Source organism: Candidatus Dormiibacterota bacterium (assembly GCA_035532835.1).
Classification (GTDB): Bacteria; Vulcanimicrobiota; Vulcanimicrobiia; order Vulcanimicrobiales; family Vulcanimicrobiaceae; genus DAHUXY01.
Window position 1 is genome coordinate 57,672 of the sequence record DATKQG010000023.1, and the last position, 88,017, is coordinate 145,688.

At 63.3% G+C, this 88,017-nt stretch carries 83 protein-coding genes, 2 tRNA genes and 1 pseudogene (1 of these 86 cut by a window edge); 27 read left to right on the forward strand and 59 right to left on the reverse strand.

Features of this window, described 5'->3' with window-relative positions:
* The 4 genes from VMW12_03050 to VMW12_03065 form a co-directional block, all read right to left on the reverse strand.
* Positions 1–459, reverse strand: the 5' portion of a protein-coding gene (locus VMW12_03050; GenBank protein HUZ48704.1) for a nucleotide sugar dehydrogenase. It extends 825 nt beyond the left edge of the window; 459 of the gene's 1,284 nt are visible here — the first part of the coding sequence; the start codon lies at positions 457–459; the stop codon falls past the left edge of the window.
* Positions 456–1,670 carry a glycosyltransferase gene (locus VMW12_03055; GenBank protein ID HUZ48705.1) on the reverse strand — a complete coding sequence of 405 codons (1,215 nt, stop codon included), beginning with the start codon at positions 1,668–1,670 and terminating at the stop codon, positions 456–458. Before VMW12_03055 ends, VMW12_03050 begins: the two co-directional genes overlap by 4 nt.
* A gap of 95 nt (positions 1,671–1,765) precedes the next feature.
* Positions 1,766–3,196 carry a sugar transferase gene (locus VMW12_03060; protein HUZ48706.1) on the reverse strand — a complete coding sequence of 477 codons (1,431 nt, stop codon included), beginning with the start codon at positions 3,194–3,196 and terminating at the stop codon, positions 1,766–1,768.
* Between the two features lie 79 nt (positions 3,197–3,275).
* Complete coding sequence (locus VMW12_03065; protein HUZ48707.1) at positions 3,276–3,674, reverse strand: hypothetical protein; 399 nt, start codon at positions 3,672–3,674, stop codon at positions 3,276–3,278.
* 305 nt (positions 3,675–3,979) lie between these two features.
* Between VMW12_03065 and VMW12_03070 the strand changes: the two genes are divergently transcribed.
* The 3 genes from VMW12_03070 to VMW12_03080 are packed head-to-tail and all read left to right on the forward strand — an operon-like array spanning position 3,980 to position 6,983.
* Positions 3,980–4,636 (forward strand): hypothetical protein, encoded by a 657-nt coding sequence (locus VMW12_03070; protein HUZ48708.1) that lies wholly within the window; start codon positions 3,980–3,982, stop codon positions 4,634–4,636.
* Complete coding sequence (locus VMW12_03075; GenBank protein HUZ48709.1) at positions 4,633–5,550, forward strand: hypothetical protein; 918 nt, start codon at positions 4,633–4,635, stop codon at positions 5,548–5,550. Before VMW12_03070 ends, VMW12_03075 begins: the two co-directional genes overlap by 4 nt.
* A complete protein-coding gene (locus VMW12_03080; GenBank protein HUZ48710.1) occupies positions 5,547–6,983 on the forward strand; it encodes a nucleotidyltransferase family protein in 1,437 nt (478 codons plus the stop codon). Before VMW12_03075 ends, VMW12_03080 begins: the two co-directional genes overlap by 4 nt.
* Here the strand turns inward: VMW12_03080 and VMW12_03085 are convergent.
* From VMW12_03085 to VMW12_03095, 3 genes are read right to left on the reverse strand one after another with little or no spacing between them, the layout of a single operon-like run.
* Positions 6,980–7,240, reverse strand: coding sequence for a PqqD family protein (locus tag VMW12_03085; GenBank protein ID HUZ48711.1), 261 nt, complete (start codon positions 7,238–7,240; stop codon positions 6,980–6,982). The two genes, VMW12_03080 and VMW12_03085, sit on opposite strands and share 4 nt — an antisense overlap.
* 14 nt (positions 7,241–7,254) lie before the next feature.
* Complete coding sequence (locus VMW12_03090) at positions 7,255–8,052, reverse strand: ABC transporter permease (GenBank protein ID HUZ48712.1); 798 nt, start codon at positions 8,050–8,052, stop codon at positions 7,255–7,257.
* Positions 8,049–9,014, reverse strand: a complete 966-nt coding sequence (locus tag VMW12_03095; protein HUZ48713.1) for an ABC transporter ATP-binding protein — start codon at positions 9,012–9,014, stop codon at positions 8,049–8,051. Before VMW12_03095 ends, VMW12_03090 begins: the two co-directional genes overlap by 4 nt.
* 195 nt (positions 9,015–9,209) lie before the next feature.
* Between VMW12_03095 and VMW12_03100 the strand changes: the two genes are divergently transcribed.
* From VMW12_03100 to metX, 14 genes are all read left to right on the forward strand, one after another.
* Complete coding sequence (locus VMW12_03100; GenBank protein ID HUZ48714.1) at positions 9,210–10,148, forward strand: glycosyltransferase family 2 protein; 939 nt, start codon at positions 9,210–9,212, stop codon at positions 10,146–10,148.
* Positions 10,145–11,380 carry a DegT/DnrJ/EryC1/StrS family aminotransferase gene (locus tag VMW12_03105; protein ID HUZ48715.1) on the forward strand — a complete coding sequence of 412 codons (1,236 nt, stop codon included), beginning with the start codon at positions 10,145–10,147 and terminating at the stop codon, positions 11,378–11,380. Before VMW12_03100 ends, VMW12_03105 begins: the two co-directional genes overlap by 4 nt.
* Positions 11,373–12,407 (forward strand): Gfo/Idh/MocA family oxidoreductase, encoded by a 1,035-nt coding sequence (locus tag VMW12_03110; GenBank protein HUZ48716.1) that lies wholly within the window; start codon positions 11,373–11,375, stop codon positions 12,405–12,407. Before VMW12_03105 ends, VMW12_03110 begins: the two co-directional genes overlap by 8 nt.
* Complete coding sequence (locus tag VMW12_03115) at positions 12,404–13,036, forward strand: DapH/DapD/GlmU-related protein (GenBank protein ID HUZ48717.1); 633 nt, start codon at positions 12,404–12,406, stop codon at positions 13,034–13,036. The genes VMW12_03110 and VMW12_03115 overlap by 4 nt, the downstream gene beginning before the upstream one ends.
* Positions 13,036–14,376, forward strand: coding sequence for an NAD(P)/FAD-dependent oxidoreductase (locus tag VMW12_03120; protein HUZ48718.1), 1,341 nt, complete (start codon positions 13,036–13,038; stop codon positions 14,374–14,376). Before VMW12_03115 ends, VMW12_03120 begins: the two co-directional genes overlap by 1 nt.
* Positions 14,360–15,340 (forward strand): polysaccharide deacetylase family protein, encoded by a 981-nt coding sequence (locus VMW12_03125; protein ID HUZ48719.1) that lies wholly within the window; start codon positions 14,360–14,362, stop codon positions 15,338–15,340. The genes VMW12_03120 and VMW12_03125 overlap by 17 nt, the downstream gene beginning before the upstream one ends.
* The gene (locus VMW12_03130) at positions 15,337–16,443 is read left to right on the forward strand and encodes a glycosyltransferase family 39 protein (GenBank protein ID HUZ48720.1); all 1,107 of its coding nucleotides are present in this window, start codon (positions 15,337–15,339) and stop codon (positions 16,441–16,443) included. Before VMW12_03125 ends, VMW12_03130 begins: the two co-directional genes overlap by 4 nt.
* On the forward strand, positions 16,415–17,860 hold the full coding sequence (locus VMW12_03135) for a glycosyltransferase family 87 protein (protein ID HUZ48721.1): 1,446 nt from the start codon (positions 16,415–16,417) through the stop codon (positions 17,858–17,860). The genes VMW12_03130 and VMW12_03135 overlap by 29 nt, the downstream gene beginning before the upstream one ends.
* Positions 17,847–18,533 carry a hypothetical protein gene (locus tag VMW12_03140; GenBank protein ID HUZ48722.1) on the forward strand — a complete coding sequence of 229 codons (687 nt, stop codon included), beginning with the start codon at positions 17,847–17,849 and terminating at the stop codon, positions 18,531–18,533. The genes VMW12_03135 and VMW12_03140 overlap by 14 nt, the downstream gene beginning before the upstream one ends.
* Positions 18,534–18,788: 255 nt before the next feature.
* Positions 18,789–19,817 (forward strand): threonine synthase, encoded by a 1,029-nt coding sequence (gene thrC / locus VMW12_03145; protein ID HUZ48723.1) that lies wholly within the window; start codon positions 18,789–18,791, stop codon positions 19,815–19,817.
* Positions 19,804–20,706, forward strand: a complete 903-nt coding sequence (thrB, locus tag VMW12_03150) for a homoserine kinase (protein HUZ48724.1) — start codon at positions 19,804–19,806, stop codon at positions 20,704–20,706. Before thrC ends, thrB begins: the two co-directional genes overlap by 14 nt.
* Before the next feature lie 224 nt (positions 20,707–20,930).
* Positions 20,931–22,091: a homoserine dehydrogenase gene (locus tag VMW12_03155; GenBank protein HUZ48725.1), complete on the forward strand. Its 1,161-nt coding sequence runs from the start codon at positions 20,931–20,933 to the stop codon at positions 22,089–22,091.
* Positions 22,088–23,383 carry an O-acetylhomoserine aminocarboxypropyltransferase/cysteine synthase family protein gene (locus tag VMW12_03160; protein HUZ48726.1) on the forward strand — a complete coding sequence of 432 codons (1,296 nt, stop codon included), beginning with the start codon at positions 22,088–22,090 and terminating at the stop codon, positions 23,381–23,383. The genes VMW12_03155 and VMW12_03160 overlap by 4 nt, the downstream gene beginning before the upstream one ends.
* The gene (gene metX / locus VMW12_03165; GenBank protein ID HUZ48727.1) at positions 23,380–24,390 is read left to right on the forward strand and encodes a homoserine O-acetyltransferase; all 1,011 of its coding nucleotides are present in this window, start codon (positions 23,380–23,382) and stop codon (positions 24,388–24,390) included. Before VMW12_03160 ends, metX begins: the two co-directional genes overlap by 4 nt.
* On the opposite strand, the gene VMW12_03170 is transcribed toward metX, so the two are convergent.
* The 6 genes from VMW12_03170 to purM all read right to left on the reverse strand — a co-directional run bounded on the left by VMW12_03170 (position 24,387) and on the right by purM (position 31,687).
* A complete protein-coding gene (locus VMW12_03170) occupies positions 24,387–26,507 on the reverse strand; it encodes a hypothetical protein (GenBank protein ID HUZ48728.1) in 2,121 nt (706 codons plus the stop codon). The genes metX and VMW12_03170 overlap by 4 nt on opposite strands.
* Before the next feature lie 446 nt (positions 26,508–26,953).
* Positions 26,954–28,156 (reverse strand): transposase, encoded by a 1,203-nt coding sequence (locus VMW12_03175; GenBank protein HUZ48729.1) that lies wholly within the window; start codon positions 28,154–28,156, stop codon positions 26,954–26,956.
* The gene (locus VMW12_03180) at positions 28,153–28,728 is read right to left on the reverse strand and encodes an IS607 family transposase (protein HUZ48730.1); all 576 of its coding nucleotides are present in this window, start codon (positions 28,726–28,728) and stop codon (positions 28,153–28,155) included. Before VMW12_03180 ends, VMW12_03175 begins: the two co-directional genes overlap by 4 nt.
* A gap of 187 nt (positions 28,729–28,915) precedes the next feature.
* The gene (locus VMW12_03185; protein HUZ48731.1) at positions 28,916–29,503 is read right to left on the reverse strand and encodes a hydrolase; all 588 of its coding nucleotides are present in this window, start codon (positions 29,501–29,503) and stop codon (positions 28,916–28,918) included.
* Positions 29,504–29,518: 15 nt separating this feature from the next.
* On the reverse strand, positions 29,519–30,637 hold the full coding sequence (locus VMW12_03190; protein HUZ48732.1) for a GNAT family N-acetyltransferase: 1,119 nt from the start codon (positions 30,635–30,637) through the stop codon (positions 29,519–29,521).
* A gap of 15 nt (positions 30,638–30,652) precedes the next feature.
* Positions 30,653–31,687 carry a phosphoribosylformylglycinamidine cyclo-ligase gene (gene purM, locus VMW12_03195; protein ID HUZ48733.1) on the reverse strand — a complete coding sequence of 345 codons (1,035 nt, stop codon included), beginning with the start codon at positions 31,685–31,687 and terminating at the stop codon, positions 30,653–30,655.
* A 105-nt stretch (positions 31,688–31,792) separates the two neighbouring features.
* On the opposite strand from purM, the gene VMW12_03200 reads away from it, so the two are divergent.
* The gene (locus tag VMW12_03200; protein HUZ48734.1) at positions 31,793–33,322 is read left to right on the forward strand and encodes a leucyl aminopeptidase; all 1,530 of its coding nucleotides are present in this window, start codon (positions 31,793–31,795) and stop codon (positions 33,320–33,322) included.
* A gap of 85 nt (positions 33,323–33,407) precedes the next feature.
* On the opposite strand, the gene VMW12_03205 is transcribed toward VMW12_03200, so the two are convergent.
* Together VMW12_03205 and VMW12_03210 are read right to left on the reverse strand one after the other, a co-directional pair.
* Entirely contained in the window at positions 33,408–33,782 is a 375-nt protein-coding gene (locus VMW12_03205) for a hypothetical protein (protein HUZ48735.1), read from the reverse strand.
* Positions 33,783–33,837: 55 nt separating this feature from the next.
* Positions 33,838–34,065 (reverse strand): hypothetical protein, encoded by a 228-nt coding sequence (locus tag VMW12_03210; protein HUZ48736.1) that lies wholly within the window; start codon positions 34,063–34,065, stop codon positions 33,838–33,840.
* Positions 34,066–34,137: 72 nt separating this feature from the next.
* Here VMW12_03210 and panB point away from each other — a divergent pair, with 72 nt between their 5' ends.
* Positions 34,138–34,971, forward strand: coding sequence for a 3-methyl-2-oxobutanoate hydroxymethyltransferase (gene panB, locus VMW12_03215; GenBank protein HUZ48737.1), 834 nt, complete (start codon positions 34,138–34,140; stop codon positions 34,969–34,971).
* Between the two features lie 22 nt (positions 34,972–34,993).
* On the opposite strand, the gene VMW12_03220 is transcribed toward panB, so the two are convergent.
* Genes VMW12_03220 through VMW12_03230 form a run of 3 tightly spaced genes read right to left on the reverse strand, consistent with a single transcriptional unit; the run spans position 34,994 to position 37,957 of the window.
* Positions 34,994–35,902: a homocysteine S-methyltransferase family protein gene (locus VMW12_03220; GenBank protein HUZ48738.1), complete on the reverse strand. Its 909-nt coding sequence runs from the start codon at positions 35,900–35,902 to the stop codon at positions 34,994–34,996.
* Positions 35,899–37,269 carry an amidophosphoribosyltransferase gene (purF, locus tag VMW12_03225; protein HUZ48739.1) on the reverse strand — a complete coding sequence of 457 codons (1,371 nt, stop codon included), beginning with the start codon at positions 37,267–37,269 and terminating at the stop codon, positions 35,899–35,901. Before purF ends, VMW12_03220 begins: the two co-directional genes overlap by 4 nt.
* A 46-nt stretch (positions 37,270–37,315) precedes the next feature.
* A complete protein-coding gene (locus VMW12_03230; protein ID HUZ48740.1) occupies positions 37,316–37,957 on the reverse strand; it encodes a Bax inhibitor-1 family protein in 642 nt (213 codons plus the stop codon).
* 89 nt (positions 37,958–38,046) lie between these two features.
* On the opposite strand from VMW12_03230, the gene VMW12_03235 reads away from it, so the two are divergent.
* Positions 38,047–38,946, forward strand: coding sequence for a radical SAM protein (locus VMW12_03235; protein HUZ48741.1), 900 nt, complete (start codon positions 38,047–38,049; stop codon positions 38,944–38,946).
* Positions 38,947–38,949: 3 nt separating this feature from the next.
* Here the strand turns inward: VMW12_03235 and VMW12_03240 are convergent, their stop codons facing one another.
* From VMW12_03240 to tpx, 5 genes are all read right to left on the reverse strand, one after another.
* On the reverse strand, positions 38,950–40,683 hold the full coding sequence (locus VMW12_03240; protein ID HUZ48742.1) for a chloride channel protein: 1,734 nt from the start codon (positions 40,681–40,683) through the stop codon (positions 38,950–38,952).
* A 12-nt stretch (positions 40,684–40,695) separates the two neighbouring features.
* The gene (locus VMW12_03245; protein HUZ48743.1) at positions 40,696–40,998 is read right to left on the reverse strand and encodes a metal-sensitive transcriptional regulator; all 303 of its coding nucleotides are present in this window, start codon (positions 40,996–40,998) and stop codon (positions 40,696–40,698) included.
* Between the two features lie 46 nt (positions 40,999–41,044).
* Entirely contained in the window at positions 41,045–42,307 is a 1,263-nt protein-coding gene (gene purD, locus VMW12_03250; GenBank protein HUZ48744.1) for a phosphoribosylamine--glycine ligase, read from the reverse strand.
* Between the two features lie 32 nt (positions 42,308–42,339).
* Positions 42,340–43,881 carry a glutamine-hydrolyzing GMP synthase gene (guaA, locus tag VMW12_03255; protein HUZ48745.1) on the reverse strand — a complete coding sequence of 514 codons (1,542 nt, stop codon included), beginning with the start codon at positions 43,879–43,881 and terminating at the stop codon, positions 42,340–42,342.
* Positions 43,882–44,123: 242 nt separating this feature from the next.
* Complete coding sequence (gene tpx, locus VMW12_03260; protein ID HUZ48746.1) at positions 44,124–44,657, reverse strand: thiol peroxidase; 534 nt, start codon at positions 44,655–44,657, stop codon at positions 44,124–44,126.
* Positions 44,658–44,719: 62 nt separating this feature from the next.
* On the opposite strand from tpx, the gene VMW12_03265 reads away from it, so the two are divergent.
* Positions 44,720–45,340, forward strand: coding sequence for a class I SAM-dependent methyltransferase (locus VMW12_03265; protein ID HUZ48747.1), 621 nt, complete (start codon positions 44,720–44,722; stop codon positions 45,338–45,340).
* Here the strand turns inward: VMW12_03265 and VMW12_03270 are convergent.
* From VMW12_03270 to VMW12_03430, 33 genes and pseudogenes are all read right to left on the reverse strand, one after another.
* Positions 45,333–46,469 (reverse strand): DUF1297 domain-containing protein, encoded by a 1,137-nt coding sequence (locus tag VMW12_03270; GenBank protein ID HUZ48748.1) that lies wholly within the window; start codon positions 46,467–46,469, stop codon positions 45,333–45,335. The genes VMW12_03265 and VMW12_03270 overlap by 8 nt on opposite strands.
* A 30-nt stretch (positions 46,470–46,499) precedes the next feature.
* Positions 46,500–47,492 (reverse strand): cytochrome d ubiquinol oxidase subunit II, encoded by a 993-nt coding sequence (gene cydB, locus VMW12_03275; protein ID HUZ48749.1) that lies wholly within the window; start codon positions 47,490–47,492, stop codon positions 46,500–46,502.
* On the reverse strand, positions 47,489–48,844 hold the full coding sequence (locus VMW12_03280; GenBank protein ID HUZ48750.1) for a cytochrome ubiquinol oxidase subunit I: 1,356 nt from the start codon (positions 48,842–48,844) through the stop codon (positions 47,489–47,491). The genes cydB and VMW12_03280 overlap by 4 nt, the downstream gene beginning before the upstream one ends.
* A gap of 145 nt (positions 48,845–48,989) precedes the next feature.
* The gene (locus VMW12_03285; protein ID HUZ48751.1) at positions 48,990–50,123 is read right to left on the reverse strand and encodes a hypothetical protein; all 1,134 of its coding nucleotides are present in this window, start codon (positions 50,121–50,123) and stop codon (positions 48,990–48,992) included.
* Between the two features lie 4 nt (positions 50,124–50,127).
* Positions 50,128–51,150 carry a formate--phosphoribosylaminoimidazolecarboxamide ligase gene (locus tag VMW12_03290; protein ID HUZ48752.1) on the reverse strand — a complete coding sequence of 341 codons (1,023 nt, stop codon included), beginning with the start codon at positions 51,148–51,150 and terminating at the stop codon, positions 50,128–50,130.
* Positions 51,147–51,569, reverse strand: a complete 423-nt coding sequence (locus VMW12_03295; protein ID HUZ48753.1) for a hypothetical protein — start codon at positions 51,567–51,569, stop codon at positions 51,147–51,149. Before VMW12_03295 ends, VMW12_03290 begins: the two co-directional genes overlap by 4 nt.
* Entirely contained in the window at positions 51,566–52,333 is a 768-nt protein-coding gene (purQ, locus tag VMW12_03300) for a phosphoribosylformylglycinamidine synthase I (GenBank protein ID HUZ48754.1), read from the reverse strand. Before purQ ends, VMW12_03295 begins: the two co-directional genes overlap by 4 nt.
* Positions 52,333–54,591: a phosphoribosylformylglycinamidine synthase subunit PurL gene (purL, locus tag VMW12_03305; protein HUZ48755.1), complete on the reverse strand. Its 2,259-nt coding sequence runs from the start codon at positions 54,589–54,591 to the stop codon at positions 52,333–52,335. Before purL ends, purQ begins: the two co-directional genes overlap by 1 nt.
* Positions 54,592–55,024: 433 nt before the next feature.
* Positions 55,025–55,783, reverse strand: a pseudogene (locus VMW12_03310) (phosphoribosylaminoimidazolesuccinocarboxamide synthase).
* A gap of 14 nt (positions 55,784–55,797) precedes the next feature.
* Positions 55,798–57,219 carry an adenylosuccinate lyase gene (gene purB, locus VMW12_03315; GenBank protein HUZ48756.1) on the reverse strand — a complete coding sequence of 474 codons (1,422 nt, stop codon included), beginning with the start codon at positions 57,217–57,219 and terminating at the stop codon, positions 55,798–55,800.
* 47 nt (positions 57,220–57,266) lie between these two features.
* Positions 57,267–58,262: a hypothetical protein gene (locus tag VMW12_03320; GenBank protein HUZ48757.1), complete on the reverse strand. Its 996-nt coding sequence runs from the start codon at positions 58,260–58,262 to the stop codon at positions 57,267–57,269.
* Positions 58,259–59,287 (reverse strand): S-methyl-5-thioribose-1-phosphate isomerase, encoded by a 1,029-nt coding sequence (mtnA, locus tag VMW12_03325; protein HUZ48758.1) that lies wholly within the window; start codon positions 59,285–59,287, stop codon positions 58,259–58,261. The genes VMW12_03320 and mtnA overlap by 4 nt, the downstream gene beginning before the upstream one ends.
* A 28-nt stretch (positions 59,288–59,315) precedes the next feature.
* Complete coding sequence (locus tag VMW12_03330; GenBank protein HUZ48759.1) at positions 59,316–59,606, reverse strand: zinc-ribbon domain containing protein; 291 nt, start codon at positions 59,604–59,606, stop codon at positions 59,316–59,318.
* A gap of 146 nt (positions 59,607–59,752) precedes the next feature.
* Positions 59,753–61,045 carry a S53 family peptidase gene (locus tag VMW12_03335; GenBank protein ID HUZ48760.1) on the reverse strand — a complete coding sequence of 431 codons (1,293 nt, stop codon included), beginning with the start codon at positions 61,043–61,045 and terminating at the stop codon, positions 59,753–59,755.
* A gap of 126 nt (positions 61,046–61,171) precedes the next feature.
* Positions 61,172–62,635 (reverse strand): Rieske 2Fe-2S domain-containing protein, encoded by a 1,464-nt coding sequence (locus VMW12_03340; protein ID HUZ48761.1) that lies wholly within the window; start codon positions 62,633–62,635, stop codon positions 61,172–61,174.
* A 136-nt stretch (positions 62,636–62,771) separates the two neighbouring features.
* Positions 62,772–63,257 (reverse strand): 6,7-dimethyl-8-ribityllumazine synthase, encoded by a 486-nt coding sequence (ribH, locus tag VMW12_03345; GenBank protein HUZ48762.1) that lies wholly within the window; start codon positions 63,255–63,257, stop codon positions 62,772–62,774.
* On the reverse strand, positions 63,254–64,663 hold the full coding sequence (locus tag VMW12_03350) for a bifunctional 3,4-dihydroxy-2-butanone-4-phosphate synthase/GTP cyclohydrolase II (protein ID HUZ48763.1): 1,410 nt from the start codon (positions 64,661–64,663) through the stop codon (positions 63,254–63,256). The genes ribH and VMW12_03350 overlap by 4 nt, the downstream gene beginning before the upstream one ends.
* 167 nt (positions 64,664–64,830) lie before the next feature.
* Positions 64,831–65,262: a cupin domain-containing protein gene (locus tag VMW12_03355; GenBank protein HUZ48764.1), complete on the reverse strand. Its 432-nt coding sequence runs from the start codon at positions 65,260–65,262 to the stop codon at positions 64,831–64,833.
* Between the two features lie 77 nt (positions 65,263–65,339).
* Entirely contained in the window at positions 65,340–65,789 is a 450-nt protein-coding gene (locus VMW12_03360) for a thioesterase family protein (protein ID HUZ48765.1), read from the reverse strand.
* Positions 65,789–66,406 carry a riboflavin synthase gene (locus tag VMW12_03365; GenBank protein HUZ48766.1) on the reverse strand — a complete coding sequence of 206 codons (618 nt, stop codon included), beginning with the start codon at positions 66,404–66,406 and terminating at the stop codon, positions 65,789–65,791. Before VMW12_03365 ends, VMW12_03360 begins: the two co-directional genes overlap by 1 nt.
* Positions 66,399–67,523, reverse strand: coding sequence for a bifunctional diaminohydroxyphosphoribosylaminopyrimidine deaminase/5-amino-6-(5-phosphoribosylamino)uracil reductase RibD (gene ribD / locus VMW12_03370; protein ID HUZ48767.1), 1,125 nt, complete (start codon positions 67,521–67,523; stop codon positions 66,399–66,401). The genes VMW12_03365 and ribD overlap by 8 nt, the downstream gene beginning before the upstream one ends.
* Before the next feature lie 247 nt (positions 67,524–67,770).
* Entirely contained in the window at positions 67,771–68,220 is a 450-nt protein-coding gene (locus VMW12_03375) for a hypothetical protein (protein HUZ48768.1), read from the reverse strand.
* A 6-nt stretch (positions 68,221–68,226) separates the two neighbouring features.
* Positions 68,227–68,715 carry a phosphoribosyltransferase family protein gene (locus tag VMW12_03380; protein HUZ48769.1) on the reverse strand — a complete coding sequence of 163 codons (489 nt, stop codon included), beginning with the start codon at positions 68,713–68,715 and terminating at the stop codon, positions 68,227–68,229.
* Between the two features lie 161 nt (positions 68,716–68,876).
* Positions 68,877–69,896: an NDP-sugar synthase gene (locus tag VMW12_03385; GenBank protein HUZ48770.1), complete on the reverse strand. Its 1,020-nt coding sequence runs from the start codon at positions 69,894–69,896 to the stop codon at positions 68,877–68,879.
* Between the two features lie 5 nt (positions 69,897–69,901).
* Positions 69,902–70,654 (reverse strand): WecB/TagA/CpsF family glycosyltransferase, encoded by a 753-nt coding sequence (locus tag VMW12_03390; protein ID HUZ48771.1) that lies wholly within the window; start codon positions 70,652–70,654, stop codon positions 69,902–69,904.
* Positions 70,644–71,525, reverse strand: coding sequence for a 4-hydroxy-tetrahydrodipicolinate synthase (gene dapA / locus VMW12_03395; protein ID HUZ48772.1), 882 nt, complete (start codon positions 71,523–71,525; stop codon positions 70,644–70,646). The genes VMW12_03390 and dapA overlap by 11 nt, the downstream gene beginning before the upstream one ends.
* Positions 71,522–72,742, reverse strand: a complete 1,221-nt coding sequence (locus VMW12_03400; GenBank protein ID HUZ48773.1) for an aspartate kinase — start codon at positions 72,740–72,742, stop codon at positions 71,522–71,524. Before VMW12_03400 ends, dapA begins: the two co-directional genes overlap by 4 nt.
* Complete coding sequence (locus VMW12_03405) at positions 72,739–73,773, reverse strand: aspartate-semialdehyde dehydrogenase (GenBank protein ID HUZ48774.1); 1,035 nt, start codon at positions 73,771–73,773, stop codon at positions 72,739–72,741. Before VMW12_03405 ends, VMW12_03400 begins: the two co-directional genes overlap by 4 nt.
* The gene (locus VMW12_03410) at positions 73,748–74,455 is read right to left on the reverse strand and encodes a dihydrodipicolinate reductase C-terminal domain-containing protein (GenBank protein HUZ48775.1); all 708 of its coding nucleotides are present in this window, start codon (positions 74,453–74,455) and stop codon (positions 73,748–73,750) included. Before VMW12_03410 ends, VMW12_03405 begins: the two co-directional genes overlap by 26 nt.
* A gap of 12 nt (positions 74,456–74,467) precedes the next feature.
* Positions 74,468–76,648 carry a UvrD-helicase domain-containing protein gene (locus tag VMW12_03415; protein ID HUZ48776.1) on the reverse strand — a complete coding sequence of 727 codons (2,181 nt, stop codon included), beginning with the start codon at positions 76,646–76,648 and terminating at the stop codon, positions 74,468–74,470.
* 94 nt (positions 76,649–76,742) lie between these two features.
* Positions 76,743–77,792, reverse strand: coding sequence for a glycosyltransferase (locus tag VMW12_03420; protein ID HUZ48777.1), 1,050 nt, complete (start codon positions 77,790–77,792; stop codon positions 76,743–76,745).
* 6 nt (positions 77,793–77,798) lie between these two features.
* A complete protein-coding gene (locus VMW12_03425; GenBank protein ID HUZ48778.1) occupies positions 77,799–78,989 on the reverse strand; it encodes a glycosyltransferase family 4 protein in 1,191 nt (396 codons plus the stop codon).
* 91 nt (positions 78,990–79,080) lie between these two features.
* Entirely contained in the window at positions 79,081–80,163 is a 1,083-nt protein-coding gene (locus VMW12_03430) for an NDP-sugar synthase (GenBank protein ID HUZ48779.1), read from the reverse strand.
* Between the two features lie 133 nt (positions 80,164–80,296).
* Here VMW12_03430 and VMW12_03435 point away from each other — a divergent pair, with 133 nt between their 5' ends.
* The 4 genes from VMW12_03435 to VMW12_03450 all read left to right on the forward strand — a co-directional run bounded on the left by VMW12_03435 (position 80,297) and on the right by VMW12_03450 (position 83,546).
* Positions 80,297–80,857 carry a hypothetical protein gene (locus tag VMW12_03435; GenBank protein HUZ48780.1) on the forward strand — a complete coding sequence of 187 codons (561 nt, stop codon included), beginning with the start codon at positions 80,297–80,299 and terminating at the stop codon, positions 80,855–80,857.
* A gap of 81 nt (positions 80,858–80,938) precedes the next feature.
* Positions 80,939–81,009 (forward strand) — tRNA-Gln (locus tag VMW12_03440).
* A gap of 7 nt (positions 81,010–81,016) precedes the next feature.
* Positions 81,017–81,092, forward strand: a tRNA-Glu gene (locus VMW12_03445).
* A 2,232-nt stretch (positions 81,093–83,324) separates the two neighbouring features.
* Positions 83,325–83,546 carry a helix-turn-helix domain-containing protein gene (locus tag VMW12_03450; protein HUZ48781.1) on the forward strand — a complete coding sequence of 74 codons (222 nt, stop codon included), beginning with the start codon at positions 83,325–83,327 and terminating at the stop codon, positions 83,544–83,546.
* A gap of 74 nt (positions 83,547–83,620) precedes the next feature.
* On the opposite strand, the gene VMW12_03455 is transcribed toward VMW12_03450, so the two are convergent.
* Positions 83,621–83,830 carry a hypothetical protein gene (locus tag VMW12_03455; protein ID HUZ48782.1) on the reverse strand — a complete coding sequence of 70 codons (210 nt, stop codon included), beginning with the start codon at positions 83,828–83,830 and terminating at the stop codon, positions 83,621–83,623.
* Positions 83,831–83,844: 14 nt separating this feature from the next.
* On the opposite strand from VMW12_03455, the gene VMW12_03460 reads away from it, so the two are divergent.
* The gene (locus VMW12_03460; protein HUZ48783.1) at positions 83,845–85,122 is read left to right on the forward strand and encodes an AAA family ATPase; all 1,278 of its coding nucleotides are present in this window, start codon (positions 83,845–83,847) and stop codon (positions 85,120–85,122) included.
* A gap of 1,252 nt (positions 85,123–86,374) precedes the next feature.
* Here VMW12_03460 and VMW12_03465 read toward each other — a convergent pair.
* Together VMW12_03465 and VMW12_03470 are read right to left on the reverse strand one after the other, a co-directional pair.
* Positions 86,375–86,599, reverse strand: coding sequence for a hypothetical protein (locus VMW12_03465; protein ID HUZ48784.1), 225 nt, complete (start codon positions 86,597–86,599; stop codon positions 86,375–86,377).
* On the reverse strand, positions 86,596–86,763 hold the full coding sequence (locus VMW12_03470; GenBank protein HUZ48785.1) for a hypothetical protein: 168 nt from the start codon (positions 86,761–86,763) through the stop codon (positions 86,596–86,598). The genes VMW12_03465 and VMW12_03470 overlap by 4 nt, the downstream gene beginning before the upstream one ends.
* 464 nt (positions 86,764–87,227) lie before the next feature.
* On the opposite strand from VMW12_03470, the gene VMW12_03475 reads away from it, so the two are divergent.
* A partial coding sequence (locus VMW12_03475; protein ID HUZ48786.1) for a protease pro-enzyme activation domain-containing protein occupies positions 87,228–88,017 on the forward strand: 790 nt, incomplete at its 3' end.

Consider the following 88,017-nt stretch of genomic DNA (forward strand, 5'->3'; position numbering starts at 1 on the left):
CGCTCCGGGTAACACACGCTCCGGACAGTGCGCGAGGCACATCTCATCGATCGACTTCCCGGCCGATGCAAAGGCGGCTTCAAAGAGACGTTCGGTGGTTCTTGGCGGCACCGTCGACTCGAGGACGATCATGCTGCCGCGCGGAGCGACGGCCGCAATTCTCGCGGCTGCGTCTTCGACGCATCGCAGATCGGGCCTATTCCCAACCGTCGGCGTGGGCACGCAGACGATGTATGCATCGGCCCGCGGAACCACGTCGGACACGAGCAGATAGCCGGTCTCTATGGCGGCTTGGGTGAGCGCGCGTACTTCGGGTTCTCCGATCGAGACGCGTCCCGCGCGCAACTCTTCCAGCAGCGCTCCATTGACGTCGTAGCCGTACACGACATGCCCGGCTTGAGCCAGCATTGCCGCCGTAGGAAGCCCTATATAGCCCAGACCTAGGACCGAGATGTTCACGCGATTGTCCTTTCAACGTCGGAGGATGGAGAAGCCAGGAGACCGGCCAGGACGCTCATCTGCCGATACGCGTCGTGGCTCGATGCAACGCGGGCAAAGCCTCGCGCGGCACGCTTTTTCGCGCTCGCAAAGTCGCGCTGGAGATGTACGATGGCCTCGGCGAGTTCCGCAGGGTTTCCCGGCGCGACGAGCCGGCCCGTGGTAGCATCGATGAGCTCTCCGACGCTCCCGGAGTTCGTTGCGATGACGGGAACGGCGCGTGCCATCGCCTCTACGAGCGCCGCAGGCACGCCTTCCATCAGGCCTCCCGGATGCTCGTGGCTGGCGAGTACGACCGCATGGAAAGCTCCCTTTTCAAGGGCTGCGTGCAACGCTCGTTGTTCGACGTGCCCGGCAAAGACAACCGAGTCGCCTAGACCCAACGACCGCGCGAGCCGCTCGAGTCGCGGGCGCTCGGGGCCATCGCCCGCAAGAGTACAGCGCACCGATATCCCCTTGCGCGCGCACAGAGCAAGCGATTCCAGGAGCGTTTCGTGCCCCTTAATCGGTACCAGCGCCGCCGGGCAGAGCAGTTGTAATCGTTCGATGGGGCCGAAGTTGCGCGAGACGAACGGGGGAATCGGTATGCCGATCGGCACGCACACGATCGGGGCGCCGGCTTGACGAAAGCCGTTGAGGTCTCTACGGCCACGCTGCGATATCGTTCGGATAAATGCGGCGCCGGCAAACTTCAGGTCCAATGCATTGCGTTCGTAGATGTCCCAGCGATGGGCCGTCGCGCTCCACGGAATGTTCGCAATGCGCGATGCTACGTACGCAGCCGTAGCCGGGGTCGAGAGCCAATAACCATGGACGTGTTCCACCCCGTCCGCTCGCAGTCGCCGCCCAAGATCGATTGCCCGCGCGAGGATGCCTAGGTTCTTGAGCTTCGTGAGCGCCGGCGACTGCGAACGCAAGAGGTCCGCAAGAATTGCGCGGACGCGGGCGGCGTGTCGCAGCGCGAACAGAATCGCCCCGCAATACAACTTGACGCCGCGCGAAAGCGAGCCCAGTTCTACGCCGGCTGGAAGCATCCGAGTGTTTTTTCCCGAAGCGCAGAGCGGATATACCGCCACCTGGCCGACGATCGTCGCCAACGCCATCAATTCGTGCTCGAGATAGGTTTCGTTTCGACCGTACGGATAGTGTACGGAGACGACGGCGAGCTTCATGTTTAAAGTCTACGCGATGCGGGACGGACGCGGCAGAGGCGTCGGGTATCGCCGCTCTGTGGCATTAGGTCGAGGATGTACCGGTGCCTCACGGCCTATACCGTTCGGTGGAAAAGAAACTCGAAGACCGTCTTGACCAAGATCGATACGTCGAGAAGGATGCTCCAGTTTTCGATGTAGCACAGATCGTATGCGAGCTTCTCCGCTGCGTGCGACGCATCGAGAATGCGCGGGAGGCTCGTTTGCGCCCATCCGGTAATGCCCGGACGAACCAGATGGCGGTCGTCGTATCGTGGTATGATCGCGCGAAACCTATCGACAAATTCAGGTCGCTCCGGCCGCGGCCCAACCAGCGACATGTCGCCTTTGATGACGTTGATCAGTTGTAACGTTTCATCGAGGCTTAGGCGCCTTAGCCTCCGGCCAATAGACGTGATACGCCGATCGCCGAGGCTTGCGTACACGGCACCGGTCTTTGCCTCGGCATCGCTGCGCATCGTCCGAAATTTATACATCTCGAAGGGCACGCCGGAACGGCCTACGCGCGTTTGCCGATACACGATCGGACGGCCCGTTTCGAGGTAAATCGCAACCGCAGCGACCAACATGATCGGCGCGAACAGGACGAGCGCAAGCGATGCCGCTGCTATGTCGAAGAGACGTTTGATTAGCTTCGCTATCGGCGTGCATGCCGGTAGCGGCTGGGGAACGAGAAACACCTGCTCCCCGTCGCGCTCGACGCCGAACATGTGCCCCTGAATCCGCAGATTGTGGGACGCGAACGCGAGCTCGACATGTGTCTGAGCGGCCCGCTGCATCACCTGCGAAAGCACCGTTTCTGGAATCGACTCCGAAAGGATCATGCGTTGACAGCCGCCCGCTACGGCTCGATCGTACCAATTCGCATTCATGCTGGCGGCGACGTCCGCTACAACGAAGGAGAAACGTTCGGCATCGCCTCTGCGAGCGACGAAGGCTTCCATGTCGGAGACGAACCGAGCGTTACCGACAACCGCCACTTGCTTCGGCCGGCGGCGTAGAGCGCCGGAGCGCCGTAAGTGCTCGAGCGTGCGGACGCCTCCAACCAGCACGATCGCCAGCAGCAACGCGATGATGAGGACGAAGCGCGAGGTCGAGATCGACGGCCACACCGTAAAGACGACGAGTTGCGGGAGAGCGCCCAGCGCGAGCGCGGCAATGGTGTAGTAGAGTTCGTCTCGCGCCGATAGGGCAAACGATCGCCGATAGAGACCGAGCCGAGCGAACATCGTCAGCCACAGCACGACGAAAATCCCGGTCGAAAGCACTTCGTTGGGTTTTACGAACAAACCGTCCCAGCTGTGAAAGACGAGTGCCGTCGCCAAGTAGACCGACATCACGAACATCGACAGATCTTCGATGACCAGGGCGACGACCCACCAACGTGAGAGATCGTGACCGCGCGGTCGCGTCTGTGCGGGAAGTGCGTTCTCCAGCATGAGCGACGTGATAGTGGCTGATGACGAACGCAGAATAGGCCCCTCCACAGCGCGCAGGTTCGATGCCACTATTGTAATGTACCGGCGTCGCGGGCAGCAGAGTCGTTCTACGCTCGCGCGTTAAGGATTAATACTCAGTATCGGGACGGCGAATAGCGGTCCACGAAGCCACAACCCCGCCGATGAAGCCACCGATCGCACCGCAGAGCACGTCGAACGCATTCCAAAGTAGCGTTTCGGTAGACCCATCGATTCGCTGCAATACTTCGATAAGCGCGCTCAGCAGCGCGATCGCCATCGTGGCGCGGAGAATCGGCCGTCGCCGTCCGAAGACGACCGCCGCAACGTAGCCGCCGATAGAGAAGGCGACGATGCTTAGGAGCTTGCGCACGATGACGTGATGCGGAATCCACGATGGCGATGTCGCTTGATAGACGTCATCATTCAAAGAAGCAAATAGGATGACGGCAAGCGTGGCGATCACCGCCGCGGCGATGCGAATTCGCGCAAGTCGCTTGATGGGCATGCGGTGCATTCCGCGTTTCCGGTACGGCTCTCCTCGCGACTTTGGACACCGGTGGGATTAGGGCATTGGCTACTATGCATACGACCGTGGGTAGCGTAGGCTCGAGAGGACCGAATTCGGTCAGTTCGCGATACTGAAGGAGGATCTAATGTACGAATCGCCTGAGGTTCTCGTGACCTATGAAGCCGGCGACCTCTTACTCGAGGTTGTCGGTTCGGGAAGCTGTCAGTTCTCACACTGAGGCTCGCCGGAGGCGAACACGGGTTGCCGCGAGGGTGGCAACCCGGTTCGCTCGCTGCCGTCATATGAATACATCGACTCAGAGCGCCTTCGATACGCTATTCCGCGAAAGCAATGCTCGCATTGCGCAGGGGCTTCGGAGGAGCAAACGCTATCTCGGCATCTACGCGGCCGGCATCGGCGACCGCGGCAACGGGCTGCTGTTGGCCGGCGCAAGCGGGGTTGGGAAAACGACGCTTGCTCTCGAGCTTGCGTCTCGCGGATACGCCTTGCTCGGTGATGAAACGACGATCTACGACCGCACTCAGGAGCGCCTACTCCCGTTGGAACGAGCGCTCATGATCCGCTCCGGGTCGTTCCCTTTGCTCTCGGATCCGACGCTCGAAGAGCGATGCAAGCGCCTCGGGTTTCACGCGACCGACGGTATGCGTCTGGTATATCACGTAGGCGCTCGCGCTTTGTTCGGAGAGTCGGCATTCTCGCCGCCGGTCCATCCGCGCGCCATCGTGCACCTCGAGCGCGGGCAACCCGGCGGGCTCGTCCAGCTCTCGACCGCCCGGTACGTTTGCTCGATGTCGTCGTGCTTTTATCTGGAGCGTTCTACCCCGGCTGCGACGATGCAGGTCCTCACCGACCTGATGAACGTTTCCGTATATCGCCTGCGAATCGATGCACCGGGAGCGGCGGCCGATACCATCGTCGAACTCCTTGACGCGCTATGATCGTCGATGCCGGAAGGCTCATCCGCCTTGAAGCGGCCGTCGTCACGTCGTCTCCGATGGAGTCATTGCACCTCGATTTCGGAGCCGGCATGCGCTTGCGCGTCTCATTCGAGGACGCGCGCGCGGCCGCGTATTTTGCCGAGCGCTATTACCACATGATCGTGGCCGAGGGCGACGTATCGTTCGCGCTCGATGTCGTCCAGGGTCGGGATGGAACCCAGCTCTTCAGGGTAACGCCCGGTGCGACGTATGCGTGGCGGCACGGCGCGATCGGGCCCGAGGACGTAGCATTCCTCGCCGATGCCGTGGCAACCACAAGCGCATTCACGCGTATGCCCGGCACGCTCACGCTCCATGCAGCGGCCATCCGGGCCGGGGATGATGCGTTCGCGATCGTCGGCGATTCGAACACCGGTAAGACCACCACCGCCGTGACGTGCGCGCTCTCGGGATTCCAGGTCTATTCGGATGAGTTCTGCATCGTCTCAAACGGCAGCGTGCGCCCGTTCCCGCGCTGTCTCTCGTTGCGGCCCGGCGGAATGGCGGTGCTGCACCGTCTTCGAGCCGTGCCGGCAACGCTACGCGAAGAGCTCCGTCTCCATGAAGGCGGCTGGACGAACGTTCGCTTCGATCCTCTCTTCGGCGGAGTCCCCGCCGACGAAAGAGCGCCGTTACGCGCGATTTTTCTGCTCGACGGGCGAGCCGAGCACCCCTCGATCGAGCCTCTCGCGCCGGCCGCGCTGCTTCCGGTGGCGGCACGCTATGCGAAGAGCGCGAGCCCGCCATTGGAACGGCTAGCCGAGGTACTCCTTCTTCTGCGTTCGCTTGCGTGCTACAAATTGGTCGTCGGCGATCCGAACGAAACGGTGAGCGCGATCGCGCAGGCCGTCGGGCGAAACGTGGCAGCGGCATGAGTCAACGCATACGCGTGCGCATGACCGGGCGGAGTATGCTTCCAACGCTTCACCAACCGATGGTGCTTGAAGTCGGTCCGCTGGAACGCACGCGCATCGGCGACGTGCTCGTATTCGACGACGGCAGGCGCCTAGTGGCCCATCGCCTCGTCTCCGTACGTTCCGGCCACCTCGTCACGGCCGGCGACGCCCAGCCGGAACGATTGGAAAGCATCCCCCCCGAGAACGTGCTGGGACGCGTTACGCGCGTCTTTGCGGGGCCCGAACTCGACGCCCCCGCTCTGTATTGGCGGGGATCGCCGCTGATCGGGCGCGCGCTCGTCTGGACGCGAGTTCCTCGCGCTCTCTGGCGCGCCGCCTCGCGCGCGCTGCCGACGCGTCGCCCACGACGCTTCGCCGCACTCGCCGCTGCCGCGCACGCAGCCCTTGCGAAGGATCGCGACGGCCTACAACGCGCGCTGCGACGCGACGGCCCGCTCGTTCTCGACGAAGCGCGGCGGCGGCGCCTGCGACCGTTTATCGCTGAAGCTATGCAGCTGGTATCCGGCACCGGCGACCGCGAGCCGATCTGCATCGTAGCCGACTTTCAGGCCCGGCGCATCGGCGATCGCGTGCGGACCGTGCTTGGCGAACTCGCAAGCGCCGGCATCGAAGCCGTTCCACTGAAGGGGGCGCATCGGTCGCTCTACGAACCCGAGCTGGCGCGCACGCACCCGTCCAGCGACGTGGATATCCTCGTGGGCGCGGCGGATCTCGCTCGCGCGTGCGAAACATTGCGCGTGTGCGGATACGTCGAGCGCGGAGGAGTCAACGACTACCGCTCGCACCATCATGCGGTCCCGTACGCGAGCACGGACAATATCGCCGTCGAATTGCACGTGGCCCTCGCACCCTCGACGCTCCTTGCGGAGCGCCACAATGCGGACACGTTGGCGTCTCATGTCCTGCGCGACGGCGAGCGGCTGCGTTTCGACGATGTCGCCACCCTGCTGCACTTGTCGCTCCACCAAGTCGGCGACTTCAGCTTCCGGGATACCGTGCTCTGCGCGCACGCGCTCGCTCGCGAACCCGGGCTTATCGATCGCCTGCCGACACGTTCGTTCCGCGTCCGCGCACTCGCGCGTTACGCAGCCGGCTTGGCCGGCCTTCCCGGTTCGCGGCGTCCCTTCGAACGGATCTATGGCGAATGGCTGGAGCGTCGCGAGGACCTGCCCACGTGGCTGCGCGAGCGGAGCGCGGCGATCGACGCGCTGATCGCCCTTGCGGCCGGCGACATCGCCGATGCCCACCGTGCTCTTGCCTTTGGGACCGGCACTTCGCCGACCCGGTACGTAGGGCGGCTCGGCGCCGCTGCGCGCATCCTGTCACGCTTGGCGCTTGCGCCCGTGGTCGCGGCCTTCGCGCTTCTGCTGCCGCCGTTTCGCGCGGCTTAAGGCTCGATCAGCTGTAGCGAAGCAAACGTACCCAGGATCCGCACCACGTCGTTCCGAGCTCGCAGCAGAAGCGCGGCGTCTCCGTTGACGAGCTCGCGTGCGATCGCTTCCTCCGAATGCCGGCCATCGCAGAGCCGCAAGACGGCGGCGGCGCTCCGATTGAGAACGTGAATTCGCTGGGATCCGGTATCGTGCACGACGGTTTCATCCCGCACGTCGCGCACGTCGAGCGTCGATACCGCTTGTGGACCGGTCATAGATAGTGCCTCCTTTAGTAGTGCGCTAACGACCCGTTCCGCCGCTCGCGCTCGAGCGCGCGTACGAACACGAGGAGTGAAAGTGGAATCAATATCGCACTTGCCAATGCCAGCCACACGATATCGAAACGCACGCTTCCCAAGGTGGCACCGGCCAGGGCCGCTCGCACGGCTTGGAGCCCGTGGGTGATGGGGAGCAGCCACGAAACCCACTGCAGCGGCTTTGGAAGGAGCGTCGTTGGGAAGAGCACGCCGCTGAGCAGCGACGATGCCCCACCGACGAAGAAATTAGCCGGGCCTATCTGCTTGTAACGCAGCGTCGCCGCCGCGCTGAGAATGCCCAAAGGTAACGTCGACGTAACGATCAACGCCAAGCATACGAGCGCAACGGAAACGTTCGCATGCCCAATATTGAGCCCAAAAAGCAAGGTCCCCAGCAGCAGATACCACGCAACTTGAAGGACCGTAAAGACGAGCGGCCACGCCATCGATGAGAAGATCAACGTCGCGCCGCTCGTCACGGAGGTGAGGATCGCTTCGAGCGTCCCCAGCACTTGATCGTTACGGATCGCTCGCTCGACACTCTGCATCGACGTCTGCATCACGGAGAAGAACGCGAGGTTCACCACCGCGTATTCAAAGTACGAGCCACGGCTGTGGAGCCCGAGCGCCATCGAGTTCGGGACCAATTTTGAGATGCACCACGTGCTGAACACCGCGATGACGATGCTCACCCATTGCATCGCGAAGTTGAGCGGATAAGCGATCGTCAGGCGGATATCGCGGACGAAAAAAGCCCAACATCGGCTCATGAGCGCTCGCTCCGGGTCATGGCCGAGAACGCGGCGCCTCGCGATTGCGAGAGCGATTCTACGCTGCGCACGCCGACGCCGGCTTCTACGAGGGTGCGTAAAATGGGGTTGAGACCGGCCCCTTGGGCGAGCGTTACCTCGAGTTCCGCGTCGGCGGCATCCTTTGCTGAACTCCTACAGTCGAGAACTCCGTCGCACGCCGTCAACGCCGTCAACAGCCGCGCGTCGTAGGACGTTAAGCGAATGCGGACGCGGGATGCCGATGCGATCGCCGCCTGGAGCTGCTCCGGGGTCTCGCCCCCTTGGATGTGCCCATCGCGGATGACGCCGATCCGATCGCACGTGCTCCACGCCTCTTCCAGGGAGTTCGTTGCGATGACGATCGTCTTTCCCGCAGCATGGCAGAGCTCATCGCGTACCAAGCTGCGCATCTCCATCGCGTGCGCGGGATCTACCGCGCGGGTCGGCTCGTCGAGGATCAGAATCGGGGCGTCTCCGAGCAACGCACGCGCCATCACCAGACGGTGTCGCATGCCGGTCGAATAGGTCGCATAATGACGATCGATGCTCTCCGCGAGATCGACCCGATCGACGACGGTGTCGATGCGGATTGCGAGGGCGCGCCCTCGCAATCCAGCCAGGTTCCCGAAAAACTCCAGGTTCTGCCGGCCGCTCAAACGATAGTAAAAGGATCGATCGTCCGCAAGCGCTACGCCGATGAGCCGGCGAACGCGCTGCGGCTCGCGGCGTGCGTCGATCCCGTCGATCAGTATTTCGCCGTGGCTTGGTATCGTTAGGGTTGCCAACATCTTAAGAAGGGTCGTTTTCCCCGCGCCGTTCGCCCCGACGATGCCGAACACGGTCGCTCGTTGCACGGTAAACGTCGCCGATTTTATAATGTTGCTGCGTTTGCCGGCAAAGGTTTTTCCGACCTTGCGTACGACGATCGCGTCGGTTTCCACAACAGCCATACTACCGGACGACGCGGCCGCGACCTAGATGTAACCGGCTCCGCCCGGGTGGGGCCGAAAGCCACCCCTCCCCTCGTAAAATGCCGAAATGCCCGCTCTGCGTAGGCACTCTTCTCGCGGTTTTTGCCCCGATCTACCCATGCGCCCGAAATCGCGCTTGCTTACAATAATGCCATGGGGAATCGGTTGAGCGTTGTCGTTCCGATCTACAATGAGGCGGAGCATCTCGACGCGCACATAACGTCGATCGACGACTACCTGGCTGCATTCTGCGGCGGGCAGCGTTCGTATGAAATTCTCGCGGTCGACGACGGCAGCAACGACGGGACGCCCGATGTCTTGCGTCGTGCGCGGCAAGCCTGCTCTTCCCTGGAGATCGTCACGCATCCGGTTAACCGGGGGCTCGATGCCGCGCTGGCGACCGGGTTCGCGGCAGCTTCGGGGGACGTTATCGTCACTTTCGATGCCGATCTCACCTATACGCCGGCCACGATCGGAGCGCTCGTCGACGCCCTCGAAAGCCATGGGGCTGCCGTCGCCGTCGCCTCGGCATATGCGCAAGCCGGCCGTTCGATCGGCGTCCCCCGGCTGCGATCGTTCTTGAGCCGGAACGCCAACCGCTATCTTTCTCTGGCGGTTCGGGGACGCTTCGCCACGCTCACTTGCATGGTACGCGCGTATAGAGCCGATGTGCTGCGCAGCCTGTACGCACCCGGTATTGTCCATGAGGGAACCTTCGGTCTGCTCTTCGCCGCGCTTAAAAATGGGGCGAACGTCGTCGAAGTTCCGGCGGTGCTCGACTGGTCCGCGCAACCGGATGCCCGCGCGCAGCGGATGCGTCCGCTGCGCATAGCGCGCCATATCGCGCGCGTGTTAGAGGCCGGGATCAAGGCCCGGCCGTCCTTGCTTTTCGCGATCCCGGGCCTCATTCCGGGACTGCTTCCTGTGGTTGTCGGCGTCGCGCTCCTGGCCCGAACGCCACCGCAAACGCTCGCACTCGTCACCGCAATAACACTGGTGGTCCAATACGGCAGCCTGCTCATCCTCACGGCTCAATTAGGCGACTTCGCATTCAAACGCCGCTCAACCACGTCACGCTTACGGAGAACTTCATGCACACGATGATCCCAGCACCAGCAATCACATCCCTCGCGTTGCCCAACGACCAGGATGCCTCCGGCAGATCGTTTGGGCCCGAAGAGCGCGAAGCCTTAGACCAGGTTCTCGCGTCGGGCACCTTGACGAGCACGAAAGGAACCTTCGTAGCGCGTCTGGAGAAAGACTTCGCTCGCAGAATCGGGGCAAAACATGCGTTTGCGTGCGCGTCCGGAAGCGCGGCCATACACGTCGCCATCGCCGCCCTCGATTTAGAGCCGGGCGACGAAGTTGTCACCACTCCCATCACCGACATGGGGGCGCTCTCTCCAATTTTGTACCAGGCGGCGATCCCCGTCTTCGCCGATGTCGACCCGCTCACGTGCAATGTGACCGCCGGGACGATTGAGGCGGCGATTTCGGAGCGCACGCGGGCCATCATCGTGACGCATCTCTTCGGGAACCCCTGTGAGATGGAGGCGATCGTCGCGCTCGCACAAGAACGTGGCATCCCGCTCATCGAAGACTGCGCGCAAGCCTATGGGACGACCTATGCGAAGCGTCATGTCGGCACGTTTGGAACGATCGGCTGCTTTAGCCTCCAGCAGGGCAAGCACATCACGTGCGGCGAGGGCGGCATCGTGGTAACCGACGACGACGACGTCGCACGGCGTATGTACCTCTTCATCAATAAAGCATGGGGCTACGGCGATCCGAATCCCGACCATTATTTCCTGGCGCTTAATTATCGCTTATCCGAGTTGCAGGGAGCCGTGGCATACGCCCAGATGCAGAAGCTCGATCGCAACATCGCGGTGCGCCGCGAGCGTGCGGCAGAGCTGACCGAACGACTCCGGCTCGTGCCCGGCATCGGGACCCCGGTCGTGCCGGCGGCAGGCGTTCATACCTACTGGAAATACGCGATCCGCATCGACGAGAAAGTCTATCCCGGCGGGCCGCCCGCATTCGCAAAACTCCTTCGCGACTCCAACGTAACCTCGGCACCGCGCTATATCCAAAAGCCGTCGTTCATGTGTGAAGTCTTCCAAAAACGCCGCACCTTCGGAAAGAGCGAATTCCCGTTTTCGATCGCTCGAGCGGAGGCGGTGGACTATCGTATCGAGCGCTTCCCGGGAACGATCGAAGGGCTCGCCCACGTTCTGGTGCTGCCGATCAACGAGCGTTATACCCAGGAGCACGTGCGTTATGTAGCCGATGCGGTTGCGAGCACCGCACAGGAACTCACGGTTCAACGTGGCTAAGAGCGATCGCATCAGATTGGCGCTCGTCGGGGCGGGGGCGATCGGCGCCACCCACGTCGAAGCCGCAAAAACGTCCGACTGCCTCGACATCGTCGCGGTTTGCGACGAGCGTCCAACTGCGGCTGCGGAGTTCGAGACGCGATACGGGGCGCGCGCGTACAGTTCGGTTCCTGCCTTGATCGCCACGGAGGAACTCGACGGCGTCATCGTGGCGACCCCGCCCAACACGCATCGTCTAATCGCGGAGTTTGCCGCTTCTCGCGGCTTACACGTCCTCTGCGAAAAACCGCTAGCGCTCGACGCAACCTCCGCGCGTGCCATGTTTTCCGCTGCTCAGGATCGCGGCGTCATCCTCAGCATGGCCTCGAAGTTCCGCTTTGTCGACGACATCAGAACTGCTCGACAACTCATAAGCGATGGACGACTCGGCGAGCTTCTGCTCGTCGAGAACGCCTTTACGTCATCCCTCGACATGGGCTCCCGGTGGAACAGCAACCCCGAGATTTCGGGGGGCGGCGTGATCGTGGACAACGGCACGCATGCCCTGGACATGTTTCGCTATCTCTTGGGACCGATCCACGAAGTACGCGCGCAAGAACTACGACGCTACCAAAACCTCGCCGTCGAGGATACGGCGACCCTCATGGTACGCACGCGAAGCGGTGCATTGGCCACCAGCGACCTTTCGTGGAGCATCGACAAAGCTCTCGGGCACTTCTTGCGCATTCACGGCTCGGAGGCAACGCTCGAGATCGGATGGGCTCAGAGCCGCATGCGACTGAAATCCGATCCGCAGTGGCGCGCGATCGGCGCGGGCTATAAGAAGCTCGAATCCTTCACAAAACTGCAGCGTAATTTCGCTCAGGCGATCCGCGGCTCAGAACCGGTCGAAGTTTCGCCGGCGGACGCGATTGCATCGGTTGAAGCCGTGGAATCCGCATACGCGTCGCTTGCCAGCGGTTCGTGGGTTGCCGTGGGTTCCTCACCGCGTCGGGTGGAAGCGCTACGCGCTGCGGTGGCGCAATGAGCGTCGCAACGCTACCGAGCGTTCGCATTCACCCCACCGCCATCATCGAGGAGGATGTGCGGATCGGGGAGGGTACGGCGATTTGGAACGGCGCCCACATCCGCCACGGCACGACCCTGGGCCAAGAGTGCATCGTCGGAGAGAACACCTACATCGCCTACGACGTGCGCATCGGCAACCGTTGCAAACTCAATGCGATGGTCTACGTGTGCACCGCCGTGACGCTCGAGGACGGCGTCATGATCAGCGCGGGAACGGTGTTTACCAACGATCGCTTTCCGCGCGCAACGACGGCGGATCTTCAGTCCTTGCGATCGAGCGACCCCGACGAGGCCACACTCCCGACGCTGGTACGCGATGGTGCGACCATCGGCGCCGGGTGTACGATCGGCAACGACTTGACGGTCGGACGGTTTGCAATGGTCGGCATGGGATCGCTCGTCACCAAGAGCGTCCCGGATTTTCACCTCGTCCTGGGTAGCCCGGCGCGTTCTGTCGGGGTGGTGTGCCGTTGCGGCGAAGTTCTCTGCCGCTTCGGCAAGGAGCCGGCCGACTGCCATGCCGACGTCACCTGTACGTCGTGCGCGCGCAAGTACGCGGTTCGTCGCGGCACGGTCGTCGAACGCTGATGTCGCAGCGCGTCGCAGTCGTAGGTGGCGGGATGCTGGGCATGACGCTGGCCCTGCGTTTGGCTCGCGAAGGCCGCTCGGTCACCATTTTCGAGCGCTCGCCCAGCGTCGGCGGCCTTGCCGCTCCTTGGGAGATCGGCGGCACCACGTGGGACCGCTACTACCACGTCATCCTGCGTTCCGACGTGCGGCTCTTGGCGCTGCTCGACGAACTCGATCTTACGTCGGCATTACGTTGGAAAAGCGTCGGAAGCGCGTTCTTTATCGATGGCCGGATTCATCCGTTTTCAACCCTCGCCGACTTCGTGGCATTTCCGGCCGTGGGACCGGTCGACAAAGTACGACTGGGCCTAGGCATCCTGAAGGCAACGCGCGAGCGCGACCTCGAACATCTCGATGCGATCACGGCAGAGGAGTGGCTTCGCAAGGTATTCGGTGCGAAGCTCTACGAGCGTTTGTGGCAGCCGCTCCTGCGAGCAAAACTCGGTGACGCCTACGCGCAGGCCTCCGCGTCGTTTATCCACGCAACGATCGCGCGGTTGTTCGGCGCCAGAAAGAACTCCCAGCAACGCGAGGAATTCGGCTACGTTGAAGGCGGTTACGCAACGATCGTCGATCGCCTCACCAAGCGTCTCGCCGAGGCCGGCGTCCGGTTTAAGACCGGTGTCGATGTCACCGCGATCCGCAGGTCGGGCGCCGGCCTGGCGATAGCGTACGATTCCGCTTCAGAGACCTTCGACCGCGTTGTCGTAACGGTGCCGACCCCGATTGCCGCGCGTATCTGCGACGCACTTCCGCCGGACGAACTGCTGCGCTTACGCTCGATCCGTTACCATGGTATCGTCTGCGCATCCCTCTTGCTCGACCGGCCGCTAGGCAACGCCTACATCACCAACATCGCCGATTCGCGCATTCCGTTTACCGGCGCGATCGAGATGACGGCACTCGTCGATCGCGACACGCTCGGCGGACACTCGCTCGTATACCTCCCGCGCTACGTCGATGCTCGATCGCCGTTCTATCTGATGAACGATGCATCGATTCAGGAGTCCTTCGTGCTCGGTCTTCAACGCATGCATCGAACGTTCGATCCGTCGCAGATCCGAGCGCTACGCATATCCCGAGCCCCGTACGTCTTCGCCCTACCCGAGGTCGGCTCGGCGCGCCGCGTTCTGCCCATGCGGACCTCGGTTCCAGGCCTCTTTCTTGCGAACTCAAGCCAAATTCTGAGCGGGACGCTCAACGTGAACGAGACGATCGGCATCGCGATGCAGGCCGCGGACGCGGTCGCCGGGTGCCCCACCGGCCAAGCGGAGGCGCGCTATGAAGCCGTATGCTAGCCTCTCGCTCGACCTCGACAACGCGTGGTCGTATCTCAAAATTCACGGCGGGACCAGTTGGCAGACGTTCCCTTCGTATCTCGATCGCGTCGTTCCGCGCGTGCTGGACTTTCTCGCGCAGCGCGATCTCACCATTACGGTGTTCGTCGTCGGCCAAGACGCGGCGCTCGAGAAGAATCGCGAGAGCCTCGCGTCGATTGCGCGGGCTGGGCACGAGATCGGGAATCATTCGTTCGATCACGAGCCGTGGATCGCGCACGCCGAGTATCGGGCGGTACGCGACGAGCTCGACCGGGCTCACGCCGCGATTGCCGATGCCACCGGCCGCGAACCTCGTGGATTTCGCGGACCGGGGTTCGCAACGTCACAGACGTTACTGGACGCCTTGGTGGACGGCCGGTACGTCTATGACGCGTCCCACCTGCCCACATTTATCGGGCCGCTCTCTCGATGGTATTACTTTCGCCACGCGGATCTTTCGCCCGAAGAACGGCAGGAGCGCCACTCGCTGTTCGGCCATTTTACCGATGGTTTCAAGCGCAACGCCGCTCACCTGGTTCGCACGTCACGCGGAGCGATCGCCGAGATTCCGGTCACGACCATGCCGGTTGTCCGGACGCCGATCCATTGCAGCTACCTGCTCTATCTCGATGCCGTCTCGCCGCGCCTAGCCGACGCGTATTTCGCCTTTGCCCTGAACTTGTGCCGGATCTCCGGGGTCGAGCCGTCGCTCCTGCTCCATCCACTCGATTTCATGGGAAGCGACGACGGCTTGGACGATTTGCGCTTCTTCCCGGGAATGAGCACGCCTGCGGATCGCAAAATCGAAACCGTTTCACGCTTCATAGCGTTGTATCGACGCCGTTTTCGCGTCGGCACCATGATCGACCACGCGGAGCGCGTACTCCAATCTGCAGGCCTGGCGACCAATGATGCAGGCGTTTCGATCGGCAACGTGGTTTGAGCCCTCTACCGCGCAGCGTCGTCTACGGCGTGCTGCTGGTTCTTCTTACCTCGATGTTCGTCGGTCGCGTCACGCAGACGAAACCGAATTGGTCCTTCGACGGATACACGTATGCCATTATGATGCAGATGGACGCCGGGGTTCCCTATGCGCGGGCGCGGCACGTATCCCAGCGCTTTTACGCCGACAAGCCTCCGGCAACCAATAGCGAGACCGCTCCGTATCTGAAGACCGCATATCCACAATATTGGCAGCTCTTCGCCCCGCGACTGCTCTATCCGCGCATCGCCTCTTGGCTTTGGCCTCACTACGGCATGCAAGCGCTGCTGCTGGTATCGGAGGCATCGCTCGTTGGATGCGTGCTGCTGCTCTTTCTCTTGCTGCTGGAATATACCGGGCCGGAAGCAGCGGCGCTTCTGGCCTTCGGCTTTGCCCTGGTCCCGGAAGTGCAGTTGCTCGCGAGCGGAGCCCTCACCGACATGCTGGCCACGTTCTTTTGGCTCGGAACGTTATGGTCGATGCTTCGTTTCGCGAAGTCCGGAAGCGTACCGTGGTTGCTTGGATACGCAACATTCGCGACGCTGATGTCGCTCACGCGCCCGATCGCCTATATCCCGCTCGCTTGCGCGGCCGTATTACTGTTGGCGGGCCTGCGACAACACCGTGCTCGATTCGTGGCGGCCGCGATCAAACTCGGCGCGATCGCATTCGCGCTCTGCGTCTTGCTGGTCGTCCTCGGAGCTCGGTCCGGTAGCCCCAGCATGATCGGCATCATGCAAGGACTGCGCGCCGGCAGCCATTACCTCAATCACGGGCCGTTTGCGATGTGGTATGCCGCGCGCGTCGTTGCGGTCCTAGCGACGTTCGCCGCCGCAGCGCTCGCGCTGCTCGCTCCGGTCGTTGCCGTTCCTGCGCTTTGGCAACGCCGAATGGATGCTGACGGCGCCCTCTGTGTCGGCGCAATGCTTTCGTCGCTCGTCACGGCACTCGTCGATCCGATCGTCGGTGACGCGACGCGCGTCATCTTGGTGCCGTTACTGCCGATCCTCTGCATCGGCCTCGCGATGGCTGTCGGTGAGGGACGCGTTCGTGCTGCGGCGTAACGGCCTCGCAACGATTGCGGTGGGTTTTTTGGGCGCGATCGCCTTGTTCGCGGCCTTTGCACTGCGGCCGTATCCGGCCACCGATTTCGGCATTTTCTACTGTGCCGGCCAAGCTGTTTCCGCTCACGCCGACCCGTATCGCGTAGAGCCGCTGCGAACGTGCGAACGAAGCGTCTGGGAGACCGGCTACCTCGAAGGCTACGCCGAGCCGGCCGCATCGCCCGGTTATGTCTTACCGATGTTTACGCTCCTCTCGCGGCTCCCGTTTGCGACGGCGAAGCTGCTCTGGCTGTTACTCCTGTGTGCGGCGTTCGGCAGCGCGGTCGTTTTGCTGACGAAACTCTCCGGATTGCGCCCGCTCGCCGTGTTCGCGCTCTGCATCGTGCCGGTGGGGCTGCTGAACGTTCGTCCGGGACAGATCGGCGGCATACTGCTCGCATGCGTTGCTGCAACGGCGTTCCTGCTGCGCACCGGCCGCGAGCGGTGGGCCGTCGTGCCCGCGCTCCTGGCGATGATCGAGCCGCACGTCGGCTTGCCCGTTGTGGTGAGCCTCGCGGTCTTCGCGCCGCGCGCGCGATGGCTGCTGGGCATCGGCATCGCAGGCCTGGCGGCCCTCCATTTCGCCGTCCTTGGCATATCGACCGGCATCGAATACGCTCGCGACCTCCTGCCCGCAATGGCGCACGCCGAACTGCTCGCGGCGGATCAATACGGAATGTCGTGGCTGTTGCATCAAGGCGGCCTCCCATCAAGCCTCGCATTGCCGATCGCAACGGTGCTCTACATCGTCGCCATCGCGCTCGGGCTGGCTGCCGCCGCACGCGCGTGGAAACGTACCGGCGATGCCGCGTTGTGCGTAGCGATTCCGGTAAGCGTCGCGCTGCTGGCAACGCCGTTTCTGCACGATATCGAATTCTGCGTCGCACTCGTCGCGCCGCTGGCGGCGCTGGGGGCGACGGGCGGCGGGGTGCGTTGGCTTTGGCTCGCGGCAATCGTTGCGGTACCCTGGTATGCCTGCATCGGTGATAGCGTGCTGGGGGCTGCCTCGGTCGTAACGATCGCCCTCTTCGCGTTCTTTGCCGTGCGTCGCCCGTTGCTGCATAGCGCCGCGGCGGCGCTTGGAACGGCAGCCGGCTGCGCTATGGTGCTGCTCGCCTTACGCATACTTCCGCTGCATGCGGGCGCGACCTTCGATCATGTCACGGTCGGCTCGCACGCGATCTCTGCGGCGAGCTGGGGTGCATTCTTGCGAGCCCATACGCTCTTGATCGCGTCGGGACCGCGCGTGCTCGTACCAAAGGCCGTTGCATGGGGAGCGCTTCTCGTCGGCGTGCTACTCGTCGTGCGTGAAAAGCCCGACAGGCTGGAAGTCCACCACATGTCGATCCGATCGGAGGCGCCCCATGCACACGCGTAAACATTTTCTGGCGGTCGCATCGCTGGCGGCGCTCGCGCCGCAGATCGCTGCCGCCGCACCACCTCCGCAATCCGCAGCCGATCTCCACGAGGTGCTCCCAAAGCTGAAGTTCGACGTAGCCACGTTCGACGCGACGCTTTCGAAAGCGGCGGCGCATCGACACCTCTTCAGTGCGGTACCGCTCGATGGCGGAACGATCTTCGTCGCGATCCGGAACACGCTGGACGCCTATCGCGACTTCTTAGATGTCGGCTACGAGCAGATTCTGCCGGTCGCCGTACTCTACCACGGCGTTTCGATTGCGCTCGGATTCAACGACGCGGCCTGGAACGAGCTCTTCCTTCCGGCGATGGCGTCCTACCCGCCTGCCGTTCGTGCCGCATTCGCCGCGGCACGCCGCGGGGGCGGCAACCCCTATCTGCACGCGAAGCAAGCGCACGATTGGTCGCTCGGATCGCTGGTCGCCGACTGCGGGCTGCGGACGTATATTTGCAACAACGCGATGCGCAGCTTCGCAACATCCGCGGCAAAGACGCTGCATACGACGCCGAGCGCAGTATATGCGCAGTTAACGGCAAACTTAGCGACCAACGCGATGGTCGTGCCGGCCGGCGTGTGGGCGATCCACGCACTTCAAGAGCGACACTTCACCCTGCTCGAAACGTCGGTCTGAACGCGCATCGAACCGTGCCCTAAGTTAAGATCGCATCACACCGCTTGACGCATTGGGGGCCAAGCTGTTAATCTCGGAAGCACCATGATGCTGTTTGCGTCCTCCGTGACGACGACGACCACGACGACTACCACCACTACGACTGGTGGGCGGTTCGGTGTTGGGTTGACGTAAGAGCAGAGCAAGGTAAGCACTCGTACGAGCCCCGCGCCGAATGGCGCGGGGCTCTTTGCATTTTCTAGCCGGAGCACGACGATGGAACGACGACTCGACCCCCTCGGATACAAACGCATCCTGCGCGAACGGCGCGCCTCGTACGAACCGCTCTTCGCGAGCGGCGTGTGGCGTTATCGCGAACTCTTGCCGCCGATCGACCCGGCGTCGATCGTCTCGCTCGCCGAAGGCAATATGCCGCTCTACGATGCGCCGAGCGGCGCTTCGTACGCGGGCGTCGATCGCCTCGCGTACCTGCATCTGGGCATGAACCCGACCGGCTCGTTCAAGGACCTCGGCATGACCGTCGCCGTCTCTGCCGCCAAAGCCGCCGGGATGCGCGGCGTCGTCGCCGCGAGTACCGGCAACACCGCCTCGTCGATGGCCGCTTACGCGGCGCGCGCCGGACTGGAAGCACATGCGCTCGTACCTCGCGGCCGCGTAACGCAGGCCAAACTCGCGCAAATGCTCGAATACGGCGCGCGCATCGTAGAAGTGGAGGGATCGTTCGACGACGCTTTCGCGCAGCTTGATCGCATAGCCGACGGCGCGTTGCAGATCGTCAACTCCACCAACCCGTTCCGCCTCGAAGGCCAAAAGTGCGCCGCCTTCTCCATCCTCGAACAGCGCGGCTGGCACGTCCCCGATTGGGTCGTGCTTCCGGGCGGGAATCTCGGCAACATCAGCGCGATCGGACGCGGCTTTCGCGAAGCGCTGGAATTGCGTTTGATCGATCGCCTGCCGCGCCTGGCGCTCGTTCGCGCCGACGCCGGCACCCAGACGCGCGCAACCGCCATCGCCGTCGGCAACCCGCAGTCGCGAGAGAAAGCGTCGCGAGAGTTGCGCGAGAGCGACGGCATCGAATTGGTCGCGAGTGACGAGGCGATCTTCGCGGCAAAGGCGCAGATCGGTCGCGAGGGGATCGGCTGCGAGCCCGCTTCCGCCGCATCGCTTGCGGGGTTGCGCATCCTGCGCGAGCAAGGCCGGGTCGCGCCCGACGCCGACGTCGTCGCCGTTCTCACCGGGCACGTGCTCAAGGACGTCGGCGCGGTGCAGCATGCCGCGGTTTGACGCCTTTTCGCTGAGCGTCCCCGCGACGAGCGCGAACCTCGGGCCCGGTTTCGATGCCGTCGGCCTCGCGCTCGGTCTGCGCATTCGCGCGCAGGCCGCACCGGCGCGCCGCTTTGCGCTCGATTTCGTCGAGGGGCCGAACGCTCCCACGCACGACGGCTATCGCGATGCGATGCTTACCGCCATGCTGCGCGTCGTCCCGGAGCTGCCGCGCGCGCGCATCGTCGTCGACAACGCGATTCCGCTGGGTAAGGGCCTGGGTTCGAGCGCCGCGGCCGCGGTACTCGGTATCGCGATCGCCGCGCGCGCCGGTGGGATCGCACTCTCGCGCAACGACATCGCGCAGCACGTGTGTGCGATCGAAGGGCACCCCGACAACGCTTTGCCTGCCGTCTTTGGCGGGGCCGTTATCGCTGCGTCCGGCGATGCGCGGTCGTTCGTGCGCGTACGCACGATGGGCGCGTTGCGCGCGGTGCTTCTGGTGCCCGACTGCGCGCTCTCCACCGAGCAGGCTCGCGCGCTGCTGCCCGAGCGCTACGATCGCTGCGACGTCGTCTTCACCGCTCAGCGCGCCGCCCTGCTCGGCGCGGCGCTTGCGTCGGGCGAATGGGGCGCGCTCCGCGAGGCGATGCGCGATCGCCTCCATCAACCGTACCGCGCACCGCACATTCCCGGGCTCGCGCAAGCGCTCGATATCCGCTCGCGCTCGCTGCTCGGCGTCGCGCTCTCGGGCGCGGGCCCGAGCGTCATCGCGATGCTGCGCCGCGGCGCCGCCTGGGAAGGCATCGCCGCCCGCATCGCCGGTTGCTTCGAGGCAGCGGGCGTGGCCGTGCAGACGCTGCCCCTCGCGCTCGGCGCGCGGGGCCTCGCATACGGCCCCGGGGCTTGACGCGATGTTTTCGCCCGTGGTAAGGTCGCTCCAATGTTTACCCGCCCGACCACCATGATTTGTCCCATGTGCGGCATGCAAGAAGCATGCGGCGGGGATCGTCGTGCGTAGCGAACGGTAAGCAACACCAACAACCGAAAGCTTCTCACAACGCCCCTCGCCGATCAGGCGAGGGGCGTTGTGTTTTTTCCTCGCTTTCCCATCTCATCAGGAGGCATAGAGGAATGGAATTGAGCGTAGGCATCGGCCTACTCGGATGCGGAACGGTCGGCAGCAGCGTTGCCGAACGGCTCGTGCGCGAGCGCGATGCGATCGAGCGGCGCAGCGGCGTCCGTTTCCACCTGCGCGGCATCGCAATTCGCGACGAGGATAAGCTGCGTCCCGCCGGCGTCGAGACGCGGCTCTTCACCCGCGACGCTCGCGCCCTGGTCGAAGATCCGCACGTCGATCTCGTGATCGAGTGCATCGGCGGTACCGCCGACGCTGCCGACTTCGTCGAACGCGCCCTCGATCGCGGTCGCCACGTGATTAGCGCCAACAAGGATCTCATCGCCACGCAAGGCCCCCGTTTACACGCGCTCGCCGCGCTGCGCGGCGTCGCCCTGCGCTACGAAGCCGCCGCCTGCGGCGCCATTCCGATCGTACGCACCCTTGCCGATGCGCTCGCGGGCGACGAGGTTCGCTCGCTGTGCGGCGTCGTCAACGGAACCTGCACGTATATTCTCTGCGCGATGGAAGAGGGCGCGAGTTACGACGAAGCACTGGCGGCCGCGCAAGCGGCAGGCTACGCCGAGGCCGATCCCGCCAACGACGTCGACGGTGTCGATGCCGCGCACAAACTCGCCCTTCTCGTGCAACTCGCGTTTGGCCTCGCGGTCATCTCGCCGCGCATCCGCCGCACTGGCATTGCCGGCATCGTCAAACGCGATATCGCCCGCGCCAAGATGCTCGGCTATCGGCTGCGCCTGGTTGCAGCCGCGGTGCGCGTCGCCGACGGCGTGCATGCCGAGGTCGCGCCGGTCCTCGTGCGCGAGGATCATGCGTTCGCCAACCTGCGCGGGCCGGAGAACATCGTGCGCATCGTCTCGCGCGATGCGGGCGAACTCGTGCTACGCGGCGCGGGCGCGGGCGGTCCGGCTACCGCCTCGGCGATTCTGGGCGATCTGGTCGGCACGTTGCGCGCCGTCGGGGAGCGCCACGATTTGCTGCACCGCACGAGCGCGCGCGATTTCGCGCCCGCCATCGACGTGGCCCCGCTCTTCGAGCGCCTGCCGCGCCATTCAGAACTCCCGCGCTACGCGCGTTGGGATGAATCACTCCTAGAAGCTCCGGCCTCGCAAGCCTCGCTTGCGTTCGCATGGCCGGGAGAGGATGCACTTCCATGAGCACGACCCTAGAGAACGCTGCGGCTCCGCAGCACTTCGACACCATTGCCATCCACGGCGGCCATTCGGGCGATCCGTCCACCAAAGCGCGCGCGGTGCCGATCTATCAAACCACCTCGTATCTCTTCGACTCAACCGAGCACGCGGGCAAGCTCTTCGCGCTTGAAGAGTTCGGCAACATCTACACCCGTATCAATAATCCCACGACCGATGTGCTCGAGCAACGTATCGCCGCGCTCGAAGGCGGCGCTGCGGCCCTCGCGGTCGCGAGCGGCCAAGCTGCGGTCGTCTATGCGATTCTCAACCTCGCCAAAGTCGGCGATCACATCGTCAGCTCCACCTCGCTCTACGGTGGAACGTATAATGTATTTGCGCACACCCTCAAACGCTTCGGCATCGAGACGAGCCTGGTCGATTTTAACGATCCGTTCGCGGTCGAAGCCGCGATCAAGCCCAACACCAAGGCAATCTTCGCGGAGACCATCGGCAACCCGAAGATCGACGTACTCGATATCGAAACGTACGCGGATCTCGCGCACCGTCACGGCCTGCCGCTCATCGTCGATAATACGCTGGCCACGCCGTACCTGCTGCGACCGATCGACTTCGGCGCCGATATCGTCGTGCACTCGGCGACCAAGTTCATCGGCGGCCACGGCACCGCGATCGGCGGCGTGATCGTCGACGGCGGCACGTTCGATTGGGCCGCAAGCGGCCGCTTTCCGGAATTCACGGAACCGGATCCGTCGTATCATGGGCTGCAGTATTGGCAAGCCTTCGGCAACATCGCGTATATTCTCAAGGCTCGCGTGCAATTGCTGCGGGATATCGGCGCCGCGATCTCGCCGTTTAATGCGTGGCTGTTGCTGCAAGGCCTCGAGACGCTCGGCATCCGCATCGAACGCCACAGCCACAACGCGCTCGCGGTAGCCGAGTTTCTGGCAGCACATCCGCGCGTCGAATCGGTTTCGTATCCCGGCCTCAAGAGCGACCCGGCGTACGAGCGCGCGCAACAATACCTTCCGAAGGGCGCGAGCGCGATTCTCACGTTCCGCGTCAATGGCGACGCAACCGATGCCAAACGCATCATCGATAAGCTCAAGCTCTTCTCGCTGCTGGCGAACGTCGGCGATGCCAAGTCCCTGGTAATCCACCCGGCCAGCACCACGCATCAGCAACTCTCGCCGAGCGAGCAGCGCGCGAGCGGCGTTGAGGAATCCACCATTCGCCTCTCGGTCGGCATCGAAGATAGCCGGGACATCATCGCGGACCTCGAACAAGCCCTCGCGTGACCACTTCCTCCGGCGCTACGTCGATCGACGAACGCACGATCGCTATCGGCTCGCTTCAACTCGACGGCGGAACCACGCTTCCGTCCGTCGAGCAGCGCGTGACGATCTATGGTACGCCCAACGCCGGCGCATCGAACGTCGTCCTGGTTCCGCACGCGCTCACCGGCTCCAGCCGCGCCGCCGATTGGTGGCCCGGCATCGTCGGCGAGGGAGCCCTGTACGATCCGCAACGATGGTGCGTCGTCGGCATCAACGCCCTCGGGAGCTGCTACGGCTCGACCGGCCCGGGCAACCGCGCCGATTTTCCGCGCATCACCGTTCGCGACATCGTCCGGGCACAGCGAGCGACGTTGTCGCAACTCGGCATCGAGCACCTCGCCGTCGTCATCGGCGGTTCCCTCGGCGGCATGCAAGCCTTGCAATGGGCGATCGACGCGCCCGAACGCGTGGAGCAGGCGGTCGTCGTCGGCGCACACGATCACCACTCCGCCATGGGCATCGCTCTCAACGCCATTCAACGCGAGTGTCTAGCGCTCGATCCCGTTCGAGGCTTACGCATCGCGCGCAAGCTCGCGATGCTCACGTATAAATCCGAAGCACTGCTCAACGAGCGCCACGGACGCAAGCCGGACCGCAACGATCCCTCGCGTTTCGATATAGAAGGCTATCTCGAACTGCAGGCCGACCGCTTCACCTCGCGCATGGACGCCGCAAGCTACGCAACCCTCACGCATGCCATGGACAGTTTCGACGTACGGCTCGACGACTCGTCGTCGTATGGCGGCAACGGCCACGTGGCCGACACATCGGCGTTGCCGAAGATCACCTTCGTCGGCATATCATCCGACTGGCTCTTCCGCCCGCAGGACGTTCGCGACGCCGCCGCCCGCCTCGCACGGCGCGGCTACCCGGCGCGCTATACCGAGCTCGACAGCCCGCACGGCCACGACGCCTTCCTCGCCGAACCGCACGCCCTATCGGCCCAGTTACACGCTGCGATCGGTTAGGTGCCCTTCTCCGCGCCGGCGTAGAAAATCCATTTGAAGTAGACCGCGGGCGTGGTGACCAAGGCGTTGGGGTCGCCGTAGACGAGATAGAACTCGTTATGTCCGCGCAGGTAGTGGAACGCGGCGCTGAGATTGTCAGCGAAGATCGGCGTGAAGACTGGGGGCGCGAACGCATACGGCAGGTTCACACCATTGATGCGTCGCGCGCCGACCGCGAGCGATGCGTCCGGCGAAAACTGCCAGTTGACGCTCGCGCTATTGAGCCATTGCCGGAACGACGGTTCGGCTGCGTCCTGCGAGGCGTACATGTTCTCGTTGAGGTTGAGCGAGAGGCTCACCTTGCGACGCAGCGGCAGCGTATCGTTGAATTGCCAACTCGTCGCTCGCCCGTGGTAATAAGCGCCGGTGCTGTATGCAAGGCCGAGCGGGAAGTTCGAGTTTTGGTTATACCCGATGAAGGCGCCGTTGCCGTCCGAGAACGGGAGATACTGGGCCGCCGAGGTTAGGACAAAGGTGGATTGCTGGAAGACGTGCAGCGTCCACAGGTTCTTGAGATCGAAATTCACCTGATAACCGGCGTTGCTCTGTGCCGGCTGCGAAAGATGGTTGATGTATCGACTATCGTTTGCGCTGACCGAGATGTCTTGGAGCGGAGAACGTCGCGAAAAGTGCAGCGTACGTTCCGCGTAGGCGATATAACCGCCGATATCGCTCTGCTGGACGTAGCCGTCCGCCGGGCTGTACTGCGCCCCGACATATTGACGGGCGGCCACGAAGACCGTATTCGCGTCTTTATACCCCGTGCCGATCTCGCCGTAGCGCGCCTGGGCCGGGTCGCTCACGAACGTCCCGGTTTCGCGCGCGTAGTTCGCGTAGAGAAACATGTGGCTACGTTGATCGAGGTAGCCGGCATTGAGCGATGTGGTCGAGTCGGTAAACCCGGGGGTGTTTACCGAGATGCGCTGCGCGTCCAGGGAAACGTCGTTCCGAGCGGTAGCGTGCGAAAAATCGATCGCACCGGCAGCATCGGTGCGTTGCGATCCGACGGCGTCGAATCCGGAGAAGGTCAGCGGTCCCTGCGTGCCTTCCAGGCCGTACCCCTCGCGAAAAGTGGGGATCGAAGGCGTGTAGATCGATTCCGGACAGTTCGTACATCCAAACGTCGCATTAAATGCATTTCCAACTTGCGTAAAAAACGGGCGCACCTCTTGGTATTGGCGCGGAAATGCCGTGGGCGAGATGGTCTGCTGATCGGTTTCAACGTTGGAATAGTCGGGGTGGAAAGATCCGACGAACGATGCCGTGGGGGTGACCGGGATCGCCATGTCGAGGCCCATTTGCGAGGTCGCGCCGCCCGCCGCAGACGAACGCGCAACGCCGAGCGCGTAGGGTTGAAAGCGTGCGGCGGGACGCCCGGGAGCGGTCGCACCCTTCGCGAGGTGCGCGCCGACCCCCGTGAGCGTGCCGAAGAACGTCGCGTCGCTCGTCGATGTTGCGAGCGCGCTATGAGACCAGACGTCGTAGCTGTCGGAGGCGAGATTGAACCGCACGAACTGCACGCTCCAGTGCTTGGATCCGTTGGAACGAACGATCGCGAACGGGATGTGCATGGTGACCGTGTATCCCGGCGATGCGATATCGCCGGCAGCGGTCCAGGACGGCGTGTACGCCGTATTTTCGGAGGATGTCTGCGTGCGTGCACCCTTGGCGTTCGCGTAGAACGCATAGCTGAAGCCCTGCGTACCCTGAGGAGAAATGAAGACGCCGACGTTATCGTCGTTGAGCACGGCCGCGCCGTTCGTAAGGGTCGCAGCCTTAACCCTTTGCCGTTGCGTCGAGACGAAAGCGATATCGAGGCCGGTGGGGTCTTGGGCAACGTAGACGCCGGTGGGTTGCTCCGCATGCCGATGATTGGTGAAGTCGTAGCCGAGCCGTAGGGGTGCGGCCCCCTTCCACGATGCATCGATCCGGCCGTCCATGGAGGGTTCGCGCGCTAACATGGGGAGCGCGAGCGACGGCGCATATGCCGCAAGAGCCGGCTGTTGTGACGCCACGAAGAGTAGCAGCAAGGTCCATACCGCGATACCGAAACGCATGCCTATACTACGGGAGTGCATCGGCTATGTTTCGTTCCAGGAGGGCTATCTTTGTTGGTCTTTTTTGTGCTTTCCGCTCAAGCGTTTATGCAACGCGACTCACCTTTCAATCTTCTCAACCTCCCTCGAACCCGCATGTTGTTTTCGCCAAGCGACCCACCTTTCAATCCATTGATCGATCTTCACTTGGGAAGCGGGCCAAAAAATTAGCGCCCAAATCAAAACCAATAGAGGCACATACGGCAAACGAAATCCGGCAGGTTCGGGCCAAAAAAGATTGCTCAGGCATACGGCGGCCGCGCTCGCGATACCAATATAGCGCAACCAATGCCGGCGGCCTCTTCGGAATTTCTCAACCACAGCGTAAGCCGCTCAAGAGCCACCTTACGGCGCTAACGAGGGACGAAATCCCGAAAGCGTCGACACGAAACACCGTTGTAATTTGCATAGGCAAATCTTCCATGCTTCTACGCCGCCGGTTTCACGAGGCGGATAGCCGCCTCGCGAGCGCCTTCGGCTCCGCAGGCTGACCCGGCCCAACTCTCCGGGTATCGTGCGAGATTGCGGGCCGCATTCACATCGCGGTCATGGGCCGTGCCGCACGATAAACACACCCAGCTTCGCTCGCCGAGCGTCAGATGCTCATTCTTCACCTCGCACATCGAGCACAGTTTTGATGACGGGTACCAACGATCGGCAACAATGAGCGAAGCTCCAGACATCTTCACCTTATACTCAAGTTGTCGTCGAAACTCGAAGAATCCGATGTCCGCAATAGCGAGAGAGAGTTTCCGATTGGCGAGCATTCCCCGCACGTTGAGGTCTTCGATCACGATGATACCAAAACGCTGCACGAGGTCGGTCGTGAGTTTATGCAGCGCGTCTGCTCGGATATGGGCAATGCGTGCGTGAAGCCGCGCGAGCGTGGTTTTTGCTTTAGCGCGATTGCACGAACCCTTAACCTTCCGATGAAGAGCACGATTGAGTCGCTTGAGTTTGCCGAGGAGCCTCCGTAGCGGTTTCGGCGATTCAATCGGCGTCGAACCATCCGAAAGCGTTGCGAGGTGAGCGATTCCAAGATCAATGCCAACGATCCCGCGCGCCGTTCCCTCCGCCGGAATATCCCCGACATCAACGATGAATACGCAGTACCACGCATCAGCCTGCCGTGAGATCGTCGCCGAGAGAATCGAGCCCGCGAAGCGCACCTCTTCGCGCATCCGCACCCACCCGATGCGGGAGAGCTTCACGCATTTGCCATCCACGCAAACGGCGTTCGGACGCGTCTTGTCGGTGCCGTTGTCGACGCGAAACGCCTCGTGTCGGCCTTTTTTCTTAAAGCGCGGCCTACGAATCCGTTGAGCTTTGAGCTGACCACGTTTGAACCTTGCGCAATCATCAAAGAAGTTCTTGTATGCTACACCGAGATGCTTGATCGCGTGTTGTACGACCGTCTTTGGGACCTCGTACATCCAGGGGAACTCGCTCGCCTTGCGTGCATTGAGCGATTTACGCAACGACGCTTCGGTTGGAGTGCCTCCGGCACGATACTCGCGCTGCCACTCCGCAAGCGCCCAATTATACGCAAAGCGAGCCGTTCCGCAGGCTCGGCGAAAGGTGCCTTCTTGTGCTGCCGTTGGTACCAGGCGAATCCTGTGCGAGACGATCATTCAGGGGCTACCCGAGCCAATGCGCGCTCAATGCTGATCGCCCGATTGCGAGCCGAACGACGCCCGTACAACCGCGCGCAAAAACTCGTCAAAATCGCGATCATATCCTGCACCAGATCATCGTTCCTCTCGCCGGAATCCACCACAATGAGACGGCGCCCCGATGCGGCAAGCGCAGCTTCCAAATACTCCGAACCGAAACGAGCGAAGCGATCACGATGTTCGACCACGATTGCGCTAATACGCGCATCTGAAAGGAGCCGCAAGAGTTTACGACGCTTACCGTTGAGCCCCGATCCGACTTCGGCAACCGCTTCAACGACATGGAGGTCGTGCGAGGCTGCGTAGGTTGCGAGTCGCGCAAGCTGCCGGTCGAGATCGTTGCGCTGATCGTGGCTGCTAACGCGAGCATAGAGCGCAATTGCCGAGGGTTTCTCGTCGATTGGGGCATCGACCAAGATCGTGCCGCCCGCAAGTTGCTTCCAAGGGACCGGCATCGCATCGTTCTTTACCCACCGCCAAGCGGTGGTATAGGAGATGCCTTGTCGCCTGGCCCAATCAGCGAGTTTCACAAATAACACTTACCATACGAACGTACGTTTGGCAATATATGCCTATCGATCGAGTAACAGCTCGTAGCCCCTTTCGACGATCGGGAATAAACGCGGATATCGAATGTGCCGCGAATTTTCGACCCAGGCGGAAGCCCTGCCTCCATCGCCCTGCCCCGCGAACCTCGCTCGCGAGCGACATGCGGACTCAGGTTATAGATTCCCGCTCCTCGAGTTTTGCGAGGATGTCCGCGGTGGTGCCCACCTCGCCGATACGTGGGAAGATGCGTTCGATCGAGTTCTGGTGCGCTTCGGGGCGCGTGTCGGCCATTGCGTCCGCAGCAAAGGCGATATTGTAGCCATGCTCCCATGCGTTGCGAGCCGTCGATTCGACGCCGATGCTGGTGGAGATGCCGCACAGCACGATCCCGGTAACGCCGCGACGGCGCAGTTGTAAATCGAGGTCCGTCCCGTAAAAGGCTCCCCATTGGCGCTTGGTCACCTGGATATCGCTCGGGGCAAGAGCCAGTTCATCGACGAACTCCGCGAATTCCGGCGTCGGTTTGGCCCCGGACGACGGCTCGTCGGTGCGCGTCTTGACCGCATCGCTGCGATCCGCCGCAACCGTCACGTGGACCAGCACTACGGGCAATCCGGCCGCGCGAAACGCCGCCGCGAGCCGAGCTGCGTTGGCCACGACGCCGGCCGAATCCGGATGCGTCGGCCTGGCGACGATACCGCGCTGCAGATCGATCGCCACAAGCGCGGTCTTCGGGTCGAGTTTGGTGATGGGCATGTCTTCCTTATCTCCTTACCGTTCGTAGATCCAGCGCATGATACCGCGCGGCACGAGGTCGTGCTCCAACGTATGCAAGCGCTCCAACACCTGGGCTTCCGATAAGCCTTCGATGTACAGCGGCATACGCACCAAAATCGGCCCGCTATCGGCCTGCGGCGTCACAACGTGCACGCTCACGCCGCTCCACGCGCTTCCCGCCGCGATCGCATCGCGCACCGCACGTGCACCGCGATACGCCGGGATGTACGACCCATCGGCAAGCCCTACCTCGTCACGCGTTGCATCGAACGGCAGGTACGCCGGATGCACGTTGATCGTATCCGGAAATGCGTCCAGAAATGAGGGGGCCAGCAGATGCATCCATCCGAGCAGCAACAGCAACTGCGGCCGTTCGTTCCCGATTGCCTCGAGTAAGCGTGCGTCGTACGCAGCCCGGGACTCGTTCGCTCGATCCCTGGCGACCACGCGGGCCGGAATTTTCGCCACACGCGCGCGCTCGATCGCAAACGCATCGGCCGTGTTGCAAACCAGCGCCGCGATTTCCAGCGGGAGCGTACCCGCACGCACCCGCTCGAGCACGGCTTGGAAGTTCGTCCCGCTACCCGACGCCATCACGATGGTGCGAATGCGCTCCTCACCACCGTCGCGAAGCGTGAAACGTTCGACGACCCGTGCGCCCACGCGCTCGACATAGTAGCGTTGCAAGCGCTCGTCACCCACCGCTGGAATGAGCGCGCGCCGATATCCGCGCGTGCGCAAGCTACAGAGAGCGGCTTGCAGCAGCGCGCCTCCGAGCGGTCCGCCGCGCTCGCTCGCATTCACGCCGAATGGCCCAAAAATGCCGACACCGGGTTCGGTGGCGACACAGCGTAGCCATCGATACCGCAGCCCCTCCGGCGCATACGTTGCGAATCCCACGGCGCGGCCATCGCGCAGCGCCGCCACGGTGCTCCCGGCGTAGGCTTCGCCGCTCCACGCGCCGCCGAACGTTTCATCGATCCACGCCAGGGTCGCATCCGCGGCGCCTCGCCGTTCATCGAACGTGCAACCCGAGCCGACGATGGCCGCAATCGCGTGCTCCTGCGCCGTCGCATCGAAACGTTCGTCCAGATCGACGATTAAGTTCACCATCGCTCGCAAGGGCGGCTATACGCGCGCTTCGTGCACGACCACGGATGGCTCGTCGCCACGCCGCGCTTCGATCCAGCCGGCGACGAACGCACCCGGTGCAGCCGCCACGGCCTTCGCCGCATCGGCGAGCGGGACGACCAGCGTGTAGCCGACGCCCATGTTGAGCGTGCGATAACGCTCCTCGTGCGAAAGTTCGGCTCGTTTCACCAACTCTTGCATGATCGGCGGTACGCTCCAGCGCGTCTGCTCGAAGATCGCTTTCACGTTACTCGGCAGGGTGCGCGGCACGTTCTCGAGCAAGCCGCCGCCGGTGATGTGCGACATCGTCTTCACGTGCGCGACCGTTTGGATCGCGCGCACCGCATTGTAATACGACGGATGTTCGGCCAACAGCGCGTCGCCGTACGTCGTGCCGTCGAACGGCACGCCCCACTCTTCGCGTGCGATGAATTTGCGAGCGAGCGAGTAGCCGTTGGTATGCAATCCCACCGCCGGTAGCGCGACGATCGCATCGCCGGCTTCCACCGTTTCCGGTTTGGGGAGCGCCGCGATCTCAACGGTGCCGACGATCGTTCCGGCCAAATCGAAATGCCCCGGCGCGTAGAGGCCCGGCATCTCCGCCGTCTCTCCGCCTAACAGCGCGCACATGTGCGCGCGGCATGCGCCGGCGCACCCCGCGACCACCGCGGCGGCGACCGCCGGATCGAGTTTCCCGACCGCGAGATAATCGAGGAAAAACAGCGGCGTGGCATTCACTACCAAAATATCGTTGACGCAGTGATTCACCAGGTCGCGGCCGACGCCGTCGTAGCGCTCCAATTCGGCCGCAATAAGAATCTTCGTCCCGACCCCGTCGGCCGAGGCGACCAGGGCCCGATCGCCGCCCCCGGGCATGCGCATGACGCCGCCAAAGCCGCCGATCGCGTCCATCTGGTCGGGATGACGCCACGCGCCGAGGACGCCCTTATACCGGGCAACGGCTTCGTTACCCGCGGCGATATCGACGCCCGCCTTCGCGTATGCATCCAGGTTCCGACTTTGGTCGCTCACTATGCCTCCCGCGCAGGGCCGTCCAGGCGCCGCGCACGAACAATCATCGAAGACGTTCTTCGCCATCTTCGTGGCGCTCTAGTTCACCCAAGCGAAAGGCTGACCATGCAAATCCGTACCGCTCAAGATGCGCCGGGCACCGTGCGCACCGGAGCACTCGTCGTCCCGGTCTTCTCCGATGGAGAACTCACCGGGCCGGCCAAGGCCATCGATACCGCGCTCGGCGGCGCCATCGCAGACGTGCTGGCGTCCGGCGAAATCAAAGGCAAGCTCTGCGAACTCGCGCTCATTCATGCCAAAGGCCAACCGTTCCAACGCGTGCTCGTCGTAGGCCTGGGCGAGTCGGCCAAGTTCGAGCCGTATATGCTCGCACGCTATGCGGGCGCAGCCGTTCGCTATCTTGGGCGCCGCAACGTCGAGCAGATCGCCGTGGCGCTGCCGCCGCAAGCCGCGGCGAACGCCGTCGCCTGCGCGTCGTTCGCGGCGGAGGGCGCGATCTCGGGCTCGTTCGAAACCACGAGCTATCAAGAGAAGCCCGATAAGCGCATGGCCGTCACGTCGACGACGCTGCTCTCGCACGGCCTCGATCAAGCTGCGGTTAAAACCGGTGCGAACCGCGGAACCATCGTCGGTGACGCGGTCAACCTCGCGCGTCGCCTTGCGTTAACTCCAGCGAACGATATGACCCCGACCCACCTTGCGGATGAAGCCGCCAAAGTTGCGAAGGAAGTCGGCGTAGAGATCGACGTGCTCGACGAAGCGCGCGCTCGCGCCGAGAAAATGGGCTCGTTCCTCTCGGTCGCACAGGGCAGCGCACAACCTCCGAAGTTCATCGTTATGACGTACAAGGGCGACCCGTCGAGCAAAGAGCTGCTCGCGCTGGTCGGCAAGGGCATCACGTTCGATACGGGCGGCATCTCGCTCAAACCACCGGATCGCATGGAAGAGATGAAATACGATATGTCCGGCGGCGCGGGAACCATCGCGGCGATGTACGCGATCGGCAAGCTCAAGCCGAAGCTCAACGTCGTGGCGATCGTTCCCGCAACGGAAAATATGCCGGGCGGCAAAGCGACCAAACCCGGCGACATCGTCACCGCGATGAACGGCAAGACGATCGAAGTCATCAACACCGACGCTGAAGGACGCTTGGTCCTGTGCGATGCGCTCTGTTACGCGCAAAAACTCGGCGCAACCAAGATCGTCGATACCGCAACGCTAACCGGAGCCTGCGTCATCGCGCTCGGCCACGCTGCGAGCGCGGTCGTCGGCAACAACGACGCGTTCATCGACCAGTTCGTCGCGCTCTCCAAGCCGACCGGCGAACGCTATTGGCCGATGCCGCTCTACGACGACTACACCTCCGCGATGAAGAGCGACATCGCCGATCTGAAAAACACCGGTGGCCGCCCGGCGGGCACGCTCACCGCAGGCGCATTCCTCAAGGCGTTCGTTGACGAAAAGACGCCCTGGCTGCATCTCGATATCGCAGGCACCGCCTATCTCGACAACGAGTCGGCATGGCAAGCCAAGGGGCCGACCGGCACGCCGGTGCGCGCCTTCGTTTCGCTCGTCGAAACGCTCGCTGGTTCACCTATCGTCCACGCCAACGGCGCCACGAAGGCCGGCGTCTAGAGGCTCCTTACTCGCATAAACGCAAACGACGGCCTCGGATCGTCGCATCCGAGGCCGTCGTTGTTTTACACGTTGCGCGGCGCAACTACAGCGCGAGCGTAATGCTCCCGACGCCGCCCCAACCGCTCGTGCACGTTGACTGTTGCTGGAGTTGCGAGGGGGACGGTTGATACGTCCAGGTCCAACAGTACGTTGCACCCGGCGTCAAGCTGCTAAACGTCGTTTGACCGCTCGCGTTTGTCGTTTGCGTCGCGATCACGCCGGTCGGCGTGATGTTCGGTGAATTCCCGGAAACGCCGGTCGAGAGCACGACCGATTGGTTCGCGACCGGTGCGCCGCTCTTGGTCGTAATGATGAGTACCGATGTCACCGATGGCGGCGTCGAACTTCCACCACCGACTCCACCGCCGCATGCGGAAAGGGCGAGCGTGACGCAGAGGATCGCGAATAGCTGCTTCATTGACGAAGCCTTCGCAATGCCTCGCGCCCCATCCTCGCCCGGCGCGGTAGCGGCGCTAGCGCAATTCGCGTTTCGCGCGGTCCACTTCAGCCTGCGTACGGTGCTGGATCTCGCTGGCCGCGGAGACCAGTCGCTCCATGGGGGTCATGCTATTCCCAGCCACTTCGCGACGCGTCTTTTCGGCGTTGGCTGCGGAGCGATGCATCGCCTCATCGGCACCGTCGCGGACATCGGCTACGGTCTTCTTGGCTTGGTCGATCGCTGAATCAAGTGCGTTCTTCATACCAAGACCCTATACCCGATTGGGGACGCTCGAAACGGACGAGGGCGGCCTTGCGCAGAAGGCGGTAAGGCCATGTCACAGCAGAATGCCGCCAAAGGCGAAGACCGCCCATACGAGCCCGCCAAGGGCCCCGCTCTCCGCCGGATTACGGCGGGCGCGATCCTGCGGCGCAAGGGCAAAGCGCCATTTCCGATGATCACCGCCTACGATGCGCCGTTCGCGCGCTTCGCCGAGGAGGCCGGTATCGATTTCATCTTGGTCGGCGATTCGCTCGGGAACGTCGTCCTTGGGTACGACGAAACCACGCCGGTAACGCTCGAGCAGATGTTGCATCATACTGCGGCAGCCGTTCGCGGAACGTCGCGAGCGCACATCGTCGGCGATATGCCCTTCGGTTCGTATCAGGTTAGCGACGAGGATGCGCTGCGCAGCGCCATTCGTCTGGTGAAAGAGGGCGGCGCGTGCTCCGTTAAACTCGAGGGCGGGAAGCATGAGTCGCAGCGCATTCGCGCGATCACCGCGGCGGGTATCCCGGTCATCGGACACATCGGCGTTACGCCGCAAACCGCGGGCTTAGGCCCAGGATACAAGGTGCGAACCAATCGCGAGCGCCTGCTCGAAGATGCGCTCGCCGTGCAAGATGCCGGCGCATACGCGATCGTGCTCGAGGTCGTCGATCCCGAAATCGCCCGCGAGATTACGGAAACGCTGCGCATCATCACCATCGGCATCGGCGCCGGCCCGCATTGCGATTCGCAGGTGCTCGTCTTGCACGACGCCCTGGGCATGTACCCGAAGTCGCCGAGCTTCGCGAAGCGTTTTGGGGAACTCGGCCAGGCCGCCGTCGCCGCGCTGCAATCGTACGCGGAAGACGTCCGCTCGGCCGCATTTCCGCCGGAACCATAACGGCCGCGCGAACGCGCCGGCGTTACACTCGCTGTGAAGCCTGCTCGGCGATTTCCTCGATGTGGCGCGCATCCGTCCCGCAACAGCCACCCAAAACCGTCAGCCCAAACTCGTGCGCGCACGCCCATAGATCGCGTGCGAATACCTGCGGCTCGGCTTGCTCCAACCGTGCGCCCTCTTCGAGTTCCTGCGGCGGCAACGGCGAGCCGTTGGCCTTCAGGCCGACGACGCGATGCGCGAGATCCGGCGCGGCGCGAAAGAGTGCGGCGAGCGCCGTTGCGGCGTTGGTCGGATAGATGCAGCCCAGCATATAGTGCCACGGCCGTCGGCTTGGATCGGCATCGAGGCGTTCGATAGCGGTTGCCAACGGCGTACCGTCCATCATCGTTCCATCCGGGCGTATCATCGGCGCGACCGCGAACGGCAGCCGCGTCTGCGCCATTGCCGCGCAGGCGCCGAGCAACGCATCGCAACTCGGAAACGTCGCCGCGTACAAAATATCGACGCCTGCATCCGCCAGCGCCACCGCCTGCTCGCGATGGTACGCTTCCGCTTCGACGGCTCCGAGCGCATGGGTGGGGTCGTAACCATCGGTCGCCGGGCCGATCACGCCGGCCACGATCGCGCGTGCGCCGGTTTGGGCGATCACGTCGCGAATGAGCGCGACGGCTTCGCGATTGTACCGCGTAACGTCGGTAGTCCAGTTTTGGCTCGCGCGCCAGGTCGGCGTGCCGAGCTGGATCGGCAGATCGAACCGCGCGGCGATCTCCGCGTAGCTGCGATAGATCTGCGTGAGGATCGCGCGCCCCTGCGCGTCGTCCAGCAATTCGAACGAGCAAAAGTCGCGCAACGAGCGATGAAACTCATAGATGATGCGCGTCTCGATGCCGCCGTCGGTGAGCACCAACGGCTCTCTATAGAGGGTGATCAACCAACGAGTTCGCGGGTTTCATGCGCGGCCGGCGCATTCGGATAGGTGCCGGTCAAGCAGCCCAGGCACATTTCGCCGTGCTCGCGTCCGGTCGAAGCCACCAACCCGGACAAGCTGAGGTAGCCGAGCGAATCGGCGCCCGTCTTCTCGCGAATCTGTTCGATCGTATAATTCGCGGCAATCAACTCGTCGTACGTCGCCATATCGACGCCGAGGTAACAGGGGTGTTTGATCGGCGGCGAGGTGATGCGCAGATGCACTTCTTTCGCACCCGACTCGCGCAGCAGCGCTACGATGCGGGGCGTTGTCGTACCGCGCACGATCGAATCGTCCACCACGATCACGCGTTGTCCGCGCAGGTTCTCCACGACGGGATTGAACTTCAACTGCACGCCTCGCGAGCGCATCTTCTGATCCGGACTGATGAACGTTCGCCCGATGTAGCGGTTTTTGATGAGCCCTTCAACGTACGGCAGATCGGCCTCCGCCGCGTAACCGATGCCGCCGGGGACGGCCGAATCCGGCACCGCCATCACCACATCCGCTTCTACCGGATGCTCCTTGGCGAGTTGCCGGCCCATCGCGTAGCGCGCCATGTAAATCGAGCGACCGTTCAGCGTCGAGTCCGGCCGCGCGAAATAGATGTATTCGAACATGCACAGCGCCGGTTTTGCCGTCTGGTTGGGGCCGCGATGCGATTCCATCCCGGCCGCGGTAATGCGAATCACTTCGCCCGCTTCGATCTCGCGCACGTACTGCGCGCCGACCGTGGCAAGCGCGCACGATTCCGACGCGACGACGTAGCCGCCGTCTCCGTACGTTCCCAAGCAGAGCGGACGCACGCCCCACGGATCGCGAAACGCATACAACTCATCTTTGGTGATGAGGACGACCGAGTACGCGCCTTGCGCAACGCCGAGAACGTGTTGGATGCGCTCGAGCATCGATCCCGGCGCCTCGACTAAGACCTTGGCCATCACTTCGGAGTCGGAGCTGGCGAGCAAGGTGGTGGTCGGTGCGAGCGACTCGCGCAAATCGTCGGTGTTGGTGAGGTTGCCGTTGTGCACGAATGCGAAATCGCCGATCTCGGTTCGCTCGAGCAGCGGCTGGGCGTTGACGACCATCGAAGAACCGGTCGTCGAGTACCGGGTATGGCCGACGGCGATATGTCCCGAGAGCGCCCCGAGGCTCTCCTCGTCGAAGATCGCGCCGATCAGGCCCATCTCCTTATGCGAGCGAATCGTCCCGCCGTCGGCGGCGGCGATGCCGGCCGACTCTTGCCCGCGGTGCTGTAACGCGTACAACGCAAAGTAGGCAAGACGCGCGGCCTCACGGCCCGGCGCATAGACTCCCGATATCCCGCACATGCTGTAGCTCTGATTCTAACAGGTGGCAGCCTCTTCCGGCCTGCCTTTAGTCGTTCGAGCGTCTCCCCCCGAAAATCTGGAGCAGAGCGAGAAAAATATTGATGATATCCAGGTAGATGCTTACGGCCATCATGACGGGCGAAACGCCGTCTCCGCCGGCGCGAATCCGGGCAAAATCGATCAACACGAAGCCCGTAAAGATCACCAGCGTAATCCACGAGTACACCGTCGGGGAAACGAAATGCAAGAAGATGCCGACGATGCCCACCAGCACCAGGCCGAGCAGCGCGATCATGAATATGCCCTGGAAGCGCCGTAAATCCAGGCCGGTCGCATAGACGATCGCGGCCAGGGCGAACATGCCAAGGCCCGTCGTGAGCGCCGCGTTAAACACGATGCTCGGGCCGCCGGCGAGATTCAGGTAATGCTCGATCGTCGGCGAGATGCCGACGCCTTCGAGAAATGCGAAGACGTAAAACAGCAGCAGGGCGAGCCCCGGGTTGCTTTGCACCGCAGACATGACGAAGAGCAGAATGAGCCCCCCGATCAGCGCGAACAGCCCTATCCCGAACGGCACGGTCGGGAAGAGTATCACGGAGAGCGCGGTAACGCACAGGCCGACCGCCGTGATGCCCAAGACCTGAGCTAGAAGCGATTGGGTGGCCGCGCGGGCGACCGGTTGTTGCATCTGATAAGCCATCGTACTCTCTGATAACCTCCGTTGCGGCTCGAAGTTACACTCGCGGCGGCCGAGCCCTTGCACCGAACACCTGTTCGATGTATGCTCCCAAGATGCGCGGCGTCACCGTTATCGAGCAGGAAGCCAAATCGATCGTCAATGCGGTCAAGGGCATGCCGTTCGCTTGGTCGATCAATCCCTACCGCGGGTGCTTCCACCAGTGCCGTTTTTGCTACGCCCGCCGCACGCATACGTATCTAGAAGAGGACGGCGAGGGCTCCTGGGGCAGCCGGCTCTACGTGAAGACCAATGCCCCCGCCCTCGCCCGGCGCGAACTGGCTAAACGCAGTTGGAAGCACGAGCAAGTCGCGATTGGGACGGTGACCGACCCCTACCAACCGCTCGAAGGCCGCTATCGCCTGACCCGAGGCGTCCTCGAAGCGCTGCGCGATTACGAAACGCCCGCCGCCATCATCACGCGTTCGCCACTGGTCGTGCGCGATATCGACGTGCTCCAGTCGATGGCGGGGCGTGCCGGCGTCAGCGTATCGATCAGCATCGCGACGCTTGACGAGCGCCTCTCGCGAGAGATCGAACCCACCGTCGCTCCGCCCAAACAGCGCTTGCGCGCGGTACGCATGCTGGCCGATGCAGGCATCCCGGTGAACGTCGCGTTAGCGCCGGTCTTGCCGCGGATCACCGATGCCCCCGCATCGCTCGAAGCGGTGATATCAGCAGCCCGAGAAGCCGGGGCGCAACGCGTCTGGCACAACACGCTCTACCTGCACGAAGTCACGCGCGAGGCCTTCTTCAGCTATCTGCGCGAGCATCGGCCCGAACTACTCGCCGAATACGCCGATCTCTATCGCGGCAAGTACGCCCCGCGTGCGATCTCCGATGAAATCAGCGAACGCGTGAGCGCGCTGCTGGCGCGCTTTCCATCGCGCACCGTACCGCGCATCGTTTCGCAAGCACCGTTGCAACTCTCGCTAATCTAGGCGTCACACGTCAACGAAACTACGATAGGCCAACAACAGATCGCGGCGCGTGACGATGCCGATTAGTTTTGCGCCCTCGTCGCCTAGAATCGGGAGCAGGGGAGTCTCCATGTCGGCCATCAGCGTGGCCGCGCGTTCGAGCGTATCCGATGCCACCAACGATTCGACATCGCGCTGCAAGATCGAACGCACGGGCATATCGCCTTGCCCGGATGCAATCGCCTGCGCGATGCCGGTGGTCGTGACGATCCCGACGAAACGCTCGCCGTCGCAGACCGGCATCGCGAGCTCGCCCGGATCGGCGTCGCGATCGAGCAGAGCCCGAATCGGTTCATCCACCTGGCCGACGACGGGCGCCGCCCGCACCACGCTCGATACCGGGACCTTCGCGAAAAACCGAGGATTACGCACCCGCTGCCAATTGATGCCGCGACGAATCAGTTTGCGTTCGTATACCGTCGAGCCGAGCAACCGCCGGCCCAGCAGCGTCGCGATCACAACCGCAACCATCAACGGCAGAATAATCGTGTAGTCGCTCGACATCTCGAACACGATCATAATCGCGGTGATCGGTGCCTCGGCAGCTGCGGAAAAGACCGCGGCCATTCCGACCAAGCCGTATGCTGCCGCGGGGCCCGTCCACGACGGAAATGCCTGATGGATGATCCGGCCGAACCCGTCGCCCAGAAACGCGCCGGTAAAGAGCGAGGGCGCGAATACTCCGCCGGAGCCGCCCGATCCCAGTGTCAACGACGTAGCGATCGGTTTGAGCGCGGCTAACGTAAAGGCGTGGAGCGCCGGCACGTGTTCGTAGAAAACTTGTTGGATGCTATCGTATCCCACCCCGAAGATCTGGGGGAACCAGATGCCGATCGCCCCGACTCCGGCGAACCCGATCGCGCCTTTGCTCCACTGCGGCAATTGAACGCGATCGAACACGTCCTCGACAAAGTACAACACGTTGACGAACCCGGTCGCCCACATCGCGGCAATCAAACCGAGAATCGCGTAGAACACCAACTCCCACGGCGATACCAGCGCGAATGCAGCGGCGCTAAACGATGGATGATTGCCCAAAAACGCGCGCCCGATGACGGCCGACACGACCGATGCAACCACAATCGCAGCAAACGAACGCGGCGCGAATTCGCCGAGAATCACCTCGGACGCGAAGAACACGCCGCCGATTGGCGCGTTGAAGGTCGCGGATATGCCTGCCGCGGCGCCGCATGCGACCAAGGTGCGCACGATCGGCGCGGGCGCGCGCACGATTTGACCGAGAACCGACCCCAGTGTCGAACCAATCTGCACGATCGGTCCCTCCCGCCCGCAACTGCCGCCAAATCCAATCGAAGCTGCCGATGCGATCGATTTGATAGCAATGATCCGGGGACGCATCACGCCGCCGCGTAGCGCCACCGCCTCCATCACTTCCGGGACGCCGTGTCCGCGCGCCTCCGGCGCGAAGCGCGCGGCCACGAATGCTGCGATCGTCCCGCCGATCGCCAACTGCACGACGATGCCGACCGGCCCGATGTGCGCGTGTAAAAACGGCCCGATCTCTCCAAAAGCCAAGGCTCCGGCAGCCGCGATCATCCAGCGAAAGGCTATCGCGCCGAATCCGCCTCCCAAGCCGATCAGCGTCGCCGCAGCGATCATGAACGCGCTCTGCGACAGGGTAAAGCGCCCGAGCTTCATAGCGTAGGTGTTGTTGCGCGATTCGAACGTGATTAACATCGACCGTCCCGCTCAGACGACATTCTTATCGTATTCGAGCGTCTCCATCAGCTCGAGAACCGCAGGTTCCTCATCGCCGGTCCGCATCGCTTCTACGAAGCAATGTTGCAGATGATGGCGCAGTTCGATCCTTCCGACCCGATCGAGCGCGGACCGAACGGCGGAGAGCTGCCGGAGCACCTCTAAGCAGTACGCGTCCTGATCGACCATGCCTACGATCGCATCGAGATGCCCACGTGCCGTTTTTAGGCGACGCACGAGATCGGCCTTGACCTCGGGATCCAGAGCAACGACGGCCGTACGATGGTCGGGCATACGCTATCCATACCCCGGGGGAGGGGGTTACCCCTGTCGTTCGCCGCTAATGCCCAATGTCGGTGCGATAGGTCAGGTCCTTGGATCCCAGGCGTTTGGCCAGGACGCCGACCGCTTCGTATGCGTGCTCGCGCGCTTCGGGAAGATCGTCCCCAACCGCCGTGACCGTCAGGACCCGGCCGCCCGCCGCCATCACGCGGCCGTTGGCGGCCTGCGTGGAACCCCAAAAAGCCTGGCTTCCCCCCGGTAGCGAAATATCCGGGTCGAGGCCCGCGATCGGCGTGCTGATCCGCGGGTACTCGCTGGTCGCGAGCACCACGCCGACGCACGATTGGCCGCCGACGCTCGCCAGCGAGAGATCCATCGCACCGTCCGCGGCCGATTTTAAAAGCGCGGCGAAATCGCCCGAGATGCGCGGCATCAAGACTTGCGTCTCCGGGTCGCCGAAGCGCGCGTTGAACTCGATGACGAACGGTCCGCTCTTCGTCCACATGATGCCGCAATAGAGGACGCCCACATACTCCTCGCCTTCGGCGAGAAGCCCGCGGAGCACCGGCGCGAGAATACGTTCGCGCACTTGGTCGAACATATCGTCGGGAAAACCGAGCGGCGGCGAATACGCGCCCATGCCTCCGGTGTTGGGCCCCGTGTCTCCGTCGCCCGCGCGCTTGTAATCGCAGGCTGCGGCGATCGGCAGCATCGCGCGGCCGTCGGCAAGCGCAAAGACGCTGACTTCGCGCCCTTCGAGTTTGGCTTCCAAGAGCACGTCGTTACCGCCGCCCGGCACCTTATTGCCGCCATACCAATCGCCGAGCACCGCGCGCGCCGATGCGACGTCGTCGCAGACGACCACGCCTTTTCCGGCGGCGAGCCCGTCGGCTTTGATGACGACGCCGCCCTTCCAATTCTCAAGCGCTTTGAGCGCGCCGTCGAGCGAGTGGACGATCGCGGCACGAGCGGTCGGCACGCCGTGCCGTTCCATGAAACGTTTGGCGAACGTCTTGCTCGATTCGAGGCGGCCGCCCGAACGATTCGGCCCGAAAACGGCGATCTTCGCTTCGCGCAAGCGGTCGCCGACGCCGGCGGCGATCGCCGTCTCCGGGCCAAGCACGACCAGATCGATACGCTCCCGGATGCAGCGCTCCACGATCGCCTTGCCGTCGGTCGGAGCGATATTCCAATTCTCGCCGCGCGTCGACGTCCCGGCATTTCCGGGCGCCGCAAAAAGCGCCTCGCACGATGGCGATTGCGCGATGCGCCACGATAGCGCATCCTCGCGCGCGCCGTTACCAACAATGAGTATTCGCATGGCTATTCAATTTTCTACCGGCTAGACCGGTGTTATTCCCACTCAACCGTGGATGGAGGTTTGGAAGTGATATCGTATGCGACGCGATTGACGCCGCGGACCTCATTGACGATGCGCGTCGAGATGCGTTCCAGCAAGTCGTGCGGCAAGCGCGCCCAGTCGGCCGTCATGCCGTCTTCGCTGGTGATCGCGCGCACCGCGACCAGATTGGCATAGGTACGGCCGTCGCCCATCACGCCGACGCTCTTGACCGGCGTAAGCACGGCGAAGTACTGCCATGGATGCGGTTCGAGCGTCGCGCCGTCGATCTCGGCCCGCACGATCGCATCCGCTTCGCGCACTACTTCGAGCCGTTCGGGCGTGATATCGCCGATGATGCGTACGGCTAGGCCCGGGCCCGGGAACGGCTGCCGCGCGACGATATGCTCGGGCAAACCGAGCACGCGCCCGAGCGCGCGCACTTCGTCCTTAAACAACGCGCGCAACGGCTCGATCAGCGCGAAGTCCATGTGTTCGGGCAAACCGCCGACGTTGTGATGCGATTTGATCTTGTGCCCGGCTTTGCTATCGGGCGTTTTCGATTCGATCACGTCCGGGTAGAGCGTTCCCTGTACCAAATACTTCACGCCCGGAATCTTCGCCGCTTCTTCTTCGAAGACGCGAATAAATTCGTGGCCGATGATGATGCGCTTTTGCTCGGGGTCTTCGACGCCCGCGAGTTTGCTCAGAAAGCGTTCCTTCGCATCGACGACGACCACGTTGAGATGCAACACGTCGCGAAACGCGGCCGTCACTTCGGGCGCTTCGTTTTTGCGCAAGAGTCCGTGATCGACGAAGATGCAGGTAAGCTGCTCGCCGATCGCACGAGCCACCAACGTGGCCGCTACCGCGGAGTCGACGCCGCCCGAAAGCGCGCAGATCACGCGATCGGTGCCGACGCGCTCGCGAATCTGCGCGATCGCTCCATCGACGAAATTCTCCATCTTCCAGTCGGCGGAGAGCGCCGCGATGTCGTGCAGAAAATTCCGCAACATCTGCGTGCCGAACTGCGTGTGGACGACTTCCGGGTGGAATTGCACGCCGTAGAGTTTGCGCCGGGCATCGCCCATCGCGGCCACGTTGCAACGCGGCGTGCGAGCCAGCTCCGCGAACCCGTTCGGAAGCTTGACCACGGAATCGCCATGCGACATCCACACTCGCGATTGCGCCGGAACGCCGGCAAAGAGCGGCGAATCCGCGCGCTCGACGTCCAGCATCGCCGGTCCGTATTCCGCGTGGTCGAGTTTGACGAGTTCGGCACCGAAGTGTCGCGCCAGCAATTGCATGCCGTAGCAGATCCCGAAGATCGGAAGCCCGCTGCTCAGGATCTCGGCGTCGATATCGGGGGCGCCTTCAACCAGCGTGCTCTCCGGCCCACCCGAAAGGATGAACGCGACCGGACTGCGCTCCGCGAGCGTAGCCCACGGCGTATCGAACGGAACGATTTCGCAATACACGCCGAGTTCGCGCGTGCGACGGGCGATCAGCTGGCTGTACTGCGCGCCAAAATCAAGAATAAACAGCGTAGGGGGCATCGGGGCAACCCCATTCCACCCCACGCCCCCGGCTTCTTCTAGGGACGCGCCCCTTAGGCCGCCGGAGATCGTCGCACGACGATGACGTCAAAGAAGCCATGCGCGACCGTTTCGCCCCGTTCGTCGACTAAGGCGACGTCGGCCCGGCACTCCGTGCACCCCGTCTCGCGGGTCAGGGCGTCGGAATGATTCGCGAGCCCCGTGAAAGCGACAAACGTCAGCGGAGTGTAAAGATTCTTGGGTTACTTAGCAGTTGCTTGGGCTGCGGCGATGGCCGCATCGTAGTTCGGCTCGTCGGTGACCTCGCTCACCACCTCGAAGTAGCGGATCTTCTTATCCGCCCCGATGACGACGGTCGCCCGAGCCAGGATGCCGAGCTCCTTGATGAGCAACCCGTAGTTCTGCCCGAAGCTGTGATCGCGATAATCCGAAAGCATGCCGAGCGTAATATCGCCTTGCGCGCCGCACCAGCGGCCCTGCGCGAACGGCAAATCCATGCTTACCACGTACGCCTTCACTCCGGCCGGTAATTCACCGATGCGCGTATTGAATTTCTTCGACTCGAGCGAGCAGACGCTCGTATCGAGCGACGGCACGACGATCAGCATCGCCGCTCCACCGTCGAGCACGGCCTCAAGATTCTTGACCGAGAGATCGCCGGCCGTCAGCGTGAACTCCGGTGCCGCATCGCCTGCTTTGAGCGCCGGTCCGAGCAATGCCATGGGATTGCCTTTGAACGTCACCGCACCGGGCCGTTCGTTGAGTATCGAAACCACGTGGATACCTCCGGGCGTGCGCATTCGCAGGCGGCGCATCGATTCCCGCGAACGGCGGACGCATGCACGACCACCACCATCACCACCCCCACGGCGACCGCGATGGAGCAAAGCAACCGGAGATATTCTCGCACGAACGTGCGGCAATGCTCGACGACCCCGCGCGGGAAGCGTGGTTGCCGACGCCCGCGCTTCTACAGATTCTGGATGCACCGCAAGGTTCGCGCGTTCTCGACTTCGGCTCGGGTACGGGCCGCTACGCGATACCGCTTGCAGAGCTACGCCCCGACCTACAGGTCGTCGCCTACGACGTTCAGCCCGAGATGGTCGCGACCGTACGTACGCGTGCGCTCGAGCGCGGCGTCCAAACCTTGAAGGCGACGCACGACGCAGCCGAACTCGCCCCGCATTCGTTCGGTCGCGCGCTCGTGGTCAACGTCTTGCACGAAATCGGCGATATCGACGTCCGGCGTATCGCATCGCTCGTGCAGCCCGGCGGCATCGCGCTCTTCGTCGATTGGGACGGCGGCGTAACGCGCGACGTGGGCCCGCCCAACGACCACGTCCACACCAAAGCCGAAGCCACCGCCCGCCTCGAACGCTTAGGCTTCACCGACGTGCACGACGCCGGCACGCCACAGATGCCCAACCACTACGTGCTAAGCGCGAAACCCGCTATGTAAGCACGTCGTCGAGGCGCCCTGAATCGCGGGCCATGACGAGCTCCATCGCTATGCGCTCGCCGACCGAGACGTCGCGGCCCCAGCGGTAGGCGGAGTAGGGCGTGTAGCGCGTGCCGGGCGATCCCGGGATGCGCAGCGAGACGTCGTAGCAGACGAAATCCTTCGGCGGCCCCGCCACGATAATGCACTGCAATGCGAACGGGCCGATCACGCCGGGCGCGAGCGCCTCGCGAGCTGCTGCGACGAACCGCTCGCCCATGTCGTAGGCTTTCTCCAGCGTCGATTCGGTCAGCGTCGCCGCGATGTGGCCGGCCTCTTCCAGTCGCATCGGCACGTTACGCAATGCATCGAATACCGCGGGCGGTACGTTCTTGAAGCCTTCCAAATTCGTCTGGCGGCGCGTATCGGTACCGGAGAGTTCCAATTCGCCCAGCACCGGCGAGTAGAAGAAATTCAAATTGACGGACGGGCCGAGCGCGTACTCCTCGATCACCGCGTTTGCAAGCCCCGCTTCGGTGAGCATGCCGCTCGCGATCAACTCGCCGCTAACCTTGCGGTACTCTTGCGGGGACGACACCAGAAAGAACGCGCGTTCGAAACTGACCTTCGCGTGCGGTGCTTTCACCATCACGAGCCGATCGATCTCATCGGGTGAGCGGAACTGTAACGGATAACGGATCCCGGCTCGCTCGAGCAACGAATACTGATTGCCCGCTTCGTCGCGCTCTTCGGCGCGCAGCAGGTAGCGATTGCCGAAGAACGGCACGCGCATGCGACGTTCGATGTCGTCGTATCCGAATTTTTGATGGAGATAGACTTCGAACGATCGATTCGCAAGAAAGATCGCGTTCTGCGCGATCAGGCGCTCCTGCACGTCGTCGTTCAGGATGTCGGTAAAGGCGTCGAGCTCGATCGTCGCGTCCACGCAACCGCGCGGCACGGGCGTCTCGCGCCTGCGATAGTGCTCGGTATAGGTTCGCTCGCGCCCCTTAGCGGTGAGTACGAGGTTCCGCAAGCCTTGAGCGCGCGCGCCGTACGCCACCTCGAGCGCTGAATGGCTGCCGATCGAGCAGAGCGTGAGGTTGTTGCGGTCGTAGGCGGATAGGACGCGGGCTACGTCTTCGTTCACCTCGCGCAGGTTAGACGCGAACGACCGCCGCTACTCCCCGGCCCGCATTTTGGGCAGCATCTTCCCAAGCACGAACGTCGCATAGAGGATCACGATCGCTATCCCGACGATGGTGACGACCAGCGCCGAGATCAGCGCCACCGGGGACGGGGCCGTCGCGTAAATCGACAGCCCGCCGTGGCCCGCCGGATACGACGGCAGCAGATACGGAAACATCGTCCACGCCGCGGTAGCGACCAAACTCGCAATGAAGACCGACGATGCCGCAAAGGCTCGGCGCGGCGCCTTCGCGCGCGCGAAGAACCAGCATGCGGCCAGCGCGGCAAGCGACACGATCGGCATGAGCAACAACCCGCTCGCGCCACCGGGCATCCCGCGAACGAGGAACGTCATGCCCGACACCACCACGTACAGCACGAGCACCGGCCACCAGAGGCGGTGCGCAAGGGTCTCCCCTCGCGCCGAGATCGGCCCGCGCGCCGCCCAACCCAGCCACGTCGCGCCGTGCATGCTCAGCGTCGCGATCGCAAAGACGCCGACCAGCAGCGCGTAGGGGTTGAGGAGATACGTAAAGGTGCCTTGGAAATAGCCGTTCGCATCGAGCGGCAAGCCGCGCACCAAATTCCCCAGCGCCACACCGAACACCACGATCAGCAGCACGCTCGAGACGGTGAATGCCACGTCCCAAAAAGAATGCCAGAGTTCGCTTTGCAGATGCCCGCGCAGCTCCATCGCGATGCCGCGAAACATCAGCAGCCATAGCACCACCATCAGCGGCAGATAGAATCCCGAGAACGACGACGCATACGCCTCGGGGAAAAGCGCAAAGAGCGCCCCGCCGGCGGCGATCAGCCACACTTCGTTGCCGTTCCAAAACGGCCCGATCGACGCCATCGCGGCCGCACGTTCTTCATCGGATTTCGCGACGAAGGGCGCGATCGCCGCAACGCCCAAATCGTATCCATCCAGCATCACGTACGCCGTGAGCATGAATGCGATCACCACAAATGCTACGACGTTCATGACACCCCCGCGACGCTATGGACGGGGCCTTCGCTCTCGTGCGCGGGGCCCAAGCCGATCTCGCGCAGCACGAGTACTAGGAACAGCACGCCCAAAATAAAGTACATTCCGGCAAATCCGATCAGCGTAAAAAGCGTTTCTCCGGCATTAACGTTGGCCGAGCTCGCTTGCGCGGTTTTCATGATGCCGTAGACGATCCAAGGCTGCCGGCCAACCTCGGTCGTCACCCAGCCGGCTTCGTTCGCGATATACGGAAACGGCATGACCAGCATCAACAGCCACAGCATCCAACGGCTGCGAAAGATGTGCCGGCGCCACAATAGCAGCAACACCGCGATACCGGCCAGCGCAACGAAGATCGTCCCCAGCCCTACCATGATGTGATACGCGTAGTACGTGAGTTCCACGGGCGGCCACAGCTCGGCCGCATACGCGTTGAGGCCATCGACGTTCGCGCTGAAGTTTCCATACGCGAGAAAACTCAGCACGTCCGGGACGATGATGGGATCGATCAGCCGCCGTTGGTGCACGTCCGGCATCCCGATGATCGCAAGCGGCGCGCCGTGCGTGGTTTGGAACAAACCCTCCATCGCAGCCAGTTTGACCGGCTGGTAGCGCGTCACGTCGGCACTATTGCGATCGCCGGTCGGGAAAATAGTCATCATGGCAAAGATCAGCGCGACGATCGAGCCCGCCCGCACGAACTCGCGTCCGTAGCTTTCGTCGCGTCGCGCCAGCAGATAGTACGCGCCGATCCCCGCGACGATGAATCCTCCGGCGACCATCGCGCCGCACATCACGTGTAAGAATTGCCACACCGCATATCCGGAGGAGAGCACCGCCCACAGGTCCGTCATCTCCATCCGCCCATTCGCAGCCACCGCATAGCCGACGGGATGCTGCATCCACGCATCGGTGGCCGTGATGAAGTAGCCGGAAAGCCACGCGCCAAACCAGACGCACACCGACGAAGCAGCGAAAAGCTTGGGTGATACGACACGCTTGCCGTACAGCAAGATCCCCAGAAATACCGACTCGAGGAAGAACGCATACACGCCCTCCATCGCCAGCGGCTGCCCGATCACGCCGCCCGTGCGCTGGGAGAAGGCGGCCCAATTGGTTCCAAACTGGAACTCCATCGGTATGCCGCTCACGACGCCGATGGCAAAATTCACTGCGAAGATCTTCGTCCAGAAACGAGCCGCACGAGCGGCATCTTCATCGTTGTTGCGTAGGGACTTGATCGTGTACCAGGCGACGAACGGTGCCAGCCCCATCGTCCCGATCGGGAACAGGTAGTGGAACATGATCGTAAATGCAAATTGCAGGCGATCCGCGACGACAACGTCCATAGCGAGCCCTCCAGAATGGTTCTACGCCAACTCTAAGCCTTCGACCCCCGCAGTGCTCCGCCGTAGTTCGTACGTTTCGCCGCGCCACCGTCACCAGCCAAGATGGCGACTATCTGCGACACCGTGCGTGGCGCTCCGCCCAAGCCTAGTCCGGGGATTGAGCCGGGGCTAGGAGTTTGCGGGCTTGGGGGGTGTCTTGGTATTCGACGGTGAGAATCGAGCGCAGGTGCGCGGCGGCGGCGAGCGCCTGCGGCGTGGTCATGCGTTCGAGCGTGGTATAGCCTTCGAGCAGCATCTCCGGGATCGCGCGATCGCGCGGGTAAACTTTATGCATGTCGTCGATGGCGTGGGCGACCAGCACCGCTTCGCCGCTCTCGCGATTGCCGTACTTGTAGTCGAGCATGAAGTTGATGTGTTTGAGCTGGTTACGCATGCCGAGAATCGAGAAACCCATGCGTCCGAAGTATTCGTCGGCCGGAGCGAGCGTCGTGAGATATTTGCTGTGCGGCATCGCCGTCACGCTGCCGATCACGCGTAGCGTCCCGATGCTCTTGAGACGTGCCTGAATCGTCTTGCCGTTCGCGGTATCGCCCGCCGTATAGCCGGCCACGCCCGCCGCGGCGGATTGCGCCGCCGTCAGTAAGTCGTTTCCGTAGGTCGTCGGCAGATGCGCGAGCGGAAAGTTCGGTTGCGCGGTGCGTTCGAAGGCCAGCGAGCGCCACTGCGGATCGTGCGTGAGGATCCAGCCGCGCCAATCGGCCTCCGCTTGCTGCAGCATGGCGGTGGTATCGCCGGGGTAACTCTCCACGTTCGCGCTCGCGTCTTCATCCGCATATTGCACGAGCCGCTCCGGGTCGTCGACCGCATTCGAGCGTTCGAGTAGCGACCGCGCCTGCGAAAGGAGTTTTGGGTCGCTCTCATTCTTCAGCACCCAGTTCGCTGCCTCGCGCACGTACCAGTTCGCCGCGTCGTGATTGGTGAGCGGATTGTAATGGACCCCGCTGCCTACCTGAACGGTCAGCGCGGCGAGCTCGCCGTACGCCGGATCGTTCGGCCGCTGCAACGAGTAGGCGCGCCCGGCATTCACGATCGTTGAAAAATACAGCTCCTGGGATTCGAAATTCCAGCCGTCGGCGGCACCTCGATCGTAGGCGCTCTTCATCGTCTGGTAGAGCGCCTGCGGATCGGCTTCTAGAGCCGCTCGCGCGGGCGCGAAGGCCCCGAATGCGACCAGGGTCGCCAACGCGCAGAAGGCGACCGCTCGCACCCAGCGAGGCATGGGGTTAGAAGACGCTTGTATCATCGAGAACTAAACGCAGATTATTGGTCAAAAGTGCGTTTTTAAGTTCCCGCGCGATCCGCCGCCCGGTCGACATCGGCTCCGAGTAGTTGAGGTACGAATACGGCGACCCGTCGATGAAGAGATTCGTCCCGGCCACGATGCGTGCCGAAATCTCCATCACGTAAAACTGGATATCCGGCGTGATGATCGTTTCGATACAGAACGCGCCGAACAGCCCCTTGGGGCCGCAGATTTCCTTCGATACGCGCACCACGTCCTCGCCCATGCGCAGCGCCTCGGCCAGCATCGATTCGCGCAGGCTCACCGGCTGATTGCCGACGACCACGTATGAAGGACTGACGTTCATGCCTTCTTGCGCGTTGGCCGGAATGCGGCCGAGTGAATCGACGTTGGTTTCGTAGCGCCGGTCCATCGACATGATCTCGAGTTTGTTTTCGAGCGGCGAATAAAAATAGTGGATGTAGAGCGGCACGCCGATGATGTATTCTTGAATCGTGTACGCTTTTTTGAGGTCGCCGGCACGTTTCTCGAAATCGCGCGCATCGCGGATGAACATATAGCCCATGCCGCCGCCGGCCCCGTACAGTTTCACGATCACCGGGCGGTCGATCTCGGCGCCGCTCTTGAATTGTCGCGGCATCTTGATATTCGCGCGGGTGAGCCAATCGCGCTGCAATTCACGGCTCGACTCCCAATCCAGCACCGCTTTGTTGCCGAAATAAGGGATCGTCATCCGCTTGTGATCTTCGAGCGAGAGGTACGCGACGAACGAGCCGTGCGGGACGATGATCGACTTGCGTTTCTCCAATTCGCCGACCAGCCCCGGAAACTCCGAGTAGCTGTCGACACCGATCACTTCGTCGATAAACGCAAAGGACCGATAGAGGCGCTCGGTGTCGCGATTCGCGATCGCGAGCGTACGAAACCCCTCGTCGTGCCCACCCTTGAGGATCTGCAGCGCCGAATGAGAGCCCAGGGTCGCAATCGTATAGGGTCGGTTCATCGTTCCTCTTCGTTCTTCGGAAAATGCGCGCGTTCGATCGCGGGATTGCATAAAAGTCGCTCGGCGGCCGCCGCGAGCGTGGCACGATCGACGGGGCGATCGCCGGCGCCGAATAGGCGCCAGCCGACGTAGCGATCGGCATCCACCCAGCGAGCGCCGATCTCCTCGATCCACACCTCACCGCTGCGAGGCGCGTTGGCGTCGAGCACGCGCAGCCGATGTTTGTTCGGATTGAAAACGCTCTCGTTACGCGTCACGCGCGCTGCAAGTTCGTCCTCCGGGGCGGGGGCTTGAAAGACGTAGATCGCGGAGCGCTCGACGCGAGCCAACGGTATGCCCAGGCGCTCGAGCGCGGTTAGCGCGGTATACGCCTCGTTGTCGGGAATCTTCAAACCGACCGCCACGGTGCGTTTGCTCACGAGCGTTGCACCCCCGCGACGAAGCTGGCAAAGAGCGGCGCGCCGCCCGAAGCGGCGAGCATATTACGTCCTTCGCGACGATCGGGGTGATTGAAGTTCCAGGCATCGCGCTCGGGGTGCGGCATGATCGCCAGAACGTTCCCCTCGCGGTTCAACAAGCCCGCGCAACCCAGCGCCGACCCGTTCGGCGTCGCCGCGGGATCGGTGGAGCCGTCGGCGCGAGCGTAGACGAAGGCCAGGTGCGCGCCGCGTTCGATTTCGCGCAGATGCATCTGGCTTGCAGCCAAGCGTCCTTGCCCGTGCGCCGCCCACGCGGGGAGCAGCGCTCCTTCCGCGAGCGCCGCAGTAATCGGCGAGCGTGAGGGCGCGATAGCGAGCTTCACGTAGACGTGCGTGCACACGAATTTTCGCGAGGCGTTATGCGTGAACGCTGCGGTGGGCCGGCGAGCGGCGCCGGTCCCGGGCACGAGGCCGGCTTCCAGCAAGATCTGCGCGCCGTTGCAGACGCCCAGCACGAGCTTGCCACGTTGGGCACCCTCGATCACGTAATCCATCATCGGGTCGTGGGCCGGAATCGCCCCGGCTCGAATGCGATCTTCGTATGCAAATCCGCCCGGCAGCACGTATGCATCGTATCCGGCGAGGCTCTGAGCGCGGCTCCAATGGACGAGTTCCGCCTCGCCGCCGCAATCGCGCAGCAGCGCGAGCGTTTCGGTCTCCGAATTCGTACCTGGAAAGACCAAGACGGCGATCCGGCGGCCCATTAGACGTACACCTGCGCGAGCGACTGCGACCAAATACCGTGCAACCAATGCAGATCGAACGCCTGCGGGCCAATCGCCACCACCGGCCGATCGATCGTCACGCCGATTTCGTGCACGCCTGCCACGCCGTCCGCCAGCGCTTCAAAGGCTTCGATGTCGGCGCCCGCCACTTCAACCACGTGCCCGCCCGCTTCCCCGAATAAAGCCTCGATGTCGCCTACGCCGCCGTGCGTCCATTGGAACGGATCGTCGAGTTGTACGCCGATAGCCGCGCGGCCGCGGCCGAGCGCTCCAAACGCCATTTCGCAGAGCGTGACCGCCAAACCGCCGTCGGAAATATCGTGCGCGCTGCGCAGCAGCCCCGCTTTAGCCGCTCGCAACAGCAACTCGTGATGTGCGAGCGCCTCATCGTAATCGATCGAAGGCAGGCCGGGTTCGCTCTCGCCGAGCACGTCGATGAGGACCGAACCGCCGAGCGCGCGTTGCGGCGTTCCCAACAGATACAGCACCGAACCCGAGCGCTTGAACGGCAGCGTAACGATCTGCGCGACATCGTCGACCGCGCCGACGCAAGCGATGATCGGTGACGCCGGGATCGCGTTCCCATTCTTGGATTCGTTATACAAGCTGACGTTGCCCGAAACGAACGGCGTTGCAAAGGCGCGCGATGCAATGCCCAAGCCGTCGATCGCGGCTACCAGTTCGCTATAGTGATCGATCTTGCGGGGGTTGCCGAAGTTCAAGCAGTCGGTCAAGCCGATCGGGCGTGCGCCGACCGCCACCACATTGCGCACGGCTTCATACACCGCATGTTGCGCGGCGAGATGCGGATCGAGCTTGCTCATGCGCGGGTTCCCATCGACGCTAAGCGCCATGGCGAACGGGGCGCCCGGCACCGGCGCGATCACGCCCGCATCGGCTTCGCCGCGAGCCAGAACCGTGCGGCCGCGTACGACGCCATCGTAGCGACGGTAGAGCGGCTCGCGCGAACATACGTCGTGGTGCGCCAGTACCCGCTCGAGCAATTCGTCCAGTTGCACGCCGGTTTCGAACGCGCGGCCGGGCGGCGGCGGGGCCGCTTCGAGCCGTTCGTACGGCAACTCATCGCGGATCGATCCCGTCAAGAAATCGATCGGGACGTCCATAACGGTCCGGTCGCCATCGCGCAACACGTACTGCTGCCGCGCCGTTACCGTACCGATGGCCGCCGCCCGCGCGTTCCGCGCGATCTGCGGTAACGTGTACTCGTCGTTATAGATGCGCAGCACCTCGGGCGTCAGTTCCGGCGGCAGCACCCAGAGCAATCGCTCCTGCGTTTCGCCCACGGCGATCACCTCGGGCGGCAACCCGTCGAGGGCGACGTTCACCGAGCGCAGTTGAATATCGGCCCCAAATCCGCCGCTCGAACAAATCTCCGCCGAGCAGCCCATGATGCCTCCGGCACCTAAATCTTTGAAGCCGACCGTGACGCCGCGCTCGCGGAGCATTTCGAAAACGCGATAGCTCGCGCGCATCAGCACGTTTTTCAAGAAGGGATCCGGAACTTGCACCGCACCCTTATTGGCATCTTCATCCGCCGCGTCGAGCGTTACGGATGAGAATGATGCGCCGCCGAAGCCGCTCGCATCGGTCGCCTTTCCGACCAGCACGATATCCCAGCCGTCGGCGTTCGGCGGCGCGAACGAATGGATGATCTCGGACTCTTTTACCAAACCGATCGCGACCACGTTCACCAAGCAATTGTCGTCGAAGCGTTCGTCGAAGTACACGTCGCCGGCGATGTTCGGGACCCCGATCGCGTTGCCGTAGGCGCTGATGCCGTCGACGACGCCCTGCGCGACATACCGTTGATGCGAGAGCGGATCGTCGATGCGACCGAATCGCAGCGGGTCCGCAACGGCGATCACCTCGGCGCCCATGCAGACGATGTCGCGCACGATGCCGCCGATGCCCGTGGCCGCGCCCTCGAACGGCACGACCTGCGAGGGATGGTTGTGCGATTCGTGCGCGATGACGATGCCGTAGCGTTCGCCGTTCCATTCGCCTAAATGCAGGATGCCGGAATCCTCGCCCGGCCCCAACACGACCGCTTCACCTTTGGTGGGCAGCGCCTTGAGGAGATGCCGGCTCGATTTATAGCTGCAATGCTCGCTCCATTGCGCGTCGAACGCGTGCAACTCGGTCTGCGAGGGCTCGCGTCCTAGCCGCTCGGCAATCGAGCGCAATTCGTCGTCGCGTAGCGCGAGGCTTTTAGGCAAGCGCGACTCCGGGGGGCAGCGATCCCTGCTGCTGCATCAGCGCATCGGCATGCAAGACCGCCGACCGCGCATTCGCCTGCATCAAGATCGTGCGTCCGTACAGCACCGTATCTTCGAGCGCGAGAAGTTTTGCGCACTGCAGGGCGACATCGGTGGGATCCTGGCTGCCGTCGAACACCGGAGACGACGATGCCGAATCGAGCATGGCGTGCAGCGCGCCGCCTTCGCCGACCGCCACGAAAAACAGCCGCGCGAACGTGGCTTCGAGCTGCTGCACCAGTTGCAGGACGAAGCCCGGTGTTTTTGCGGCGCTCGCGACGTGACGGAGCGTCGGTAAGCCCAACTGCCCGAGCGCTTGAGCGACCGCGCTTGCGTGCTCGACATTCTCTGCGCCGTCGGCGATCACGGCGGCCATACCCGGCCGCATCACCGGGAAGGTTCCCACCAGATCGGCGACTTGTTCGTAGGCCGCCTTCACCCGAGCGAGTGCCTCGTCGTCGACGGTGGCGAGGTTGCGATAGATCTGCTTGTCGAGCATCAACTCTTCGCGCCCCTGGGGCCAAATGCGCCACGAGTCGTTGTCGATCACGTCCGCAATCGCCAGTTGCCCCATGCCTTCGCCGCCGGTCATCCGCCCGAATTCGATTTTGAGATCGACGAGCAGCACGTCGCGTTTGCGCCAGGCGTGCGAGAGAATCTCGAAGGTCAACCGCGCCATCTCCGTCATCGCACCGAGTTCTTGCGGCGTTGCGATGTTGCGCGCCACGATCTCGTCGGGGGTGATCATCGGATCGTGGTTCGCATCGTCCTTCAGGAAAAATTCGGTGATACGCGGGGCCAAGAGCGCGCCGCGCTGGATCCCCGCGTTGCGCTTGGCAAACGAACCCGCCGCTACGCCGCGCACCACCACTTCGAGCGGAATCATGTTGCAACGACGCACGAGCATCTCGTTGTTGTCGTCGTCCTCGCCGCCGTTGAGATAATGCGTCGGTAAGCCGCACAGGTTGAGCAGGCGAAAGACGCGCGCGGTGGTCTGGGCCGCGAGGCGCCCCTTGCCGGGAATCTCGTTGCGCCGGACACCGTCGCCCGCCGATATTTGATCCGTTTGTGCGACCACGAGTTGATCCGGCTGCCCCGGAAACTCGTATAGTACTTTGGTCTTGCCGCGTGCGATCTCGATGCCTTTATTCATATCTGTGCTCTTCTCTACGCTTCGCTTTCAACGAGGAGTTGTTTGGGAAAGGCCGCGGTAGCATCGATGCGATCGGCGAGCGCTCGCGCGCGCTGCGGTGCGGTGCCGATGTGCCCGATCGGGTCGAGCAAGCGGCGGATCTGCGCCGGATCGACCAACGCCGTGAGCGCCGCGTCGCCCGAGAGCGTCTGCGCGAGCGGGTTATCCTCGCCGCGCGAAAGCGCGCTCCATGCCTCCATGGCGGCGCTGCGGATCGATTCGTGCAGCGCCTGCCGGTCGCCACCCGCACGCACGGCCTCCATCATGATCGATTCGGTGCCCGCAAACGGCCCGTACGTGCGCAAGTTATGGGCGATGCGGCGTTCGTCCACCCGCAGGCCATCGACAACCTTGCGCGCGAGCGAGATGATTTCGTCCGTGCACAGCAGCGCTTCGGGAAGAATCGTACGGCGATTCGCGCTGTCGTCCAGGGTCCGCTCGAGGTAGTTGGTGGCGGCGTTCTGCCACGCGACATCGCTGTACCCGACGAGCAATCGCGCGAGCGAATCGATGCGCTCGCACATGATGGGATTGCGTTTGAACGGCATCGCCGAGCTGCCGACCTGGGATTTTCCGAACGGTTCGAAGACTTCGCCAAACTCGGGCGAGCTTAAAATACGGATATCCGCGGCAAACTTCGAGAGCGACGCGCCGACGCCGGCGAGCGCGCTCAGCAACAGATAGTCGAGCTTCCGCGTGTACGTCTGCGTGGCAATGTCGCGCGCTTGCAAGCCGAAGCGTTCGAGCACGTAGGCTTCGAACTCGCCCGACTTGCCGTTGTGATCGAGCAGGTGCTCGTACGAGGCGGCCGTGCCGACGGCTCCGCGCAACCCCTTGGTCGTGAGCTGGTCGAAAACGAACCGCAGATTGGTATCGTCGATCAGCAGATCTTGCGCGTAGACCGCAAGGCGGTAGCCCAGCGTCGTCGGTTCGGCCGGCTGCAGGTGCGTAAACGCCATGCAGACCACGTCGCCGTACTCGCGCACCCGCCCGGCAAGGCTCCCCATCAACGCCCGCAAGCTTTCGCCGACGGCCGCCAGCGCCACGCGCAGGCGATAGGTTTCCACCGTGTCCTCGATATCCATCGAGGTCGCGCCCAAATGCAGCTTCCCGCCGCCGATCTTGGCCTGCGAAGCGAAGACGCGAATCTCGGCCATCAGATCGTGATGGATCTCGCGTTCGATCTCCAGCGCCGCTTCGATATCGATCTCTCCGGCGTGCGCGCGCAAATCGTCCACTTCCGCCTGTGAAACGAGTCCGACGCGCTGTTGCGCCTGGGCGAGCGCGACCCACACCGCGCGCCACAATCGACGCCGCTCTTCTTCAGAGAAAAGCGCGCGAAGTTCGGCGCGGCCGTACCTCCAGGAGAACGGCGATGCATACGTACGGTAATCCATGGGTTGCAGCGGTTCGTTCGCCTCGCCGAGCAGGGCCGCCTCGTCGGCTAAGGTCGCACCGGGCGCGCCATCCGGGCCAACTCCACCGAGATCCGCTCGACCAGCGTGCGGTGATCCTCGGGGTCGTTCCCGGCCTGTCCGGTAACGATGGCTTCCACCCCGCGTACCGCGCGTTCGTAGGCGATGCGCGCTCGCCGCTCGCCGACCCGGGCAGCGAGCGGCCGCAACGTCCGCTCGCGCCACTTTGCGCGGGCCGGCAGCTCGCCGCCCGGCCGGGCCATCTCCCACAGATAGCTGCACTCGGTCGCCAGCGCCGAGAGCAGCGGGATCGCCGCCCCGCGCGGATCGCCGGCGAAGAGCTCGTGCGCGATCCCCAACGCCTCGGCGGTCTTGCCTTCGACCAGGGCGCTCGCATATTTGTAGGCCTTGGGGTCCTCGTTCGAGAGTGACTCTCGCTCGAGGTCCTTAAAAGTGATCTTCTTCCCGCCCAGCGCGAGCTTTTGGAGATCGTTCCGAACCGACGCGAGGTCGGCCTCGCCGTTCGCCAGCACGCCGATGACCCGCGGCTCGGCGGTCGCGCCGAGCGCTTCGAGCGTCTCGGTAATGAAGCGCGTGCGGACCTCGGGCGCGGCGGTGGTATCGATACGCAAGGCCGCTCGCCCCGCCAGCGCGCCGAAGGGCTGCGGCCGTTGCGAACGCGGCGCCAGCAAATCGAGGATGATCAGCGTGTTGCCGTCGGGGACCGCCTGCGCCGCGTCCCAGAGATCGCGCCGCGGCTGCGCCTTGAGCGCCTGCGCATCGGTGACGACGACGACGCGCCGATCCGCCAGGAACGGCATCGCTTGGACCGCCTCGCGCACGCGCCCGGCGTCGCTCCATTCGGCCGCACTCACGCGCTCCAAATTGAGCGAACGCAGATCTTCCGGCAGTAACCGGTCGACGAGCACGTCGAGCGCGCGCTCGGCCAGGGCGCGCTCGGTGCCCTCGACGATCGCCAGCTTCCCGATCGCCGGTTGCTTGTCGATGAACTCGTAGAATTTCACTGCAGATCCAGCAACGCCGCAAAGCTCGCGCGCCCCGCGAGCGCCGGAATCGTCTCTTGATACGGCGAGCGCAACACGCCGTACTCGGTAACGATCGCGGTGATCAAATGCCCGGGCGTTACGTCGAATGCCGGATTGTAGACGCGCGCATCTTGCGTCGCGGCAACCGCGCTGCCAAAGCCCGTCACCTCTGCCGCCGCGCGTTCCTCGATCGGAATATCCGCGCCGGTGGCTATCGAGAAGTCGATGGTCGAACGTGGCGCCGCGACGTAGAACGGAATGCCGTGGTGAGCGGCGAGGATCGCCAAGCCGTAGGTGCCGATCTTGTTCGCGGTATCGCCGTTGCATGCGATCCGGTCCGCGCCGACGATTACCAGATCTATCGCCTTGCGCTGCATCGCGATTGCGGCCGCGCTATCGACCTGCAACGTTGCATCGACGCCCGCTTGTTTTAGCTCGAAATACGTCAGCCGCGATCCTTGTAAGAGCGGGCGCGTTTCGTCCACGAACACGTGCGGGCGCTTCCCTTCGCGGTGCGCTGCGATAATGACGCCAAGCGCCGTTCCGCCCCCCGCAGTGGCAATCGGCCCGGTGTTACAGTGCGTCAGAATCTTCGCGTCCTTCGGAATGACATCGCTCCCGGCTTGCGCGATCGCCGCATCGATCGCGACCTGTTCGCGATGAATGACGCGCGCGTGCTCGAGCGCATCGGGGGCCTCCAGGACGCGATCGACCGCCCACATCAAATTTACGGCCGTCGGGCGCGCATCGCGAATGCGCCGCGCGGCGAGCGCGAACGCATCGTCGTCGGCGATCGTCCGCCGCAGCAACGCAACGCCGTAGGCACCGAAGACGCCGATCGCCGGCGCACCTCGCACCGCGAGCGTCTTGATCGCGGCTTCGATCTGCTCGACGGTGCTCGCGCGCTCGTACACGATGTCGTGCGGGAGGCGCCGTTGGTCCAGATAGACGACCGCGTCGCCATCCCAGCGGACGGCGACCAGTTCATCCTGCGAGTTCTGCATCGTTCGCGCTGTTCGCGCGACGGCGCGCTTACACCCCGGCCGGTACCTGCGCGGTAAAGCAGCTGCGGCAGTAAACGGGGCGGTCGCCGCGCGGGCGGAACGGAAGCGTGGTGCTTTGATTGCAGGCGGCGCAGACCGCTTCGAAGGACGGTCGCGTGCTCGACGGGCCGTCGCTCCCGGTCGCACGCCGGCTCTGGCGGCAGTCGCGACACCGTTGCGGCTCGTTCGCGAAGCCTTTCTCGGCAAAAAACTGCTGCTCGCGCACCGAAAAAACGAACGGGCGCGCGCAGTCTTTGCAGGTAAGCGTCTTGTCTTCCACGGGTCTCAACCTCCACGGTTCACAGAAAATCAAGGCCGAATCAGTGCGACTTTCGTCGAGCGATCCCTGCGTTGCTTGCCTGGTGCAGAAGCAAAAGAGAGGCAGGTCGCCCTGCCCCCCTTTCCTGGATAGGGACCGCCGGGCTCCTAGAAGCCTCCCGTACCGTTGGGCGTACCGCTTCCAGTCGGACCGTCGTAACCGATCTCCGCGGTGCATAGATACGTCCCACCGCAGCTTCCATTACTGCCGCTGGTGACATCGTAGAGTGCCGAGGTATGGCTGTACGGATACGAACCGGCGACCACCGTGCTCGCATTCCCGGCGAGCGCGTACACCGACGCAAGCGTTGGCGACGAGACACTCGTTCCGCCAAACACGAGCCATCCGCTTACGCCCCGATATGCGTAGCTATCGTAGACCGAGACGCCGGTGTTCGGATCGGCATCGGAGGAGACATCTCCCACGACGCGGTTGCTACAGACCCCTGGATTGTTGGTCACAGTGGCGGTCGAGGTCTGCCACGAGGGCTGCGGATCGTACTTGCTGCACCCGCTACCCGTGCCTTCGGTGCTGCTGGTGTTCCAAACGCTCTCGATCCAACCGCGCGAAACGGAGGTGTCACGCGTGAGCGTCGTACCGCCGGCTGCAGTGACATACTGCGAAGCGGCCGGATACTCCACACCGTAACCGCCATCGCCGGCGCTTGCCGTGATCGCAACTCCCGGATGATTGTAGTACGACGTGTCGTACGAAGTATCGCTCGAGCTTTCGCCGCCGCCGTAACTGTTGCTGATCTCCGTCGCTCCGAGTTGCGCCGCCGTGTTCACCGCGGTTCCCAGATTGGTCAGCGTAGCCGAAGACGCCTCGACGAGGAGGATGTGGCAGTTCGGGCAGATCGCCGAAGCCATATCAAGATCTAGCGATTCTTCTTGCGCCCAGCCGCCGTCGTTCTTAGGCAGGCTCGTCCCGCCGCTCTGGTTGACGATGCGTAAGCACCCCGTTGATGTGGTACAGGCCGGAAGGCCGAACGTCGACCGATAGACCGCCAAGTCTGAGGCGGCGTTCGGGTCGTTGTAGGCATCCACGATACCGATCGTTTGACCGGCGCCGTTATTCGCCGAGGCCGTCACGAGATTGTACGCGGACTGTAAGTCCGCCGGATGGTAGCCCGCCGGATTGGTCGCATTAGAGGTTACGCCGTCGCGTAAGAGCGCGTGGCAACTGGCAAATCCGGGAGCCGGAGCGCCGCAGACGGCGTGATAAGGCCCCGCCGGCGGAAGCGTACCGTGGGCGGAAGCCGTAGCCCCCGGTCGTCCAAGGGATGAAGACGCAGCTGGTACGCCGGATATCGATGGGATTGACGAGCCGGAGTTCCCCGAACACGCGGCTAGCGCCGTAGCGCACAAAGCTGCCAACCCGATCAGCAGTCGTGATTTCATCTAAACTCCTCTGCAAAAGTGCAGCACGCAGGCCCTCCAGCCCGCCGAAAGTGAGATGCAGCCGCTTTACGCTAACGTGACGATACTTCCTTGACAAAATCTGACAACGCCAAACATCGCTCCAACTTACGGGAGCTCGACGAAGACGTCCGCCCCGTCGATCAACACCGTATAGGTGGCGAGCGGCTCGGCCGCGGGCCCGCGCAAGACGGCGCCCGTCCGCGGGTCGAATTTCGCTCCGTGGAGCGGGCAGACGATGGCGTTATCCGCCATGTGCCCGTCGCCCAAATCGCCCCCGGCGTGGGTGCAGACTCCCGCGCATGCCCACAGCGCCCCGTACGCGCGGCAGAGCACGATGTCGTTCCCGTCGAGCGTGAGCTGTAACGGATGTTCGGCGGGCACGTCGCCGATGCCGCATGCGCGGATCCGCCGCGTCGCGTGCGAGCTGAAGCGCTCCGTAATGTCGGTCGCGGCCGCATCGACCTGCTCGCGCAGCACCGCGACCGCCGAACTGCGATCGCCGGCGATCGCTTTCTGCGCGAGCGACTGATCCAGCCGCACCTTCGAAGCCGCAACCAAGACGTGATGCTCGGCGGCTTGGATCTCGATTTCGTTCATCAGCATGAGCGCGGAGTACACCGGTTGCGGCCATCCCGCAGGGTCGGCGCCGTAAGCCGAAAACAGCCCCTCGACCGCGCGCTCGCGCTCCCACTGCATGCGGTGATGGTCGGCATTTTGCGTGCCCGAAAAACCGCCGTGCGCGCCCGTCGCGATCATCGTCGGCCGCAATACGTCGAGATAGAACGCGATCGGAAATTCGCTCGCATACCATTGCGCCGCCGCCAGGCCGCGCACGAACGTGCCGGCTTGCGTCAACGCCTGCGCGATGCGATCGGCAGCATCGGCGGGTTTGGCCGCGAGCGTCTGCTGTACGGCAACGTATGCTTCGCGCGCGTGCATGGAACAGAGCGCAAAGAGATCGTGGCCGGTTCGCCACCGTAGCAAGCCTCGGCCTCGTTCGTCCAGGCCGGAGAATGGATCGCTCGAAACGGCGAACGTACGCAAGTGGCTTTGCGGCGCGGCGGCCGTTGCATCGTTTCCGCGCAGCGCCAGCATCGCAGCGCACGCGTGTAACAGCGCGCCGATCTCGTCGCGTCCGATCAACGCCTGCGCGCAATCGGGGAATGCGCGCGCCCACACGGCCAACATGCCGGCCAGGAACGTTTGCGCGCTCATCGCGGCCGTTCGCTGCACGCCGAAATACCGGTCGTAGATGACATAGTTGTCGAGATCGTCGGCGCTGGGCGGGTGCGGCGACGCGGCCAGAAACGCCGCGTTTTCAACGGCGCGCGCCGCAGCCGTCTCCATAACGAGCGGCGGTGCATCCATCATGCCTGCAAGCGCAGCGCCCAGCGCCGTCATCGCCTCCCGCATCGCAGGCGCCGTGGAGACGCCGCTTTCGACGAGTTCCGCTACGCCGCGAACCGCAGCCGACGCCGCGCCGACATCGATCGACGCGTCCCGCTGCGGCAACACCGACCCCACCGGGGCCATCATCGCCCCGGCAGCAACACCATCTGCGCTCTGCATGGAATCGGCTCTACGCCGCACCCGCGCCGCAATCCCGTTGCAACATTCCAAAAGACGCCGCTATACGAACACATCCGTCGACACGTTAAACGCAGCCGATAGCTTTTTGATATGGGTCAAGCACCCAGTTCGTTCGCTAGCGGGTTGGCGACGGCATGACTTGCGGGAGCACTACCAGGGTGGCGGCGGCGATCGCGGCTTCGTAGCCTTTATCGCCGCGGGCGGGATCGGCGCGTTCTTCGGCTTGCGCGAGATTCTCGGTGGTAAGCACGCCGAAACCGATCGGGATGCCGGTTGCGAGTTGCACGTCCATGATGCCGCGCGCGCATTCGCCCGCGACGAAATCGAAGTGCGGCGTATCGCCGCGAATCACGACGCCGAGGGCGACGATACCGTCGAAGCGTTCGGTATCGATGAGATTCCGGCACGCGAGCGGCAGCTCGAAACATCCCGGCACGTCGTAGCGATAGATATCGCTATCGGCCACGCCGCAATCGCGCAGCGCGCGCCGTGCGCCGTCGATGAGGTTGTCGGTAAGATCGCGATAGAATCTCGCCGCGACGATCGCGAAGCGACGGCGCATGCAGTCCGACGCGGCCCCGCGTTCGCCTTCGGTCTTCACGAAGCGACCGTATCGCCGAACATGTGGCCGAGCTTGGCGCGTTTGGTCGCGATGTAGCGTTTGTTGTACTGCGTCGGCTTGGTCTCCATCGCCACGCGCCCGGTAATCTTGAGCCCGTACCCCTCGAGGCCGAAGATTTTACGCGGGTTGTTCGTGATCAGGCGCAGCTCTTTGAGGCCGAGATCCGCGAGTATCTGCGAGCCGATGCCGTAGTCGCGCTTGTCGATCGGGAGGCCGAGGGCGAGGTTGGCCTCCACCGTATCGGCACCTTTGTCTTGCAGCGCATATGCGCGAAGCTTGTCGGCCAGGCCGATGCCCCGCCCTTCCTGGCGCAGATACAGAAACACGCCGCGCCCTTCGGCGGCGATCAGCGCCATCGCGCCGTCGCGCTGGGCCGCGCAGTCGCAGCGAATCGAGTGCAGGGCGTCGCCGGTCAAACATTCGGAGTGCACGCGCACGAGAACGTCTTTACCGTCGCTGATGTCGCCCATCACGAGCGCGACGTGCGTGTTTCCGTCGATCGTCGTTTCGTAGGCGATGCCGGTCCAATTCCCCATCGTGGTGGGGAGATCGAATTCGGCGATCCGCTTGATGAGTTTTTCGTTCTGCATGCGATATGCAATCAAATCCTTTACGGTAATGAGCCGAAGGTTATGCTTGTCAGCAAATACTCGTAACCCGTCCAAGCGCTCCATCGTTCCGTCGTCCGCCATGATCTCACATATGACGCCGGAGGGGTCGAGCCCGGCAAGCCGTGCCAGATCGACCGATGCCTCGGTCTGGCCTGCCCGTACCAGCACTCCGCCATCGCGCGCCCGCAGCGGAAAGGTGTGGCCGGGCCGCAGCAGATCGGCCGGTTTGGCGTTCGGATCGAGCAGCACTTTGATCGTCGCGGCCCGGTCCTGCGCGGAGATTCCGGTGGTCGTCACCGTGCGGCCCTCGACCGAGACGGTGAAAGCCGTTTCGTGTACGGCGGTATTGTCGCGCACCATGGGGGGAATCTGTAATTCTTCCAGCCGTCGCCCGAGCATCGGCACGCAAATCAGGCCGCCGGCTTCCTTGCGCATGAAGTTGATCGCCTCCGGCGTGACCATCTGCGCGGCCATGACCAGGTCGCCTTCGTTCTCGCGGTCCTCGTCGTCCAGCACCACCACCATCTTGCCGGCCCGAATATCCGCGATCGCATCCTCGATGCTGTCGAACGGGCTCTTGCGCGCGGCAGGCTGGGGCGCGATGTCCGGGAGCACCGTCGAGAGCCGCGCGAGCGTTTTGTACGACGGCTCCCGACGCCCGGCTCGTAACAAGGAAATCGCCGATTCCGTCAGTCCGGAGGCCTCCGCCAAGGCCGCAGCCGAGAGGCCAGCCCCATCCATGGCCCGATTCAATTGCTCCGCAAAGTCACTCATAGCCCCACGCTACGCCAGCATCTTGACACTTGTCAAGGCTCGAAGCCGCAAGGGGGCGCCACGCGGTGTCTTGCGCGCAAAGCCGACATGTGAGCGAATGCGACCGCATAAAAAAGAGCGGCCGGCCCGCGACCGCTCGCTCTAGGGATGTCCCTTATGTGACGAGTCTAAGGCTTCGAGCAAGGAACGCGCGGGCGCTTATCCATGTTGGTGTACGGCTGCTTGGCCGAACCGACCTTAAAACTGAGCAGTTCGAGCCCGTCCATCTTGGTCAGGTTTGCAATCGTATGGGGAGCGTTGGCGGGAATCACGATAGCCGAACCGGCGCGAACCGTCTTTGCGGCCTGCCCTTTTACGGTGACGGTGGCCGTACCACGCTCGACGACGAGATACTCTCTGGCGCTATGCGAGTGCAACCGCGCGGTATATCCCGGCACCATCGTGAGGTCGGAGATGAATACTTGATCGCCGTCCTTATCGCCCGGAACCGGAGCCGGCAAAAGAACGTCATGGCAAACGAAACTCAACGTGCCGGCCGACGCGAGGGTTGGAAACGCAAGAATACCTGCGGCTATAAAGAGCGCTGCAATAGTTTTCATAAAAGAACCTCTTTCCGCCGCAACGCTTCCGTAGCGCGCGCCTGACCCCTATCTTGCACGCGACGGTTCTCTCAATCTTAATAGTTCAGCGCGCCGAGCAACGCTTCGCGCAACGGTTCCGGGAGCGGCCTGCTCTTCTTCGTGGTGCGGTCCATGCATGCGGCGGTGAGGACGAATTGGGCTCCCGCTTCGCCGGTGCGCTCGTTGAAGACCACGCTTCTCCAGCGCACGCTCGAGGCGCCGACGTGCTCCAGGTGGGTGCGAATGCGCAACCAATCGTCCATCAGCGCCGGAGCATGGTACTGCGCTTCGGCTTTCACCCGAGGCAACCAGAAATCCAGTTCATCGAAAACGGTATTGTATGGAAACCCGAGCTCGCGGAACATGTCCATCTCGGCCAACTCCGCGAAGCGCCAGTATGCGGCGAAATACAGGATGCCGGCAATATCGACATCGGCCCACTGCACGCGCAGCCGCGATTCAAACGTGCGCGTACCGGGCGCCAACATTTCGCGAAACGCGGGCATCAGCGCGCCTCCCCGGGGCCGGCCAAGGCGCAAGCCGCGGCATACGCGTAGCGCGCGAGCGGATCGACTTCGAGATTCACCTTCGATCCGACCGGCCGCGCGCCGAGCGTCGTGCGCGCGAGCGTCTCGGGGATCAGCGCGATTTCGAACCACCCGTCGTCGACCGCCGCAACGGTGAGGCTGATGCCGTCCACGGCAATAAATGCTTTCTGCGCAATCATCGGCGCAAGTTCCGGCGGCCGCTCGATGCGCATGCGCTCGCCCTGCCCTTCCGCGCTGCGCCCGATCACGCGCGCGGGTGCGTCGACGTGGCCGTAGACGAAGTGCCCACCCATCCGGTCGCCCATCCGCAACGAATATTCAAGATTCACGCTCTCGCCGATACTGCGATCGCCCAGATTCGTCCGGGCGATCGTTTCGGGTACCACGTCGAACCATACCACATCGCCTTCGATGCGCGTCGCGGTCAAGCACGTGCCGTTCACCGCAATCGAATCCTTCGGTTCCGGCTTCTCGGCCGCGATGCCCTCGCAGCGCACCGCCAAGCTCATACCGCCGCTGGGCGGCCGATCCATCGTTACGATGGCCCCGCGATACGCGATCAGTCCACTAAACATCCGTGCCTCCAGAGTGTGCGGGGCCAAGCGTGCCCGAAATAACGACATCGTCACCGACGCGCTCTACGCTATCGATCGCCAAGCGTTGACGTAAGGATGCAAGATCGGCACCCGCTAATACGGGCACGGCGGTATCGGTCCGCAGCAATACCGGCGCAATCGCCCAATAGAGCCGGTCGACCAATCCCGCGGCGATCAAGCGTCCCCCGATGGTTGGGCCGCCCTCGCAGAGCACGCTTTGAATGCCGCGTCGCGCGAGCGCGCGCATCGCTTCGGGCAGATCGAGTTGCGTCGAGGTCGCGTCGCCGACGAACAGCACGTCCGCATCTCTGCGCAGATTCTCGAAGCGTCCGCGCGCGCCGGCCGGTGCGAGCACGAGCGTCGGCGCGTAATCGGCCACGTGTGCGATCGCGCGCGACGTCTCTGAAACGGTATCGTTTTCGCACGCAACCACGCGCACGTAATCGCGCAAACGATGGTGCGCCGGCCGTACGGTCAATTGCGGGTCGTCCACTCGAACCGTCCCCGCACCGACCATCACCGCATCGTAGGCGATGCGCAACTCGCGCACGTAGAGACGTTCTGCTTCGCACGTCAACCACTCTTGCACCCCCGGCTGCGAGGTGATGTAACCGTCGAGCGACATCGCCATCTTGAGCGCCAGATAGGGCCGATCGCGATCGACCGCGCGTGCGAACCGTTCGATCAGCGCGCGCGCCGTCGCATCATTCGCAACGTCGACTTGGACGCCGCGCGCGCGCAAGGTCGCCACGCCTCCGCCGTTGGTCTTAGGATTTGGATCGAGCGTGCCGACGACGACGCGCGCCACGCCCGCATCGGCGAGCGCCTGCGAGCACGCGGGCGTGCGCCCAATGTGATTGCACGGCTCGAGCGAAACGTACACGGTCGCACCGCGCGCATCTTCAGCTTGCGCTAGAGCCACGACTTCGGCGTGCGCGAGCCCGGCCCGATGGTGATAACCCTCGCCGATAATCGCGCCCTCGCGCACGATCACCGCCCCCACCTGCGGATTGGGGGACGTGTTGCCGGTGCCGCGCGCGGCCAATTCGTAGGAGCGTTCGAGAAAGAGGCGATCGAGCGCGCTCAGGGTCTCCATGCTGCGTCTCTTCTACGCCAAGGCGACAGAGACCGCCGCAGAGGCTCACTCGGCGCCCAACCTAAGCGAAAAGACGACCCGGTGAGATCGTCTTCTCGATTTGCTTGGCAGCGGCATGAATTAATCTTCACGTTCCATGCGCTCGCGAACGAGCTTAAACGCGTACTCTTCCGGCGCAACGGCTATAAGAAAATCCTCGAATAGCCTCTTGAAATATGCTTTCATCGCCAAGTGCGCTTTCACAACATCACTTTAGCATCGTTTCTTGCAGTACTACAAGTAGGGGCGGGATTACGCCCAACCCGACCAGGATGAGCCACGAGTTCCAGGCCAGTCTGAGAGCTGACCGTTTGCTCGCTAGCGACCACTCGTTATGAGCGAAATGCTCACCAAGGGCATTGATCGCCATTTGAAGCGCGGCCTCGCCTCCACCCCGCACTAAAAACTCTACCTCGCCACGGCTACGAGAAGCCGCGACCGATCTCCGTACTCCTCGTAACGTTATGAATATCGGGAGCACCATGGCCGCCGCAACCAGCCCATCGCCCCTTATGATCGTAAACACTCCACCTGCCGCAACGGCTAACGCGACCACTCCGTAGAGTAGGCCGTCGGCGTTTCCAAGCAGCACGACGATTTCACCCGATGCCTGTGCGAGGGAGTCGTGCTGCTTCCAGAGGCGCTCCTCTACGTCCATCTTAACCTAAGCCAATGCGACCACGACCGCTGCAACGACGCGTGCGCCGGCTATGCGCAACTCGTGGGCGCAGTCTTCGAGGGTGCTTCCCGTCGTGCAGACATCGTCGCAGAGCACCAGGCCGAGCCCGCGCACATCGGCTAGGCACGTAAATCGTCCGCTCGCCGAGATGCGTTCGGTACGCGAGCGCCCGCGCTGTGCGTCGCTTCCGGCTCGTCGAAGCGCGATGCAAATCGCGTCGCCGGCTGCCCGGCGCGCGATGATGCGCACGCCGTCGATGCCGCGTGTCCGCACCCGCGCGCGCGAACTCGGTACCGGAACCCACCATTGACCGGGCGCATAGAGCGAAGCCATGCGCACCCCTAACGCGGCTGCTACGTCGCGACGCCCGTCCTTCACCGCAAGAATTGCCGAACGCAGCGCGCCGTCGTACGTACCGAGCGCGCGGACATGCAGGGAGGCTAGCGAACGATCGATGCTGCCGCCGCTAGGCACGCAACGTTCGCACAGGCCGGACCCAACCGCCGCGCACGAAGCACACTGCGGCGGAAAAACGGCGTCGAAGATCCTGCGAAACACGCTCGTCTTTCACGACGAACGTGGGCCGCCGCTAGAGCCGCCTAATACGAAGGCCTACGACGGCCGGGGCCGACGCGTTATGCCGTTACGGGGTCGTTCGCGACCACGGCGCCGTCCAGCACGACGTTCGGCGCGACCAAATACTCGCGCCCCACGATCGCATCGGTCAGCGACGCGCCGGCGGCAATCGTCGCGCCGTCCCACACGATGCTACGCACGACCGACGCGTTGCGCTCTACCGTGACGCGATCGCCGATTACCGCCGGGCCGATTACGCGAGCGCCGTCTTCTATGCGTGCGCCCGCGCCGATCCATACATCGCCGTCGACGATTGCGAGCGGCGCGAGAACGGCGGTGGGGTCGGCCCCGTGGGCGCGCGTCTGCGGGATCGAAAAGTGCCCGGTCACCACATCGTAGCTCGCGCGGCGATATTCGCCGGGCGTGCCGATATCGCACCAATACGCTCCGCGCGCATCGAAGCCGTAGAACGCCGCGGCCGCCTGCTGCAGTGCGGGAAAGACCTGTTTGCCGAAATCGTAAAACGTATCGGCCGGGATGTGCGCGAAAATCTCCGGCGAGAACGCATAGATGCCGGTATTCACGAGCTTGCTGCGCTCGGTTCCGGCTTCGGGCTTCTCTTGAAAGCCGGTGATGCGGCCGCGCTCGTCGACCACGACGACGCCGTACTGCGAGACGTCTTCGCGTTCCACCAAACCGATGGTCGCAATCGCCGCGCGCTCGCGGTGGAACGCGAGCAGATCGTCGAGCGGCAGATCGGTGAGATCGTCGCACCCCACCACGACGAACGTTTCGTCGGCGAAGAAGCGTTCCATCGCCTTGAGCGCGCCCGCGCTCCCCATCAGTTCGCGTTCGTGTAAATACTCCAAATGCACCCCGAACTTCGAGCCGTCGCCCAACGCTTCGAGAATCGCGTCGGCGAGATAGTGCACGTTGATCGCGATCTCGTCGCAGCCATGGGCCTTCAAATAGCGGATCAAATGCACGGCGTTCGGCACGCCCGCAACCGGCACCAGGGGCTTGGGGACTTGCTTCGTCAGCGGATAGAGCCGCGTCGAGAGCCCGCCGGCCAGAATCATCGCCTTCACGAAACGGTTCTCTCCTTCTTCGGTCGTAAGCCGAGCGTATCGAGCGCGATCAGCCACACGAAATAGGGCAGCGCTACTTGACGCCGCCAACGGTGCGGTTCTTTCACCAAACGATAGAGCCATTCCACTCCGAGCCTGCGCCAGAGCACCGGCGCGCGCTCGGCGCGGCCGCCGATCACATTGAACGAGCCGCCCACGCCGATTCCGGCGCCGGCGCCGCTCGCAGCCAAATACTCCGCTAACCAACGCTCCTGCCGCGGCGAACCCAGCCCAACCAGCAGCAACGCGGCGCCGCTCGCGCGTATCTCGGCCGCGATCTGCCCGGATTCCTCCGGCGCAAAATAGCCGTTGCGCACGCCCGCAATCAACAGGCCCGGGAAGCGCGCTTCCAGCACTGCCGCCGCGTCGGCCGCCGCGCCTTCCGCGCCGCCAAGCAGATAGACGGATAATTCTTCGCCGGCTGCCCTGCGGGCAAGGTGTTCGATCAATTCCACGCCCGTCACCCGCTCCGCAAGCTGCGCGCCGCGGCGACGCGCGACCAGCAGCAGGCCGACCGTATCGCAGAGCGAGAGCGCGCACGCGTTCACGATGCGGCGAAACGCATCGTCGCGTTGCGCGTACACGACCATCTCGGTTCCCAGGGTAACGATTTGCGCGCCGGTGCGCTCGCGCATGAAGCCTAGAATTCGCTCCGTCGCCTCATCCGCGTCGATCGGGTCTAACCGGCAGCCGAGGATCTCAAGCGACATAGGGTGCGATAATCGGTTCGAGCCGCTCCGCCAGCCCCGCCGGCATGCCGTCGAGCGGCAAGCGACATTCGCCCACGTTGAAACCCGCGCGCCGCATCGCCCATTTTACCGCAATCGGGTTGGTGACCAAAAACAGGCCGTCCATCAAGGCAAGCAATTCGGCGTGAATCTGGGCCGCGCGGGCGACGTCTCCGGCACGGAAGGCGTCGAACAGTTCGCGGTACCGCGGCGAGCACAGATGCGAGGCGACGCCCACGATACCGTCGGCACCGAGCGCGAGGCACGGCAGAAAGAGATGGTCGTCGCCCGACCACACGACGAAGCCCGGCGCGCGATCGCGCACGATCGTCGCGATCTGCTTCAGATCGCCGCTGGATTCTTTCACGCCCACGACGTTGCGGTGCTTGCGCGCCAGCTCCAGCAGCGTCTCCGGCAGCATGTTGGCCGCCGTACGCCCGGGAATATTGTAGATCACGATCGGCAGCGGCACCGCGTCGGCCATCGCGCCGAAGTGCGCGATCATCCCGCTCTGCGTCGGCTTGTTGTAGTACGGCACGACCGCGAGCAGCGCATCGGCTCCGGCCGCCATCGCCTCTTTCGCGCCGCTCACCGACGAGCGCGTATCGTTGGTTCCCGCATTCGCGATGACGATCGCGCTATCGCCGACCGCGGCTTTGACGGCGGAGACCAGCGCGATGCGCTCGGCGGCATCGAGCGTCATGCCCTCGCCCGTGGAGCCGCCGATCACCAAGCCGTCGTTGCCGCGCGAAACCAGCCAGCGCGCGAGACGCTTGGCTTCGTCGAGGTTGACACCGCCGCGGTCGTCGAACGGCGTAATCATCGCGGTGACGATACTGCCCAGGGCCTTCATGTGCGTGCCTCTTCTGCGTTGAGTGCGAAGTGTTCGTGGACGGCGGCCTCGGCGCGTTGCACGTCGGCCTCCGGGACGAGAATCGAGATGGTGATGTTGCTATCGGTGCAATGGATGATCTCGACGTCGGCGTTCGAAAGCGCGGTGACGACCTGCAACACAACGCCAGGCGTGCCGCGCATCCCCGAGCCGACGACGGAGATCTTCGAACAGCCTTCGCGCACGCGCACCGCGAGGTTCAGATCGCCCAGCAGCGTGCGCACCGCGTTCGCGCTATCGCCCTGCACCACGAACGAAACGCCGGCCTGATTGATGGAGACTTGATCGATCGAGATACCCGCGTCGGCCATGCGACGGAACATCTCGAGCTCCGTCTGCATACGTTGCTGCGGGTTTTCGATATCGCCGCGGATGATCCGCACCCACGTGAGCCGGCCCGAGGACGTAACGCCGGTAACCGGGCGATGATGATCGACGCCGTCCACCACGAGCGTGCCGCGGTCGGTTGCCAGGCCTTTGATCGTATAGGGCGTCTGCGTGCGCTGCGCGTAGTCGGCGGCCTTGTGGTGCATCACCTTGGCGCCGTGTTCGGCCAGCTCGGTCATCTCCTCGAGCGATGCGCGCTCGATCGTGCGCGCACGTTCGATGCGGCGCGGATCCGCCGTCATGGCGCCGCTCACGTCGGTATAAATGTCCACTCGTTCGGCGTCGATCGCATTGCCGATGGCGATCGCCGAAAGATCCGTTCCGCCGCGTCCGAGCGTCGTGAGCATGCCGTCTTCGGTCGCGCCTTGAAAGCCCGCCACGACCGGCACGATGCCCTCGTCGAGCATGCGTTCGATGCGCTCGGCATCGACGCGCAGGATCGTCGCATCGCCGTAGTGCGCATCGGTGACGATGCCGGCGTTCGCGCCCGAAAGCGCCCGCGCGGGAACGCCCGCGGCGGTGAGTTCGTCGGCAAAAATGGCGGCCGAAAGCAGCTCGCCGCACGCGAGCAGCATGTCGGCGTTCGCGCTTCCGCTTCGGCCGTCGATCGCCTCGAGCAGCGTGTCGGTCGCATAGGGCGAGGGCGCGCGCCCCATCGCCGAGACTACCGCAACGGTTGCGAAACCGTCGGCGCGCGCGTCGCGAATGCGCGCGAAGGCGAGCTCCCGCTGGTCGCGCGTGGCAACCGACGTGCCGCCGAATTTGAGAACTGCCCGTCGCTCGTGGGTCACGCTTGCACGAATCCTCTCGCAAGCAACAGTTGCAGAATCTGCACGCCGTTGGTGGCCGCGCCCTTGCGGAGCTGGTCGCCGACGCACCACAGCGCAAAGGCGCGTTTCGAGCCTTCGTCTTCTTGACGCAGTCGCGCCACATGCACCAGATCGCTGCCTTCCACATCGCGCGGCGTCACGATGCCCTGCGCGTGAAAGACCACGCCCGGCGCGCTTGCGAACGCTTCCGCAAGTTCCGCCACGCTCGTATCGCGCTCGGTCTCAAGGAACACCGCTTCCGAATGCGCCGTGCGGACCGGTACGCGCACCGTCGTCGCGCTCACGAACAGCTCCGGTAAGCCCAACATCTTGCGCGTCTCTTCGCGGACTTTACGCTCCTCGCCGGTGTTGCCGTCGGCATCGATCTGCCCGATCTGCGGCACGACGTTACGCGCGAGATGGTGCGGAAACACCTTTACGGGCGGCTCGGCCAGCCCATCGACCACGGCGCGCTCGTCGGCGAGCAACTCGTCGAGCCCGGCGCGCCCCGCGCCGCTCGCGGCCTGATATGTCGCCACGCGCACGGCGCGCAGGCCGGCGACGTTGCGGATGGGCGCAAGCGCCATGCAGAGGATGATCGCGGTACAATTCGCCACCGGGAACAGCCGGTCGCCCCGCGCAACCACGTCGCCGTTCACTTCCGGTACGACGAGCGGCGCGCGCTCGTCCATGCGATACGTCGAGCTGTTGTCGATCACGACCGCGCCGCGTTCCAGCAATGCCGGGACGAAGCGTTCGCTCGCGTCCTCGCCGCTCGCAAAGAACACGACGTCGTATTTCGCCAGCGCCGCTTCGGTTGCGGGTTCCACGTCGAGCAAGCGCTGGCCGTAGCGCACGGCGTTAGCGCGCGCGCGCGATGCGAAGACGCCGAGCTCCCCAATGGGAACGCTCCGCTCTTCCAAGACGCGCAGAATCGTTTCGCCGACGACGCCGGTTGCGCCGACGACCGCTACCGTTACGATGTCGCTATCCCTTCTCGTCCAAGATCGCATCGAGGCCGACGACGAGCCCTTGTGCCCGCATCACCCACTGCGACGCGGCCAACATGCCCGCCACGAACGATTCGCGCGAGAGCGAATCGTGACGAATCGTCAGCACCTCGCCGGTATTGCCGAACAGCACTTCTTGATGCGCGACCAAGCCGCGCAGCCGCACGCTGTGAATCGGGACATGGGCAACCCGGCCCTGCGCGACGATGCGCTCGGCGGTGAACCGCGCGGTGCCTGAGGGCGCGTCTTTTTTCTGGTCGTGGTGAAGCTCGATAATTTCAACGGTCGGAAAGAAGCGCGTCGCCATCTCGGCGAAGCGCACCATCAACGCTGCCCCAATCGCGAAATTCGGAACCAACATCGCGCCGAGCCCGCGATCGAGGGCCAGGGTTTCCAACGCCGTGCGTTCCTCCGCCGTCCATCCCGTGGCACCGATAACGGGGCGCACGCCCAATTCCAGCGCCGCCATCGAGATGGCCACCGTCGATGGATGGGTCGTCAAATCGAGCAGCACGTCGGGCGAGAAGCGCTGCACCAACTCATCCAGATCGTCAACGATCGATTCGGCCTCGACGCGTTCGTGCGCCAGGCCCCCCACAAACGTAACGCCGGGCGCGTCGAGCAACGCGGCATGAGCCACGCGACCCATGCGTCCGAGCGCACCGGCTACTGCAACGCGAACCACTCGGGAAGCTCCCTAGAGTTTTTCCAACGGAGCGTACTTGAGCATCAGCATTTTCTGGCCGACGTTCGGGAAATCGATCGTCACCAAACCGTCGCCGCCCGCACCCGCGAGATTGCTGATCACGCCCTCGCCCCATTTGGGATGGCGCACGCGATCGCCGTTATGCAGATTCATCTCCATGCCGGCGCCCGCCGATTCGTGGATCGCGACCTCGCGCCAGCGGCCGCCCGCCGGGCGCGGTAACGAGACGTTCTCGCTCTCGAGCACGACGATGTTCGGCATCTCTTCGAGGAAGCGCGACTTCGGATACGAGTAGGTGTTGCCGAACAGCGCGCGACGCTGGGCGTACGTGAGGATCAGGCGATCCATCGCACGCGTCACGCCGACGTAGGCCAGGCGACGCTCTTCCTCGAGTTCGTCCATGTCGGTCATCGCCCGCGTGTGCGGGAAGACGCCCTCTTCCAAACCGGTGAGGAAGACGTGGCGATACTCCAAGCCCTTCGCGCCGTGCAGCGTCATCAAGGTGACGTACGACGAATCGGGATCGAGTGAATCGAGATCGCTGATGAGCGCGATGTTGGCGAGGAACCCGGCGAGCGACGCTTCCGGATCGTTGCCTTCGTAATCGCGCGCGACGCCGACCAGCTCTTGCAGGTTCTCCAAGCGCGCACGCGCATCGTGCGTCTCTTCGGCTTGCAGTTCGCGAATGTAGCCGGATTCTTCCATCACGGCGACGACCAGATCGGCCACGCCCATGTCGTCGACGCGGCCGCGGAAATTGCCGATCAGCTCGGCGAAGCGCTCGAGTTCTTTGAGTTTCTTGGGCACCGCGGTGCGCAGCAAGTCGCTGTGGAAGATCGCTTCGCCGACGGAGACCTTCGAGGTGGTCGCCGCTTGGACGAGCGATGCGAGCGTCTGCTGCCCGATGCCGCGACGCGGCACGTTGACGATGCGCTTGAAAGCAAGCGCATCCGACGGGTTCAGGATGTAGCGCAGGTACGCGATGACGTCTTTGATTTCGGCCCGGGCGTAGAAGCCGACGCCGCCGACCACACGGTACGGAATGCCGTCGGCGATCAGCGCTTCTTCGAATACGCGCGATTGCGCGTTGGTACGATACAGGATCAGGAAATCGCGATAGGCCGAACCCTCGCGAACCAGCTCCTTCACCTTCTCCGTAACGTAACGCGCTTCGTCGCGCTCGGTCGCAGCGGCGTAAACCGTAATCGGCTCGCCCTGCATGCGGTTGGTGAACAGTTTCTTCGGCGCGCGCGTCTTGTTGTTCTCGACCAAGGCATTGGCCGCGTCGAGAATAGTCTGCGTGCTGCGATAGTTTTCCTCGAGCTTGAAGACCTTCGCGCCCGGGAAATCGGTTTCGAAGCGCAGGATCATTTTGTAATCGCTGCCGCGCCACGAGTAGATCGACTGGTCGTCATCGCCGACGACGGTGATGTTCTTGTGCTTGCCGGCGAAGATCGCGACCAAGCGGTACTGCGCGATATTGACGTCCTGGTATTCGTCGACCAGCACGTACTTGAAGCGATTCTGGTACTTCTCTCGCGCGTCTTTATCGCGCTCGAGCAGATCGATCGTGCGCACGATCAAATCGTCGAAATCGAGGCTGTTCGATTCGGCGAGGCGACGCTGATACTCCGTGTAGACGTTGCCGTAGCGTTCGCCCAGCACGGTCGTCTGCGTCTCGATGTACTTCTCGGGCCAGAGCAGCGCGTTCTTGGCCTTGCTGATTTCGTGAAGGCACGAGCCGACCGACATCTGGCGTTCGTCGTAATCGAGATCGTCGAGAATCTCTTTGACGAGCTGGCGCTGGTCGGTATCGTCGATAATCGCAAACGAGGGCGCGATGCCGATGCGCGAACCGTCGCGGCGCAGAATGCGCACGCACATGGAATGGAACGTGCCGACCCACACGTCGCGCCCGACGGCGCCGACCATGCGTTCCAGGCGCGTCTTCATCTCGTTCGCCGCTTTGTTGGTGAACGTGACGGCCAGGATGTTATCGGGGGCGATACGCTTCTCGCCAAGCAGATAGGCGATGCGGTGCGTGAGCACGCGCGTCTTGCCGCTGCCGGCTCCGGCAAAAATTAACACCGGTCCATCGGTGTGTCGTACGGCTTGCGATTGAACGTCGTTGAGGGCTTCGGTCTCCAGGATCATCTGGTAGATATTCGCCACGGGAGGCGTTTTCGCCTCGGACCGCAGAGCATGCCCAGCTTTAGGGGCTTGTCGCCCTTTTTTCGCCCTTTTCCTTCTGGATTTTTCCGGGAAGTTAGCGGGTCGCGATCCGTAGGCTCGTTCCGCGCTGGGCCGCCAAGGCGAAGGAGGCGGACAGGTACGAAAGCGACGACTCGGCGCCCATATTGTGGTTCACCCCGTCCTCCGAGAGGCCGTCGAAGCACCCGCCGTTTGCCGCCATTACCGCGCCCCGTGAGTTTTTGCCGTGGTACCAGGCCAGGCCCAACTCCGCTCTCGCGAGGTAGCCGGCCTCCGGCAGTGCCGCGAAGGCCGCGAGCTCCGCGTCGACCAGCCCGACCGCCTCCAGCGGCTGCTGCGCGTAGCGCGACCGCTCCCCGCCGCGCGGGTACCAGCCGTCGTTGCCGATCGGCACGTAGATACCGTCCTCGATGGTGACGCTTTCGTAGAAGGCGAGCGTCCGCAGCCCCACATCGATGAATCGCTGCTCGCCGAGCACCTTGCCGGCCCGGAGCAGCGCCTCGGGCAAGCGAGCGTTGTCGTACGTCATCACCGGCTCGAACCACTCCCAATCATCGGCGCGTTCTCGTTCGTACCGCGCGACCGACGCCTGGCCGAGCGCTCGCAGCGCCGCCCGCGCCCGCGGCTCGGCATGCACGGCGCACGCGTGGGCGAGCCCGATCATCGCGTAGGCCTCGGCCCGCGGATGCTCCAGCCATTCGACGCAGGTGACCGCCCGCTCGAGCAGCCGCGCGCAGACGCGCTGCCAGGCCTCGTCGCCGGCATAGCGCATGCCGTAGCCGAGCGACCACATTGCGCGCCCGCAGCTATCGTGCGTGCCCACGTCGTCGAGCCAGGTGCGATCGTAGTCCATGAAGTTATGGAAGCGTCCATCTTCGAGCTGCGCGTTCTGCAGAAACGAAAGGTAGGTGCTCGCCAACCGCTGCGCAAGCGCATCTTGCGGCATCACCCGCTGGTACGCCAGCGCGACCATAAACGCGCGCGAAATGTCGTCGGTGCAGTACCCCGTCGAGCGGTTCGGGATCGATTCCACCGCGTGCTGAATCACGCCGGTGTCGTCGCTCAAGAGCGCGAGGTACTCGAGGGTCGGAAGTGCGATCGCCATCCGTCGTTACGCCGACGTGACGAGCGCGAGCTCGCCGGGCGGGCAGAGTTCGCTGAAGAGCCGCCCGTAATCGCTCGCGACGTGCGGCCACGTCATCTGTCGCCCGAAGCGGTATGCACGCCGTTCGGTCGCGCGCCGCAGCGAGGGATCGTCGAGCAGCATCATGAGGTCTTCCGCAATCGACTCCGCGTCGCGGAATACGCACAAAAAGCCACGATTATGCGCGAGCAACTCCTGCGCGTACAAGTACGGCGTGGAGATGATCGCCTTGCCGCAACCGACCGCATACGCGAGCGTTCCGCTCACGATCTGCACCGGGTTGAGGTATGGCGTTAAATAGATGTCGGTCGCTTGGAGATACGTCACGAGCTCGTCGAAATCGAGATACTTATCGATTAACTGCACGTTGCGTTGCAAGCCGTATTCCAGCACCATGCTCTGCAACGACTCGCGGTACGATTCGCCTTCTTGGCGGCGCACGACGGGGTGCGTTTCGCCCAGAATGAGATAGAGCGCTTCCGGATGGCGCTTCACCACCTGGCGCATCGCTTGAATCGCGAATTCGAGCCCCTTGCCGCGATTGATCAAACCGAACGTGGAAATGACGAGCCGCTGCCCGATGCCGAACGATGCCTTGGCCGCATCGGTGCTTTGGAACGGCACGTCGGGCACGCCATGATGGACGACGCGCAGGATGCCGGGATCGATGCCGTAGCGTTCTTCGAGCAAATGCTTGCCGGTTTCGGAGAGCGAGATCACCTTCGAAGCCTGCTCGCAGATCTCGCGCGTTACGCGCAACATCGTTTCATCCGGTTCCGGCAATACGGTGTGCAGCGTGATCACTACGGGTTTTTCAACCGCGCGCAGCAGATCGATCAACCATTCGCCACGCTCGCCGCCGAAGAGGCCGTATTCGTGCTGAATGTTGAGTATCTCCGCCGGATGCTCGTTGATGAATCGCGCGATCTGTTGGTAGCTCTCGCGATCGTCTTGATTGAATCGCGCAACGACTTGGCTGCCGTAACGGCGCGCATCGCCGCCCGGCTCATCGACCGCGATCACATCGCTGCGCGTGCCGAATTCACGATCGAACGAGGTGACGACGTCGTTCATAAACGTCGCGATGCCGCACTCGCGGGGAGGAAACGAACCGAGAAAGAGCACGCGCGGAACCGCGATATCTGTAAGCGGATCCACGGTTCTCGGTAACATCTCTTTTCAACTCCAACGGAAAAGTCTGTAAGCTATCGGTAGTCTACCCAACCAAGCCTAGAGGGTAAACCTCGAACTAGCGCGCGCTCGCCGCGGTAGGGCCGACGCGACTACCCGGATCGAGCACGGTGCCCGGCGCGATCGTTATATGATGACCGATCACACTTCCGGCGCCCACGGTTGCATCGGCACCGATTTGCGAGCCTGAGGCAACGATCGATTCGTCGATATGCGCGCCATCGCCCACTACCACGCCGTCCCACAGCACCGATTCACGCACGACCGCGCCCGCGCCGATGCGGCAACCACGGCCTAGAACCACATTTGGCCCGATTTTGGCCGAGGGATCGACGACGACGTCCTCGTCGACGTGGACCGGCTGGGTGACGCCCGGGTGCCCTGCCAGCAAAGCTGCGCCCGCCCCGCTGATGCCGGGCTCGATCGCCAGCGGCATGGACCCGTCCATGATATCGCGGTGCGCGGCAAGGTACTGCTCGGGGCGCCCGAGATCGATCCAGTAATCGTCGGTAGTATAGGCAAACAAGCCCTTGCCGGCGGCGATGATCTGCGGGAAGGTCTCGCGCTCGATCGAGACCGGCCGCCCGGCGGGGATAAAATCGAGGATGCCCGGCTCCAGCAGGTAGGTGCCGGCGTTAATTTCATCGGTCGGCGCGGTGCCGGGGGCCGGCTTCTCGACGAAGGCCGAGATCTGCCCGTTCTCATCGTGGACTACGCAGCCGAAGGACGAGGGGTCCTCGACGCGGATGAGGTGGAGCGCGCCGAAGCCGCCCTTCTCCTTATGAAAGGCCATCATCGCGCGCAGATCGAGGCTGGTGAGGACGTCGCCGTTGAGCACCACGAACGGCCCGGTGATGTACTCCTCCACGTTCTTGATGGCGCCGGCCGTGCCCAGCGGCGTCGCCTCGATGACGTAGGTAATCTTCATCCCGAGCTGCGAGCCGTCGCCGAAATAGTCGATGATCGCCTGCGGCATGTAGCCCGCCGGCAGAATCACCTCGTGGATGCCCGCCTCGGAGAGCCGCTCCATCGTGCGCGCCAAGAACGGCACACCCATAATCGGCACCATCGGTTTGGGCGTCCCGAACGTCAGCGGACGCAACCGCGTCCCCTCCCCACCAACCAAAACGATGGCCTGCACCCTGGAAAACCTCCTACAAGACGTGTGAACCGCCAAGCAAACTCCATTCGCCCCTCGAGTACTTTCCTCCGCGAGCGAAGCCTAAACGCAGCGCCGCACGAGGAATTGCGAAGAGCATCGCTCATATAGCGGCATGCCCGTCGGCAAATGCATAAAGGCCACGATCGCCGTGATAGGGATGCTGCTCGGCCTCGCGCCGATCGCAGCGCCAGCCTCGTGCGTGCAGGGCGCGCCCCCGGCGTATCGGGACATCACCTACATCAGCGTCGAGCAATCTTCACTAGTCGACAAAATGCACCCGAAGTATTCGTTTACCGGCACGCTCTACCCGACGGGGCCGAAGGGGGTACACGCGGATGCGTGGCTGACGGCGAAGCACGGCACAAGGCTTCGGGGCTACTTCGTTGCCGCGGACCAGCTCGGGACCTTTCAGCGGTTACTCGGCATCTTGCGTCGCGATCGGTTCTTCGAACTGCGCCTTACCCCGATCCCGCCAGTGTACCTGGACGGCCCCGAGGATGGCATCATCGTCAGCTGGTGTGGCGTAACCACGACGCTCGGCACGGCTTCATACGCAGGCGAGGTGAGCCTTAGTGACGTTGCCGCGCAGCGGTTCTTCCACCTGGAGGACGACCTGCGACACGCGATCTTCGCCGAACGCTGGATCACGCCAACGCCTCAGCCGGTTCGCTGAACCGCCTGGGGAGCTATTCGCGCTCGCCCAAGGTGGTTGCCAGGACGAAAGCCCTTCATGTAGTATTACGGTCGCTGCCATTCCCGGTTCGTCTAATGGTAGGACGCAAGCCTCTGAAGTTTGTTATCGTGGTTCGAGTCCATGACCGGGAGCATAAATGGCCCTATCGTCTAGAGGCCTAGGACGCCGCCCTCTCACGGCGGTAACACCGGTTCGAATCCGGTTGGGGCTACCAACGAAAGCCTGTAACCACGGGCTTTTTTCGTTGTCGCCGCGGCTTTGTGGCACCGTTGTGGCACCGAGCATCTATTTTTGGCGTCCGGTGCCGTCGCTAACCCGAAACCGACCGCCTCTCCCAACACGTCTTCGATGCGATCCGCAGCCGACTTCTGCAAGGACTCCACGGCATGCAGGTATGTGTTTGCCGTTACGCCGATGGCCGAATGCCCAAGCGAGGCTGAAATGGTCTTTAGATCGACCCCCGCTTGCAGCGCGATCGTCGCGAACGAGTGCCGCAGGTCGTGGAGCCTAATCTTCGGGAGCTTCGAGAGCCGGATGAATTGAGCGAACGACCATGAGAGTGAGTCTGGATTCCACAGAGTGCCGTCCTTGCGGTCGAAGACGTACGCGTTTCCATCCTTCCCGAGACCCAACAGAGCACGTCGCTCGTTCTGTTCAAAGCGCTGCCTCCGCAGCGCATCCACGACGAAAGAGGCGAGGGATATGGTGCGAGCGCTACGGGCGGTCTTCGGCGACTTCTCGCGCCGCTGCCCATCCACCATTTCAACGCTGCGCCGGACGGTAAGCTTAGCACCTTGCAGGTCAATATCGGACCAGCGAAGCCCCATTAGCTCGCCGCGACGAAGGCCCGTGCCAACCAGTACGGCGATGGGCAACTGTAGCTCGGTGCCGGTAGCGGCCGAGAGCAAGGCGCGCACGCCATCGGCGCCGACCGTACACATTTCTTTGGTCACGACTTTAATCTTACTCAGCGAAGCGCAAGGGTTGCGCGTGAGAAGTTGCATCTGAATCGCCCATAAGCAAGCTGATTTGAGCGTGTCCGCTATATGCTTAACGGTACGCATCGACAAAGCGCGCTCGGCGCTTATGATTCGCTTGATTCGAGTCTCTTTGATCCACTTAGCACGCGCAGCCTCAATGTGCGAGGTCCGCAAAGCCGCGATACGGATACTGCCGAGCGCGGGAAGGATATGATTTCTCACATATCCCTTATAACTCCCGAACGTGCGCGTGCCAACGCGCTGCTCAACCGACTCAAGCCATCCTCCCGTACGCCCGTGGCGCTCGTCTGAAGGATTGCATTTATCTGAACACTCGTGCTGGGGGTCTACAACGCCCACGAGAAGTTCCTTCACGGTCATGCGTGTCGCATCGAAGCCACCGTTTTCGGCGTCCCGCAACATATCGCGCAGACGACGTTGGGCGTCCGCCTTTGTTCCCCGAATCGTTTCCCGCCGCTGACGCCGGGAGCCGCTCGGCGCACGATCAAGTTCCACGCGAAGATACCATGTACCGTCAACGCGGCCACGGATAATATGACCCTTCATATTGTTCCCTTCTTGCGATTATCTGACGACACTCTTGTAAGAGTTGGTTCCCGCGGCGCAATAGCGTTAGCCCAAGCCTGGACCTCGCGCACCACGCTTTCATCGATAGCACGCAGGCGCGTTTCGAGCGATCCACTGCGACTTGAGGACGCGTGATCGAGTAGCATCCATGCCACGTACAACAGTCTTGAGGCGGGCAGGTCATGCGGCGGTGTGCATCGCGTAGGAATGGTGCGTCCCGATCCCCAGCACTCTTCTGCGGCTCTGTGCAGCCGCCTGAGATGGGGCACGTCGGACTTCCGTTCGCTCGGCGCTGCCGTCGCTTTGAATGCCCATAGACTTCGGTCGCCGACGTTGTTTCGCTCATAGTCGGACCCTGTGAATATCGCTCGCGCTTGCGCGACGACGCGCGACTGACCACCCATGCGACAGTTTAGGACATGCAGCATGGCAATCGCGTGTTGCTTGTAACCGGACCGCCCGAGCCCAATGAGCCAATCGAACCCTAGCGAGTCAAGAACGCGACGAATTGTTTCCGGCTCGGGCGCTCGATTTTCGTTGATCCAACGTCGGATCATTCGAACCCAATTCGCTTCGCTTTCGCCTCCGCGATCTCGCTTCGCAATCTGATGCGCAAGAGCGGTAACTTTTACGACGCCGCGATAATCGAACAATTCCAAAGCAGCGGTATCAAAGTCGTTGAGCGTTAGAGGCTGGAGAGTTGGACTCGTTCGCAACACGTGTTCAACCAAGAACGGCAGCCATCGCGCGTTCACATATCGACTAAAATCCGGGGTCATTCGAGGCATTGCCACTATTTCTACTTACTGTCCTAGAACCCCTTGTTACGCTAGGGGTGTTCTTGGCGCGCCCGGTGCGCTCCAGCAAGAAAGGAACAAATGTCGATTGGTAATGAGCGAGCGACGGTTACGGTCAACGAGGCTGCGAGGATTCTCGGTATCGGCAGGGCAGCGGCTTACGAAGGTGTGCGTGCTGGCCGAATCCCCTCGATCCGCATCTCACCTCGGCGCATCGTCGTGCCGCGGGCGGCGCTTGATCGTCTCCTCGGTATGAACGCGCCCGCGGGGACAACGCACGCAGAAGCGATTCTGCCATCGTGACGGCGATCCAAACAGGGCGCGATGTCGAACTTCTCGCGCTTGAAGACCCGGACGAATACGAGAAACGGCTGCGCTCATACAAGCTGCTCGTCGCAATCGGAGACGATCCGCTCGATGCCGCTGACGCTTGCCGACGCGCGGATGCGGGCGACGAGCCCGATTCGCTCGATCTCGCCGAGCGGGATTTCGCAGCCACATTTATGCGCGCGCTTCGCGATGTCGCCGCCGAACGTCGTCGCCGTGATGCCGCCGCCGCAGGTCTGCTTGCGCGCTCTCGTATTCACGGGCGGGCTGTCCAATGAGCACGGCGAGCCGAATCATTGCGAATCTCGAACAGATTGCAGCGCAAAACCATTCGCAATCTTCCGAAATAGATCGTGCCGATAATCTTGTCTCTATGGGCGAGTTACTGCGTTCGCAAGCTATCGAACCCAAGTGGCTCGTCGAAGGCCTCTTGCCTGACGGCGGTACGTCGCTATTTGTTGCGAAGCCGAAGGTCGGCAAAAGCACGATGCTTCAGAACCTCGCATTCGCTGTAGCGCGCGGCGAGCCGTTTCTTGGACGCGCTACGACGCAAGGCGTGGTCGTTTACCTCGCGATCGAGGATAAACCATCGGAGCTCGCGCGAGCATTTCGCGCAATGGGCGCAGGCGAAGGCGACCCCGTTCACTTTCATTGCGCGCGGACCCCAGACGACGCGGGAGCGTGGCTCCAGCGCGTCGTCGAGCAGTATGCCCCAGCTTTGATCGTTGTCGATACATTCCAACGGTTCGCAAAGCTGCGCGACCTGAACGATTATGCCCTCGTCACCAACGCCTTCGGGGCCCTCTGCGACCTGGCCCGCTCTTGCGGCGCGCACCTCGCCGCGAGCCACCACGGGAAGAAGGCCGGCGGCGACGACGGAGATGCAGTCTTAGGTTCGACCGCTTTGTTCGGCGCGGTCGATACGTTAGTCGAACTACGTCGGCATGATCGCGAGCGCACGGTCTTCAGTTTTCAGCGGTACGGAATTGACCTGGAGAAGACGCTGCTCACGCTTGATCTCGAAACCCGCTTGCTCTCGACCGACGGGACAGCGGCAGATGCTGACAAACACCGCGCCGCCGCAGCGGTTCTCGACATGCTGCAGAACGCTGACTGCCCCCTGGCCCGCGACGTAATACTCAACGCCGTAGAGGGTCGCCGAGCTACCACTGTCAAGGTACTCGCGGAGCTGGTCGAGGGCGGGGAAGCCATCCGCGACGGTAGCGGCAGGAAGGGCGATCCCTACCTGTTCACTCTCGCCGTCGAAAGCGAAAATGCCGTTCCCGCGTTTACCGGCGAGAACGGCGGCACCGAAAAGAATCGGGAACGGAATAAATCCAATAGCGACGGTGCTTTCAGCCTCGTTTCGGATTCCGTCCCGCCGTTCCCACATATATACCCGGAACGGAAAAACGGAATCGGCCAGGGCAATGAACCGAGAGAAAACAGGGCGCTCGGGTTGCCTTTCGACGCCGCCGCCAAGTCCGAACCTGGGACGCTTCGGGCCCTCGATAGCGGCGGTGAATCCGAGGAGGCTCTATGGACACGGTAGCCCTCCACGCCCCTCACCCCGGCGACGGTCGTGGGCTTGGTATGGCTTTCGGGCGGCACCATCCGCCGACGTGACGAGCGCATCGAAGCAGCCTTTCCCGTAGGGTCGCCCGCGCCGGAGTACGCCGAAAGCATGCGGATCGCATGGGAGGCGACTGCGCTACTCAAGCGCGACCTTCTCTCGTTCCTGGACCTTCCCGCTGATCGGCAGCGCGCTATCGCGGAGAGCGCGCTCTTACGCGAGGGCCTCTTCTTACCGATGCCGCCACCGTGTCCATTCTTTATCGGGCACGCGGCCGACGAGCACTGCCGTCGGTGCGGCGCATCGAACGCCGAACATTGCCAGCGATGAGGCCGGTCGCGGAGGCCGACGGGCCTCATCGCTGTAAGACAGTGCGGGAGGGTTTCGAGTGCTCGCAATACCGAAGAACCCAGGCCGACGCGCGGCGCCCTTTAAGAATATCGCCGTTGCCCTGCTAATCGCGGCTGTCGTCGCGTATCCTGTGGCATCGTCGGCTGCCCGCGCACACGGCACAGTGGGATACATGCTAGAGAACGACTGTTCGCAGGGGCGTGCCGCCTTTGGTGACGAGAGAGCTGCGACTGACGCCTTTAACATGGGGGACTTTAGGCGCGCGCGGCGCCAATTCAAAAAGGCATCGGACTTGTGGTACGGCTGCAGCAAGGAAACGTCGGATCAGTACGCCCATGACCAATATCTCTTAGCCCATGACCAAGACCTAGCAAACGCATCCGACAATAACAGCGATCCGTGGATTGCTCTTGCGTGCGCGCAATTGAACGAACTCGCCTACGCAACTCAGTTCAGCCTCGTTCGCAAAGAGGCGCTAAAGACGAAAAACATCTGGTGCCAAGCACTCGGGCAGTAGCGGCTCGCGCGCGAGATACGGGGCAGGCATGCCACGGGTAGACTCATTTTACGGCTGCTGAATTCGCTCATTTCGCGCCTGCTGAATCGCCCCTCTCGTCGGATGCTTTTACGCCAGACATAGGCTGCTGAAACGGCTAGACCAGCAGCCGGGAACAGCGCCTGAGAACAGCAGGCGCAAGTCGCCGTAAACAGCAGCCGTGTGCCGCAGATGCCGGGGCGATTTTTCGCGGATTTTTTGGCCCGGGGTCAGGGCCGTTCTTAGTCGCGCGGGTTCGCAATTATCGCGGGGGGAACGGGTTGCACGCACGGTCTGGGTCAAGTACAAAGGCCTCCGGCGGCAAACCTCACGTTTGTTACAGGCTTACCGCCATGTAGACGAGGAGGCCATGGAGACGAGGAGGGCTATCGCCATGAAGACAAGCGGCACGAGGGCGACGATCCCGACGACCAGGCACGCGGCACTCGCGAGATCAGTCGGGGGCCAGAACGCGGATGTGCCGACAGCGAACCTCGCGATGACGTAGGTCAGCCAGCCCGTCGCCACCACCGCGCACGCCGCGACGTAGATCCGTCTCAGCGCGGTCATCTTAGGCCGTTCGCCATGAGGCCGATCAGCGCCAGGAACCACATCCCGATGAGTATGCCGCCGCCCTTGATGTTCTCGACGGTCGCTTTGCCAACGCGGTAGACCATGAACGCCGCGATGGCCATGAAGGCGAAAGTGAACAGCGTTCCGACGAGCCGGTGCATGATTCTCAGTATGCGCCATCCGCAATTGTTTTCGCAAGTCGCCTTTGATCGTTCACGGCGCTTCGCTTCGCTCTTGCTTGGATGGAACCAGCGGTCAACACGGGAGCGCCGTCTTGGCCTGTTCCCTTGGCGCTGGTGACGCGCATCGATCGTGGTTGAACCTGTGGCGCCATGCGATGCTTAACGCGGGTGCTAGCGGCCTCCGCTCGTCGTCGGCGTGGCACCGTTGTGGCACGAACTCGGTGCCACGGGTCGAGATTGGACGACCTGCGCCGAAACCAGGACGAGCCGCAAACCTTACAGGACAAGGCTTTCCGCTACTAGCCGTTACTCGTCGTCATCGCCAGACTCAGATTCGAATCCGGTTGGGGCTACCAATGAAGAAACGCCTGTATTCACAGGCGTTTTTAATTACGCTGCTCGGCCCCCCGGATCGCGCCTCCGTAGTGCGGAATGAACTCCAGATGCGCGTCCTAATTCCGCATACCCACCGCGCAATCTGGCCCGGCAGCTCGTTCGCGGAGAATGTCGAGTCGAGCGCCGAGGTTCGGCTGACGGCGTGGCTGCACCCTAAGCGCGGCGGCGATCTCGCCATCGACCGCGCATCTGCGCTCGGCGCCACGCCGCCTTTACAGCGGAGCTATGAGCGGCGCTCCTCGCTGCTGGCGCAAACCGATGCGGACCCAGCCGACCGCGAACTCTTTCGTGCTTATTGCGCCGGCTTCGATATCCACGTCGTGGAATCGCATTGGCGGTCGATGGTCGTCAGTGGCCCGCTCGATCGCTTGATTGAGGCTTTCGGGGCGACGGTGGCCATCTTCACCGACGGCGACGGTAACCGGTTCCGGCATCGTTCGGGCAGCCTTCACGTGCCGCCGGAGATCGCAACCATCGTCAGCGGCATCTTCGGGCTGCACCTGTGGCCTCGCTCGTCTCGGCTCGGGCCGCTGCAGCGGCACTCGATACCGCTTAGCGCAAGCGATGTGATCGATCGCTACCAATTCCCCGATGCCGATGGAACGGGCGTTACCGTCGGAATCGTGCAATTTCGCGGCGAGTTTAAAGCCGATGATTTCTCCCGTTGCATGGCCGCGCAGGGTGTAACGTCCTCGCCGCCCATCATCAAGCGCATCGATAACGCGGCGTTACAGCACGACATACAAACCACGAAAGACCTCGAAGCCGCCCTCGATATCCAGATCATCTCGGCGCTTGCGCCCGGGGCGCGCACGGTGATCTACCAAGCACCCGACA

Bases quoted from the DNA above. Each gene is read 5' to 3' on its own strand.
- VMW12_03055 (HUZ48705.1), bottom strand. From the start codon at position 1,670: ATGAAGCTCGCCGTCGTCTCCGTACACTATCCGTACGGTCGAAACGAA.
- VMW12_03065 (HUZ48707.1), bottom strand. From the start codon at position 3,674: ATGCCCATCAAGCGACTTGCGCGAATTCGCATCGCCGCGGCGGTGATC.
- VMW12_03070 (HUZ48708.1), top strand. From the start codon at position 3,980: ATGAATACATCGACTCAGAGCGCCTTCGATACGCTATTCCGCGAAAGC.
- VMW12_03075 (HUZ48709.1), top strand. From the start codon at position 4,633: ATGATCGTCGATGCCGGAAGGCTCATCCGCCTTGAAGCGGCCGTCGTC.
- VMW12_03080 (HUZ48710.1), top strand. From the start codon at position 5,547: ATGAGTCAACGCATACGCGTGCGCATGACCGGGCGGAGTATGCTTCCA.
- VMW12_03085 (HUZ48711.1), bottom strand. From the start codon at position 7,240: ATGACCGGTCCACAAGCGGTATCGACGCTCGACGTGCGCGACGTGCGG.
- VMW12_03090 (HUZ48712.1), bottom strand. From the start codon at position 8,052: ATGAGCCGATGTTGGGCTTTTTTCGTCCGCGATATCCGCCTGACGATC.
- VMW12_03105 (HUZ48715.1), top strand. From the start codon at position 10,145: ATGATCCCAGCACCAGCAATCACATCCCTCGCGTTGCCCAACGACCAG.
- VMW12_03115 (HUZ48717.1), top strand. From the start codon at position 12,404: ATGAGCGTCGCAACGCTACCGAGCGTTCGCATTCACCCCACCGCCATC.
- VMW12_03120 (HUZ48718.1), top strand. From the start codon at position 13,036: ATGTCGCAGCGCGTCGCAGTCGTAGGTGGCGGGATGCTGGGCATGACG.
- VMW12_03125 (HUZ48719.1), top strand. From the start codon at position 14,360: ATGAAGCCGTATGCTAGCCTCTCGCTCGACCTCGACAACGCGTGGTCG.
- VMW12_03140 (HUZ48722.1), top strand. From the start codon at position 17,847: ATGCACACGCGTAAACATTTTCTGGCGGTCGCATCGCTGGCGGCGCTC.
- thrC (HUZ48723.1), top strand. From the start codon at position 18,789: ATGGAACGACGACTCGACCCCCTCGGATACAAACGCATCCTGCGCGAA.
- thrB (HUZ48724.1), top strand. From the start codon at position 19,804: ATGCCGCGGTTTGACGCCTTTTCGCTGAGCGTCCCCGCGACGAGCGCG.
- VMW12_03155 (HUZ48725.1), top strand. From the start codon at position 20,931: ATGGAATTGAGCGTAGGCATCGGCCTACTCGGATGCGGAACGGTCGGC.
- VMW12_03160 (HUZ48726.1), top strand. From the start codon at position 22,088: ATGAGCACGACCCTAGAGAACGCTGCGGCTCCGCAGCACTTCGACACC.
- VMW12_03170 (HUZ48728.1), bottom strand. From the start codon at position 26,507: ATGCACTCCCGTAGTATAGGCATGCGTTTCGGTATCGCGGTATGGACC.
- VMW12_03175 (HUZ48729.1), bottom strand. From the start codon at position 28,156: ATGATCGTCTCGCACAGGATTCGCCTGGTACCAACGGCAGCACAAGAA.
- VMW12_03185 (HUZ48731.1), bottom strand. From the start codon at position 29,503: ATGCCCATCACCAAACTCGACCCGAAGACCGCGCTTGTGGCGATCGAT.
- VMW12_03190 (HUZ48732.1), bottom strand. From the start codon at position 30,637: ATGGTGAACTTAATCGTCGATCTGGACGAACGTTTCGATGCGACGGCG.
- VMW12_03200 (HUZ48734.1), top strand. From the start codon at position 31,793: ATGCAAATCCGTACCGCTCAAGATGCGCCGGGCACCGTGCGCACCGGA.
- VMW12_03205 (HUZ48735.1), bottom strand. From the start codon at position 33,782: ATGAAGCAGCTATTCGCGATCCTCTGCGTCACGCTCGCCCTTTCCGCA.
- VMW12_03210 (HUZ48736.1), bottom strand. From the start codon at position 34,065: ATGAAGAACGCACTTGATTCAGCGATCGACCAAGCCAAGAAGACCGTA.
- panB (HUZ48737.1), top strand. From the start codon at position 34,138: ATGTCACAGCAGAATGCCGCCAAAGGCGAAGACCGCCCATACGAGCCC.
- purF (HUZ48739.1), bottom strand. From the start codon at position 37,269: ATGTGCGGGATATCGGGAGTCTATGCGCCGGGCCGTGAGGCCGCGCGT.
- VMW12_03230 (HUZ48740.1), bottom strand. From the start codon at position 37,957: ATGCAACAACCGGTCGCCCGCGCGGCCACCCAATCGCTTCTAGCTCAG.
- VMW12_03235 (HUZ48741.1), top strand. From the start codon at position 38,047: ATGTATGCTCCCAAGATGCGCGGCGTCACCGTTATCGAGCAGGAAGCC.
- VMW12_03240 (HUZ48742.1), bottom strand. From the start codon at position 40,683: ATGTTAATCACGTTCGAATCGCGCAACAACACCTACGCTATGAAGCTC.
- VMW12_03245 (HUZ48743.1), bottom strand. From the start codon at position 40,998: ATGCCCGACCATCGTACGGCCGTCGTTGCTCTGGATCCCGAGGTCAAG.
- purD (HUZ48744.1), bottom strand. From the start codon at position 42,307: ATGCGAATACTCATTGTTGGTAACGGCGCGCGCGAGGATGCGCTATCG.
- guaA (HUZ48745.1), bottom strand. From the start codon at position 43,881: ATGCCCCCTACGCTGTTTATTCTTGATTTTGGCGCGCAGTACAGCCAG.
- VMW12_03265 (HUZ48747.1), top strand. From the start codon at position 44,720: ATGCACGACCACCACCATCACCACCCCCACGGCGACCGCGATGGAGCA.
- cydB (HUZ48749.1), bottom strand. From the start codon at position 47,492: ATGAACGTCGTAGCATTTGTGGTGATCGCATTCATGCTCACGGCGTAC.
- VMW12_03280 (HUZ48750.1), bottom strand. From the start codon at position 48,844: ATGGACGTTGTCGTCGCGGATCGCCTGCAATTTGCATTTACGATCATG.
- VMW12_03285 (HUZ48751.1), bottom strand. From the start codon at position 50,123: ATGCCTCGCTGGGTGCGAGCGGTCGCCTTCTGCGCGTTGGCGACCCTG.
- VMW12_03290 (HUZ48752.1), bottom strand. From the start codon at position 51,150: ATGAACCGACCCTATACGATTGCGACCCTGGGCTCTCATTCGGCGCTG.
- purQ (HUZ48754.1), bottom strand. From the start codon at position 52,333: ATGGGCCGCCGGATCGCCGTCTTGGTCTTTCCAGGTACGAATTCGGAG.
- purB (HUZ48756.1), bottom strand. From the start codon at position 57,219: ATGGATTACCGTACGTATGCATCGCCGTTCTCCTGGAGGTACGGCCGC.
- mtnA (HUZ48758.1), bottom strand. From the start codon at position 59,287: ATGCAGAACTCGCAGGATGAACTGGTCGCCGTCCGCTGGGATGGCGAC.
- VMW12_03335 (HUZ48760.1), bottom strand. From the start codon at position 61,045: ATGAAATCACGACTGCTGATCGGGTTGGCAGCTTTGTGCGCTACGGCG.
- VMW12_03340 (HUZ48761.1), bottom strand. From the start codon at position 62,635: ATGCAGAGCGCAGATGGTGTTGCTGCCGGGGCGATGATGGCCCCGGTG.
- VMW12_03350 (HUZ48763.1), bottom strand. From the start codon at position 64,663: ATGAGTGACTTTGCGGAGCAATTGAATCGGGCCATGGATGGGGCTGGC.
- VMW12_03355 (HUZ48764.1), bottom strand. From the start codon at position 65,262: ATGAAAACTATTGCAGCGCTCTTTATAGCCGCAGGTATTCTTGCGTTT.
- VMW12_03360 (HUZ48765.1), bottom strand. From the start codon at position 65,789: ATGCCCGCGTTTCGCGAAATGTTGGCGCCCGGTACGCGCACGTTTGAA.
- VMW12_03365 (HUZ48766.1), bottom strand. From the start codon at position 66,406: ATGTTTAGTGGACTGATCGCGTATCGCGGGGCCATCGTAACGATGGAT.
- ribD (HUZ48767.1), bottom strand. From the start codon at position 67,523: ATGGAGACCCTGAGCGCGCTCGATCGCCTCTTTCTCGAACGCTCCTAC.
- VMW12_03375 (HUZ48768.1), bottom strand. From the start codon at position 68,220: ATGGACGTAGAGGAGCGCCTCTGGAAGCAGCACGACTCCCTCGCACAG.
- VMW12_03385 (HUZ48770.1), bottom strand. From the start codon at position 69,896: ATGATTCTGGCCGGCGGGCTCTCGACGCGGCTCTATCCGCTGACGAAG.
- VMW12_03390 (HUZ48771.1), bottom strand. From the start codon at position 70,654: ATGTCGCTTGAGATCCTCGGCTGCCGGTTAGACCCGATCGACGCGGAT.
- dapA (HUZ48772.1), bottom strand. From the start codon at position 71,525: ATGAAGGCCCTGGGCAGTATCGTCACCGCGATGATTACGCCGTTCGAC.
- VMW12_03405 (HUZ48774.1), bottom strand. From the start codon at position 73,773: ATGCGATCTTGGACGAGAAGGGATAGCGACATCGTAACGGTAGCGGTC.
- VMW12_03420 (HUZ48777.1), bottom strand. From the start codon at position 77,792: ATGGCGATCGCACTTCCGACCCTCGAGTACCTCGCGCTCTTGAGCGAC.
- VMW12_03435 (HUZ48780.1), top strand. From the start codon at position 80,297: ATGCCCGTCGGCAAATGCATAAAGGCCACGATCGCCGTGATAGGGATG.
- VMW12_03450 (HUZ48781.1), top strand. From the start codon at position 83,325: ATGTCGATTGGTAATGAGCGAGCGACGGTTACGGTCAACGAGGCTGCG.
- VMW12_03460 (HUZ48783.1), top strand. From the start codon at position 83,845: ATGAGCACGGCGAGCCGAATCATTGCGAATCTCGAACAGATTGCAGCG.
- VMW12_03465 (HUZ48784.1), bottom strand. From the start codon at position 86,599: ATGACCGCGCTGAGACGGATCTACGTCGCGGCGTGCGCGGTGGTGGCG.
- VMW12_03470 (HUZ48785.1), bottom strand. From the start codon at position 86,763: ATGCACCGGCTCGTCGGAACGCTGTTCACTTTCGCCTTCATGGCCATC.